Consider the following 115,343-nt stretch of genomic DNA (forward strand, 5'->3'; position numbering starts at 1 on the left):
GGATTATAATAGGCTTATTTTTTTAGGAGGTTCAAAGAGGTAAAGGGACATAGGTTCAGAGGGAAAGTAGATTTGAATAAGTCGTAGCTGTGATTTAATTCGATAAAATAACATTTTTAGTTTCAATAAAAAATTCTAAAATAGAATTCTGTGTTTAAATTTTGGTGTAAAATTACACCAATTTAAAATTATTGTAATGACACGACAAAGTATATCATTAACTGCTCCAAATGAAGAGTGGTTAAAAAATCAGGTTAAAGCAGAAGAATTTAGTAGTAAAAGTGAAGCGATTAATTATTTGATTAAACAAGCTCGTACACAAGATGAATACTATGATTTTGTGAGGGCTAAAATAGATAAGGGAGAAAAAAGCGGTTTTGCAAAGAAGCAAACTAGAGCAGAAATGTTAGCGGAATTCAAAAAAGGTATGCCTGATGTATAGCTATTAGTTAAGTAGCGAAGCCAAAGAAGATTTAAGGAGAATTTATTATTATGGAGTGGGCAGATTTGGCGTAAATCAAGCAGATAACTCTTTTAATATGTTCTACGATTGTTTTGATAGAATAGAAGAAAATCCTTTTTTATTTCCGTCAGCAGATCACATTAAGAAAGGATATCGTTATTGTGTTTGTGGAGTTGATACTATTTACTATCAAGTCACTAAAGATAAACGAATAGAGATTATTACCATTATTGGGAGACAAGATTTTAATAGCAATTCTTTGACTTAAACTATTCAAATCTGAAATAATAAAACAGGATATTATATTCTAAAATTTATATGCTGATTTTAATGATCCAAATTCCTTAAAAAGAAACTTTGCGATTCTGCGACTTTGCGCGAAAACATTAAGCATAAAAAAACTATAATTTTAGTTGTCGTACCAAATCAGAAACCCTATCAATTGTAAGTAAAATTTCTTCTTCAGTTGTAAATTTCCCTAAACTAAAACGAATCGAACTCAAGGCATTTTCATCAGATAAACCCAAAGCTTTTAATACGTGCGAAGGTTCAGATGTAACAGCAGAACATGACGAACCATTAGAAACCGAAATATGTTGCAAAGCCAGAATCAGATTTTCCGAATTTACTCCGGGAAAGCAAATATTCGACGTATTGTATAGGCGATTTTCTATGCTTCCATTTACAAATGATCCTTCAATTTCTAATAAAGATTTTTCAAGACGATCTCTAAGTATTTTTATTCTTTTGTGATCTTTTTCCATTTCAGCTTTGGCAATTTCACAAGCCTTTCCCAGTCCAATAATTGCGGGAACATTTAGCGTTCCGCTGCGTAATTTTCGTTGTTGCCCTCCGCCATGTAGTTGAGGTGCTAATTTTATTTTCGCTTTCGCGGAAAGATATAGAGCGCCTATACCTTTAGGGCCGTAAAATTTATGTGCCGAAAGAGCCAGAAGATCAATCCCCAGCTTTTCTACGTCAACAGCTATTTTCCCGATAGCCTGAGTAGCATCACAAATAAAATAAGCATTTTTAGCTTGAACTATTTCTGATATTGCATCAATATCTTGAATCACCCCAATTTCGTTATTCACCATCATTACAATAACCATTAAAGTCTGATCCGTAATAGATTCATTTAGAAGATCAATATCCAAAATACCTTCAGAATCGACAAGTAAGTAAGTAACTTCAAAACCGATACTTTCCATATACTGGCAGGTATCGAGAACCGCTCTATGTTCTGTACGAACAGTTACGATATGTTTTTTGCTTTGATTAACAAGCCCTTTTACAGCCAGATTTATTGATTCGGTTGCGCCAGAAGTAAAAATAATTTCCTCCGGAGTTGCTCCAATCAGGTCGGCAGTTTGCCATGCAGCATTTTCGACAGCTTCATTGATGGTTAGTCCTGCCAAATGACTGCTGCTAGCATTGGCATAAGAATCAGTAAAATAAGGAAGCATAGCTTTAAGCACACGCTCATCAAGTGGAGTAGTAGCGTTATTATCGAGGTAAATATTGAGCTGTTGGGACATTTTTTAATTCTTAACAAAGTAAAAATACAACTTAGTAATTTAATCTGATTTTTTAATGATTCTAAATTGTGTTTAAAACAGTGTTTATCTGAATTTTGTAATTTTTTATCACATAGGATTCTTAAATTTGTTAGGAGTAACATTAGATTTTACTAATTTCAAAAACAGTATGCATGGCTGCCAAAAGAACAATTAAAAACAAAGCGGTAGAAGAAGAATCTGGTTCTTCGAGACGTGATTTTATAAAAAAATCCGGTTTATTTACTGCGCTTGCTTTGACTCCGCCTTCATTGGTGATGGCTTCTGATAATAAATGGGATGAAAAAATTGCAGAATATTTAGAGACCGTTCCCTTATCGCTTGAAGTAAATGGCGTAAAACACAATCTAAATATAGAGCCCAGAACCACGCTGCTGGATTTATTAAGAGAACAATTGTTGCTCACCGGAACTAAAAAAGGCTGCGATCACGGACAATGCGGTGCTTGTACTGTTCATGTTAATGGCACCAGAATACTTTCTTGCTTATCCTTGGCATCCATGCAGCAAAATGCTCAGATAACTACTATCGAAGGACTTTCAAAAGGAAAAAAACTACATCCCATGCAGGAAGCTTTCATTAAAAATGATGGTTTTCAATGTGGCTATTGTACGCCCGGACAAATTATGTCAGGTATTGCCTGTATCAAAGAAGGTCACGCCAACAGCAGAGACGAAATTAGAGAATATATGAGCGGTAATATCTGCAGATGTGGGGCTTATCATAATATCGTCGATGCCATTACAGAAGTTAAGGAAGGAGGGATGCCATTATGAAAAACTTTCAGATCATAAGAACACTATCATCAAAATCTGCAGTAACTACAATTGCTAAAGAAAGTTCAGCCATGTTTATTGCCGGCGGAACCAATCTTGTCGATTTGATGAAAAAGAATGTTGTCGCTCCGGATAAACTTATTGATATTAGTGGACTCGATTTAAAGCAAATAGAATTCCTGACAGGAAAAGTTTCAATAGGTGCTTTAACTAAAAATAGTCAGGTTGCCGAAGATAAAGTAATTCAGGAAAAATATCCTCTATTGGCATTAGCACTTGCTGCTGGTGCATCCCAGCAAATTAGACATATGGCGAGTGTAGGTGGAAATATGTTACAACGTACACGTTGTTCGTATTTTTATAATACTGATATGCCCTGCAATAAACGCAATCCTAAAAGTGGGTGTGGAGCTATTGGCGGATCAAATAGAATGCATGCTATTTTTGGCGCTTCAGACAGTTGCATCGCGGTACATCCAAGTGATATGTGTGTAGCACTTGCTGCTTTAGATGCTACCGTTTTTGTTGAAGGCCCAAAAGGTAAAAGAGAAATTAAATTTACCGATTTTCATAGACTTCCAGGTAACATGCCCGAAAAAGACAATACACTTGAAAATAAAGAAATCATTACTTCAGTTGAAATTCCAAATAATAATTTTTCAAAGCACAGTCATTATCTAAAAGTGCGCGACAGAACCAGTTATGCCTTTGCATTAATATCTGTAGCAGTTGGTTTGGATATTCAAAATAATACAATTAAAGATGCAAGGCTTGCAATGGGAGGCGTGGCGCATAAACCATGGCGACTTACAGAAGCAGAAGAATTTTTGAAAGGAAAAACAGTTTCTGAAACTACATTCAGACAAGCAGCTGATTTAGCCATGCATGGCGCAAGAAGTTACGGTGATAATGATTTTAAATTAACACTGGGGCCAAATGCCATTACAGAAGCATTAACGATAGCAGCATCTAAATAATTTGAATTATGAGTAAGACAAGTAATATAAATAGAGTTGACGGATTTGCTAAAGTAACAGGTTCAGCAACGTATTCGGCCGAATATAAAACGCCGGGTGTTGCCTATGCATGTCTGGTAGGAAGTACGATTGCGAAAGGAAGAATTAAAAGCATTGATACCAAAAAAGCCGAATGGGCGCCGGGAGTTTTAGCGGTTATCACACATCTTAATGTAGATAAACCAGCCGGATATCAAAAAGCAAAAGACAAACACAATTTTGGACAACCACTTCAGGTTTTCAAAGATGATACTATACTTTATTATGATCAGCCCATTGCGCTTGTAATAGCAGATACTTTCGAGCGTATGCAATATGCAGCGAGTCTTATTAAAGCCCAATATTTAAAAGAAGATCATTCAACAGATCTTAATAAAGCCAAGGATAAAGAAAAGAAAAAAGAGGGAGATAAAGGAAATGATTATCACCGTGGCGTTGAGGATGGATATAAAAATGCAGAAGTAATTCTGGAAGAAGAATATACCATACCAACCGAGGTTCATAATCCAATGGAACTGGCTAATATTATTGCCAAATGGGACGGAAATAAACCCACACTTTACACTAAAAGCCAGGGGGTAGAAGGAACCCGCAAAAGTGTTGGCGAAGTATTCGGGATTCCTGCCGCAGATGTTGCAGTAAATTCAGAATATTTAGGAGGCGCTTTCGGGATGGGATTACATACGTGGCCTTATGAAATTGCAGCTCTTATTGGTGCTAAAAAATTAAATCGTGCGGTAAAATTAGTTCTGCACAGAGAACAAATGTTTACCAATGTTGGCTTTAGACCTTATACTATTCAAAAAATGGGGCTTGGTGCAACCAAAGAAGGCAAACTAACCGGATTAACACATGAAGCTGTGGCAATGACTTCGAGTTATGAGGATTTTATGGAAGGTACGGTAAACATGTCCCGATTTATTTATGATTGTGCCAATGTTTCGACACGTTACAGAATTGTTCCTTTAGATACTTGTACACCAATCTGGATGCGTGGCCCGGGAGAAGCAACAGGTTCTTTTGCATTAGAAAGCGCGATGGACGAATTGGCTCATAAACTAAATATGGATCCAATTGAATTTCGTAAACTAAATTATGCAGAGAAAGATCTGGAACAAAACAAACCCTGGAGCAGCAAATACCTTTTAGAATGTTACGAGGGCGGAATGGAACGCATTGGCTGGAAGAACCGTAAAAACAAACCCGGATCTGTTCGTGAAGGCGAGTGGCTTGTAGGTTACGGAATGGGAACCGGAACTTTTGGCTGCTATAGAAGTCCTACTTCTGTAAAAGCAAAATTTTTAACCAATGGTACTTTAGTTTTGCAATGCAGCGTAAACGATATGGGGCCAGGAACAGCAACCATGATGACGGCAATTGGCGCCGATGTAACCGGAGTTTCGACTGAAAATATTATCATCGAAATGGGAAAAAGCGGTCTTGCAAAAGGACCAACCCAAGGAGGTTCGGCAACTACATCTTCTGTAGGATCAGCCGTAAACGATTCTTGCCAGTTGTTAGTAAAAAAAGCTATTGAACTGGCGAGTAAAACAGATGTATTAAAAAATATACCAATTGCTGATTTGGCTTTTATAAATGGTTCAGTAACCTCAAAAAAAGACAGTTTGAAAAGTATTTCTTTAGTTGAAGTATTAAATGCTAATAAATTAGAAGAGCTAGCGATAGAAAATCAATCTAAAGCTACAGAAGAGGCAAAAAAATATTCGATTTATTCTTTCTCAGTACACTTTGTAAAAGTATTGATTAATCCAAATCTTGGAAAAATCAGATTGGCACATGTGGTTTCCTGTGCAGATATCGGAACCGTAATCAACCAAAAAACTTCTGCAGGACAAATGTTCGGTGGAGCAGTTGGAGGAATCGGAATGGGATTGATGGAATCTCTTGAAATTGATCACAGATTTGGGCGTCCAATCAATAATAATTTTGCCGATTATCATGTTCCCGTGAATGCTGATATTGAAAAGCAAGAAGTATTCTTTGTCAATAAAAAAGATCCGATAAGTAACCCAATGGGAACAAAAGGACTCGGAGAAACCGCTCTAGTCGGAATGGCTCCGGCAATCGCCAATGCCGTTTTTAACGCAACCGGAAAACGGGTACGAGATTTGCCTATTACGCTGGATAAAATTATAGAAACCGTAAAGGTTTAAAAACAAAAAGGGAGACATTAATGTCTCCCTTTTTTATATCAAAAAACGATTAATTATTTAACCGTAATAGGCAATTCAACTGTTGTTTTATCCCATCCAATAACCAGGTTCGCTACAGCATCCTTGCTTGTAAAAGCAATTGATAAAGCTTCGATTACCTCAGATACCGGTTTTACAGGAACAGAAACTCTTACAACATCTTTGCTTTCGTCATAAGCATAACCTCCCCATAAATCAAGTTCTTTATTGATAATAATTGTCCATTTGTCTTTTTCAGGAATAGCGAAAAGGCTATAAGAACCAGCAGGAATTTTTTTACCACCAATTGTTACTGGTTTGTAAAATTTGATTTCTGTATTTTCATTAGCACCCACTCTCCAAACTTCACCAAACTTTACGATATCACCAAAAATTGTACGTCCTTTTACAGAAGGTCTTGCATAAATAACTTTTACAACAGGATTTGGATTATCTGTTTTTTTGAATTTAACTGCTTTGTTTGGGAAATAAGAAATATCAACCGGACTCGCATCAAGCGGAGCAAATTTTACTACATCTTGAGCTTGAACTGTAAAGGCAGCAAATAAAGTAACTGCCACTAAACTTAATTTTTTCATAGGATTACAATTTTTAGAATAACTACAAAGTAAGTTAATAATGAAGAAAAATCATATAATTACAGTTTGTTTTTTGTTAATGAATTGGTAACAGTTCTTAATTTCTATTATTCCTTTTTCTTTTTAGCATACCAATCCTGCATGATATAAAAAGCTTTCTTCTTTTCACCATCATTAGAGATTAAACCCTTACGGTTGTAACCGTCCTGTATTCCCGGAAGCAATCGTTTTGGCGATCTGAAATCAACCAGAATCCATGGACTTAAACCACTAAGATGAGGTATTTTCTCGATCATTTTCAAGTTCTGAATGTATAAGTATTCCTGATATTCCTCTGTCCAGCGTTCGTTCTTTTCTCCGTGAAAACCAGCTTTAGCATCACCACCAAATTCAGAAACAATTACAGGTTTGTTGTAAGGCGTGTCCCAAAATGTTTTTTCAGCATTTTCAAGATTACCGCCGTACCAGCCTAGATATTGGTTAAAAGCAATAATATCAAGCGATTTACCAATTTCATCGTCGATCATTCCAACACCTTTTACATTATGCGTTAACAAAGCAGCACTAATTAATCTTGTATTATCTAATGTTTTTGTGTGTGCTACTAAATCTTTAATAAAATTATTTCTCGCGTCAGAAACAGGCGTTTCATTAGCCATCGACCAGATAATAATACTAGCTCTGTTTTTATCCCTTGTAATCGCTGCTGTTAATTGATCTTGTGCATTTTGATATGTATTTTTATTGGTAAATTCAACCGTCCAGTAAACCGGAATCTCTTCCCAAACCATCAATCCCATTTTATCAGCCGTTCTCACCATGTTTTCGTTATGCGGATAATGTGCCAGACGAACATAATTACAACCCAATTCTTTTGCCCAGTTTAGCAAACGCAAAGCATCTTCTTCAGAATTGGCACGTCCGCCTTTTGCATTTTCCTCGTGAATCGAGATTCCGCGTAAAAAGATTTGTTTTCCGTTCAATAAAATTTTGTCACCCTGAGTTTCAATAGTTCTAAAACCAATATTATCTCTTAGTTTTTGTCCGTTAAAATCAATCGTTACATCATACAATTTTGGATTTTCAGGAGACCAATACGAGATCTTTTTAGCCGGAATTTCAAAATTTACAATTCCGTCAGCACCAACTTTTCCTTTATAATTAACCTTTAATTCAGGAATAGAAACCGTTACTTGATTTTGCGCCGGATTAAAATTATTGATTTTTACAAAACCAGAAATCAAAGCCGCATTTCCTTTTTTAAGCTGAATATTATAATCTTCAATAAACGATTCATTTTCTTCAATTAAAGTAACATCACGCGTGATTCCTCCATAATTCCACCAATCCGTATTAACAGTCGGAACATCTTCTTTATGGCGAGTATTATCCACTTTTACAACCAGATAATTACCTTTTGGTTTTACAATCGACGTTACTTCATAATTAAAAGGCGTAAAACCACCTTCATGAGTACCTAGTTTTTTTCCGTTCAAATAAACATCAGCCTTATAATTTATGGCTCCAAAATAAACAAAAAGACGTTTTTTATCCTTCAAATCATAATCAAAAGATTTTTTGAACCACACATTTCCTTCGTAATATTTAAGTTCCGGAACCTGCGAATTCCAATCTCCCGGAATAGTAATTTGTGCCGATTTATCAAAATCATATTCTACCAATTCCTGCTTGTTTGCAGCGTGATAATTATTGAAAAAAGCACCATTTGATGGTTTTGCCTGTTTGTCGTACTGATCAAGGTGAAAACTATAAAAACCTGTTTGATAAGGATCTATAATATAGTTCCAGACACCGTTTAGAGAAGTTGTATTTCGATTAGGAACATTTGAAATTAAATTTTGTGCCTGCCCGATAAAAGCAGTTGTTAATAGTAATAAGGTAATTAGTTTTTTCATTCTTGTTTTTATTTTATCATTTTATATTTTTAATAGCCCGTTATTTTTTTTCAGATACAGCAGTTAATTCCTGTATGCTTATATCTGAAAAGCGTATCGTTTCATCTTTCATATCATCAATATCCTTTAAACTGCGATAAATTCCCCATTTAGGTCTGATAAAAGAATTAGCAGCATAATTGGTTCCGTTTTTTGAAGTGTAAGCCATTCGAATCGTTTGAATATTAGGATTGCTGTAATCCATTAAAACAGTTCCGTCACTTACTTTTTTGATCGTTATGGCATAAGTTCCCTGCAAACCTATTTTTATGGTTTCTGTAGCCTCGACCCAGATTCCTTCAAACAAAGACATATCCGGGTTTTGGTATTTTGTCGTTCCGCTTGCAGCATCTTTTACATAAATAAGTTCTAATTTATTGACACCATTAGGCATTTTTCGTAAAGTCAAAGTAAATAACGGATTAGATTCATCGCCATTTACTGCTTTAATTTGGTGAATGTGCGTAAAGTTTTTAGTAGGTTTAAAACCAACAGGCACTTTAAAACGCCATTTGTATTGTACCGTTTCTCCCGTAGTTCCTTTTAAGTTATCAGGAGAAGCCTCAAATGTTTTTATTTCCACTCGTTGCCTGTCCGTTTTACCTTTAACAGGCTCATTATCCGGAGGCGTGTTGCTCACATGCAGATTAAATTCAAAAACGAATTTATTTAAATCTTTATCAAAAACTTCAGTAATATGACGCCCAAAGCTCGGATGAATTGCATCCGGAGCTTCAATCGCTCCGTTTGCCGTTCCGGGCGCCAATGCATTTGTAATTAATTCATAAGTTCCCATTCCGCCCGGACCATCAGCGTTTAAGGTTACTTGTGCATGGCCTGCAAAACTTGTCAATATTAAAGCGACTCCGTAAAAGTTTATATTTTTCATAATCTATAATCTTTGTTACTACTCATGTTTGTCATTTAGAGTGTTAATTATAAAACAGATTTTTTTCAGGAGCTGATCCCGCTATTCGTTTCAATCTTTTGTGCCTCCCGATAACTATCGGGACGGACACAAAAGGATTTCCACTTCTATCGGGGCTAGGAGAACCGTTTTCATAAGATGTTTCAGGTATAGTTTGTGATCCTGAGGAACGAAGGATCACACTAGAAACTCCGTTATCTAAATCGCCAATCTTTGTCGAGCTACGTGTGTGATCCTTCGTTCCTCAGGATGACAAGATTGTAAATAAGCTTTGCGTCTCTGTGTCTTTGCGCGATTAATTCCATTCAGCTAAAAACAAAAACCTTCGCGTTCCTTGCGTATCCCGATAGCTATCGGGACTGCGAACTTTGCGGTTAAGCAATTAAGCGGTTAAATCTAATTAACTAAAACCTTCAAATATTCCCCTTTAAAACTCTGATTCAAAGCCGTCATTTCTATCGGAGCGCCTGATCCGTCAGGAACAACTTCAATAGAAGCCTTTCCGTTTGCCATTTTTATCGATTCACTTCCTGTTGGAGTTCCTTGATTTTTCATGGTTTTTCCGCCTTTTAGACACTGAAAATAAACACTTTCTTCATAATCTAAACAACGCAAATTGTTATTATCAATTGCAATTGCAGTTACTAAATAATTCCCATTTTTTAATTTTTCCGATGACAATTGTAAAGAAGTTGCAGTATCATTTTTATTGAAACGATAGTTTACTTTTATCGTATCCGAAACTTTTTTTCCGTCTTTTGTTTCTCCAACAGCAATCAGAATATTTTCTCCTTTTTGGAAATTCACATCCCAAGTTAAGCCATTTGCAGGATAAAGCGAAAGGTTTCTTTGCTTTTGTCCTAACGATTTTCCCTGATGAAATAAAGTCACCTTTTCGCAATTGCTAAAAACGCTCAAAGTTCTCGGTGTATTTTCAGGACCCTGACGTTCCGTCCAGGTGTGCGATTCGATATATGTAAAGGGTTCATCGCTCCAGTAACTTTTAAAAACATAATACGCATCTTTTGGATTTCCGTTACGATCTACCAATCCTTTCTGATTCATGTACGGAATATCATCTTCCGGACGTAACGGCGTTGCAAAATCCTTAAATGCCCATTGAACATTACCCACGAACGTTGGATCATTCTCGGATATATGCAAATGCCAGTCAAATAAATCAACGATATAATTCTCACTCCAATCGCCAATTTGTGCAATATTCGCCACTTTGGTTTGTACAATAGCTTCTTCCCAACCTTCAGATTTTATAACATTTTCGCCTGTAATCGGGTTTTCGCTATGACGACCTACGTGGCTGTCTCCGCCATATTCAGCATGAATAAAATGTTTGTATTCTTTTTTATAAACGTCAATTGCTTTTTGGTAGTTTTTATAACTCCCGGAATACCATCCTGACCAGATAGAAGGGGAGAAGACATCTACAATTTGTGAACCTTCGTAATACTTTCTAATAGCCGTTTTTCGGGTTGGATCCATTTTATGGGCGATGTCGTTAAGTTCCGTCAGGAATACATTCGTTCTTTCGGTATTATCTCCGTCAGGGAAATCAGGAAGCCAATTCATTTCATTTCCAAGTGACCAAATAATGATACTTGGATGATTGTAATTCTGATTAATGATTTCTGCCAGCATATTTTTAGTATTCGTTTGCCAAAGTTCGCCGCCAATTCCGCCACGACACCAAGGCAATTCATCCCAAACCAATAAACCCAATTCATCACAAGCTTTATAAATTTCAGGATCTTGCGGATAATGTGCCAAACGAACAAAATTAGCGCCCATTTTTTTGATAGATTCCATATCAGCGCGATGTTGTTCGTTGCTCATTGCTGCGCCAACTCCGGCTTGTTCTTCATGACGATGTGTACCGCGAATCAATAATCGTTTTCCGTTAAGATAAAACGGACCGTGATCTTTAAATTCAAACCATCTAAAACCTACCTTCTCGTTTACGCTGTCTCTTACTTGATTTTTCTCAGATAAAAAAGCAGTTACTTTATATAAATTAGGTTTCTGAGTATCCCACAATTCAGGATTTTTCAGGTTTTCGAATGTAATTGTGGTCGTGTTATTAGAAACAGGAATCGTTTTGCTGGCAACTTTTTTTCCTTTCGGATTTTTAAGAACTACAGTCAACGATAAATCTTTGATATTATCCGAATTTACGGTCGTAGCTACAATATTTAAAGAAGCTTTTTTAGCCGAAACTTCAGGAGTTGTAATCTTTAAATTCCCGATATGGTTTTTGTATTTAGACAATAACCAGACATCGCGAGTTATTCCGCCGTAAATAAAGAAATCACTTTTTTGAGACGGAATAACTTCGATATCATAACTGTTATCAACGCGTACAAAAATATCGTTGTTTCCTTCTTTAATAAAATTCGTAATATCAATGGTAAAACCAATATATCCGCCAATATGTCCTCCGGCTTCTTTACCGTTTACATATACTTTTGTAGTTACATTCGATCCTTCAAAATACAAATAATAACGTTTGTTTGAGTCTATTTGCGAGATGTTTAGCTTTTTTTGATACCAGCTTGCATCGCGTCTGTAACCCGGATTAAGATCTGTTGCATCTTCGGCATTCCAGGTATGGGGTAAATTTAGTTTAGTCCAGTTTGTTGCTTTTTGTGCTTCGCTTAGACTTGGTGTATGATTTTCAAGATACTGCCAGTTTTCATTGATATTCATTTTTGTCTGAGCAAAACTGCTGCTCAGACAAATTTGAAAAAAAACAAAAAGTGCAAAAATAGAAAATGTATTATTTTGATAATTCTTCATGTGTGTATAGGTTCAGAGGTTCAGAGGGACAAAGGCCCAAAGATTTCAAGGTTCATAAGTTCAAAGGCAAAAAAACTTTGTTGCTTTGTTACTTTGTTACTTTGCCACTTTTCTTAAAAGAGCTTCCAGAAAATAATAGTCGGCATAGATTATAGGTTCGTCGATTTCGTCGTGTTTTGGCCAGTTTCCGGTACTGTGATCAAATATAAACGGGGCGTTTATTTTTGGATCTAAAATGTATTTATCCGAATGCAAACTCGCGATTATTTTTTCGGCGAAAGCCAAATAACTTTTATTTTTAGTATAATCGTAAAGCTCATATAAAGCAGAAGCCATAACGGTTGCAGCAGAAACATCACGCGCTGAATTTGGAATAGCAGGATCTCTAAAATCCCAATACGGAATCCCGTCTTCCGGCAGGTTTTTATCGTTCATAAAAAACTTTGCCGTTGCTTCGGCTTGTTTTAGGTAAGCAGGATCTTTGGTATAACGGTAGGACATCGTAAATCCGTAAACTGCCCAGCCTTGTCCGCGTGCCCAAACCGAATCATCATTATATCCCTGAAGCGTAGTTTTCTTTCTAACGGCTCCTGTTGCAGGATTATAATCAATAACATGGTAGCAGCTATTATCTTCTCTAAATTGATTTTTAAGCGTTGTATTGGCGTGTTGAATCGCGATATCCTGATACTTTTTATTACCGGATAGTTTTGTGGCTTCAAAAAGCAATTCGAGATTCATCATGTTATCGATGATTACAGGATAATCCCAAATTTCCTTATTAAAATCCCAAGAACGGATTGCGCCCACTTTTGCATCAAAACGAGTACATAAAGTTTCAGCTCCTTTAATGATGACGTCTTTGTATTCTTGTTTATTTGCTACTTTTAGAGCTTCGCCGTAACTGCAATATACTTTGAAACCAACATCATGAGAGTTTCTGTTTACGCTTTCTTTTTTGCTGAAAGGCGTCCATTTTTCAGCTTGTTTTTTATAAGCTTCATTTCCTGTCAGACGGTACAATTGCCAAAGATTTCCGGCAAAGAATCCGCTTGTCCAGTCTCTTGACGGAACTTTTTTAATTTCATTGGTTTTGATGTTCATACTTCTGGGCATCGACATAGAGTCAACCGGATAATCCAGTAACATTTTGTATCGGGTTTCCAGAAGGTTTTCTGCTGTCGCAGAGGTACTTTTTGTTGTAGAATTAATCCCGGATTTGCACGATTGTGCCAGCAGTGCAAACCCAAGGACTAAAGCAAAAAAACTAATTTTACTCATATTTATTATTGTTTATTTAATTAAAAATTGAGAATTAAAAATTAAAAATTGGCAGTTCTTTTTTCATAATAGATCTAAAATGGGCATTAAAAATTAAACAGATAGCCATTATCATAATTGCGATTAAGCAGATTTTTAATTTTTAATTCTCAATTTTTAATTTTTTCTAATGTTTTAGTAACCAGGATTATTCGGTTTTAAATTAGGATTGATGGCTAACTCAGTTCCTGGTAACGGAAATAAATAATCTTTTGCAGGATTAAAATTTGGATGTGGCTCAAAACCATTCGGACCAAAAACTTCAGGACCGTTTTTCAGTCTTTTGATATCGTACCATCTTATATATTCAAATGCGAGTTCTAATCTTCTTTCGTCGATAACCATTTTTCTGAAATCAGACTGAGATAATCCCGGTGTAACATTTGCAGGAAAAGAAACCAGTTTTCCGGCTTTGTTTCTGGCTCTGGCACGCACTCGGTTTACATAACCATCAGCTTCTGTAGTTCCCGGAGTAATTTCGTTTAATGCTTCGGCAGCTGTTAGCAAGACTTCGGCAAAACGCATCGTGATATAATTGTGTTGAGAAGTTCTTCCGTTGGCACCTGCTTTTCCCGGAAAACGGTAGTATTTTGCAATATGCGGACGTGGTGCTTTCTCATTATCACTCGAAGGAAAAATTTGTAATGCTCCGCCCGGACCGGTTTTCTTTCTGATAATAGTATCAAAACTTACTGATCTTCTGTAATCTCTTTTGTCCCAATCGTTAAAAACTTTTAAAGAAGGAACGGCAACAGAAAACCCTTGTCCGTAGCTGTAACTGTCATCTTTTAAAGATCCTGTAAAAAATGCAGTATAATCCTGACCGTAATTTCCTGAAACTAAATTATTAAAGTCGATGGTAAATAAAGGTTCTTTTAGAGCCGCTGCTTTTGTAGCATTAAATAAATCCTGAAAATCAGCATCTAAACCTAAACCAAATTTTGCTTCGTTTGTAATTACATATTTAGATTCGTCGTAAGCTTTTTGGTAATTACCTAAAGTTAGATAAACCGATGCCAGATATCCTGCAGCTGTACCTTTTCCGGGAACGGCTTTTACTTTTGGTTTGTCTTCCAGCCATTGTTTTGCAAATTCTAAATCGGCAATAATTTTTGGGTATATATCAGCTTCTTTGGTTCTGCTTAATTTATCAACCTGAGCCACTTCGTTTACAGGGAAATCGATATACGGAACATCGCCAAAAATACGTACCAAATGATAGTAAGCAAACGCTCTTGCAAAATAAGCCTGAGCAACAATAGCGTTTATTTTTGCAGGATCTCCCGGCGTTTTTTTAGCACCAGCTATCGCCTGATTTGCTGCGCCGATAATAATATACGATTGCGGCCAAAAGTTGGCTACAAGTGCGTTTGTATCGTTCATGTTCATGTCATTTACATCGATACGTGCCGCCTGAGTAGTTCTGTCGCCAATATCGGCCATATCATCGCGCAACATAAGCGCGATTGTAAATTCTCTTCCCCAGTAATTATTGTGAGCAATGTTAGCAAAAGCTCCGTTTACAGCAGCTTGCAAATCATCGGTATTATTAAAGAAGTTTTCAGGGCGAATAATTCCCACCGGATGTTCTTCCAGATCAGAACATCCAAAAGCGAATATTCCTAAGGCAAGAAAAGCTATATATTTTTTCATAATAATATTTTTTAGACTAAAATTTTAAATTGAAACCAAAAGTGAAAGTTCTTACGTTCGGGTAACTTCCGTAATCCAATCCTAAATTGGTATTACTTCTTGAGTTCGTATCATTTAAGTAATTTACCTCAGGGTCAGAACCCGGATAATTGGTAATTGTCCATAAGTTTTGTGCACTGATGTAGAAACGAACTTTGCTCAATCCCATTTTCGAAACTACTTTATCATCTAAACTGTATCCTATAGAAACGTTTTTTAGACGAATGTAACTTGCATCATAAACAAATCTTGAGGTAACTCTTTTCGTTCTTGCCGCATTTATAGGCACATTTGTATCAGTGTGAGTAGGTGTCCAGGCATCTAAAACTTCTGTAGTAGCATTGTTATTTCCTGAAGCCAGTTCCATCAAAGTATAATTTAAAATCTGATTGCCTTCTGAACCCTGAAAGAAGATGTTCACATCAAAGTTTTTATACGTGAAATCATTATTAAATCCGAAGATGAAATCAGGATTTGGGTTTCCGATGATGGTTTTATCATTAGAATCCAGTTTTCCGTCACCGTTTACATCTTTAAACTTTTCTCCTCCGGCAATAGTTTCAAAATTTCCGGGAAGAACTGCTTCTCCCTGCTGAATTACACCATCATAAACAAACCCAAAGAAAGAACCCACCGGTTGCCCAACTCTTAAAATCTGAGAATCTGTAGCAAGGAAATGTCCAGGCGTAGAGTTGATTAAAAGATCTTTGTTATCTGCCAGTTTCAGGATTTTATTTTTGTTTGAAGAAATATTAAAATTAGTTGACCATGTAAAATCAGCGCCAATAAAGTTTTTAGTATTAATACCCAATTCCCATCCTTTGTTTTCTAATTCTCCAACATTTTGAAGCTGAGTCGCGATTCCTGAAATTCCTGGTAACGGTCTGCTAAACAATAAATCTTTGGTAATTGTTTTATAATAATCGGCTGTAATGCTGATTCTGTTATCGAATAAACCTAAATCAATACCGTAATCTTGTTGGTATGACGTTTCCCATTTCAAGTTAGGATTGTTTATTGCCGTAAGCTGCACCGCATTTACAATTACATCACCACTTACATCATAGACTTCGGCAAATTTAGAAAGCGTAGAGTAGGCATCAATAGAAGGATTTCCGGTAGCACCATAACTCGCTCTCAATTTAAGATTAGAAACCGTTTTACTGTCTTTTAAGAAATTTTCTTTACCAATATTCCATCCAATTGCTCCAGAAGGAAAGGTTCCGTATTTGTAGTTTTCACTAAAGCTCGAAGAACCGTCACGACGTGCTGTAAACGTAAATAAATATTTATCGTCGTAATCAAAATTCAACCTTCCAAAAGCTGATATTAATTCGGTTTCAGACAAACTTGATTCCGGTTTTAAATACACTGTTCCCGCACCTAAATTATGATACGAATTGGTATTCGTTAAAAATCCTCTTGACGCAGCATACACACGTTCGTTTTTGTTTTTTTGATACGAATAACCTCCAAGAACCGTTAGAATTCCTTTGTCGATAATTTCACGTTTAAACGTTAGATAGTTCTCTGAAAGAATCGAAGAAAATCTTGTATTGGTTACAGACGCTTCTCCTTTGATATTTTTTCCTGCAATTAAAGTCGACGGAATGTATCTTCCGGTTTGAGAATTATTATCCGTTAAACCTAAAGTCGTTTTAAAGTTCAAATCTTTGGTAATTTGGTACGAAGCAAAAAAGTTACTTCTGTTTACCGTTGAAACCGTTTCTAAAACATTTTCCATTGCCGTTGCATACGGGTTATCGATATCGTCCCCAATTGGAGCCGTTGTGGTAAAACTTCCGTCAGCATTATAAATTCCTTTATCCGGCATAAATCGGTAAGCCGCTGCAATTACACCCGCTGCACCAGTTCCTCCGGCGCCAGTCTGGCTAATAATTCCTTCTTTGTTTTGCTTGCTTTGAAACACGTTCAAACCTACTTTAAACTTATCTGTTAAATCAGCTTCAAGATTACTTACAATCGTGTATTTATCAATACCTGAGTTTATTACAACTCCGTCCTGATTAAAGTAATTTCCTGAAACATAATATCTGATTTTATCAGAACCTCCTGAAAAAGACAATGAGGTATTCGAAATCATTCCCTGACGATAAATAACATCTTGCCAGTCTGTATTTGCTCCTCCGGGAGTATGCGTTGTAAAACTTTTTCTGTAGGCTACAAACTGATCTCCATCTAATAAATCTAATTTGTTGTTTACCGATTGTACCGATGTTGAATTACTGAATTCGATAACTGGTTTTCCCGGTTTACCTTTTTTAGTGGTAACCATAATAACCCCGTTTGAACCTCTTGATCCGTATATGGCTGTAGCCGAAGCATCTTTTAGAACCTCGACAGAGGCAATATCCTGAGGTGCCGGCATCGAAACTCCTGCAAAACCATCTACCACAATAAGAGCATCTCCACTTGCATTGATGGATGTTCCTCCACGAACCCTGATTTTTACCGGAGCACCTGGTTCACCACCATTATTAGATTGTACAGAAACCCCCGCTGCACGACCTTGCAAAGCTTGCTCAGCATTTAGAGTAGGGTATGCGGTAAGTTCTTTTGCCGTTACAGAAGAAACCGAACCGGTAATGTCGCTCTTTTTACGGGTTCCGTAACCTACAACAATTACTTCGTCAAGATTTTTGGTATCTGGTTTAAGACTGATATTAACAACAGTTTTGTTTCCTAAAGGAACTTCGACTGTTTGATATCCTACATAGTTAAAAACTAAAACAGCATTTTTCTCTGAAACTATAACACTATAATTCCCATCCATATCCGCAGATCCTCCCACAGAAGTACCCTTGATATAAACATTTGCACCAGGAAGCCCAAGTAAGTCTTCGCTGGAAGTCACTTTTCCGGTGACTTTTCTTTCCTGTGCATTTACAACAACATTTACCAGTAAAAAAGTTACCAGCAAACACCATTTAAGCGATTTGAAATTTTGGTTTGTGAACATTCATTTTGGTTTTTAAGTTAATGTTAGATAAAGTAAAAAATCAATAAACTCATTCCGATTATTATTATCACAAATAGAATTTGCAGTAACACGAAATTTGTTTTCTTGATTTTCATATCGCAAATGTAGATTTCGCAAACGATATAGAAATACAAAAAAGGGTATCTAAAAATACAGATACCCTTTTTTAAGTCTTAAAAACACTAGGATTTTACACTTCAACAGCAGATTTATAGAATTTATCTGAATATTGAGACGGCGTTTCTCCGTACTTTTTTTGAAAGCATTTACTAAAGTATTTCGGATTATTGAAACCTACTTTATAACTGATTTCTGAAACGTTTAATTTGTTTTGTTCTAATAATTGAGCGGCACGTTTTAACCTGATTTCATGAATGAATTCGTTTGGTGTAAAATTCGTCCAGGCTTTTATTTTTAAGAATAACATTGTACGGCTTACACCCAGTTCTGTACAGAAAAACGGAATATCGAATTGCTCGTTCGAAATGTTTTCTTCGACAATTTTAAAAGCTTTTTTCAATAGATCTTCATCTAAAGAAGAAACGGTTATTTCTGACGGAATAAAATTATCCTCGCTTGAGAATTTGTTTTTTAAACGTTCTGTCGAATTCAGTAAGTTTTTAACGCGAAGTTTAAATTCAATTAAATTGAATGGTTTACTAATATAATCATCCGCGCCACTTTCTAAACCTTCAAATTTATATACCAATGATGTTCTCGAGGTTAAAAGAATAACCGGAATATGACTGGTTTTTAGATTTTCTTTGATTTTAGAACAAAGTTCCGTTCCTACCATTTCAGGCATAATTACATCGCTTATAATTAAATTAGGAACGTGCTGAAGCGCTTTTTCAAAAGCAACTTTTCCGTTTTCGGCTTCAATAATATTATAATCTTCTTTGAGCAGATTTTTCATGAACGAACGTAAAACCTTGTGATCTTCGACAATCAGGATCGTTTGTTTTTCGTCGTTTACTACAAAATCATCAATATCTTCAGGTTCTGCTATTTCAGTTTTTTCTAATTGAGCCGCATATTGATCGATATCATCGCTGATTTTAAAATCGGTAATAATTTCATTGTCTAAAAGATGCGTTCTGCCTAGCGGAAGCGTTACTTTAAAAACCACACCCTGAGTTTCTTTATTCGTTACTTCAATATCTCCTTTGTGCAGTTTTACGATGTTTTTTACAATCGAAAGTCCAATTCCGGTTCCTTTATTATAATTTTTCTGAACGTTGTTGTGCATCGGAACTTCAAAAAATAAATCAAAAATTTTATCGATATGCTGTGGCGCAATTCCAACTCCGGAATCTTCTACAGCGATAAAAAGATTTTCATTATCGTGCGAAATTTTCAAATGAATAGTTCCGCCTTTTGGAGTATATCTAAAAGCATTCGAAATTAAATTATAAAAAACACGCTCGAGTTTATAACGATCAAAATAGACCAGAATTTCCTCTTCAGAGGATTCAAAAGTATACGTATAACCGCCATCTTTGGCATATTCGATAAAAGACAAAAAGATTTCTTTGGTGAACTTTACAATATTTCCTTCAGCAGATTCCAGCGTTACCTGATGATTTTCTAATTTTCTAAAATCCATCAGACGATTAATTAAACTCAAAAGATGATTGGCACTTCCTTCAATGACCAATAACTTTTTATACATTTCGTTGGTACCATTATAATTAGCCAGAATTTGCTGTAAAGGCCCTAATATAAGCGTTAACGGCGTTCTGAATTCGTGTGAGATATTGGTAAAGAAATCCAGTTTTGCAATATTGTTTTCTTCAATACGTTTGGTTTCCAGATACTCTAATTCCAGTTTTTGTTTCAGTCTGGCTTTCGATTTCATGATCCAGATTAAACCGTATAATCCCAAACCAATTATGATTCCGTACAATAAAAACGCCCAAATACTGCGCCACGGAGCAGGTTTTACAATCACCGTTAAGGTTGTGGGAACTTTGTTCCAAACGCCGTCATTATTGGCACCACGAACTTCAAAAGTATAAGTTCCCGGGTTCTGAATTGCAAACATAGCCTCCGTATTTTTGGTAAGCGTCCAGTTGTTTTCCAGTCCGGTTAAACGGTAGCTGTATTGATTTTTTTTGGATCTGATATAATTAGGAATCGCAAAATTAATCGAGAAATTAGCCTTGTCATAATCCAAAGTAATGGTTTTGGTATAACCAATACCTTTTTCTAAAATACCTAATGAATCATTTGGGTTTGTAGTTTCATTTTTGATTTTTAAATCAGTAATCAAAACCTGCGGAGCATCTTTATTGATGAAGATTTTTCTCGTATCAAAATAAGTTGCGCCAGAAGGGCTTCCAAAATAAAATCTATTAGCATCCAGTTTTAAAGCCGCATTATCATTAAATTCATTATTTACAATACCATCTTTTTGATCATAATTGATGGCTGTTTTTAGGATCGTATTGTATTTTATAATTCCCTGATTGGTACTAATCCATAAATTTTTATTATCATCTTCAAGAATGGAGTGGATGGCTGTAATAACCGTATTTCTAATTTTTAGGTTAATTCTGTTGAATTTCTTTCCGTCAAAATAATGCAATCCTTTTGCTTTTGTTCCTACCCAGATTTTATTTTGCGAGTCCTGAAATAAGGTCAAAATATCATCTCCGGATAAAGTAACATCATCATAAAAAAAGTGTTTAACAGCGTATTTATTCGATTGAAAATTTTGAAGACTAATAAGATTCAGTCCGCTTAGTGTTCCCACCCAAAGTCTTTTTTGTTTGTCGACTAAAACCGTTCGAACATAATTATTGCTCAGATAATTTGGTTTGGTATTTTCATTTCTAATAAATTGAAAAGCTTTAGAAACAGTATTATAACGAATTAATCCTTTGCTAAAAGTACCCATCCACAATACATCATTCCCTTCTGTTTTGATAGAATAAACCCCAACATCTTTTAACGAATCTTTTAATTGAGGAGAAATCCGATCGTTTTCAAAATTCTTAGTGAGTGTATTATAAGCCGAAATTCCTTTAGAAAAAGTTCCCATCCATAAAATATTGTTCTCTGCATACCACATCGATTTAATATCATTTATGGGCGTTTGTCCCGTTTTGTTGCTGATGTAACTCGTAGCTTCTGTATTTTTATTATAAACAGTAACACCGCCACCTTCTGTACCAAAATAAATATTCTGCTTTTTGTCGGTCACAATTGCACTCACGACATCATAACTCATCGGAATCTTTTTCGAATTCTGATCGTAATTGAAGAAATTCGCATTAGAAATATCCCACATATTTACGCCTTTGTAATAACAGCCCACCCAAACAGAACCTTTTTTGTCGACAAAAATCGATTTTACCTTTTCGATTCCGCTGCTATGAGAATTATTACTATTGTTATTATTTATCTTTTGAATACTCTTGTCTTCTCCTAAAACATAAATTCCGTCATAAGCACCAATCCAGATTGAGCCTTTACGATCAATAGCCAAAGCACGGATTTCATTGTTAATTTCCTTAGATTTTTCGTTAGGTAAAAACGAAACAAAGTTATTTTTTGATGGATCAAATTTTAAAAGCCCTTTGTTTTTTGTTCCAATCCAGATATTGTTAAAACGGTCTTCAACTACTGCTGATACATTGAGCAAATCAGTATTGTTTATCGGATAATTTTTAAAAGTAAATTTTCCGTTTTTTCTGCTCGTTAAGAGGCATAATCCTTTTGTTGTTCCAATCCAGATCTGACCTTTTTTGGTTTTTAAAATGCTAATAATATTATTACTAGGAAGCGTTGCATTGTCCTGAGAAGAGTGATAAGCAGAAGCAAACTGTTTTGTTTTTTTATTATAAACAGTTAAGCCTTTTGAAGTTCCAAACCACATTTCATCTCCAATTTGCCTGATGCACCAAATAGTATTACTATTTATAGTATGATTGATTTTATCATGCAAATATCGATTGAAAGTATTGGTAACCGGATCATAACAATTCAGTCCGTTATAAGTTCCAATCCATAATTTTCCGGACTCATCTTCTTCAATAGATAAAATGTCGTTACTGATAGAAGTTTTGTTGGTCACATCGTTTCTGTAAATAGTGAAACGGCTACCGTCGTATTTATTAAGTCCGTCGCGCGTACCAAACCACATTTGTCCAAATTTATCCTGATGTATGGCAATAACAGAGTTCTGCGAAAGTCCGTCAGTGGTTGAGATATTTTTAAGGCGGTATTTATTTTGGGAAAATATATTTCCTGAGATAAAAAGAATTGCAAGAAGAGCTATTTTATACTTCATGGCATTGAAATTTTAGTAAAGAATTCTGTTTTGCCACAGATTAAAATGATTAACTAAATAAGTTTAAAAAAATAGCCACGAATTCACGAATGATTGCGCATAATTAATTAAAAATAATTCGTGAATTCGTGGCGAAAAAATCTTTTTAATCCTTTTAATCTGTGGCAAAAAAACTATTTTAAGCGTTTTTGCAATTGATAATCATACAAGGAAGGAACTTTATCCATCGCTGTATTTAGAAACTCAATATAAGCGTCAGGTTCATATTTTACTTCGAATTTGGTGTTTCCATTCACACCAATAATTCTGGCAAAAGGCCCGTCTTTCATGCCGTATAATAAAACCGGTTTGTCATTTGGGTTTGAAACCAAAACATTCAGATTCCAAAACGTGCTGAAAGGTCCGTGAGAAGGTTTCCAGTAATCAGCGCCACCACCGCCAAATAACAGATAACTATTATTTTTATCAGCTGTAATATGTACCGTAATACGATCAAATAAGTTTTGATGATTTGCCCCTGAATGCTGATCTAAAAGAGCATCGGCAAAAATCTCACAATCCTGATACACGTTTTTAGTCGAAAAAGTATTGAAACTTAAAGGATGTACCGCCTTATTATAGATTTTTAGATTCTTAACTAATACATTATGTACACCGCCCAAAGTTACCGTATAATGCGACAAATGAGGGCCATCGGTTACAATATCCTGAACGGTAACATTTGAGATTTCTTCGCCTAAAATACCGCTATCGGCATTAGTGATTTTAATATCTTTTACCCAACTATTAAAAAGACGGGTTAGAAAAATTCCGTTATTTCCGGGTTCTATGTGGTGTGCCACTCTTGGAATATCAGGAAAAGTAAAACTTAAATGTTCAATTCCTACTTCGTCAAGATGTTTCCATTCTACCAATTGCGCCTGATAACTTGGTTTTATAGCAATCGTCAAAGGCGTTTTAATCGTAATTTTTGAACCTGAAATTTTAGTAATTTCAACTTGTTGTCGTACGATTGGAAGTTTAGGGAATTTCCAGTGATGAGAACCCGGCTTTACATTCGCACCTTTGTACAAATCTTTTATGATTTCGCCGTTTTCACCATCCTTATTAAACAATTGCAATTCGACGATATCGCCAACTTTCAATCCTTTAACTTCCGAAACTGAAATGGTATGTTCGCCCATATTTCCAGAACTCACTTTCGCTAACGGATTTGGCGTTGGCTCATATTTATCTAAATACGATTTTACACGTTCACCCGGAACTTGCGTCCAGATAAATCCGCCTGACCAGGCATATTGCGAGAAAGGCAAATCGACATTGTTTTCAGGTTCGCGCTGTCTTTTGTCCAATGTAGTCAGGTATTCACGAAGTTCAGCCAAAGACTCAGAATCTTTAAGATACATCATAGGTCTTGGGCAATAAATTTCGGTTCCGTTATCACCAGAACCCGAGCCTCGAAGTACAAAATTGCTTCTTTCGATATAGACAATTTCGCTCAGAATAATGCGTCCCGCAGGCAATTGCAAGATCACGTTGCCTTCGACTGCATTGGCAGCTTTTACGGCCTTTAGTAAAGCTTTCGAATCATCAAGACCATCATTTGCTTTTACACCATAATCAGTCGCATTGATGATTGTTCCCTGAACTTCCGGCAGTTTTTTCTCTCCAAAATGATAACCTGCATAACTAAAATCAGGCAGATAATTGGCTTTTGAATAACTTAGTATTTTAGGCGTTTGCTGCGCCATAACAATACTGCTGACAAAAACACTGCAGTAGATAAGGAGGGTTTGGGTATTCATGGTTGTGGTTATTTGGTTAGTTAGTTTTTTTGCCACGAAGGCTATCCTCATTTTTGTCCTCCTGACGAAGGAAGGATCACACACGTAACTCGACAAAGATTGGAGAATTACTATGCTGAATTTCTAGTGTGATCCTTCCTTCGTCAGGATGACAAGATTGCGTTTAAATCTTCACGCCTTAGCAACTCGCGGCACAAACTTTTTAAAGTGACTTCTTAATCCCCATTTCTAGGCCTCTCAATTCAGCCAGTCCTCTCAAACGCCCAATCGCAGAATATCCAGGATTGGTTTTTTTATTCAAATCGTCCAACATTTGGTGCCCGTGATCCGGACGCATTGGCAATTGACTGTTATTTCTTTTTTCGACTTCGATAATCGCTCTTACCACTTCGTACATGTCTACATCGCCCTCAAGATGATTCGCTTCATAAAAGCTTCCTTCGGCGTCTCTTTCCGTGCTTCTTAAGTGAATAAAATTCATCTTATCGCCGTGACGTCTCACCATTCCCGGTAAATCATTATCAGCTCTCACGCCGTACGAACCCGTACACATCGTAAACCCGTTCGATTTTGATTCGGCGCAAGCCATCAATTCAATCAAATCCTCCTCGGTACTCACCACTCGTGGTAATCCTAAAATCGGGTAGGGCGGATCGTCAGGATGAATCGCCATCAAAACACCTTTACTTTCGGCAACCGGAATAATTTCCTGTAAAAAGAAGAATAAATTTTTCTTCAAAGCCGCTCTGTCAATATGGTTATAACCGCTTAAAGTAATCAGGAAATCCTCTACAGAATACGCTTCTTCAGCACCCGGAAGTCCCGCCAGAATATTTTGCTGTAATTTTACTTTATCAGCATCTGTCATGGCCTCAAAATAGCTTTTTGCCTTCCCGATTTGTTCTGCCGAATATTCGTTTTCTGCTCCCGGTCTTTTCAAAATATACAATTCAAAAGCCGCAAAAGCATTAATATCAAAACGTAAAGCTTTCGATCCGTCGGCAGTTTCATAAGCCAGATCCGTTCTAGACCAATCTAAAACCGGCATGAAATTATAGCAAATACATTTGATCCCGCATAACGCCAGATTCCGAATGCTTTCCTTATAATTTTCAATGTATTGAAGATAATTTCCCGTTTGTTTTTTAATGTCTTCATGAACCGGAATACTCTCTACAACCGACCATGTCAATCCCGAAGCCCCTTTTTTAGGATCGCCGTTTTCATGCTCAATTTCAACCTTTCTTTTAATAATTTCTTCAATATCCCAAACTTGTCCATTCGGGATATGGTGTAATGCCGTTACAATTCCGGTAGCTCCGGTTTGTTTAATATCTTGCAGAGAAACGGGATCGTTTGGCCCGAACCATCTTAACGTTTGTTCCATTTTTGGTTTGTTTTTTTGCCTCGAAAGCCTTAAACTTTGAGGATATTATTTTTATAATTTTCAGGAGCTAATCCCGCTATCCGTTCCAATCTTTTGTGCCGAACCCCGGCACAAAAGGATTTCCACTTCTATCGGGGCTAGGACATTCGTAACTTTTTTTTTTTTTTCTTTTATTGTTCTGTCAATGAGGTTTTTAATTTTTCACAATCCCTTTGCGATCTCAAAGTAAAACGGTCTCAAAAAAATTGCGAACTTTGCGTAAAACCTTTGCGTTCTTTGCGGTAAAACTTCTTACAGTATAATTGGCATAAAAATTAAATACTTGTCGCAGCGAAACCTCCGTCTACTTTTAAGACCGTTCCCGTTACAAATTTTGACATGTCGCTGCACAAAAATAAAAGCGCACCATCAATATCTTCCGGAGTTCCAAATCTTCCCATTGGCGTATGTTCGATAATTTTTTCGCCTCGTGGAGTCAGTTTTCCTTCCGGAGTCAATAATAAAGCGCGGTTTTGTTCGCCAATAAAAAATCCCGGTGAAATTGCATTCACACGAATTCCTTCGCCATATTTTGAAGCCAGTTCAACCGACATCCATTGCGTGAAATTATCAATTGCCGCTTTTGAAGCCGAATACCCCACAACTCTCGTTAAAGGCCTTTGCGCCGATGCCGATGATATATTGATGATAATGCCTTGTTTTTGTTTCGCAAAAAGCTCCGAAAACACTTGCGATGGCAACATCGTACCAATAATATTAAGATCAACTACCTTTTGCAATTCGTCTACCTTCATATCAAAAATTGCCTGATCCGGGCTTATTGTGGCTCCGGGCATATTTCCGCCCGCAGCATTAATTAAAATATCAAGACGACCGTATTTTTCTACGATAATATCTCTCGTTTTCTCTAATTCTTCTTTGTTTAAAACATTGGCCTGAACCGCAAAAGCTTTTCCGCCATTGCTTTCTATTGCTTCTACCGTTTTATTGGCCTTTTCAATCGATTGAGAAACGATTCCCACGATAACACCTTGTTTAGCAAGAACATTTGCAAAGTTGCTTCCTAATACACCAGCGCCGCCAGTTATTAATGCAATTTTTCCTTTTAGGTTAAATATTGAATCCATTTTATGTTTTATAATTTGTTGTGTCTTTTTTTTGTCACTCCCGATAGCTATCGGGATAAAAGATTAACACAGATTATTTTAAAAAATCCTTTCTAATCTTTTAATCTGTGGCAAGAATAATTTATTGTTTTCTTATCGTATGAATGATTTCGAGTGCTTTTCTGGTTTCACTTTCGATTACCGGATAATCTTGTTCTTCCATACGCTTTTTACTGATGAGTTTACTTCCTAATCCAACCGCAGAAGCGCCGGCAGAAAACCAACTCTCAATACTGGCATGTGTAGTTTCGACTCCGCCCGTTGTCATGAAAACCAACGATGGAAAAACATCTTTTATGCTGCTTAAAAATTCTGTACCCAATATATTTCCCGGAAACAATTTCACGAGTTTTATTCCGGCATTTTCGGCTGCTATAATTTCTGTTGGCGTCATACAGCCCGGAGCATACAAAACTTCTTTTTCTTTTAAGAAATCGGCCACTTCAGGAACAAAACCCGGACTAATAAAAAAGTCTGCCTGAGCGTCGTTAAATGCTTTGGCGTGTTCCAGATTTTTAATCGTTCCAATACCCAATAACATTTCAGGTAATTCGGCATTTCGAACAGCCACCATTTTTTTAAAGTTCGATAACGCTTCAGGACCTCTGTTCGTATACTCAACCGCTCTGATTCCAGCCTTGTAAAGTGTTCTTAGAATCTCGATACTAATATTTTCGTCTGTGATAAAATACAGCGGAAGAATACCTTGTTCTGCAATAACATCAATTGTATTTTGAATTGTGCTCATCAGTTTTAAATTTAAACTCTAACTTTAATAACTATTTTTTTAAGCGTTCCTTCGCCAATCATCGCAGCGTGAACATCTGTAGGGAATAAAATCGCAAACTGTTTTTCCTGCAATTCAAAAAACATATCCGGTTGGTCGTGAAAAAAACGAACATCTCTTTCGTCGCTGTAATCCCCGTTTGGACTCACACATTTTTCTCTTGGTTTCCAGGCAAAAGTTTCCGGACCTTTTATCGAAATCTGAATATCGATGTTTTGATCGTGACATTCAAAACCTTTTATACTTTCTTCTTTTGTGGCACCTTCACCAACAATTACAATTACTTTTAGTCCTTCGGCAATTTCAAAAGCACCTTCTTCAAGCTGGCTGATATCGTTTTGATTTACATATTCAAAAGCTTCTTTAAATTTAGGATGAAGGCTGAAATATTTTGCAGCGTTTTGTAATGAATCTACAATCATTTTATTTGGTTTTTATGTTTTCTAATTTAATGTAAATAGGTGCGATTTAATATTTATGGTATAAAGTATTGATTTATATAAATTATGATATTGTACTGGTATATAGTCAGTAAACTTACATATGTCAGTATTTGATTTTATGTCAGTTCCTTTATTTTAAAATTGCCTTAAATCCTTTAAATTCTTAAATCGTTGTAAATAATTTGATTTAATATTATGTTTTTTCAAACACATGTGTATATTTGCGTGTACGCACACGGTTTTTTACAAATGTATATAAAAAGTTAAGTAAAACAACTTATATTTAATAAAAAAATAATAATTTCGAGTGATGTATAGCATCATTTAACTTAAAACTCATCAATATCATAACGATAAAAAAAATTGCAGAATTAGCCAACGTTTCCCCGGGAACTGTTGATAGAATTATCCATAATCGTGGGCAGGTTGCTCAGGAAAATGTCGATAAAGTAAATGCTATTATTGAACAATATGGCTACAAACGAAACATTCTGGCAAGTAATCTGGCGTTGAATAAAAAGTTTCATTTTGCAGTATTTTTACCTCAATATGAAAATCTCGAATACTGGAAAAGCCAAATTATCGGAATCGAAAAAGCAGCTATAGAGTTTAGTAAATTCGGAATTGTTTTGGATTATTTCTTTTATGATTTTAATGTAGTTTCGTTTAAAGAAGCTGTAAAAAAAGTCTTAGAATTTGATTGCGACGGACTATTGTTTGCGCCGATTTTTTATCAGGAATCCGTTCGATTTTTAGCAGAATATGAAAAGAAAGATATTCCGGTAGTCATGATTGATTCAAATATTTCTAATAATGATGAACATGCTTATGTTGGGCAAGATGCTTTTCAGAGTGGATATCTTGCCGGACGATTAATAAGTTTTGCCGTTAAGAACGAAAGACAAATCCTGATTTTTAAAATTACCAGAGAGATAGAAAGTACTTCAGTTTATTTGCAGCGCATCGATGGTTTTTATTCCTTCTTTAAAGATCATGAAGAACTAACTAACTTCAAATTTTCTGAAATCACGATTAAAGATTCCGGAATCGATCAACTAAACTTAGAAATGTTCGCCGGAATCAACAGCGTTTTTGTTCCCAATTCAAGAGCGTATATTGTCGCCCGTTTTTTGGAACAAAACAACATAAAAGGCGTAAGGATTATTGGTTACGATTTATTAAAAGAAAATATTGAATACTTAAACAAAGGCGTAATCGATTTTCTAATCAACCAAAGACCCGAAGAGCAGGGATATATGGGAATAAATCATTTGTATAAAAAATTAGTGTTGCAGGAAACGGTAGTCAACACACATTATATACCGTTGGAAATTATTTTAAAAGAGAATTATTTTCCGGCGAGGAAAGGGTAGAAGTTTGGCCCACTGGTTTGGCGGGTTTAAACTGGCTTTCACTGGTTTTTTATTATTCGCTATGTTGTCATCCTGATAAATTTTTCGCTAAAAACAAACCCGACAGGTTTTAAAACCTGTCGGGTTTATTCGTTTAGATTTGCACCTAATCTTGTCATCCTTGATGACAACATAGCGAATAATAAAAAATATAAAACCCGCGACAATCCGTTTAAACCTGTCAAATCCGTGGGCAAAAAAAACACTATTTCTTCACCTTCACCATCAAAGGATTATTAATCTTTTTAGCAAACGAACTCAAATACGTTTCCCATTGTTTTTGATTCTGAAACGGACTTCCTTTTTTCCATCCAAAACCAACATAATAAATGGCTTTATTGTTTTTTACTTCGATATTTCCGTAAAGATTGCTTAAGTCTTTATCTTCTGTAATATGATTGTCAAAGCTCGTTAAAGTATTTTTTGGAGCCACGATTCCGGTTCCAATTTCAGAATCGTCGATTGGTTCCCAATGGCTTAACCAGCCTTCTTTTATATTGGTTCCAATCGTTCCTTTTTTGTCATGAAGCGTTAATCCGGCCGCAATAGATTTTGTTCTGGTAATATTGATTTCAAAACGAGAAAGATAACTTCCGTAATCAAGACTTATCAATTTCGACTCTGTTATTTTGTTTCCTTTTGCATCCCAATCGGCGTAAGTTAGAATAAAACTTGTTCTGATAGGTCCGGTTGTAATGGTTTTCCAGGTAGTGAAATTCTTAGAAAAATAATATTTATCATCGACTTTCACGGCAATTCCGCCCACACCACGACTGTCTCCTACATGAAAATTATCCAAACCTTCGCCAGTATCTTTATGATACGTTCCCGTTCCGTTAGTGGCTTTTTCGTACCATTTATTGATAATCGGGTAATCGACTCTTTTTAGCCAGGCATCAATTCCGCTGGTTAAAGTTCCGCCAGCAATTTTATCTTCTACCATTTTTTGTGCTACAGGGCCGTAGGTTCTAAAAGCTACTTTGTTGTTTTCCCAGGCATAATCATCCGTACGTTCGGGAACAAATCTCGAATAGCAACTAATTGTTTTTGATGCAGTAGGATTTTCGGCAACCAAAACCTCAAAATCTTTAGATGAAGATGCATTTATTTTTGGCTGAAATAACAATACATCAACAGTTCCGTCGCCATCGTTGTCTACACCTTGGCTTTCTAAAAAAGTATTTGAGCCAACTTCTTTTACAGCATAATTTTCCAGTTTAACAGAAGTGGGTAATCCGAGAGATTTTTTAGTCAATTCGATCGTTTCAAATTCCCGATCTATAGGCAGAGAATTGCTTACAGTAATAATTTTGTTTTGAGAATGACCGGCAAAACTGCTAGCCAGAACCGCGAGAAATAAAAGAGGCTTTTTCAAAGTGGTTATTTTTTAATTTTTGTAAAGTGACATTTTTAAAGAATTATAAAATTACGAATAGATCATTGATTAAAAATACAGAATTGGGGTAAAAATGTACAGAACACGGTTTATGCGAATAATTTAGGAATTAATGTGATCTATTGGTTGGAGTTATTTTAAGCACATACTTTTTAACGAAAATAAAAACTATGTTTCTATGTGTTTAATAAAAAAAAAGCAAAGCAAAGTGACCGAATTAAAACACTATCTTTAACTATAAAATTCAAAATCCCTATGAAACAAAGCGCTGGCATATTACTCTATAAATTCGTCGATAAAACCATATTCTTTTTATTGGTTCATCCCGGTGGTCCATTCTGGAAGAATAAGGATTTAGAAAGCTGGTCGATTCCAAAAGGAGAATTTACAAGAGAAGAAGATCCGCTTGATGCTGCAAAACGCGAATTTGAGGAAGAAACAGGTTTTGAGGTAGAAGGTGATTTTATTGCATTAGAATCGGTAAAACTCAAATCCGGTAAAACTATTTTTGCTTGGGCTGTAGAATTTGATCTTGATGTTACGCTGGTAAAAAGTAACGATTTTGAAATGGAATGGCCTCCAAAATCCGGAAAACTACAATCCTTTCCTGAAGTTGATCGGGCAGAATGGTTTCAAACAGAACACGCTCTCAAAAAAATAAATCCTGCACAGGCTGATTTTATTGTTCAGATCATTTCAAAAATATCTTCTTCGCTCTAAAATTTACCTTGCTTTCGGGAATAATTTTGTAATTTACAATTTCGGTCAAGCCGAATAATTAAAAATGTAAATAAAGATTATGGAAGTTAAGTGTATTATTTTCGATTGTGATGGAGTTCTTGTAGATACTGAAAAAATTGGTAACGGAATCATGCTTGAAATGGCCGCTGAGTATGGTTTTAAAATGAAACTAGAAGAGGCGTATCGCGATTTTAACGGTCGTAAATTAAAAGAGTGTTTTCTGTATATCGAGAATGCTATAGGAAAAAAACTTCCCGATACTTTTGAAGCAGATTATCGCCAGAAAAGTTTTGAAGCTTTCAAAACACAAGTTAAGTCAATGGAAGGCGTTTTAGCTTTTATCGAAAGTTTAAAAATTCCTTATTGCGTGGCATCAAGTGGCCCTGTCGATAAAATTAGACTGAATCTTGAAGTGGCAGGTTTATTAGATAAATTCGAAAATAAAATATTCAGTTCCTACCAAATTAATAGCTGGAAACCAGATCCCGAAATTTTCCTGCACGCTGCAAAAGAAATGGGATTTGAAGTAAAAGATTGTATCGTAATCGAAGACAGTAAAGCCGGGGTAATTTCAGGTATAAAAGGCGGATTTAAAGTTTACGGTTTTGCCAATGGTTATAATAATGAAGATTTAGAGAAAGAAGGAGCGGAGCTTTTTTATTCTTATGAGGAACTAAGCAAGAAACTTCATCTCTGAGCTTAATACAGTAAGACTTCCTTAATAAGGAAGTCTTACTGTATTATGTAGTTTCTTAATAATTATATCGTACTGTAGAGAAAGGTTTACCATTTACAACATCTACCATTTTTGTTGTAGGATAACCTTTTGAGTTGTATTCGTATATATTATTTACTGTGCCTATAACGCCGTTTTTAGGAGTTGTAGTCGCTTTAATACTATTATTAACAGAAGGCATTAGATTTAATAATAAATTGTAACTTAATATATTTTTGAAATTATTATTTTTAGTATCGTATTCGTACGATGTTGTAATTTCTAATACATTATCTGAAAAATATTCCTCTTTAGAAATATTCCCATCTTTAAAATAAAATTTGCCTGAAACAGCATCTTTTTCCTGTTCAGCGCCATTTATAAAATTGACTTTATATACTTGATACGAAACAGTGCCGTCTTGATTATAAATATACTTTGTCAGGTTTTTATATTCAGGAATAGAAGAATTATAGCTAATATTTAAATAAGAATAAATCTTACCATTTACATATTTGTATTCCATGGCTGAAACAGGATTTCCGTTTGTATCTAAATTTGCAATCCTTGTAATTAGATTATCGCTATAAGTGTAAGTCGTTTTTTCTCCGTTTTGAAAAGTGATGCTTTTAATTTTGTTACCATCATAAGAGATTTTTTGAGCATTCGTTTTGCCATTATAATCAATTAGGATTTCTTTAACAAAAAGAGATTCTTCTGAATTTGATGATTGATTGTCATCGTTAGAACAAGAAGTAAACAATAGTAAAGTAGCACTCAGTAAACAAAGGATTTTTTTCATATCTGTTTTTTATGGAATGCAAATAAACAAATTTTAAGGTGATTATTTCAAAATCGTAAAGCACAAAATTATTGCTTTTTAGATTAAAAAGTTTGAATTTTCAGGTTTCAGATTTACGCCAGTAGAAAGCACATAAGCTTTGTTAAAGTTCTAAACTTTGACAAAGTTTTCGCATTTCTAAACACATCTAATTGTTACATTTTCTCATTATCTAATTCTTCATTTTTCCAATTACCACATTCTCTAATTTAAATGTAATTTGTTACATTAAAATAAAATTTTATATATTTGATTATAGAGATTCATTTTTTTTAGTGCTTTTAATTGTCAAATTATAATTTTAAAATCACTTCTTAAACCGTTTTTCTGCTCTTAAAAATGTCTTTTCCCAAAGGGGGATTTTTAAGATTGTAGTTCTTAAAAACTACGAACTAACCTACAGACAGAAACAAATGACAAAAATTACAATTAGAATTTTAGTTCTATCGATATCCCTTTTGTACCCAATTGTTAATGCCCAAATCAAGAAAATTGGAGTTCCTTTTATTACCAATTACAACCCTAAAACTTATAAAGCAGCATCTGAAAATTGGGATGTTCTGCAAGACTCTAAAGGCATGATGTTTTTTGCGAATCATTTTGGCATTATGCAATTTGATGGCGTGAGGTGGAATATTGTTACACAACCGGAAAACAAAAGCATGGTTCGTTCGCTGGCGATTGACAAGAACGATAAAATATATGTGGGTGCTCAGGGCGATTTTGGTTTTGCGGTTCAGTTACCAAATGGACAATATAAATACACTTCTCTGGTAAAATTAATTCCTGTTGCAGATAGAAATTTTGGTGATGTTTTACATACCGTTATTCGGAATGATGAAGTTGTTTTCCTATCGAATGAAGCAATTTTTATTTATAAGAATAATAAAATCAAGGTAGTACGATCGAAAGCTAATTTTGATGATTTTTTCGAAGTCAATAAAGAAATCTATGTTGCAGACAATGAGAGAGGATTATTAAAATTAGAGAATGATGTTTTAAAAGAAATCCCTAATAGCATTCAATTCGTTGGAATGAGGATCAGGAAAATCTTCGAAACTCCTGCAGGTTTAATAATTCTCACTCAAAAAAGCGGACTTTTTAGTTATAAAAACGGTCAGCTCAAACCTTATGTGACAAAAGTAGACGCTTTATTAAAACAAAGTCAGATTACGACAGGTATTGCACTTTCTGATGGATATTTCGGAATTGGGACACGTCAGGGCGGATTGATCGTGATTGATGGTGTTGGAAATTTAGTTCAGCATATCAATAAACAAATGGGATTGCAAAACGAATATGTTACCAATCTTAAATTGGATAATCAAGGTAATTTATGGGTAGCTTTAAAAAACGGAATCTCTATGATTCAGATTTCGTCGCCTTTATCGAAAATATTAGACGCATCAAATGCTGAAACCAAAATATATAGCAGTCAGATTTATCAAAATAAATTGTATATCGCAACAGATAATGGCGTTTTCTGGCTCGATTGGCAAGCTTACAAAAATGGTCAGCATGAAAATATTCACTTTCAGCACATCACCGGAATGTCTGAAAATGTCTGGAATCTGGGAATTTTTGGCAATTCACTTTTGGCTTTTGAAAAAAACGGAGTTTTCGAAATAAAAAATAATTCGGCTCAACTATTAGCCAAAACAGATGGCGCGTGGCAGGGAATTCTCGTTCCGAATCATCCCGATCTATTGCTTGTAGGCGGATATAATGGTTTGTATTTATTAAAGAAAATAAACAATTCGTGGGCGTATCAGCATAAAATAAAAGGATTTGAAGAGAGCAGCAGGGTAATGGAAACAGATAAGACAGGGAATATATGGATTGCACATGGTTACAAAGGAATCTTTAAAATTAAACTCAATACAACATTCGATGCGGTTGCAGATCTTCAGTTTTACAATCAAAAAAATGGTTTTCCGTCGAGTTTGTTTCTCAATACTTTCAAAGTAAATGATCAGATTCTTTTTGGTACCACAAAAGGCGTTTACAAACAAGATGCTCATTCGAAGAAAATGATTCCGGATAATATCTTTAAGAAATATCTGGGTTTAAATAGCCATATTCGTTTGCTTAAAGCAGATCATCAAAATGATATCTGGTACATTTCCGGAGAGAATACCGGAAAAATGACTCAGAAAACAAAAGGAACTTTTACGGTAGAAGAATTGCCTTTTAGAAAACTGAGGTATTTGTATATTCCGGGTTTCGAGAATATTCAAACAACTTTAGACGGAGATGTATTTTTTGGAACTCAAGAAGGATTAATTCATTATAATACAACCAAAAGCAAGAAATATCAATCGAAGTATAAGGCCGTTATCTCAGAGGTAAAATGTATTTTTCCTAAAGATAGTTTGTTGTTTTCGAGCAGATACGATGTGCTTCCCACGAAAACGGAATCAGCAAGCAATACATTTTCAGCGGTTTTGCCGTATTCTAATAACGCTTTGCATTTTTCGTTTGCGTCACTTTGCTACGATGAGGCCGATGCTACAAAATACGAATATTGGCTGGAAGGTTTTGAGCCCAAATGGTCTGAGTATACGCTTCAGACTGAAAAAGAATATACCAACTTACCCGAAAACGAATATATTTTTCACGTAAGGGCAAAAAATATTTATGATGTCGTTAGCGAAGAAGCGGTTTTTAAATTTGAAGTTTTACCGCCTTGGTACAGAACGACCTGGGCTTATATTTTGTATTTGGCATTGTTTGGTGTTTTGATTTATGCCATTATTAAATACCAAAAAAATCTTGCCGAACGCGATCGGGAACAATTGATATTGAATCAGGAAAAAGAATTGTTGCGCAATCGTGCCGAATTAAACGAACAAAAACTGGCTTTAGAACAAGAAAATATGGCGATTATGAAGGAAAATCTCGAAACAACGATTAACCTTAAAAATGCCAAAGTAGCTTCGAATACGGTGAACCTTATTCATTTAAACGAAATTTTACTTTCAATAAAAGAGCTCATTGGTCAGATTGATAAAAAGAATGATTTTGATACCAACTTTGGTTTACTCAAAAAAATTAACCGCATCATCGACCACGAATTACAAGCCGATCAACACTGGAACGAGTTCGAAGAGATTTTTAATCAGCTTCATGATAATTTCATGCAACGTCTTAAAAGCAGTTTCCCGGAACTCACTCCACGCGATATGCGATTGTGTGCTTATTTGCGAATGAATTTTAATACTAAAGAAATTGCACCACTTTTAGGGATTTCTGTAAGAGGAGTTGAAGATACGCGATACCGTATTCGTAAAAAAATGCAGCTTTCTTCGGAGGCAAATATTACGGAGTTTATTTTGAATTTTTAAGTTATTTTGAATTTTACTGCAGATTTTCTTCGCCTTCTCGCTATTGATAGGGTGGTAAATTGAGCAGATTTTTAAGGAGCTAATCCCGCACCCGAGCCTGAAAGAGCGAACTGGCGAAGCAATCCGTTTCAATCTTTTGTGCTGAACCCCAGCACAAAAGGATTTCCACTACTATCGGGGCTAGGACATTCGTTTTCATAAGAATATTTTGTACCTGACAGTATATAAAATAGCTCCAGAGGAGTGTAATATGTATAGATTATATATACGTTCCTCTGATTAAAGCTCCAGCGGAGCGATATATTAAAATCGATAAATATGTCATCCCGATAGGGCTATTTGAAACGTGAATATTTAAACTTCTATAAATATATCGTCCCGCTGGGACTTTTGTAACTCATTTTTTTATAATCAGTAAAGTCCTAGGTAGTTTTACGCTTTTTGAACGCTAATTATTACATTTTTTTACGAGTACCGTAGTCAAACCGTATTCAAAAATGTAAGGCTTGCCTGATTTATTTGTTAATATTGCCCTTGTATTATTAAAATAACAATCTATTTTTTACAAAGTAGGTGTTTATTGCGCTAATAATCTTTACTAACAAATAACCTAAAAACAAATGAAACAAAAAGACTCTTTTTTCGGCCGACCACCGAAAAGCAATTACAATGTATTAAAAAGGTGTATAATGCTATTCGTTCTGGCATTATCTCCACTCTTAAAAGTTCACTCACAATGCAACACTTTAATTTGGTCAGATGAGTTTAACGGTACAACCGTAGACGCGACCAAATGGCAAAGTATTTCCGGAAACGGTTGTCCGTCACTTTGTGGTTTCGGAAATGCCGAAGCGCAACGTTACGATCCCAATCAGGCAACAATTGTAAAAGAAGGAACGAACAGTTATTTGAATATTCAGGCAAAATACGAACCCAATGCAGCATTTCCTTCACAGCCGTATTCTTCTGCCAAACTTACTACAGAAGGTAAATATGCTTTAAAATACGGAAGAGTCGAAGCCCGTATGAAATTATCTAACGGAATGGGCGCGTGGCCTGCTTTCTGGATGTTGCCGGCAGGAACCTCAAACTGGCCTTTTACGGGCGAAATTGATATCATGGAAGCCAAACACAGAAACCCAAAATCTGTAGATGGTACGCTTCATTATGATGCGGGCGGTTATCATTATACGGGAAGAAGTTATAGTTCTCCAACTGATTTGTCTTCAGATTTTCACGTTTATGCGGTAGAATGGGGACCAAACATTATCAAATGGTTTATAGATGATACTTTATTTCATACTGCTACGCCCAATACAACTGTAAATGGCGGATGGCCTTTTAACGATCAACAGTTTTATATTATTTTAAATCTGGCCGTTGGTAGCGGCGGAACACCTTATACAAGTGTAAACGGGGCAGGTGTAGAACCAATTCCGGCTGACTTTCCGGCAAAACTTCAGGTAGATTACGTTCGCGTTTACAGCGGTAGTTTTACGTATGGCGTTTTGGGCGATGCAAAAGTGTATCATAACGAAACGGGTAAAACGTATTCGATCAATGCTATTCCGGGAGCGACTTATAACTGGACAGTTCCGGCAGGAGCATCTATTACTTCAGGACAAGGAACCAATACAATTACTGTAAATTGGGGAACTACAGGCGGAGACGTTTCTGTAGCGACTACAGTTTCAGGATGTGCGGGTAATACCTATAAACTGGCGGTAATTACCGAAGTGCCTTTACCGGTAGAAAGAATCTATGAAGATTTTCAATCGAATCGAAATGTTGTTTACGGACTTAAAACAGGAGTTTTGACAGAAGCTGTTGCAAATCCATCGGCGACAGGAATCAATACTTCGGCTTTGGTGGGGAAATATGTTCGTAACGCTTCTGAATTATACGATGTTTTAAATATCAAAAATGTAACAATCAGCAATGCGAACGATTATGTGTATGGCAGAAAAAAGCTTTCTTTTGATATTTATACTTCGGCGCCTGTTGGTACAAAAATTTCGATGCAACTCGAAAATAGTTTAGTCACCACAGCGACTAATTTTCCTTCAGGAAGACATAGTGGTTACAAAGCCACAACTACGGTTCAGAACAAATGGGAAACAATTGAATTTGAATTCGAAAAAGTAATCGATGCCAATACAAGCGCTTTATCGATCAATAATGTAGTATTCCTTTTTGAATCTAATTCGAATACGGGTACAACTTATTATTTTGATAATTTACTTACAAGAGCTGCGCCAGAAAAACCAATTATTGCTACAGATGTTCTTCAGAACTATGATGGTATCAATAAGATAATTAAAGGAACGACAACCGGAGTATATTCTGTTGTGGCAAATCCGGGAGCCAATGCGGTTAACTCGTCTGCGAATGTGGCGAAATATGTTCGAAATATTACAGAACAATATGATGTGCTTTTCTTTAATACTCAGGGCAATATTGAAGATGCAGGTTTATTAAAAAATCAGACCAATAAAATCATGATCGATGTTTATACGACGGCACCAATTGGTACGGTGGTAAGTCTGAATTTAGAGAATAGTGCAACGTCGCTTCCGGCCAATTTCCCAACAGGAAGAAACAGTAATTATGTAGCGATCACGACGAAACAGAATCAATGGGAAACGCTGACTTTTTATTACAATTCAAGTCCGGATCCGGGAACATCCAATCTGGCGGTAAACCAAATGGTGATATTGGCCAATTCAGGATCATTTACAAACGATACGTATTATTTTGATAATATCAGAATTGCTTCGACTAAACTGCCGGATACTTTCACGCCAGGAGTAGTTTACGAAGATTACCAAACGGTACATAATATCACGTTTAGAGATGCCATTGGAACCTATACGGCAAACACGCCAAATCCTAGTGCAAGCGGAATCAATACATCTACAAATGTTGGAAAATATGTGAGAAAAGCGACGGAGTTGTATGATAACTTTTCATTCAATACGACTTTGAATAATATTGGAGATTTTAAAGGCGGAACAAAGAAATTTGCTATGGATGTGTATACTTCTGCGCCAGTAGGATCTGTAATTTCGTGGCAGGCAGAAAGTAGTGCTTCTATTCCTTCAAATTATCCTGTAGGCAGACATAGTATTTATCAAGGTGTTGTAAAACAAACGAATACCTGGCATACTATTACTTTTACTTATGCGAGCGCTCCGGATGCATCTACATTAGATAGTGAGGTGAATCGTTTTGTGTTCTTGTTTGAACCGGGAACAAACTCAGGAAACACCTATTATTTTGATAATATCAGAGCGGTAAATTTAGTAGGCACAGAAAATCCTCCGGCAACTTTACCAGCGCCTTGGATTAGTTCAGATTTAGGAGCTGTAACTCCAGCGGGAGAAGCGACTCATGCCAGCGGAACTTTTACAATAAAAGGATCTGGAACTGATATTTGGGAATCAAGCGATCAATTTCAGTTTGTGAATCAATCAATTACTGGCGATGCTGAAATTATTGCCAAAGTAAATTCATTAACCAATACCAATACATATGCAAAAGCCGGAGTAATGTTCCGCGAAACGCTTACGCCAACTTCTAAACATGTTATGACTGATATTACTGCTGCTGCGGGAGTAGAATTTTTATCGAGAGATGCTGTTTCAGGAATTACAACGGCTCAGGTAGCTGCCGGAACGACTCCAAAATGGCTTCGTGTAACAAGAGCAGGAAATGTATTTACATCTTATACATCAGATAATGGTTCAACCTGGACACAATTGGGTACGCCAAAAACGATTGCTATGGCCAATACTATATATGTGGGAATGGCGGTAACTTCTCACGCAAACGGAACTTTGGCAACCGGAGTTTTCAGCGATGTTATTGTTCGCAATATTACGCCACCAACGAACAATGTCAATTTGGCTTTAGCCAAAACAACTTTAGCTTCTTCAGAAGAAAATGCCACTTATTCTTCGGTGAAAGCTACAGACGGAGACGCAGGAACAAGATGGGCGAGTAGTTTTGTCAATGCAAGCGAATGGATTTATGTTGATTTAGGAAGCAATTACAACATCAATCGTGTGGTTTTAAAATGGGAAGCCGCTTTTGCAACTCAATATAAAGTACAAATTTCGACTGATAATGTTTTCACAGAAAACGAAACGGTAAACACACAAACGGCAAGCGATGGCGGAACCGATGATTTGACTGTAAGCGGAACCGGAAGGTATATTAGAGTTTTATGTACGGCGAAAGCTTTGGCTCCATACGGTTATTCTTTATTCGAAATCGAAGCTTACGGATCTGCTTCTACAGCCAAAAAAGCTGCGGTTGCAACCGAAGAAGCTGATGCAACAGCGACTGCATTTGCGGTATATCCTAATCCGGTTAGCAGTTATGTTCAGTTGGCAATACCTGAAAAATTAGACAACAAAGTTGTAACGATTTATGATGACTCAGGAACATTGTTACTAGAGAAAAAACTAAATGCTGATGCAAAAGAAGATGTTATCGATGTAAGCAGACTTAGAAAAGGAATTTACATTCTGAACTTTAAATCAGATCAAAAAAGCTGGTCTAAAAAATTAATTAAGCAATAACTAAAATACAGTTGGGTGTAATGATCCTTAATAGTTACACCCAACTTCTTATACCTATGATTTTCTCATTCTTACTAATGAATTAAAAGCAAGTTTATTAACCCAAACAATTTTAAACAATGAGAAATTTTAGATTACAAAAAAACTTTTTTATGGCATTGCTGTTGGCTTTGCTAGGCAATTTTATGTATGGGCAGGGGCCTATACCGTTTACGATTAGTAATACCTCGACATTTAATGACAATGAATTGTACGTTGCCATTGTAGGTATAGATTACAATACAGGAAACCACGTTTGGGTAAATGCCAAAACGAGTCAGGTTTTGCCTATGAGTGCGTCTTATAATACGGTTACAGGACCTACAATTGGCGGGAATACCGGACCGGGACAAAATTCAAAATATGCCAATTGTTTTACCAAATTAAGCGAAATTCCAAACAAGACTTTTACGCTGCCTCAAATTGCGGGTTGCAGGGTTTTTATTGCGAAAGGACAACAATTGTATTTCTACTTTTTTGGTGCAAGTGGCGCTCCCTCAGGGTATACATCACCAAATCCGTTGAATGCTACAGACCCCAATCAGGGCATTTTATATGAAATTATCGAATTGACGAATAATCAATATGGTTTTTTTGGAAATCCTTCGAGAGTCGATTCGTATAAATACCCAATGGGATTAGAATTATTTGGTGCCAATGGATACCAGAAAAGAGTGGGTGAATTAAAAAAACACGCTGATATTGTGGCGGCTTTCAAAGCCAATGTTCCATCAGAGTTTCAGGGTTGTGTAAATGATGCAACGGGCGAAATTACTGCACCATCAAAAACTCCCGCTTTTGCAGACGGAACCGGAGGAACTTCTGTAGGCGCTCAGGCCAATTATCTAAAATCTTATATTGATGCCATTTGGAACAAATATAAAAATGAAGATTTAATATTTTACGCAGGCGATGCAGGTGTTTTTAAAGGAAGAGTAATAGGCGAACAACTTGAAGTTGTGGGGCAATCAGGAGGTTTTGTAGGTAGAACAGGAAGAGTTCAAAGCAGGCCTTCGACACAAGAAGCTCTTGAAGGAAAAGGAGTTCTGGACAGAAGATTGGTCGACGGAGATTTAGATCTTGTGGTTCAGGCGCAATTAACAGCTGCTATTAACCGTCATGTTGTAAATGTTACAACACCTAATCCGGGACAACAAAACTGGTACGATGCTTCGAAATTCTATCAGGTAAACCCAACGAATCATTACTCAAAATTCTGGCATTTACCGGGAATTAGTGTTGATAATCTGGCTTACGGATTTGCTTATGATGATGTGGCCGATCAGTCGCCATCACTTCATACTACACAACCTACTAAGGTAATTGCCACGTTTGGAGGATATGCAGGATCAACGCCATCGGTTCCGGCTACAACAGATGTAATTACGGTTTATAAAGATTGCAACTATACCGGATTTTCCGGCGGATTGACTATTGGAGATTATAATCTGGCGCGTTTGAATACTTTAGGAGTTTTAAACGATGATATTTCTTCTCTTAAAGTAGCTCAGGGTTTTCAGGCGATTTTATATCAGGATGATAATTTTACAGGAGCTTCAACCGTAATCAATTCTGATAATTCGTGTTTGAATACAACCTGGAATGATAAAGTCACTTCGATTAGAGTTCTGGCAAACGGAAACACAACTTTAGGCAATCAGACTTTTTATCTTCAAAACAGAAACAGTAATTTATACATGGATGTCTGGGGAGCAAGTTTGTCTAATGGTGCAGCGATAAATCAAGGCGCTTTAAACTCAGGAAACAACCAGAAATTTACCTTAACGCATTTGGGTGATGGTTTGTATAAAATCATAGCCAATCATAGCGGACAATCTCTGGATGTAAATAATTTTAATAAAGCCAATGGTGCACGCGTAGAGCAATATCCATACAATGCAACAACCAACCAGCAATTTGTATTGGTTTCGACAGGTGACGGATTTTATAAAATCGTAGCCAGACATAGCGGTAGAATTGTTGAAGTTGCAGGAGCAAGTACAGCGAGTGGTGCTGTGGCGCAACAATGGGACAACAACAATCAAACGTGCGGACAATGGAAATTGGTTCCGGCAACTACTTCTCAAACTTCTGTTTTAATTCAGGCCGAAGATTATTCTGCTATGAGCGGCATTCAGGTGGAAGCAACTACAGATACAGGCGGAGGTTCGAATGTAGGTTATACGGATACCGGAGATTGGTTGGCATACAATACCATTAATTTCCCTACTACAGGTTCGTATTTAATCGAATACAGAGTGGCGAGTGCTGTAGCCGGAGGTAAATTGTCATCGGATCTAAACGGAGGAACAATTGTTTTAGGCAGTGTGGATATCCCAAATACTGGAGGATGGCAAAACTGGCAAACGGTTTCTCAAACGGTAAACGTAAATGCAGGAACGTACAATTTTGGAATCTACATTCAGAATACCGGAATGAACATTAACTGGATAAAAATTACAAAAGTAGGAGCGGGTGCAACAGCTAAAACAGCTTCGGCTTCATTAGTTGAAGAAGATGTTGCTGCCGAGACTGTTTTAAACATATATCCAAGTCCGGTAGAAAACACACTTTACATTACAACAGATGTATCCGGAGGAAATGTGAGTATTGTAGATTCTCAAACGGGTACTGTATTTTCAGGACAAAAAGTAAATAATAACAGTTTAGATGTTTCGTATTTGAGACGAGGCATTTATTTGATAGTTTTTGAAAAAGACGGCATTAAAACGGTGAAACGTTTTATAAAAAAATAGTTTTAAAAGCAGATTGTAGATTTTAGATTGCAGGTTTTAGTAGTGACTTATCGTGACTTCTAAAATCGACTATTCGGAATTTGATTAATGCCATAATCATCAAAACCGAATTTTAATCTAAAATCTACATTCTAAAAATTAATTTTTTTTATTAACCTTTAAACAAAATCCTATGAAAAACAATTACAAAAAAATGCCACTAAAATGGATGCTCATTTTGGTACTGGGAATTTTTAATTTGTCAATGGCCCAGAAAAAAGTTATCGCTTATGTCCCAAACTGGGTAGACCTGAATGCATTTTCAAGTACAATTCAGTACAGTAAACTAACACACATTAACATCGCATTCGAAAATCCTGATGCCAACGGATATTTATCTTTTAATTCAGGTTCTAACGCCATTATCAATGCAGCACATGCTCAAAATGTAAAAGTTTTTGTTTCCCTTGGCGGAGGCTCGGTTTCTGAAGGAGGCGCTATTCGTGATAATTATTTCAATCTTATTACGAGTGGCAACAGAACGGCTTTTATTCAAAAAATTTATGACTATGTGGTCGCTCATAATTTTGATGGTGTCGATATGGATCTTGAAGGTCCGGCTATTAATAGCGACTACGGCGGATTTGTTATTGCACTTGCTGCTAAATTGCATGCAAATGGAAAACAAATTACAGCAGCACTTTCTGAAGGATATGGTGGTGCCAATGTGCCTTCGTCTACTTTTGCTGCTTTCGACTGGATCAATATTATGGCGTATGATGCAACAGGTCCCTGGCAACCGGGAAATCCCGGACAACATTCTCCGTACAGTATGGCAGTAAATCAGTTTAATTACTGGACCGGAAGAGGTTTACCGGCAAGCAAAGCTATTATTGGACTTCCGTTTTACGGATATGGTTTTGGGGCTAATGCCAACCAGGGAATTTCTTATGCTAATATCGTAGCGCAATATCCTGGAGCAGAAAATCAGGATCAGGTAGGGAACACGATTTATTACAACGGAATCCCAACGATCAAAGCAAAAACAACTTTCGCAATTCAAAATGCCGGAGGAGTTATGATTTGGGAGTTATCACAAGATGCTACAGGAGCTAAGTCTTTATTGACAGCCGTAAATCAGGTAATCACAGGAAGTCAGCCACCGACAGGCACGGGCACTTTAATTCAGGCCGAAAGTTATACTTCAATGAGCGGCGTTCAGACTGAACCTACTACGGATACTGGCGGAGGCTTAAATGTAGGTTATGCAGATACAGGTGACTGGATGGCATATTCTAATATCAATTTCCCAACTTCGGGTTCTTATGTAATCGAGTATCGTGTAGCAAGTGCTGTAAATGGTGCCAGAATATCTTCTGATTTAAATGCAGGAAGTATTCAGTTAGGCGCTGTAAATATTCCTAATACGGGAGGATGGCAAAATTGGCAAACGGTATCTCAAACCGTAAACGTAAATGCAGGAACGTACAACTTCGGAATTTATATTCAGAGTTCAGGCGTAAATATCAATTGGTTCCGTATCACAAAATCGGGTGCAGGTTTAGCGGCAAAAACAGCTTCTGCAACGGGTATCGAAAATTTGAGTATTTATCCAAATCCAAGCGAAGATTCAATTTCATTTACTACTGAAGTTTCCGGAGCAAAAGTTAGCATTATCAATTCTGAAGGCGGTGCAATTGTTTCAACACAAAAAGTAAACGATAACAGCATAGATGTGTCAGGTTTAAAATCTGGAATTTATTTTATTTCGGTAGAAAAAGACGGAATCAAAACGGTAAGACGTTTTATTAAAAAATAAATAGTTAGTTATATTTATTCTAAACCTTTGTCAAAGTTCAAAACTTTGACAAAGGTTTTACCCAATCAAAATCTGTCAGAAATGGCAGATTTTTTATTTAAGGGATAATTTTTTCCTGACGTAATTGATCAAATAGTGTAAAGAACATATCTTCGGTATCAATAAATTCATGAAAGCCAAAACGTCTGGCTTTACTTCCGTCTGCGAAGAAATCGTAATCCCATGAAAAAACAAAATCGCCAAATCCCCAGCTGGATAATTTTTCATAATTGTGTTTTTCTAAATTGTATTTTTTCTGAATATTTTCCCATAAACCTTTTTTATCAGCCATAATTGTTTGAAGTTGCATTTGAAGAGGGGGCGCAACAGGAATATTAAAATAAGCTGCAATTTTTGGCCATAGTTCCGTCCATCTAAATAAATCTCCGTTGGTAATATTAAAAGCCTGATTGGCACATTGCAAATTTGTAGCCGCCCAAACGGTAGCTTTGGCTAATAATCCGGCATCGGTCATTTCCATAAGTTTGTCATACGCTCCTGGTTTTCCGGGAAAACGAAGCGGAAGATTTAATTCTTTTGAAATTGAAGCATAAACCGCAATAACAAGTGCTAAATTCATTGGATTTTCCAGCGCTGTACCACCAACAACAGATGGACGTATAGCAGTCCAATTCCAGTTTTTTCCTTGTTGTTTTTTTTCTAAAAAATCTTGTTGGTCGATATTAAATTCAGGAGGCATATGACCGGCATCACTTTCTTTTGCAGGAGTTTTAAAAGGACCAAGATGCGCGCCATAAACTTTATAGCCCTGCATTAAGCTTATGTGTTGTAAATTCTTAGCTAATGGCTCAATTGTATTAACAACATTTTGAAGCATTGTCAGATTAGGTTCTACAAGTTCAGCCCATGAAGGACGATCTTGATAAGCCGCATAAAAAATATGAGTAATGTTATCCAGATGAGATAATTTCTTTTGAGAATCCTCAGCATCCAGTAAATCGACTGAAATATATTCAAGATTTGAAGCATTCTCACCACCTCTTCTTGAAAGACCAATAACAGACCAATTTCCTATAGATAAAAGATGATGGATAAGATTAGTTCCTATCACTCCATTTGCTCCAACTACAAGCGCAGTATTTTTATTCGTTGTCATTTTCTTTGTATTTAAAATTACATTACAAAGTTGTGACTGTTTGTACTCAATAAAAATGAAGTAGATTATGAAATAAGGTTGAAGTAGTTCAACTTTTCTTTTTTAATTTATTGTTTCTTATTTTCGAAAGAAATTCAGTACTCATGCCCAAATACGAAGCCAGAGCATATTGAGGCACGCGTTTTACAATCAAAGGAAAATTTTCTATAAAAGTATCGTAACGTTCTTCTGCGGTTGAGGTAAGATTCATAATAATTCTGCGCTGAAAAAATGCCGCAGTTCGCTCAGCCGTAATGCGAAAGAAAGTTTCGAATTTTGGATTAGCATTTTTTAGTTTCGTTTCCGTTTCGAAATCAATTTGCAAGAGAATAGCATCTTCTAATGCTACTACAAACATAGTCGCGGGTTGCTGATAAATATAACTATTGTAATCAGAAATCCACCAATCTTCAATCGCAAATGAAATTGTATGTTCTTGGCCCTGATCACTTACAACATAAGCTCTTAAAGCGCCTTCTACTACATAACTTCTATATTTAGCGACAAAATCTGGTTGAATAATAAATTGTCTTTTTTTTATTTTTGTAATTTTAAACTCAGAAAAAAACTGATGCATTTCTTCTTCAGAAAGTGATATTCGGTTTTGTATGTGGTTTATTAAAGACTGATATTCTTTCATTTTTGTGTTTGCGTTTATGATGACATTTTATATCGATTCCCATTTTCCGTTTTCTTTCGCAATGTCAATAAGTTGTTGGCCATGTTCTGTCATTAAACCCTGATCAATCATTCTTTGCGCACGATCGCGATTCGGCTGGCTCCATTTACTTTTCTTAGGATTTCTGGGCGTAAAGGTAAGATAGAAACTTTCGAAATCTCGTTTTTTGCACAAACTGTCAATCCATCCAAAACATAAAGCTTCCTCAGTTGCTTCGACCAGATTTACGCTTTCTGCTTTACTTTTTTTATGATATAAAATCAACCAAACCGATTTTTCTATCTGACTATTTTCCTGCAACCAATCACGCCATTCTTTTCTGGTTTTGGCATAAATGGCTTGTTTTCCATCTTTTGTTTCCATGATTAATCTGAATTGAAAGTTGATTATAAATTTAGTGATTTTTTTGAACCACAAAGAGTGCTAAGATTTTACGCCAAGTTCGCAAGGGTTTATTTTTAATCGCGCAAAGGCGCAGAGTCGCAAAGTTTTTATTTTTCTCTGCGCCTTTGCGCGCAATGGGAATCAGCTTCAGAAAAAACTTTGCGGACTTGGCGTAAAATCTTAGCGTGCTTTGCGGTTAAGTCAACTTAAAAAAAAAGCAGTAATAATTATCATTCCGTAACAGTATCATAAAGATATTTTAGCTTTTAATTCCTAAAATTGCAAATCGTTTTATAAAACCCCATATAAAAGCCCAACCTATGATCTTAAAATTTACTTCTATATATAAATATCCTTTAGTCGTTCTGTTTTTTATTTTAATTAATAGCACAATTTTCGCCCAAAAACAAAAGAATCTCGAAGGCGTTCAGGTTGCTTTTTTATCTGATGTTCATTTGCAGGATTTATTCGGAACATTTTCTGATAATGATTTTAAAGGTGTTTTGAATACGAAAACCGGAAAATATACGTTAATGAGAACAATGGCGTCTCAGTTGCATTCGACCCGAATTTTCAATGAAAACTATTTTGCTTTCATCGCGGCTTTAGAAGATATCGCAAAACGAAAGATAAAATACGTTGCACTTCCGGGAGATTACACAGATGACGGACAGCCAATTCACGTAAAAGGATTAGAAAAAATTTTAGATGAATACAGAAAAAAATACAATATCGAGTTTTTCATTACCACAGGAAATCACGATCCCGTTGGACCTTTTGCACAAGAATCAGGTAAAGAAGATTTTTTAGGAAAAGACGGTAAAAGTCAACCCATTTATAGCAAAGAAGGCCTGTATAAGCCAAACTTAACGATCGAACAGCCTGTTGTTATTACTGCCGATATTGCTAAAATGGGTTATTTAGGAATTACCGATGATCTAAAAAACTTTGGTTTTTACCCCAATAAAAAATACAAATTTTGGGCAACACCATTTTCTGCCTACACTTCTCAAAATTATAGTTTCGAAAAAGCATCAAAAGCGGCTTTATTATCAAACAGAGTTTATAATGTATCACCGGGATTTGAAGTTCCGGATGTGAGCTATGTCGTTGAACCTGTCGAAGGGCTTTGGTTAATGGCAATCGATGGTAATGTTTATATTCCGAAAAAGAATGACGGAGATCCTAAAGATCCTAAAAATTATTCAGAGGCAAGTACAGGTTATAATAATGTACTTTCGAACAAAAAACACCTGATAAAATGGGTTGAGGAAATTTCGGCGCAAGCCAAAAAACAAGGCAAAACATTGATCGCTTTTAGTCATTTCCCGATGATCGATTTTAATGATGACGCTTCCGCGGAAATAAAAGAATTATTAGGGCCGAATAAATGGCAATTGAACCGAGTTCCGGTTGAAGAAGTTGCGCAGGTTTTTGCTGATGCAGGACTGAAGATTCATTTTGGCGGACACATGCATATTAACGACACGGGAACGAGAACGACAGCAAAAGGCAATACTTTGGTGAATATTCAGACGCCATCTTTGGCAGCCTATATTCCGGCCTATAAATTATTAACGATCAAAAAAGACAATCTTGTCGATATCCAAACCATTACAATCGATGAGGTTCCACGCTACGACGAACTTTTTGATTTGTATAAAATGGAATATCAATTCCTTGAAAGTCAAAACACAAAAGACATTTGGAATATTGATATTTTAAAAACTAAAAACTATCATGATTTTACTGATTTCCATTTAAAGGAACTGGTTCGTTTGCGTTTTTTAAAAGACGATTGGCCGGAATCTTTCAAGAGTTTTATTCTGAATATTTCTGCACAAGATTTATTGGTTTTGGCCAATATTCAATCGGATAAGGATTTTGATGCCATTTTGAAAAACAAAGAAAATTTCAAAAAAGAGTGGACAGAAGCTGAAAGCAAAACAGACAAACTTTTGTCTCAAAACAATCTAAAAAGACAAGATTTCAATTGGACAGGTTATGATTTATTAGTCGATTTCTACCGTTTTAGAAGCGCCGATGAATTGGCTTTGGTTGATGTTGGAACCGCAAGGGCAAAACAATATAAAGTACTATCTCAATTGTTTTTTAAAAATCATAAAGAAGATGCACCAAAAGAAAAACCGTTGCAAAACCAAATGCGATTGTTTCTGATCATCTTTAATAAATTCATGCATGAAGTTCCTGCAGATCATTTTAGTGTTGATTTGAAGAGTGGAGAGATTAAAAGTTTGAATTGAGAAATGGCACGCGGATGATACGGATTCGCTATCGCGAAAACGCGGATTTTACGGATTTTTTTTGTTGAGGTGATTTTTACCGCAAAGAGCGCTAAGATTTTTACGCAAAGTTCGCAAAGCTTTTATTTAAGAATGCTTTGCTTTGAGGTCGCAAAGCTTGGTGATAAATAGCACGCGGATGACACGGATTCGCTTTCGCGAAAACGCTGATTGTTACGGATTTTTTTATTCTCATTTTATGTCATTGCGAGGAACGAAGCAACCACATTTACTAAATCAAGCTTTGCAGTTTGTTAGTGAGGTTGCTTCGTTCCTCGCAATGACTTTGTGTATAAAAATTCGTGACAATCCATTCAAATCTGTGTCATCCGCGTGCCATAAAAAAAGTTTCAAGTTTCACATAAAGCAAAACCTGAAACCTGAAACCTTAAATCTGAAAACTGAGACTGAGACTGAAAACTTACTCCCCTCCAGTAACAGGATTCAATCTCACATAACTACCATCATCATATTTTATCTGATAAGGAGAATCGAATAAAGTACTTGGTAAATAATAGTCGGTGGTGATGACTTGTGCGCCGGATTTTTTGGCAGCTTCAAAGTGTGAGTAATCATTTTTACGGGCTTCTTTAGTATCTGAATCGGCACGAGTACGAATTATATATCCTTTTTTAACCAAATCGGTAATTTTTGAATCTTCAGAATTGCCTATTAATAAAGTTGCAGCTTCTGGTTTTCCCGGATCTGCGCAAACGAAAGCTGCGCGACCTTTTAATGACGGATGATTTTGGGCGTATAAATCTCTTTTGGTTCCGTTATTATCTAAGATGAATAAAAATTTGCCTTTTGCTTTTTTCAACGTTGGCCAATTTTGGTGTAATACAGCTTCTTCGAGTGTTTTGTATTTTCCGCGAACCATATCGGGCGTGATCAATTTATTGCCCAGACCTTTGCGAAGCTCAGCATCTAAAGCGTCAAATAATTCAGGTGTAAATTTCTCTGCTTTGGTACCTAAGAAACTGTCGTCATCTTTAGGTTCCAGCGTAATAAAAACCGTAATGTGATTCGGGTTTGCATCAGACCATTTTTTTAATTCTGCAAGACAACTTTGAAGCGTGTAACAAGATGTTCTAAAATCAATATCGATCATATGAAAAACTTTAAAACCCGGTTTTTGCATTTCTCCATTAGGATCGTAAACCTGATCAGATTTTGCAAGATCCAATCCTTTTGGATGCGCATATTTTCCGCCTTTAGGATCAGCCTGAACATCGATTTCAAGATTTCGTAAACCTTTATTCAATTGATCGGTAATCGAAATATGTGTGTATTGTAAACCTTTTAGAGAGCGCGAAGTATCTTTTGCCTGAATAAAATTGTACAAATCCGGTTCGATATTCTGGCGATAACTGTTGTGTGATCCTATTACTTGTATTTGATTGATTTTTAGATTGTCGTTTTTGACCTGACTGTTGCAATGCAGCGAGCCGGCAATAAATAAGCTAAGCAGAATTTGTTTCATGATTTTTGAAAGTGTAATTTTTTATTAATACCGAGGACGCAGCACAAGAAAATTACCTTTTTAGAAAGTACTAATGTAGAAACGCGATTTGATTTTAATGTTATTTAAAAAAAAAGAAATCGCAATATGATTGTCAACATTGCCCGAAAATAGTAGTATTTCTACATCAAAATAATAGTTTATTTAATTTAAAGATAACGTTCAGGCAAAAAACTTTGGTATAACATTTTATTATTTTACATCACCAAACAGTCCCAAAATAAGTTATGAAAAACCCTGAAATATTCGAAAAAACGTATAATGATTACTGGAAAAAGCTCAATGCTTTTTCGTATACGATGACTCAGGATAAAGACTTGGCGCAGAACATTGTTCAGGAGGTTTTTATCGATTTATGGGAACGAAAAGATGATCTTACTATAAATGCCATCGAACCTTATTTGTTCAGGGCGGTAAAAAATCAGGTTTTCAAACATTATCAAAATAACAAGTTCGACAAGACGATTCTTGAAGATAAATTCGAAGATTATATTATAGACAATTTCAGTTCGATTGATCCCGAGTTAATGGACTTACTTCATTCCTTATTAGATAAACTTCCGGAGAAACGAAAAGAAGTTTTATTAATGTACAAATTTCAGGATATGTCAATCGATCAGATTGCCGAAGAACTTGGAATTTCAAAACAAACGGTAAAAAATCAAATTTCTTCAGCTTTAAAACAATTGCGCGAAGGCTTAAAAGACCTTGCCTGGCTAGCTCCAATTGTCTTTTTTAAACAAAATTTTTAAGATAACTTTCTGTTAATGGTTTCATAATATTTGACGATAGTACGATTTTGCAATTCTGGTACTTATTGATAATAACAAGTATTATGATAAAAAGAATCAAGCACAGTTTAGAATATCTTATAGATAAAAGTTCCCGACATAAAACTTCAAGGTCGGAAGAAGACTTGTTGCACAAATTTGCTTTTAGCGAATATCAAAAATCAAAATGGTACGAATCTTCTATGGGAAATCCTGATGAAGTTTCTAAAGATATTTACGACAGTATTCAACTTCGAATAGGAAAGAAGCAAAGCTTTAATCCTTATTTAAAATATATGGCAGCTGCCAGCATTCTTTTTCTAATTGGTTTAGGTTTTTTCTTTAAACCAGTTATGACAGCCGAAAAGCAATTATCATTTAAAACGTCAGATACCCCCAAATCTATCCAATTAAATGACGGCTCGAAAATTTATCTGGCAGCAAATTCATCATTTCAGTATCCTGAAAAATTTAAAGGAGACGAAAGAAAAGTTTCATTACTAAAAGGAAATGCATTTTTTGAAGTAGCCAAAGACAAAAAACATCCTTTTATTATTACTTCCGGCGAAATAAAAACCAGAGTAGTAGGAACTTCATTTCATATTCAAATGTCTAAATCAAAATGTGAAGTAATTGTTGTAACCGGAAAAGTAAATGTTACATCAAAAGGACATAGCGTTGATCTGATTCCGAATGAAGAAGCACTTTTTGAGTCGCAAAAACTAACAAAATTAGTAGCCGAGAAATCATTTTTGGTCAATTGGTACAATACCGATGTTACGCTCAATCAAACTACACTAAAACAGGTTATTACCATTTTACAATATAAATATGGAGTTTCATTTCAATATGATAATAAACTCGTATTGGCAACGCCGTTAACGGTGTTCATTAAGAAAGACGCAACATTAGAGAATGTTTTAGAACAAATAAATTATATCACAAACCTAAAATTTAAAGTTTATGGCGAAATAGTAAAAGTGGATTAAAAACAAAAAAAGCAGTTGCTGAGAACAACTGCCATTAATAATTAAGTATCGTAAAAAAACCAATAACTTAAATCATGTATTTTAAACCTTCTTATTTAAATCTAAAGAGTTTCATCTTTTTAGTACTAGCGTTACTGACCATCGAGAGTGGTTTTAGTAAAACTAATTCATTAAAAAAATCAAAAATAGAAAATAAAATAGAAAAAGCTACACTTGTTTCTATTTTTTCGAAATTAAGCCAGCAAACTGATTATAAATTCAGCTACGGACAAGCTGTAATTGCTGATAATGCGACATATACAGTAAAATTTACCGGAGAATCAGTAGCGGCAATTTTAAGTGATCTTTCTAAAAAAGCCAATTTCAATTATAACATTAATGGTAAACTGGTTTTAATTCAGAAAGCTGTTGCGCCAAAAGTTGCTCCTGTAAAAGCAGTAGACAAAATTAGAATTAAAGGAAAAATTGTTGACGAAAACAAACTGCCAATTCCTGGCGCAACCATAATCGAAACGGGGACTTCAAACTCTGTAGTTACGGATTTCGACGGAGTTTTTGAACTTACAGTAGGAGACGGAAAAACAATCGAAGTTTCGTATGTAGGGTATACAACAAAAACGTTGGCTGCACAGGCTGGTTTTATGACGATTCAGTTAGAGCCAAGTACTTCTGAGTTAAGTGAGGTTTTGGTAGTAGGTTACGGAAAACAAGCGAAGAAAGATGTTACCGGAGCGGTTACACAATTAGAAGCAGCTAATTTTAAGCAAGGTGTAAACGTTTCTGTAGACAATTTAATACAAGGAAAAGTTGCGGGTGTTCGTGTTGTTAGTACAAGCGGTGAGCCTGGAGCTGGTGTAAATGTTACGATTCGTGGAGTTGGATCTATCAGAAGCGGAAGTACACCTTTGTTTGTTGTTGATGGTATGCCATTGTCTAATGATGATATAAGCCCAACAGGAACGAATGTTGGTTTTGGATCTTCAACAGCAAAAAATCCATTAAACTTTTTGAATACAAGTGATATCGAATCGATTACGGTTCTTAAAGATGCATCTGCTGCGGCTATTTACGGAGCAAGAGGATCTAATGGAGTTGTTTTGGTTACCACTAAAAAAGGATCTAAAGGCGAAGGAACTTTAACTTATGATTCTTATATGGGAGTTTCTACTGTTGCACATAAATTAGATGTTTTAGATGCAGGCCAGTATAGAAGCGCTATAAAAGATAAAGCATTTGACCATGGTGGAAACACAGATTGGCAGGATGTAATTTTTAGATCTGCGATTACTACCAATAACGCTTTGTCTTTCTCTAAGCAAACAGATTCAGGAAATTATTATGCATCTGTTGCACAAATGGATCAGGAAGGAATTATTCATAACAGTAATTTCAAACGTCTTTCAGGTAGAATTAATGCTTCTGAATCATTTTTAGACAACAAACGTTTAAAATTAAAACTAAATCTTACTGCGAGCCAGACTACAGATGATGGTGTTCCTACAAGTGATGACGGTGGTTCTAACGGACAATTGATCGTACATACTTTAATGGCAAACCCAACAAGATCAGTTTTTGATGCTAACGGAAAGTACACCAACTTTAATATGAATGCGCACTATAACCCGGCTTATTTATTAAGTATTTATGAGGATCAAACGCGTACATTAAGAGTTTTAGGAAATTTAGAAACTTCTTTCAGAATTATCGACGGATTAGAATATAAACTGAATATTGGTGTTGATCGTTCTACATCAGAAAGAAATACTACAATTTATCCAAACCTTACCGATTTAAATCCAAAAGGTAAATATGTTCAGAACAATATCGATTCAAAAAACTCATTGGTTGAGCATTATCTAACTTATAGTAAGGCACTAGATAAACATAAATTTGAAGTTCTTGGAGGATTCTCTTACCAAAAATTTGAAAGATCAGGAACAAGTTTCAGTATTGACGGAATCTCAGCTCAAGGATCAGGTGTAAAACCATCTATTAATCCAGGTTTTGCAGGAACACAATCTGGTACAACAGGTTTTGCTCAGGAAAACGAATTGCAATCTTATTTTGGAAGAGTAAATTACGGTTTTGATAATAAATACTTACTGACAGCTTCTATGAGAGCTGATGGTTCTACACGTTTTGGAGATAATAACAAATACGGTTATTTCCCTTCATTTGCTTTAGGATGGAATATTTCTAATGAAAATTTCCTGAAAGATTCTAAAACAATCAACAACTTAAAGCTTAGAGCAAGTTGGGGACAAACAGGAAATCAGGAAGTTCCAAACAAACAAACTAAGGCAAGTTACTCTTTGGCTGGCCCTGACGGATATTATTTATATGATGATTTAAACCTTGTAAATGGTGTTTCTGTTTCCAGAACTGCAAATCCGGATTTAAAATGGGAAGTTGTTACGCAATATAATGTTGGTCTTGATTTTAATTTATGGAATGACAAGTTTTACGGAACTGTAGACTATTTTAATAAAACAACTACAGATGCTATTTTGTATATACCTTCAACTCCTTTGAGTCAGACAAAATTTATCTGGACAAATATTGACGGTAAAATTGTTAACAAGGGTATTGAGATTATGTTGGGTTCTAAAATCGTCGATACAAAAGATTTTACCTGGAATGTTGATGTAAACGGAGCAACATTAAATAACAAAATTGAAAACTTACCACTTTCAGAAATCTTAACAGGTGCTGTTTCTGGTCCTGGACAATCAGGTGTTAATGCTAATATTTACAAAAGCGGTTATGCGGCTGGTTCATTCTACTTGTTAGAGCATACTGGTTTTGATAAAAATGGAGCAAACATATTTAAAGACCAAAATGGAGACGGTAAAATTGATAACAGCGACAGAGTTATTATCGAAGGAGCTTTACCAACTTTTTATTACGGTTTCAACAGTGATATGAGATATAAAAACTTTAGTTTTTCATTCTCAATTATCGGACAAACAGGTGGTTACTTGTTGAATAATACAGGATTGAATGCTTTAAATATTAACAACTTAGCATCAGATCGTAACGTGGCAACAGGATATTATGAGTCAGGGGCAAACCCAACAAACTCACCAATTTTGTCTACGCTTTTCTTAGAAAAGTCTGATTTTATAAGATTAAATGCGGCACGTATAGGTTACAATTTTGATTTGAAAGGATTGAACTGGATTAATGGCTTAACACTGTATGTTACAGGAAATAACCTGATTACAATTACAAAATATACAGGATTTGATCCATTAGTAAATACTCCTAAAGCAACAGACGGTAACCAATCTATCGGAATTGATTACGCAGCTTACCCATCTTCGAGAACGTTCAGTTTCGGAGCAACTTTAAAATTATAAATTATGAAGACAAAGACATTTTTAAGCATAAAATTTTTAACATTATTCTCTTTTATTTTTCTTTTAAACAGCTGTACTGATCTGGATGAAGTTTTTTTAGATGAAATACCAGGAAATACAGTTTCAGATCCTGCAGGTTCACTTGCTGCCGCTTATGACAGACTGGGTGACGGAACTTTCGTTGATCACGGAGCCATTTTTGCCATGCAGGAATACACTACAGATGAAGCTATTTTACCAACTCGTGGAAGTGACTGGGGAGATGGCGGAAAATGGAGAGACATGCATGAATTTACCTGGAGCTCTACTAACTCAATCATTGTAGGTAACTGGGATTTATTAACAAATGGTATTACACGTTGTATAACAGCTATAGAATCGGCTGAAAAAAGTACAATTCCTGAAAAGAAATTATTTGCTGCAGAAGCAAAAGGACTTATGGCTTTTTACACGTATACTACTTTAGATTTATACGGACAAGCGCCATATAAAGATCCAATGGATCCAAAAGCGACTTTGCAAATTTTAAAAGCAGATACTCAAATCGATAAATTAATTACAGATGTTGAGGCTTTAATTCCTGATTTAGCTGATATTGGAACGCAAAGAACCTATCAGGGAAGATTTACTAAACAAGCTGCTTATGCTTTTTTAGCCAACATGTATTTAAATCGTGCTGTATTTAAAGATCGTTACAATGCGTCATCAAATTTCAATTTTAATGAACCGGCTGTAACAGGAAGCGCAGGAACAGATATGGATCGTGTTATTTATTACACTTCTTTATTAATCGATTCAGGAAGATTCAGTTTAGAAAGCGACTTTTTCAAAAACTTTGCAAGAGATAACAATAATGGTAAAGAGCTTATTTTCGCCATTTCTCAAAAGATAGATTACATCCGTAACGGTTCAAACAGTTTTGCTTATGTGTGTATGGAGCGTAACCAGAGAGCGTCTGCAGCAAACAGAGGAACAAATGCCGCTTGTATAACACCTGAATTCTATGCAAGCTGGGATGGTAATCATGACGATCCACGATTCGAACAACATTATCAATATGCTGATGGTACATGGTTCATGAACGATGGTACAGATGTAAGTGTTCCTGCAACTGACATTGTACCTAAAAGTAGCCCGGCTTTGCCTTGGTTCCATTTCAACAGAGGAATCCAGGCAGGACTTCAGTACGGCCCAATATTATTGCCTTCGGGATCTCTTGAAATGATAGGTAACCGTATCAAAGTTTCTCCGTTATTTATGGAAAAAAGTACAGGAACAAGAATGAATTTTACTCCGTCATTAACCTTTGCTGACCCTACAAAATCTGTTTTTGCACAAAACGAAATCAATCAGGGAGCTCGTGTTTTCAAATACGAATTTGACCCGGAAGGAGGAAACGGTAACAGTAATGTCGATATTCCATTATTCCGTTTAGGAGGAATTTATGCCATGAGAGCCGAAGCTTATTTCAGAAAAGGAAGCACAGGTTTAGCCATGATCGATCTTAATAAACTGCGTACAAGCAGAAAAAGAGAATCATTATTTGGTAATGCCCCAGGAAAAGCGCTTACCTCTTTAGATTCAGAACAATTGTACAAAGAATTAGGTTTCGAGTTGTACTGGGAACTACAAAGAAGACCACAAAGTATCCGTTTTGGAAAATTCGATTTACCAGGAATTGCAAAAGCCGCTTCTCAACCCTTCAGAAGAGCATTTCCAATTCCGCAAACCGTTATTGACCAAAAGGTATTCAAACAAAATCAAGGTTATAATTAAGTTTTTGTGTTAGTTTATTTTTTTTACAAACAGCCTGTTTCGAAAGAGACAGGCTTTTGTCGTTTTAATAATCAAGTGATAAATAAAACCTAAGAATCTTAGCATCTTAGCACCTTAGCGCCTCAGTAACTTAGAACCTTAATAATAGGGGCATGCCACCATCCCGTCAAGAGGGCAAAAATACTGTGCGCGTATACGCCCTCTTGTCGGGATGCTGTCGGGCTTTCACTGCTACTTCGGTAGCTTAGCTCTATCCCTCATGCGCGCGTAGTTTTCAAAAGAAGTTTTTTTTTAGCTAGTTTGTTATATCGACCGAAGGGAGGGATCACATACGAAACTCCGCAAACAATGTCGCCAATCTTTGTCGAGTTAAGAGTGTGATCCTTCGTTCCTCAGGATGATAAGATTAAGGGTAACTATGATGAGTAAAATAAAAAATCCGCGAATATCCGCGTTTTCGCGAAGCGAATCTGTGCCATCCGCGTACTAAAGTTAGACGCACTGCTGTGCGTCTCTACGAAAAATCGTTGTCGATTCATCGTATAGATAATACACACATGCTAAATCGTAGAGACGCACAGCAGTGCGTCTCCACGCCCAATTGGCAAATAAGATTGTCACGCCCAATAAAAAACCTTTGCCCCTCTGAACCTCTGCACCTTTGCCCCTTAAAAAAAAACGTAGTTATAATATAATAATCCATTGAGATCTTATAAAATAAGAGATTCATTTTTTGAGTAAATTTGATACTGGTTTTCAGTACTTTGAAAAACTTATGAAATAAAAAATACCACACCATTAATTCAAAAAACAGCACAAAATGATACATCAAATCGATACAACAGACAATATTGTAGCTTTTAGAGCTTTGGCCGAAGTAACAAAAGACGATTTTCTAACCGCAGTTATTCCCGCTGTAGAACATTTAGTAAAGCAACTAAACGAAATTAATTTTCTATTGGTTTTAGATACCGACATTCAGAATTTTACCGCCGGAGCCTGGCTTCAGGATGCTTTAATGGGATTAAAACATTTGGGAAAATGGAATAGGGCGGCAATTGTAACAGATTCTGACGAAATAATTTCTTTCACCAACGGATTTAGTTATGTCGTTCCGGGAGAATTTAAAGGATTTAGAAAATTAGATTTTAATAAAGCTTTAAATTGGGTCGAAGGAAATATTGACATTAAATAATAGTGCTACATCTTACGCCAATAAAAAAGCCCATAAAATAATTTATGGGCTTTTTTATTGGCTTTAAAAATAGCCAGGAATTCAAAAAATCTATCTAGCTGATGATGAAGCATAATCCTCTGAATTCGTGGCTAACTTATATTTCTTTATTTGTTTTCTGTTTGAATTTTAATCTAGTAATTGTTTTCGATACCACTACTATCATTGATTTCTCTTTTTGCTTTAGTTGTTTTTGCAATCTGCTTATAACATGCTGAAGTTAATAATGGTATTGCAAGACTACCTACTACTGCACCAGCTGTATTTTGACCTGCTTTTTTTAAAACAGCACCAACCAAAAGTGAACCTATTCCCGCACAAACTAACTGTTTTACAGAAAGATTTGGTATTTTATTCCCTGTTGTATCAGGAGTGATTCCGTGCAATAATGGGTCTATGAAATTTAAATTTTCCATGATTTGTTTAATTTATTTAGTTATACTTATTATCAAGATAGTTTTTCACCATCGGTTTCATTCTCAATTTTTTCTATTTCGACTTTTTCTTTTTTAATAGCCTGTCTTAGCAAAGCAAAAAGACTCATATAGACATTAGCCATAAAAACAAGCGAAAATCCTGCCAAAATATAGCCGCGCCAATCATTTAGCAAAAGTTTATAATTACACAGGATTAAAAATGCAATTGTGACATAATGGCTAAAACAATATTCGCACGTAAAGAGATAAAAAGCCTTTCTTGACAAAATAGTCTTATCGTTTTTAGAGTGTTTTACACACCATTCACGAGGTTCCTTAAATATTTCTTCATGCGTCACGGTCCAACTGATACAGGCTATCGGGATAGCCAGAACAAATAACCAGACAATTTGAATTGTTATCTCCATCATACAAATTCATTTCTTAAATCGATTTTAATTTGTTTAAAACCAATAATTTAAAATTACATCTATTTGTATTTAGAAAGATTACATAGTTTTAATTTTTTCTTATAAAATTTTACATCCAATTTCAGACTTCAATTTACAAAAAATAACCGTTAAGTTTTAAGTCCTTAACGGTTATCTATTGATAATATTTCATAATTTCTAGAAATTGTCTGGGTTCGTACTCGGAAAAGGATCATGAGACACCTCGTCTAAATCTTCCTTGATATCTCTTAAATTTTCGTCATCTTCTGAGTCATCATCGTCCAGATCACCATCTTTTTCTAAGGTATTATCCAGATCTTCCGGATCTTCATCATTTGTTATCTGTTCTTCGTCATTCGTAATAGGTTCTTCGCCAGGATTATTTTCGTTGCGGTTATAATCGTTTGTCTGATGATTAACGTCATCGATAAATTCTTCCTGAACGGGATATTTTTCATCCTGATAAGCATTTTCTTTATCAATAAGAGTATCCAGATCCTGATTAAAATTACGATTTTCGTGATCGTAATTTTGATTGTTTCGATTTTCCATAGTGACTATATTTTAGTAGTAATTATTTTTTTGTTGTCGAAGGTTTCTTCGTGTCTTTTTCGGTTGGTTTCGATTCTCTTTTTGGAGAAGTTTCTTTTTTATCTATTTTTTTGTCTGTGGATTTTGCGCCTGAAGTCGAAGCGCTGCCATCTTTTTGATTTGTAGTTTTCATGATAGTTTTTTTTAGTTTGTTATACTACAAATCTAGCCCTGAATACCTTGTTAATTCTTACAGAAAACTCACTTCTGCTTCTATAATTAACAGCACTATATAATGTAAGTTTTATTTTTAATTCTATAACTTTTAAAGGTACATATAAATTATATCTTTTTGAAATAAAATTTATTTTTTAAGTCTGATAATCAAATGTTTAAATGATGTAATGTTTAGGTGTAATCCTGTAAGAAGTTGGTTTTATTGTAACCTACATTTGTGAGGTTTGTTACAGTTTATACTTTTCGATAACTACTTTAATGACTCTCATTAAATGAAAAGGAAAACTGTTTTTTTAAACTATTTTAAAAATCCTAAACAACTATCAAAAAAATGAAAAATTCAAAGAAACCAAGTCAGGATCATGCTGATGAAAAACAGAGAGATTTAGAAGTAAACAAATCAAATGCTGAGAATCAATTTTTGACCACTAATCAGGGTGTGAAAATTAACGACAACAACAATTCACTAAAAGCAGGCGAAAGAGGCCCGTCTTTACTGGAAGATTTTATCCTTAGGGAAAAAATTACCCACTTTGACCACGAACGTATTCCGGAAAGAATTGTACACGCAAGAGGTTCAGCCGCTCATGGCTATTTTGAATTATACAATTCGATGGAAAAGTATACCAAAGCAGGTTTTCTAAACGATAAGAGTATTAAAACTCCGGTATTTGTACGTTTTTCGACTGTTGCAGGTTCAAGAGGTTCTACAGATTTAGCACGCGACGTACGCGGATTTTCGGTTAAATTTTACACACAAGAAGGAAATTATGATTTGGTAGGAAACAATATGCCTGTATTTTTTATTCAGGACGCCATGAAATTTCCTGATTTAATACACGCTGTAAAACCGGAACCACATCACGAAATGCCTCAGGCAGCTTCTGCGCACGATACTTTTTGGGATTTCATTTCCCTAATGCCAGAATCGATGCACATGATTATGTGGGTTATGAGCGATAGAGCAATCCCGAGAAGTTTACGAATGATGGAAGGTTTTGGAGTTCACACCTTTAGATTCATCAACAAAAACAATGAATCTCATTTTGTAAAATTTCATTGGAAACCTAAATTAGGAACTCATGCTGTAGCCTGGGATGAAGCTCAAAAAATATCAGGTAAAAATTCTGATTTTCACAGACAGGATTTATGGGAAGCCATCGAAGGCGGAAATTTTCCTGAATGGGAATTAGGCGTACAAGTTATCGCTGAAGCCGATGAACATAAATTTGAATTTGACCTTTTAGATCCAACCAAATTAATTCCGGAAGAACTGGTTCCGGTACAAATTATTGGTAAAATGGTACTGAATAAAAATCCGGATAACTTTTTTGCAGAAACAGAACAAGTTGCTTTTCATCCGGGACATGTAGTTCCGGGAATCGATTTTTCGAATGATCCTTTATTGCAAGGACGTTTATTTTCTTATACAGATACTCAATTATCAAGATTAGGAAGTCCTAATTTTCATGAAATTCCAATTAACCGTACTGTTGCGCCAATGCACAACAATCAGCGTGACGGACATATGCGTCAGGAAATTCCAACAGGTCGTGTAAGTTATCATCCGAATTCATTAGGCGGAGGTTGTCCGTTTCAGGCCAAAATAGACGAAGGTGGTTTTAGCAGTTTTAATGAACGAATCGATGCGCAAAAAGTACGTGAAAGAAGCGAAAGTTTCTCGGATCATTTTAGTCAGGCAAAACTGTTCTTTAATAGTCAGACACCAATAGAACAAAATCATATTGGCGATGCATTATCTTTTGAACTTGGAAAAGTAGAAACCAAAGCAATCAGAGAACGTATGTTGGGATTACTTTCCCAAATTGATAAAAACCTGGCAGCAAAGGTGGGTAAAGCATTAGGAATGAATGTACCCGCTACACCAGAAAAACCAATGAATCACGGAGTAGGAGCGGACGATAACGGGAAACAAGAACCTAAAGAAGTGAAGCAATCGGTTAAGAATTCAGATGCGTTGAGTATGCTGAAAAACCCAACGATATCAAATACTATTGCGACCAGACAAGTTGCTTTTTTATGCGCAGAAGGTGTAAATGCCGAATCGATAAAAACAATGAAACTGGCGCTGAAAGATGCCGGAGCAAAAGCTGTAATTATCGCACCACATTTAGGAACAATCGTGTCTGAGGAAGGTCTTGAAATTCCGGTAGATCAAAGTTATCTTATCGCGGCTTCGGTATTGTTTGATGCTGTGTTTATTCCGGCAGGAAAAGGAATTTTGGCACTTAAAAACAAGAAGGAAGTGGGTGAATTTATAAAAGATGCGTACCATCATTGTAAGTTTATTGCTGCCGAAGGTCAGGGCGTTCAGGTTCTTCCTTTAAAAGACGATATGCACAAAGATGCGGGAATTTTAACCAGCGAGAAAATAGGAGATAAAGCTTTGGCTACTTCTTTTATAAAAGCAATGGGAAGACACCGTTTCTGGGAAAGAGAAGAATTATTAAAAAAAGAATAAGGTTTTAATGAGTAATACTTTAATGGAATGTAATTTCTAATAAGCAGGAAATGAAAAAGTTTTTCTACCATAACAGTTTGTCAATTGTGTTTCTGTTGCTTTTTATCGGAGCTTTTACAGGCCAGATATTTTTTGGTATAGAAGAATACAACAAGGAGCTTATAGAAAACGGTGGTCATGCCGTTACGATGAGTAATTATCTGACCACCGGACATTTCATAGAAGCTACTTTTGAAAACTGGGAAAGTGAGTTTTTGCAAATGGGGTTATTAGTTTGGCTGACGATTTTTCTAAAACAAAAAGGATCCTCAGAATCTAAAGGTTTTGATGGTGATGAAAAAGTCGATCGTGAGCCTTCGGCAAATCGAAAAGGCGCGCCATGGCCCGTTAAAAAAGGAGGTGTTTGGCTTTGGCTGTATCAAAACTCCTTGACGATTAGTTTGTTTTTGTTATTCTTTGCTTCTTTAATACTTCACTTTTACGGAAGTTTAAAGGACGAAAATGAAACGAATATTTTAAAAGGAAATCCACCACTTTCTTTAATGGATTATTTAGGAGATTCCCGTTTTTGGTTTGAATCTTTTCAGAATTGGCAAAGTGAATTTCTATCGGTATTTGCCATTATTGTGTTGTCTATTTTTTTACGTCAAAAAGGATCTTCGCAATCTAAACCCGTCGATGCATCTCATAGCGAGACAGGAGATTAAAATTAGTTAATAAATTAATGTATACAATAATATGGCTTCGGATAAAGTAATTGCATGTTGCCAGGCTTTAATAAAAAAGAATTGGACAATTAGTTTTGTAGAAAGTGCTTCGGCAGGAAAATTAAGTTATGAATTTTCTACCGTAATCAATTCGGGACAAATCCTGATAGGAGGAATGGTTTGTTATCATACTTCGATGAAAGAAGATTTGCTTTTAATTCCGCAGGGAACGATTCAAAAACATACTGCAGAATCTGCGATGGTGACGAAACTTATGGCGCAAAATTTTCATCGTTATGTATTGTCTGATATTTGTGTTGCGCTGACCGGACTAACTACGCCGGGAGGAAGCGAAACATCACGAAAACCAGTTGGGACTATTTTTGTTCATATCATTTTTCCACACAAAGAGATCGCGAGCCGCTTTACCTTTGGCGGAAACCCAAAAGATATTGTAGATCAGGCAATTGATGCAGTTGCTGAATTAATTCTGGAAGAAGTTCAAATTTAAGACTTAACAACTTTTTATCGTTATACATTCAAATAAAGAAAGTTTTAAATGGAACTCTAAAATTTTAACTAATAAAAAGGCTACTTTTGTTATAATGTCATAAATTGTATTTTTTACACATTTAAGATTATTGGTTACAATATTGTTCCAAAAAACTAATTTTTATTTACCCTTTTACAATGACTAAAAATTTGGATTCCTCTATAACTGTTGATTTTTTAGATAAACTAAAAGATCAAACTGCATCAGCTCACAAAAAGTTAGAAAGCCTTCCGGTTTCAGCCTCGATACTTTCTCCAAACATGAAAATAAGTGACTATTGCCACTATTTATCTTTAATGTACGACGTGCATAAAAGTACTCAGGAAATTGTTTTTCCGTTACTTAAAAATCATATTTCTGATCTTGAAGAAAGAGCCAAAACAACATTAATTACTGATGATCTTTCTTTTTTGAATAGCACAGAAAATGATAGTATTCCTGTTTTTAAAAATCAGGATATAAGTGTGCCGTTTGCATTGGGAATACTTTATGTTGTAGAAGGTTCTACGCTTGGCGGAAGATTTATTTTAAAAAATATTGAGACAATTCCGGGATTAGATCAGCAAAAAGGAGTTTCGTATTTTACCGGATATGGTAATAAAACAGGAAGTTATTGGAAAACTTTTTTGAATGAACTTACGACTTATGAGACCGAAAACGAATGTGGAGATGAGATCATAGAAGGTGCAGTCTATGCTTTTGACTGTATTTATAATCATTTTTTGACAAATAGAAAATAATGAAAATCAGGGACATTGTTAATCGCGATATAGTAACACTAACAAATTGCGAGCATGAACCCATTCATATTCCGGGAAGCATTCAGCCTCATGGTTTTTTGCTGGGAATTAATCTGGATTGGAAAATTGAATTTTGTACCGCAAATATTGATACATTTCTTGATCTGGTTTGTAATGATATATTAGGTCGTAAATTCAGTGAAATTTTTGGAGCTCCGGCGCAAAAAGAGTTGTATGATTATGTACACAATCAAAAAGAACAATCTGTTTTTCCACTTGAATTACAATTAAAAGGAATTTCATTTCAAATTGCAATACATAAATCAGGATCTGTTTATGTACTCGAAGCTGAGCCACAATTGCAAGGCAGGGAGCAAATGGCTGATCTTTATGCACAAACGATTCAGTTTGTGTCGAATATGAATAATACCCGGTCGCTAAAGGAGTTGTGCGCGCTTGTTGCAGAAGGAACGCGTGAAATAACGGGTTATGATCGTGTGATGATTTATCGTTTTGATGAAAATTATAATGGTGAAGTTTTTGCCGAAAGCTGCAGGGAGGATTTAGAACCATTTCTGGGGCTTCATTATCCGCATACAGATATTCCGGTTCAGGCAAGAGAACTGTACATGAAAAATCTTTTGCGACTTATTGTTGATATTGGTTATGAGCCGGTTCCTATTTTTACAATAGACGATCAGGAAAATAAAAATCTGGATCTGAGTCTTTCAACACTTAGAAGTACATCGCCCATTCATGTTGAATATCTTAAAAACATGGGAGTTGGCGCGACATTAACTATTTCGCTTATTCACCACGACAGATTATGGGGACTTATTGCCTGTCATCATTATTCGCCTAAAAATATTTCACCGGAAATTCGATTGGCAGCCAAACTTCAGGGACAGTTTATTACCTCTCAGATCGATTTACGACAATCAGATGATGAGTATGAAATTGCACGAAAAACCACTGTTGCACTTGAGCGTTTGACGGCTTTGAACCTTCCGTTGGAACAACATTCTTTTGAAATTATTTGTGCCAATCCTGAATTATTAAAACTCTGTAATGCTACGGGAGTTTCGATTTGTATTGGAGAAAAAACATATAAAAACGGAATCACTCCACCTGATGAGGACATCAATAAGATTATTTCGAGCATTAATGTAAGTGAGTACGGAAAAACATTCAGTACCAATAAACTAAATAATCACGTGCCTGATTTAGTGAGTTATGAGCATGTTTCGGGCATTATTTATTTCTCCTTAGGAAATGGCAACAATATCATTTGGTACAGACCAGAAACAGTTGGCGTTATTAATTGGGCGGGAGATCCTGAAAAAGCCATAATTATTGACAGTAATGGACTGCATCCAAGAAATTCATTTAATTTATGGAAACAAATTATAAAACATCAAAGTGAGGTTTGGCTACAGCCGGAACTAAATGCGGCGTTAAGTTATGCGCATTTCCTGCACAATCAGATTATATTACTGATGTTGAGCGATGAGGAAGAAAAATACCGAAATTTAAGTGATGTGTTAAGGGAAACCAATCTGGAACTTGAAAACATCAATTGGATTAGTACGCATGATTTGCAGGAGCCCTTGCGAAAGATTCAGCTTATAGCGTCGAAAGTATTATCAGATACATCAGAAACGCCTTCGATAGCGGTTTTAGATTCGTTACAGCGAATTACAAAATCGGCAAACAGAATGCAAAATTTGTTAATTGACATTCTTAAATATACCCGAATAAAAAATACAAAGGAATCCTTTCAGAAAGTCAGCCTTAATTATATTATGGAGGAAACATTGCAGGATATGAAAGAGATAATTCTGGAAAATAAAGCAATTGTTGAGTGCGAAAATCTTCCTGAAATTCATGCTGTTCCGTTTTTGATGAAGCAGCTGTTTTCTAATATCATGCAAAATTCATTAAAATACGCATCGATAAACCGACTTCCTGTAATTAAAGTAACAGCTTCGCAAGAACCTGAAATAAACGAATATTCGAATAAAGTGTATTGTCATTGGGTAACTTTTACTGACAACGGAATTGGTTTTGAACAGCAATACGCCGAATCGATTTTTAAAATATTTACCAGATTACACACGCTCGAAAAATACGATGGCTCTGGAGTTGGTCTGGCATTATGCAAAAAAATTATGCAAACCTGCAACGGAAATATCCGTGCAGTTGGTAAACTGAATGAAGGAACAGAAATCACGATTTATTTTCCGTGCGATCCTGATGATTCGCTTATTGCGAAGTGATTTATTGAGAGAAATGCAAAAGTTTTAAGTGATATAAAAAGTCGTAAAGAGGAGTTTCTTTACGACTTTTTGTTTTTGTTTATTTCCTGCTATAAAGCGAACCGTTTTTGATCGATTTTTTATTTAATTCTCCTTTTTCGAATAATGTTTCTAATATCAAAGAAGCTTCAGAATACGATATATCTAAAATTACGGCATATTCTTTTGGAGCAAGAGTTGGATAAACTTCAAAAAGAGATAAAGCATTCTCAGCTATAAATTGCTTCTTTTTGGCGTCAGGATATAAAGCTAGCAAAGCATTTTCGTAAGAAGCATAAGGTTTAGAACCATAAACGGTTAACTGATTGTTATCTCCATCAGCAAAAAACAAAGTTGGAAAACCACGTACGCCAAGTTTTTTCGCATAATTTAAATCTTCCTGAAAAAGGATTTTTGCTTTACCATCATAATCCGTTTTAAATGTTTGGATGTCAAGACCTGCAAGTTGCGCGGCTTTGGCAATATTTTCCCATTTTGCAATGTTCTTTTTGTCGAGATATAAATGTTCACGAAGAATTCTCATAAATTTTACTGCTTTTTCTTTACTCTGAATTTGTGCCGCTTTCATGGCAATACAGGAGGGATAAGAAGAATCAAGCGGATCCTCAATCCATACATTTCCGTCTATAGGCATTTCGTAATGTAAGCTGGCTTCGTCCCAATGATGCGCTACATCCGAAGGTTTGCTTATTCCGCCACTATTGTACGACCAATCGGGCAGAAGGCCGCCCATTCGATAATCGATCTCAATATAATCGCCGTATTCGAGTTTTAGTTTTCTCAGTTGAGGCTCAATTCCCCAGCATGAAGAGCAAATAGGATCTGTATAATACACTATTTTTACAGGTTTATTTTCTGTGGCAATAGAAGCATTTTCAGTCGGTTTTTCATTAATCGGCATTTCGCATGTTCCGGTTTTGGGATCGCACAATAACGGATTTGTTTTGTTTTCGTTCATATTTGAGCTTATTTGCGATTGACAGCCAAAACTGTAAATCATCATTAATAGTAGCGACAGTCTTTTCATAAATAACTGTTTTAAATGTACGCTTCGGTTTTTAATTTTTATAATTTTACTGCAAAGTTCGATCATCTTTAATCATAAGTCAATTAGTCTAAAAAATATGACTACAGAAAATAAATCCGAAAAAGAAAATGAATGTCCTGCAGAAGGACTTCTGAAATTGCTGTCCGGCAAATGGAAACCGCAGATTTTTTTGCTGGCCGTTCAGGGACCTTTACGTTTCAACGGACTTTTAAGAGACATTAAAGGTGCTAATAAACAATCTATCGCCGTGGCACTTCGCGAACTCGAAGATTTTGGTATTTTAGATAAAAATGTCATCAAACTGAAACCGCTTCATATCGAATATAATTTATCTGAAAAAGGAAAATTCCTGATTCCGGTTTTTAAACAGTTGGAGTTTTTTTGTGAGGGGTAAAATAATTTATTTCAGTAATTTTCAATATCTATTAAAAGCACATTATTAAACAATAAAGAGTATGAAAAAACTATTTCTAATTTTGCTGTTATTAATACAAATCCCAACTGTTTTTGGGCAGAATCAAAGTGAAGATCCTACATCAAAAAAAATTATCGGAACCTGGTTTATGGATAAAAACCGAAACACAAGATGGGTATTTAGTCAGGACGGAAAAGTGTACAATTATGACAAGGATACTTTTAAAGTCATGTATCGATATACCATTTCGAATAGCTGTCAAAATAATTCAAGTGATAACGTTGAATTTATAACTTTAATGGACAAAGACGGAAATGAATATTGCTTTAGGATAAATGCAATAAACGAGAATAAAAATGGTGTTTTATCCCTTACTAAAATGGATAATATGGAATTGCTTGTTTTTGTGAACAACACAAATGTAATAGTTAGATAATCTTTAAAAATAATAATAATGCCAATTTATAAATTTGATGAAGTATTAAATGATTTAATGGATTATTTTATTTTAGGTGATCCCCATTATTTATTGCAATATAAAAAGCAGCACAATTTACCTGATGATTTGCTTACGGAATTTACGACCGAAGAAACTGGTGACAGGGCGGTAGAGCAAGGAGTAATAGTGCCAATGATTGGAATTGAAAATCATCCGTATACGATTTATTTCAATCTGTCAGAAAATGTTTCTGAGCTAATGAAACCAGAAAATCTACTTCAGCATAAGCGTGACGGATATTGCTTAAAAGTAAACAATGGCAGGATTTATCTTTATACGATTCCTTATTTAAGAGATTTTACCGAAGCTAAAGTTGAGGCTTTGAAAAAATTCAAGCAAGCTACAATTGAATTATCAAACGGATGGTATACGGTTACTGTTTTAGCAGGATTAACCAATCAGGTGACCGAAATTGAAACAGCTACAGGTGAAATTGAAAAGATTGAAAGTATGGAACCTACTTTTGAGTTTATATTGAAACCTTCTGCAGAAAAGCCTGAGTATACTGCTGATTTTAATTATCAGTTTAGAGTAGACGCAGAATAAGAATTTTATATCCTGACTTCTTCATTTCAAATTTATTAGCTATTAAACTTTTATTAACAAAAAGTAAAAGGTCATTAATTTATATTTGTAAGGCAAATTTAATTTTAAGCCCGTACGAGTATGAAAATCCCTGCTTTTAAATTTTTTATTTTGGTTTTATTCGCTTTTTCTTTGAGCGGTTACAGTCAAAATGTAAAGTTGTTGAATATCGATCAGTTGAACGAAAGAATTAAAAACGGAAAAGACAGTACGTATGTGGTGAACTTTTGGGCAACCTGGTGCGCACCTTGCATTAAAGAATTACCTCATTTTGAAAAACTGAACGCCGAATATAAATCCGAAAAACTGGCGGTGTTATTAGTAAGTGTTGATTTTAAATCAAAACTAAAATCAGCAGTAATTCCGTTTGTGAAAAGAAAAAACATGAAAAGCGAAGTGTTTTTACTGAATGAAAGCAGCCCACAGGAATATATTGACCGAATCGACAAAAGCTGGTCTGGCAGTATTCCGGCAACACTTTTTATTAAAGGAGATAAAAAAACATTTATCGAATCTGAATTTACCTATGAACAATTATTAACTGAATATAAAAAACTATAAATTATGCAAAAGTTCATTACTACATTCACAGTACTAGTATTTAGTATTTTATTTGCCCAGGCGCAAACGGCAACGCTTAAAGCAGGCGCAACGGCACCTGATTTTAAATTAAAAAATGTTGATGGCAAAGAGGTTTCTTTTGCGAGTTATCCAAAAGCAAAAGGTTTTATTGTGGTTTTTACATGCAATACTTGTCCGTATGCAGTGGCTTACGAAAAAAGAATAATTGAGTTGGATAAAAAATTCAAACCACAAGGATATCCTGTAATTGCGATAAACCCAAATGATCCGGAAGCTTCTAAAGCTGATGCTTATGATAAAATGCAACAGTTGGCTAAAGACAAAAAATATCCTTTTCCGTACTTATTCGATCAGGGACAAGTTGTTACAGATCAATACGGGGCAAAACATACGCCACACCTTTTTATCGTTTCTAAAACAACAAAAGGAAATATCGTAGAATATGTAGGAGCAATCGATAATGATCCGGAAGGAAATAAAACAGAAAAAATAAAATATGCCGAAGATGTAATTGCATCGTTGAAAAGCAATCAAAAACCTGCTATAACTGAAACTAAAGAAATTGGTTGTACAGTAAAAAGAAAAGCTAAAGCTTAATTTTAAAATAGTATAAAGCATAAAAAACGCCTCAGATATTGAGGCGTTTTTTTTATTCTGTAGTTTTTCGTGTGTTTTGTCATTTCGAAGAATGAGAAATCACACACGGAATTCCGTAAAGAGGATCGCCAATCTTTGTCGAGCTACTTATAGAGTTCCCTCGTTCCTCGGGATGACAAACTGGACGAAAACATTCTTATGAAAATGATTGCCCTAGCCCCGATAGCAGTGGAAATCCTTTTGTGGCGTTGTTCGCCACAAAAGATTGAAGCGAATAGCGGGATTAGCTCCTGAAAAATATTTTTATCATATAAATTGAAATAATAAGATTGCAATTCTGTTTTACAAACTTTTTAGTTTTTTCATGAAGATAGGAAACACTTCATTCAATTCTTCGAAAAGTGGATTTTTACGATTTTTTAGTTTTACTTCACTAAAGAGTTTCAGTCCAAGTGCAAATTGTGTGGCTTCGTTAGGATCTTCAAAAATATTTTTGTCTTTTATTTTTTCAATAATATTAAATATTTCGTCGTGATTGTCGAATTGTATTCCGAGTTCTTTGGCGGGTTCAGTATCGCCGTTTGCATACTCTTTTAGGCTTAAAGTCAGGTAGTATTTGTTTGATCTTTTTTGCATGGTATCTTATATTATAATTATTTCAACCATTTTTCTACAATGGTTTTAAACGTTTCTTTATACTGTTCGCCAACAGTTATTTCGGTTTTATTAATGAATATCGAATTTTTACTAATGGCATTTATCTTTTCTAATGAAACGATAAAAGAACGATTGATTCGCATAAACTTAGATGTTGGCAATTTTTCTTCTAATGCTTTAAGAGAGATTAAAGACATTACTGATTTCTGAGCATCTTCAAGATGAACTTTTACATAATCTTTTAAACTTTCGATGTATAAAATGTCTTTTAATGAAATTCTAACCCATTGATATTCTACTTTCAGGAAAATAAATTCATCATCAGCTGTCACAGAATGGTATTGATTGGATGCTTCTTCTGATAGTTGTAAGACCTTGTTCGCAGCTCTTAAAAACTCTTCATAACTAAAAGGTTTTAAAAGATAATCTACAGCATTAACCCTGTAACCCTCGATAGCATAATGATTATAAGCGGTTGTAAAAACAATTTTAGGCAATGGTCCCGGTTGTTCCTGCAAAAGTCTGGCCAGCTCCATACCCGTTAAATTAGGCATATTGATATCCAGAAAAACAATATCAGGTTGTTGTTCGCGTATCAAACTCATTGCTTCAACCGCATTATCACAGCTGCAGGTTAATTCTAAAAAAGGAGTTTGTTCTATAAAGGTTTCCACAAGTCTTAATGCCAGTGGTTCATCATCTACTGCTATACATTTTAATACCATCATTGCTCTAAAGTTATTTGCAGGTTTACTTTGTATTTACCGTTTTGATCAACACCACATGTCATAATATGATTGTTAGGATAAATTAAGTGTAGTCTGCGTTTTGTATTCGTTAATCCAATCCCGCCATGATCTGTTGTTGATGTTTTTTCGAAGAAAGTATTCTCAACTTCAAATTCAAGATTGTTTTCTTTTTGTCTTAGTTTAATATGTATTTCGCTTTTATCTGTGGCATGTACGCCGTGTTTAAAAGCATTTTCTACTAAAGGTAATAACAACATAGGAACAATTGGATAATCGTGTATTTTTTCCGGAATATCGGTTGTTATGGTTAGCTTACTATTGGCACGAAGTTTCATTAAAGCTATAAAATCTCTCATGAAGTCAGCTTCTTTTAATAAAGTAGTTCTTTCGCCCTCAGTACTATAAAGTAAATATCGCATCATACGGCTTAGGGTATGAAGTGCGCCACGAGAATCTTCGATATTGGTATAAGTTAGCGAATAAATGCTGTTAAGGGAATTAAAGAAAAAATGCGGATTAATTTGCGCTTTTAGCATCGCCAGTTCGGCCATTGTTTTATCCTGCTCCAGTTTTTGTTTGTGTTGTGCGGCTTTTTGCCAATGATGCAACATCGCCCAACTGGTGCTAATTCCTAAAACCAATAGTGTTATTGTAAAAACATAATTATCAAAATAGTCGTTACGGTATTTTTTAAAACCTAAAATGGCCGCCAGTTTATTGTGCAAATCTGTATTGTAATTATAAACATAAGCGATAAGCTGCATGGCAAAAATGATAAAAAGAGCCCATAATAAAAAAGGACTTATTTTATCTCTGATAATGGTTCTTGGTACAATGATTTGGGCATTAGAATAAAAAATAACAATCATAAAAAATAATACCACAGATTGCCACAACCAGAAAATGGAAGGCAGAACAATATTCCAGGTTAAGGGTATATAAAACAAGAGCGTAAACCCTAGTAATAACCAAGCTAGAATGTGTAATCCGGTGAATATGTATGGTTTAAAAAAATTTGGTGACATTATAAATAGTGATTTTATGACAATATTACATTATATTTATAAAAGATTTAATACCAATCGTCCAAAATAGAATCAGAACCCGTAAAAACCATTTTAGAGCCGACGAGTCTCTTTGAAAGGGTTTATTTATGGCATATTAGCTTCTATCGGTTCTTATCTGATATCTATCGATTGTGTGTAGGTCTTCGTCTATTGTAAGATTTTTGCACGTAATATTTTAGTTCTTTTGTTTCGATATAAATTGATAATTACACATTTTTCACAATGAATAAGCAATCCTTTTTAAGCATTCTCGCAACAGCTGTTATTATCGCATCGTGTGGTAATAAAAATGATAAATCGGCTCAGGCCGGAGGTGCACCTCAAGTCAAAGAGTATAAAACGCTGGTCTTAGAGACAAAATCAGCTACATTAAATACAGACTTTCCTGCCAGTATTCAGGGACAGCAAAATATAGAAATCCGACCGAGAGTTGAGGGCTATATTGATAAGATTTATGTGGATGAAGGTGCTGTTGTTAAAGCAGGACAACCTTTATTTAAAATTAATGCACCTGAATATGAGCAACAAGTTCGTACAGCAGCAGCAAGCATAAAAAGTGCTCAGGCAGATGTAAGTTCAGCAAAACTGGCTGTAAACAAAGTAAAACCACTTGTAGAAAAAGGAATTATTAGTAAATATGACCTTGAATCGGCTCAATATACATATGAGTCTGCTGTAGCATCATTAGCGCAGGCAAATGCTGCTTTAGTAAATGCCAAAACCAATTTGGGATACACTACAGTAACAAGTCCGGTAAATGGAGTGGTTGGTTCTATTCCGTTTCGTTTAGGAAGTTTGGTAAGTTCTAACACGACCGAACCTCTTACAACTGTTTCTAGCATAGGTAACGTTTTTGCTTATTTTGCAATGAACGAAAAAGCCTTGCTTAATTTTACTAAAAGTGCTTCTGGAGCTTCATTAGCAGAAAAAATCAAACAATTGCCGGCAGTTTCATTGATACTTTCAGATGGTTCAATTTATGAAGAAAAAGGACGTATTGAAACGGTAAACGGATTAATCAACACAGAAACCGGATCGGTAAATATCAGAGCTCGTTTCCCTAATCCAAAAGGAATCATCAGAAGCGGAAGCAGCACAACGGTAAGAATCCCGAATGAAGTTAAAGATGTGATTTTAATTCCTCAGAGCGCTACATTCGAACTTCAGGATAAAATATTTGCTGTAACAGTAGGTAAAGATGGAAAAACTAAAAATGTTGCCATCACTAAACTTGAAACTCCGGCTGGAAACTATTATGTAGTAACAGAAGGCTTAAAAGCAGGAGATCAAATTGTATTAGAAGGAGTGGCTTCGTTGAAAGACGGAAGCGAAATTAAAGCTCATAATGAAAGTGCAGAAACAGTATATGCCGACTTAAAATAAGAAAAAATGTTTAAAATATTCATACAAAGACCTGTACTTTCGACAGTAATATCTGTTATTATTGTCATCTTAGGTATTTTAGGCCTCGTTGAGCTGCCTATTTCTCAATATCCTGATATTGCGCCGCCAACAGTAAACGTTTCGGCAAGTTATACCGGTGCGAATGCTGATGTGGTTTTAAAAAGTATCGTAATTCCGCTTGAAGAGCAAATTAATGGTGTAGAAAACATGACATACATGACTTCTACAGCAACCAATGATGGTAATGCATCGATAAAAATCTTCTTTAAAGTAGGAACAAATCCTGATTTAGCAGCGGTAAACGTTCAGAACAGGGTTTCGAGAGCTACCAGTTTATTACCTGTAGAGGTAACTCAGGCTGGGGTAACAGTAACAAAGAGTCAGAGTAGTAACTTATTGATTTTCTCTTTGTACAGTGATGGAAATGCTTATAGTCAGACTTTCCTTCAAAATTATGCTAAAATCAACCTTGTTCCTCAAATTCAGCGTGTAGTTGGGGTAGGAGATGTAACTGTTTTTGGTGCCAATGATTACTCGATGAGAATTTGGCTGAGACCGGATATCATGCAACAATACAAACTGATTCCGAGTGATATTTCGGCTGCTTTGGCAGAACAAAATATCGAAGCTGCACCAGGTAAATTTGGTGAAAACGGAAATCAGGCTTTTCAATATGTAATTAAATACAAAGGGCGTTTAACAAGCGCTCAGGAATTTGGTGATATCGTAATTAAATCTGTTGGAAACGGACAAATGTTACGCTTAAAAGATGTTGCCAAAGTAGAGTTAGGATCATTAAGTTATGCTTCTACAACCAAAACAAATGGTATTGAGTCGACAGCTATGGCAATTAGCCAGACGCCGGGATCTAATGCCCGTGATGTAATTATCAATTCGAAAAAGCTGATTGAAGAAGCGGCAAAGACTTTTCCAAAAGGAGTAAAATATACCATTCTTGTTGATGTCAATGAAAATTTGGATGCTTCTATCGAAAAAGTAATTCATACTTTAATAGAAGCTTTTATATTGGTTTTTATCGTAGTATTTATTTTCCTTCAGGATTTTAGATCTACTTTAATTCCGGCTATTGCAGTTCCGGTAGCGATTGTAGGAACGTTTTTCTTCCTGAATTTATTTGGGTTTACGATTAACTTATTAACGCTTTTTGCAATGGTCTTGGCCATTGGTATTGTGGTCGATGATGCCATTGTCGTCGTCGAGGCCGTGCATGCCAAACTTGATCATGGTTATAAATCGTCTAAAAAAGCGACGATTGATGCCATGGATGAAATTTCAGGAGCGATTATTTCGATTACTCTTGTTATGGCGGCTGTATTTATTCCGGTTACATTTATTACAGGATCAACTGGGGTTTTCTACAAGCAATTTGGTATTACATTAGCCGTTGCAATTATCCTTTCGGCAATTAATGCCTTGACTTTAAGTCCTGCATTGTGTGCACTGCTTTTAAAACCACATGCTGACGATCATAAACATAAAACGTATTTACAAAGATTTTACACGGCGTTTAACGTTGCGTTTGATAATGTAACAGGAAAGTACAAAAGATCAGTTCAGTTTCTTTCTGTAAAAAAATGGATTGTATTAGCATCGATTGTGATTGCAGGAGCAGCGTTATTTTATATGATGAAAACTACTCCTTCAGCTTTCGTTCCTTCGGAAGATCAGGGTACTGTTTTCGCCAACATTAGTTTACCGCCATCAGCTTCTATGGAGCGTTCTGATGTAATTGCCAAAAAAGTAGATAGTATTGCCAGAACGATTCCGGGTGTTAAAAACACATTACGTATCGTTGGTCAGAACTTTACTGCCGGAGCAGGTAGTGCGTACAGTATGGTTATTGTAAAGCTTGAGACATGGGAAAAACGTGATTTAAGTGTAAATGATGTAATTGGTCAGCTTTTTGCAAAAACAAGCGGCATTCGTGAAGCAAATATCTTCTTTATATCTCCGCCAACGATACAAGGTTTTGGACAAAGTGGTGGATTCGAATTCCAATTGCAGGATAAAGGAGGGCATACAACAGCAGAATTCTTTAAAGTAAATAATGACTTTTTAGCCAAATTATCGCAGCGTCCTGAAATACAATATGCAACAACTCCTTTTAATCCTGGGTTCCCTCAATATATGATGGATGTAAATCTGGCAAAAGCGAAAGATGCAGGTGTTTCTATCAATACGATTTTGTCAACAATGCAAGGTTATTATGGAGGATTATACGCTTCGAATTTCAATAAATTCGGTAAACAATACCGTGTTATGATTCAGGCTTCTCCGGAATTTCGTACCAATACAGAAGGATTAAATAAAATCTTTGTTAGAAACAGTTCAGGAACAATGGCACCAATTACAGAGTTTGTAAAGATGACCAGAGTTTTCGGGCCGGAATCGATTTCAAGATTTAACCTTTTCTCTTCTATTGCGATTACGGGAGCCCCAAATCCTGGATTTAGTTCAGGAGATGCGATTAAAGCTATTCAGGAAGTTGCAGCGCAGGAATTGCCGGCAGGTTACGGATACGAATTCTCAGGATTAACACGTGAGGAGTTGGCATCAGGTAGTGAAACGATTTTCATCTTTATATTATGTTTGGTATTCGTTTATTTCTTATTAAGTGCACAATATGAAAGTTATATATTGCCGTTTGCGGTATTATTATCAATTCCGTTTGGATTGGCAGGAGCTTATTTGTTCTCGATTATTTTCAAATTAAACAGTAACATTTACCTGCAAATTTCCTTAATCATGTTGATTGGATTACTAGCCAAGAATGGTATTTTGATTGTAGAATTTGCCTTAGACAGAAGGCGTAAAGGAATGCCAATTGTACAAGCTGCAATTGACGGAGCCGTAGCGCGTTTAAGACCAATTTTAATGACCTCTTTTGCCTTTATCTTAGGACTTGTTCCTTTAATGTTTGCTTCAGGAGCAGGAGCTGTAGGAAACAAGTCGATTGGTACAGGAGCAGTAGGAGGAATGTTAATTGGTACCATTTTAGGAGTATTTGTTATTCCGGTATTGTTTATTATTTTCCAGACATTACAGGAAAAAGTGAGTGGCCCGGCAAAAGATGGTTACGATGATGAAGATGATGACGAAGAGGTACAACAAATCGAAGCTCATAAAGAGTAATAATTTTAATTAAGAAAAAATGACTCATAGTTCAAATAAATATATTCTTATGGTAGTTGCAGTCACTCTTTTTAGTGCCTGCGTTACCAAAAAATACGAACGTCCCAAAACATTATCGACAGATAATTTATACAGAGATCAGACTTCTACTGATTCGACTACGATCGCTAATATGCCTTGGCAAACTGTTTTTAAAGATCAAAAACTAAATGCTTTAATTCAAAAAGGATTAGACCAGAATCTGAACTTAAAAAATGCGATTGAAAACATCGTTCAGTCACGTGCCACTTTACGTCAGACTAAATTAGGATATTATCCAACTTTAGATTTTGATGCTAATGCAACGCGTAATAAGCAGTCTAAGGCGGCATTGAATTTTCCTCCGGGAATTAACATCAATACGTTAACGACAACTTATAAAATGGGTTTTAGTACGTCTTGGGAAGCTGATATCTGGGGAAAACTAAGCAGTTCTAAAAGAGCAGCTTTAGCAACTTACCTTTCTACAGATGCCGCAAAACAAGCAGTGCAAACACAATTGATTTCTGATATTGCTAATAATTATTTCTTATTGCTGGCTTATGATAAGCAATTAGAAATTACAAAAGCGACCTTAGAAAGCCGTATCAAAAACGTAGAAGTAATAAAAGCGTTAAAAGAAGGAGCAATTGTTACGGGTGCATCTGTTGTGCAAAGTGAAGCCAATCAACATGCAGCCGAAGTTTTGATTCCGGATTTAAAAAGAAGCATTCGTGAGACTGAAAATGCACTTAATATTTTATTAGGACAAGCGTCAGGACCAATCGAAAGAGGTGTTTTAGGTGATCAGGTAATTCCTGAAAAAATTGCCATTGGTTTACCGGCTCAGTTGCTAGAAAATCGCCCTGATGTTCGTCAGGCTGAATTTAATTTCAGAACTGCTTTTGAGACTACGAATTTAGCAAGAACTTATTTTTATCCAAGTTTAACGCTTACAGCAAGTGGAGGTTTGTCTACATTACAATTGAAGAATTTCTTTGATCAGTCTATCTTTTATTCTATAATTGGAGGATTAACTCAGCCAATTTTCAATCAGGGACTTAACAGAGAAAGATTAACAAATGCACAATCAAGACAAGTTCAGGCTTTTAATACTTTCCAGCAAAGTCTTTTGGTAGCAGGTCAGGAAGTTTCGAACGCTCTTTATGCTTATGAAATGGCTGTAGCCAAAGAAGATTCAAGAGAAAAACAAATTGAAGCATTAGAGAAAGCGGTTGATTTTACACAACAACTTTTAGAATATAGTTCTGCCACTAATTATACAGATGTATTAACCTCAGAACAAAACCTTTTAGCAGCTCAACTGAGTGGTGTAAACGACAATTTACAGAAATTACAAGCTGTAGTTGACTTATACCGTGCTTTAGGCGGCGGATGGAAATAGATTTATCCAATAAATCATTTTTGCGATGATCGCCACAAATTAAAAACATGACTAAATGAAAAACGTCTCAAAATTTTGAGGCGTTTTTTTTGTTCCATCACTTTTGTCGGTTGTGAGGTACTATTCGTCGATTGGTTTGGTGTTTTTGTATACTGGAGAGGGTAAAAGCAAATAAATGGCACTACTTTAGCTTAGTATTAAATACATTAATACTAAATACCACGAAAATGAAAAAAATAGTAATTGCACTAATGCTCCTGATGAGTGTTTTTGCCCACGCCCAAGTTTCGGTCAATGTAAATATTGGTACACCTCCAAGTTGGGGTCCGCAAGGTTATGACGATAGTAGATATTACTATTTACCGGATATCGATACCTATTATGATGTTACCCAAAAACAGTTTATTTATGACAATAACGGAAGATGGGTAAGACAAAGCAGATTGCCTTCAAGCTACAGACAATACGATCTTTACGGAGGATATAAAGTAGTTTTAAATGATTACAGAGGAGATGCTCCTTATACGTATCATAAAAAACACAGAGCAGAATATCCAAAAGGATATCACGGAAAACCTCAGAAAAACAGAGGCAATAAACCGGATAAGGCTTACAAACAAAATAACAAGTACAAAGAAAAAAACGGAAATTCCGGAAACGATCACCCAGGTAAATCTAAAGGAAATTCAAAAGGTAAGGATCACGGACATGATAATCACCACTAAATAAACATGAATAAATAGAAAACGCCTCAGTAATTGAGGCGTTTTTTTTATGCTAAAAATTAAACCAGCGACTTCAAAATATCTAAAAATACCTTTACCGCTTTTTTTTCATACACTTCTTTTAGTGAAATAATCATAGCCGTTCGTGTCATGTTTTTTCCTTCTATCGGGATGCACGAAATTCCTTTTTCGTTTTTAATAGTGGTTTGGGTTAGAATTGTGTACCAATTGCCGCTTTTTACCAGTTCTAAAAGTGTGGGAATATCATTGATTTCGATAGCAACTTTTGGATGCAGATTATTTTTATGAAACGCTTCGCTAATGAATAAAGTCGTACTATATCCTTTTGCAGGAAGAGCAAGAGGCAGTTTGCTAATTTCTTTTAAGGATATCGATTTTTTGTTTTTTAAATTAGATTCCGTTGCAGTAACCAGTGTCATGGGCGAAGTAAAAAGAATCTGATATTTAAAATGATTTTCGGTAATGATTTCTTCGAAAGTAAGAATGACATCCAATTCAAAATGATTGAGTTTTTCGATCAGTTCTTTAGAAGTTCCAAAAACAATTTCAAATTCGATTTCAGGATACTGATCCGCGAATTCAATCACCGTTTGGGTTAAAATATCGCGTAAAGCATAAGTAACGCCAATGGCAATTTTTCCTGTATTAATATTGTTTAAGTCTTTTAATAATTGAAAACCTTCATTGGCTTTGCTAATACTTTGCAAGGCAAAACCAGAGAATAATTCTCCTGCTTCGGTTAAAGTAATTCTCTTGCCAATTCGATTAAATAACGGAATTTGCAATTCATCCTCAAGCTGTTTAATTTGTTGCGATAAAGTACTCTGGCTAATGTTTAACGCATTTGCAGCTTCTGTAAAGTTGAGTAATTCTTTTGCTTTAAGAAAATATCGTAGTTGTCTGAGTTCCATTTTTTAAATCGGTTTTATCGATTGATGACATCGAAAAATAAGGTTTTACAAATATAGAAATTCTTTAGACCTTTGTAGAAAATAATGAAAGAGTAAAATGAAAATAATACCATTGCAGGAGGGAAATTATGTCGTAAACAGTGAGAAAGAATTTAAACTTATAAGCGAATTCCCTTTAGATTCAGGCCTTAAAATGGCAATTCAGCCTTTTTTGGTGATTACTCAAAATGATTATATTTTAATTGATCTGGGTTTAGGATTTCATAAAAACGGAAAGCCTCTTATTCATCATTTACTTGAAACGCATAATATTGCACCGGAACAAATTACAAAAGTCCTGATTTCGCATTTTCATAAAGATCATATCGAAGGAATTGGTTATTTTGAAGGCGATACTTTTATTCAAAATTTTCCAGATGCGACGCTTTATATGCAAAAAAGAGAACTCGATTTTGCTTTGGCACAACAACATCCGTCTTATGATTTGAAGATATTAAATCAGATAAAAACATTTTCTAACGTTAAGATGTTGGAATACGATAAAGGGAAAATAACGAACGAGATTTTCTATAAAGTTCTGCCGGACATTCACCATTTCATCAGGTTTTTTGGATCAAGGAAAATAATGAAATTACTTTTTACGGAGCAGATGATTTGCCACAAGAAATCTATCTAAAAATGCATGTTGCCTACAAAACAGATTTTGACGGAAAACGCGCCATGGAATCACGCAAAAAATGGGAGCAGGAAGCAAAAGAAGGACATTGGAAAGTGCTTTTGTACCATGATATGAAGAAGCCTGTTTTGGAGTTTTAGAATTTTAGAACAAAGAACAAAGAACAAAGAACAAAGAACAAAGAACAAAGAACAAAGAATATAGATTTTGGAATAAATAGGACTGAGGATGAAAGATATTACACTTATGCCGGCTTTAATTATTTACGGATCTTTGGCTCCGGGTGAATCGAATCATTCGGTTATGGATCCTGTAAAAGGAGAGTGGCGAAAAGCAATTATAAAGGGAAAATTAGAAGAAGGAGGCTGGGGAACTTCTTTGGGTTATAATGGTTTTATTGCTGTGAATGAAGAAGAAGCTCAAAACATAAAGGCTTATGTCTTATTTTCTGAAGATTTGTCGTTGCATTGGGATTATTTGGATGAATTTGAAGGCGATGGTTATACCCGAATTCAAACCCAATATGAACTCGAAAACGGTCAAACCGGAATTGGGTTTATTTATGCTTTAAATCAAAATTTATAAAAAAATAATCCCTCAGGAATCAATTTAATTCTGAGGGATTTTTATATTAGTTTTTATTTTAATCAAGTTTAAGGTCGTAACGTTCATGCTGAAATGTTTTTCCCCATTGGTGTAATTCTACGGATTCTTTGAGTTTAAATCCGGCCATTTTGTACATTTCAAGCGCTTTATTTTGCGTACTTGTAGTGAGCAGAAAAATGTTTTTATAATTTCTTTCGCTACAGAAATTTAATGCATCGTTTAGGAGCTTGTTACCAATTCCTAATCCTCTAAAAGCAGGATCTAATAAAAACCATCTTAATTGCGCTTCATTTTTAGGCTGATGCTGAATAGCAATACAGCCTACAATTTTGTTATTATATTCAGCGATCCAGATACGATCATTTTCAGGAGAATAATGTTCTAAAAAGTCATAAAATGTTTTGATAACATACTTTTCAAAGTCTTTAGAAAAATCAGATTCATTGGCATATATATGTCCGTGTAAATAAATTATATACCCTATATCTCCTGAATTTAACTCATTTCTATAGGTAATATCATCTGCCGTTAATTGATTTTCGGTCAAAAGCTGTTTTACGGTTTGCATTGAATTGGTGAGAAGGTTTTTTTCAGAAAAATTCATTTGATCTGTTTTCTGTTTTATTTTTTCATCAACCTTAATCGTTAAAGATTTCAATAATTCATGTGCTGATGCTGTAAGCATAATATTAGAAGCACGTTTATCTTCAGTAGATGCAACTTTTACGATTAAGTTTTCCTTTAAAAAACGTTTTAATATTCGGCTTAAATAACCTTTATCAAGATTTAAAATTTCAGTGATTTTTTGTGCAGTAATTGTTTTACTTTGATCGATTTCATAAAGTATTCGTACTTCGGTTAAGGAATAATCACTTTCAAGATATCGCTGGTTTAAAATGTCTATATGAGAAGCATAAAAACGATTAAAACTTCTGATTTTTAATATTATATCATCCATTATTAAAAAGAATAGTTGTTTGATGCAAATATAAAAAAATTAGTTGCTTTTGTCAACTAATTAAAATGTTTTTCTTTTCAGGTAAATTAAAATGCTCTTCCATAGCCATAAAAAAAGGGTTGAATCAGCTATTTTGATTCAACCCTTTTATATGAATATATTTACTTTAGAACTTTACAGCACCTTTAGGAACCGTTTCTCCCACAGTTGTTTTATTGGTAAGATTAAAATTAGCCGATGAAACAAATTCTATATTCTGACTGTTTTCTCCGTTAACCGTAATTGCTTTTGGAGAGGTAGAATTGAATTCGACATTTTTAAGAGACATGTTTTTAGTATTATAAATTTCAAATACAGTAGTTTCTTCGATGTCTAATTTTGCATTGCTTATTTTGATTCCGTTGGCATCAATAATAGAAAATCCCTTTTTGGCATTTCCTGTCAAGTTAGAAATTTCTATGTTTTCAAGATTCATTTCAGGCAAACCTTGCAGGAATACGGCTTGTTGAGCGCCTTTTATCGTTACATTTTTTATCGAAATGTTTTTAAATTGTGGCGTTTCTTCATTTACCGGCATTGCTTTAGAGCTTAATGTATTGCCGCCTTCAGCCAAAGTTTCTTCGATCGATTTTCCTCCATAATACAAATTAAATGAGATAGCCTGCGATGGAATATCTGTCATATAGATATCCGAAATGAAAATGTTTTCTACTACACCGCCACGTCCGCGGTTACTTTTAAAACGTAATCCAACATCAGTTCCCATAAAAGTACAATTCGATACGTGCATGTTTTTTACACCGCTAGACATTTCACTACCAACCGTTACACCTCCGTGTCCGTGATATACGATATTGTTTTTTATGATAATGTTTTCGCAAGGAACACCACGATCACGACCGTCTTTGTCTTTTCCTGATTTAATACAAATAGCATCATCACCAACATCAAAACTGGAATTTTCGATAATCACATTTTTGCAGGATTCAACATCAAGACCGTCTCCGTTTTGAGAATACCAAGGATTACGAACCGTTACATTACGCACAATTAAATCTTCGACCATCAAAGGGTGAATGTTCCAGGCTGGTGAATTTTGAAATACAGGACCATCAAACAATACTCTTTTACTATTTTGAATGCTTACCATTACAGGACGTAAAAAATCATGAATGGTTTCAAATTCTTCTTTGGTTTTTAAATCCAGACGTACGTTTTGATCTGCGCCTTTAGAAGCGTTCATAAAAGTTTCTGACGGATACCAACTGGTTTTGTCTTTGTTTAAAACACCGCCGGAAGCGATGACTTTTTTCCATTGACTATCAGTCAGTTTACTCTTTTTAACTTGTCGCCAAACTTCTCCGGAACCGTCCCAAACGCCATTACCGGTAAAAGCAATATTTTCGAGATTTTTACCATAAATAGGAGAGATGCATCTCCAGGTATTCAAACCTTCAAAACTGGTTTCTATAATAGGATACAAACTTTTATCTGGCGAAAAAATAATTAATGCGCCTGTTTCTGCATGAAGTTCAAGATTACTTTTTAAAAGAATTGGACCTGTAAGCCAGATTCCGGGCGGAATAATAACTTTTCCTCCGCCTTTTTTCGATACCGCATTTATAGCATCGGCGAAAGCCTTTGTATTTAAAACATAACCACCATTTACAGCACCAAAGTCTTTAAGGTTTACGCTGTTTTTAGGAATTACCGGTTCTTTGACTTTAGCCATTTTAAATTCAATATTCTTATAAGTATCATAAGATTTTGAATTTTGGGCAATACTGTTTTGCGCACAACTTGTTATTACAATTGCCAGAGCAATACGTAAAAAGTGAATTGGGTTAGTTTTCATTCTTATTGAATTATGGTTAAAAATTGCATTCTAAATAAAAAGACTTTATTGCTAAATGTATTTATTGATCTGTGTTTTTTTGATGATTCAGAAAAAAACGCGTTCGATCGATAAATATATGTAAATGTAATCGATTACACAAATCTATTAAAAATTATTTAAAAAAGGGAATAAAGTTCATCGTTGCCACAAAATAAAACACATTAGTGAATAAAGCCTGTTTCATCAGTTTATTTTAACAGAATCAGGAAAGTACGGGATAGATTTTAAATTTGAGGTAAAGAGGGAAATTTCGGCGAAAGCCATATAAAAATATTTCACGCAGATTTAATAAGGATTTAGGCTGATAATGAAGATTGATTTAAAAAAAGAATCTAAAAAGGAATCTGCAAAATCTGCGTGAAACTTTTTTTAAACCTGCATAATTTCATCCTGATTACGTTTGCAGTTTGTAGTAAAATAAACCTATATTAGCGTAAATAAACACCATTTATACGCCTGAATATTTAATCACAAATAGAAAATAATCAAATGATTTGTACCATTTACTCGCACCAATCTGGTTTTGATGCTATTAAAGAAATAATTATTTCTAATTTTCCGGAGGGAAACATTGTAATCAGTAAAGAAGAGGAATCTGACATCATCGACTTAGAAATTAAAGACGGAATTTCTAATTCTACACAAAAAATAAAAATATTATATCGCGAAAGAGCCGAGCCATCTTACCAAATTCCTGAAATTAATGATTCTGCGCTAACGGCGAATTTAAAAGGACTTTATGGTTTTGTATATTCATTGCCAACGGTAAATGAAAAAGTAAAAAATCTATTTCTTCAAAAAATTCAAACCTTAAATTCTGAGTTTACGATTATTCAGGAAGAAGGAGAAATAGCCGATTTAAAAACTATAATAGCGAATATTGCGAACGAACTTGACGCTGTTTTATTTGTTCAGCCTGATGTTGTTATTAGTAAATCGAGCGGGCAACATTTTCTGGATAAAAACCTGGATTTGATTATTGATACCGAAGGAAATTGCGAAATCGACGAATTAGATGTTAGGATCAATTCGGTTTATTTTGATGCAGACCAAAACGAATTATCAGAAGATCAGCAACTAAGAAAGGAAAAGAACGAAAAAATCCTGGAAGAGAATGCGATCAAAATCAACCGAAATTTGCCTTGCATAGAATCTGAAGAAGAAACTACTTTAAGAACGCCAAAGGAAATTGCGCAAAGAGTGAGTGCTTTGGCGGTGGTAAATTTAGTGGCGTTTAATAGTATTTCTACGGAAGAAGCTACCGAATATTTGCAAAACTACAATCTTTGGGATTTTACTACAGAAAATGAAAAGGAATTTCTGGTGAATCCGACTGATGATAAAAAGGCAAACGAAAGTTGGAAATGCGAAGGAATCTGGGTTTTAATGTGGGCGCTGAATAAAATTGAAACACTTGATTTTCCGGATGAATTTTGTGATCTCGAAAACATAGATCCTGATAATTATCCCGTAGGTCAGGATAAAGATCCTAATATTTTTATCGATTCGATAGTTTCGATACGATCTAAAAGCGAGATTTTGGATGCGAACGATTTGTATTACCGATTCAACTGGGCTTGTGTCGACGAAAGAATTAACGGCAGGGAAATTGAAGGCATTAATCCCGGGATTGTTTACGAAAGACAATATGCCTTAAACTGGCTAATTAATTACATGGATCAGGATTGGGATTCTGTTTCTTGCGATACTTAATAAAAGCAAAAAACCTTCTTAATTATAAGAAGGTTTTTTTATGGATAATAAGATTTTTTTTCAGGAGCTAATCCCGCTATCCGTTCCAATCTTTTGTGTCCGCCGCGGCGGACACAAAAGGATTTCCACTTCTATCGGGGCTAGGGCATTCATTTTCATAACAACATTTTCGTTTAGTTTGTCATCCCGAGGAACGAAAGATCACACTATCCCGAAGTTTCGGGACGCACAGAATGTCGTTAATCTTTGTCGATTTCCGAGTGTGATCTCTCCTTTGTCGATATGACAAGATTACGGATTCTGATTGCAAATGGTGAATTAGTCGGCTATGTGAAAGCAAATATTTGTTTATTTTAATCTTAATCTTAATCTTAATCTTAATCTTAATTTAAGTGATATAAATCTATGTTTCTATGTGTTTAAAATTTCTCGCAGATTTGCAGATTTTTACTTTTAATCTTTTTAATCTTTTAATCTGTGGCAAAAATTTAAGCCTAAATCTTATTCAGTTTTACATATCTAATATATCCTTTACCTTCCGTTTTTTGCGTAATGGCCTCAGTTGTAAGGAGAATTTCGACATCATTAACATGATATTTTTGATCTTCTACGGCGGTTTCAAAACGTAATTTATAGCCTTTGTCTATTTTAGCATTTTCGATATCGAATATAGTAACGCTGCGGTCTCCACCAGTTACAGATGCTCCGGTTTTGGCGCTCACGGCCGGTTTTTTAGAATAAAATTTATACCATTCTTTTAGGCTGTTGTACCATTGTTTGTCATCGCCCATAACGTATAATGTTTTTTCGTATTCGCCTTTTGCATTAACCAGCGAAACAACTACATAAGCGCCTTCGCCCATATAATTTGACATTTGTAAGAGACATTTGTACTTAGCACTTTGTGCGGATGCCTGTAAGGAAACAAGGCATAGAATCGCTGCCAGAAGGCTTATTTTTGATAGTGATTTCATTTGTAAATTGTTTATTTTAAAAAGTCAACCGAGATGTTTTTCTTCTTTAAAAGTTCATTTTCTTTGGCAAGATCATAAGCCGTTTCATCAAATTCTGTTTTGATGTCTTTATTGGCTCCAATCGATAATAAGTATTTTAAAATAACATCATCTTTTGCAATCATGGCCGCTTTGTGTAAAACCGTTATTCCTTCGTTGTTTTTGGCATTCACATCAATATTAAGATAAGCCAGTTTTTTTAGCAAAGTGATATCATTTTTTAGAATAGCCGAATGATAAATAGTATTACCGTCTTTTTGTTTAGCGGTAAAATCGACTCCTTTACTTTTTAGTAAAGTTATTTTATCTCCAAAATCATCTTTTTGAGCCGCACCGCCTGGCATTCCTGCTCTTGGAGCGCGATATGATTCTACAACATAATAGGCTAAATTATTGCCTTCGATGTCTTTAATTGTACTGTGGGCGCCATTGTTTAAAAGAAAAGCAACTACATCAGCAGAACTGTTTTTTACAGCCTGAGTAAGTGCCGATTCTCCTTTGGCATTTACAGCATTAATGTTTTTAAATTTTGGCAATAAAGTTTGAAGCAATTCAATATCTTTTCCTCCCGATGCAATTATAAAAGCAGTATTTCCTTCGTTGTCGGCTTTGTTTACATCGACACCTTTATTAATAAAATAGGTAACGATTTGAGATTGTTTGTCTTTTCCTGCCAATAAATGAAGCACCGTTTGACCATTTGCGGTCTGCACAGTTGGTTTTATTTTAAGTTCATCTACCAGATATTGGTATACTTCGATTCCGTTTGCACTACGACGATTACCTTGCGCTGCCATTATAAGGGCATTGTCAGTATATTTTACACCTTTCTTTAAAAGTGTTTTTAATAAGGCAATATTCCCAGTTCTTGCGGTATAATTAAAAGAGGTATTACCATTATTGTCTGTATCTTTTAGAGAAAGGCCTTTTGTAATAAAGTAATCTGTAAGTACAAAATCTTTGTCATTTGCTATGGTAAGCAATAATAAGTTGGCACCATCTCTATACTTTTTTTTAGGATCGATACCAGCTTTAAAAAAAGCTTCGTATAAAGCTACATTGGCTTGTCCGCCGCCAGTTGCAAAAACAAGTGGAGTAGTGGCGTGGCTGTCTTCAAGGTTAATATCTGAACCTTTTTCAATAAGATAATTTACCAGTTCGTTATTTCCTTTCATGGCCGCCCAATGCAGGTAAATACGTCCATCGTGAGTAGGTTTTTTTACTCCGTTGCCAGGTTGTTCTATTAAAAATTTTACAATTTCAAAAGAAGCGCCGTTATTAATCGCCATAACAACGGGATCAAATGCCATTGGATTCAATTGCGACGGATTATTTCCTTTTTCAATTTCGGCTTTTACAGCAGTGATGTCAGGAGATGCTTTCCAGAAGTTTTGGTCCAGAAGGATATTTTTTTGCGCATTAATAGATAGCGAAGCCAACATTAATGCTGTAAAGATTAATTTTTTCATGATTTGAAGGATAAAAAAGTTAGGTGTTTTTTAAACAAACATTCCGCTACATAAAAAATGAAGCGGAATGTTCTAATTAAAAAAAAAACTCAAGTAATAGCATTTTTGACAATTGGTATCCCTGCTATTGTTTATTTTTAGAATACACCAATGTAATGGTTTCCAGCTTTGTTTACCAATTTAGCTCCTTTTGTTACAGTGCCTGTTACAGCATCAATTACATAAATGTTTCCGTCTTTACCCACTGGTGTAACCGCTATGTATAAATCATTTCCGTCTACTACAAAACCTTGGTACTGACCAAAATCTAAATCAGTATCGTAAGCAATTCCTTCTACTTTTTTAGCTGTTTTTGCGTTAAGGTCGATTCTTGCTACAAATCCTTGATTGTTAGCAGCATCGTGTGTGTAAACTGCATAAGCAATTCCGTTTCCAACATATCTCCATGCATCAATATATGATCCTTTTATTCCAAGTGCCGTATCTAAACTAAACACATAAGAGTTGTCGTATTCGTTGCTTTGGTTGATTTTTAAGATATAAGAACCATTTTTGGTATCTCTTTGAGTTGCCTGGTAAATGTTTCCGTCATTAGCCACAAAACTATTAAAACTACGGTATCCGCTTGTATCCCCAAAACCTACTGTAGAAGTAATAATTTTCGGATTTGTTAATGATGGATAATCCACTATAAGAGATTTAGAACCTAAACGCTCAAATGTAGCTTCATTTTCTGCCGTAAGAGGATTGGTTTTACGCATCCATGTTCCGATAATTAATTTGTCTCCCGCTTTGTTTAAAGTTGGTGCATCTAAACGGAAAATGTGGTGTCCTTTTGCTTCTTCTTCAGGAGTTAACGGAATTTCGTATTGTTTTGCAGCAGAAATTAAGATTTTTTGTAAATCTAAACTTAATACTGTTGCAGAACCTCTCGTATGTTTGTATGTTTTATCTGGATTAGTTACAATTACAGGTGCCGTAACGTTTACCGCTACACCCGTTTTATCTCCGTCAAAAAGTTTAGTCCATCTTGGTGAAGTTCCTGCATATTGCGAGATGTTTACTGTAGATCCTGATTGTGTAAAGTTATTACCACCATTTACTTTATAAGTCATGAACTCACCACCGTTTGCACCAGTATAAGTAATATTAAAAAGAGTGCTTCCGTCTACAGAGGATTGCAAACGAGCTGTTCTTGTCGATTGTACAGGCGTTCCGTTATCGTAAACGTTAATAGAAATGTTTGGGTTTTTTGCATCTTCTTTACTAACAGAAAAAACTTTAGTACCACCATTTCCGTCTCCGGGAGCAGTTTGCATTAAGGCTCCTGCCACTGTTATCCAACGGCTTTGAGTTTCAGGCAGAGTAGGTGTTATTGGGTCTTCGTTATCATTACTGCTACAGCTTGTCGTTAAGGCAAATGTGGTAAAAACCAAACCAAAGGCCATTAATTTAAATGTACTTTTTTTCATATTCATGGATTTAAAAAAATTAATTATATAGATTAAAATTTATTCAGGATGTAATTGAATTTCAGGTAAAATGCTACTCCCGGCTTTTGAACTCCAAAATTGTCGTAAACCTGTTCGTTGGTGATGTTTTTCGCATCAAAACTCACAATGTATTTTTTGTTTGGGAAAGTATAACTCAAACCTAAATCGTGCGGAAACTGAGACGGTACTTTATCGATTTGAGTTCCTTGCCATGTGGTAAAAAATTCACCTACATAAGTACAGTTGTAATACAAATTCAACTCAGAGTTAGACTGCAAAACATTTTTAAAATTGTATTGCGCATTTCCGTTAATGATAAAATAAGGCTCATTAGGATATTGTTTGTTGTAATTATCCAGTATTTTCCCGTTTTTATCGTACTTATCTTTAAAGAGCGAATTGAACTTAGACATATTCATTCCTATAAATAATCTTTTGTTGTGCGAATATTCGAATGAAGCCTCGTAACCAATAGATTGTGCTGTTCCTAAGTTTACCGAAGGTGTAGTTTGTAAAGCCTCATTAAGACGATTACTAAATTCACGAACAATTTTTCCTTTAGAATTTCTCCAGAATCCGGATCCTCCAAAACTAAATTTATGCTGATTGATAAGGTAAGGTCCAAATCGTAGACCTACATTCAGGTTATCGCTTTCTTCTGGTTTTAATGCACTATTGCTGGTTTGATTTTCACCTGGATTACCAAAAATTTCATTTTCAGACGGAAGTCTTATCGCTTTTTCTGCAGATAAAGTGAAGATCAATTGTGGTGAGATCAGGTAAGATCCTGCAAAACCATAACCGTAAAAAGTAGTATTGTTGCTCTCTAATTTTTCAGCTATTGTAGACTGTCCTCCTGTAGTAGTGATGACTGGGGTTCTTTGTTCTGTTTTTTGGTTATAGCGTTTACCAAATAAATTGGTTCTCAAACGTGAATCAAATGCCTGAAGTTCATACGCAAGTGACAAAACACTTTTTTGAAGATCGCGCTTTTGCTGAAAATTTCTTTCCAGTTCAGATTTCATTTCATCGTGATCATCCCTGTCAAAGGAATAAAGCATACTGCTAAATACAAATTTGTGATTATCATTTAAGGTATAATTCAATCCGCCTCGCGTACTGAATATTTTGTTATTGATGTGCAAAATTGTAGCCGGACCTTGTTGTGCTCCGGTTGGCGATAAAAAATGCTGACCATCAATACCAATTGCTTTTTCGTTAAACCAATTGTAATTCCATTTTACCGTATCGTTTAAAACTTCTGCTCTTTGGCTAAAAACAGAATTTACTGTGAATTCAAGACCTTTTACAATAAAATCTTTTTTAGCATAATTGATACTTATTACCTGTGCATCGGCTTCAGTAAATCGGCCTTTGTAGGGTTTTGACATTGCTTGTCCGTGTTGAATTTCGTTATAATCGTCTGAGGCATTAAATCCAATTAAGAAAGTATCAGCCCATTTAACATTTGTAAAACCAGCTTCAACGCGAGCTCCTAGAGAACGATAAGCATCATTAAAGCGCTTGGCCTTAATTTGAGTTTTAACTCCGTTTGGCGCAATGTTATAGGCAAATTTTCCCCAAATTTCATAATCGTTATCAGAGTAATTATAGAACCCAGAACCTTTTAAGGTAAAACCTGATTTATCGCGATACGTGGTATTAAAGTTAGATTGAATGGTATTAAACGAACCGTAAGATATCGAAGCATTAAGAGAGTTTTTAGCTCCCTTTTTTAAAATTACATTAATTGCTCCTCCTAAAGCATCATCTGCCAGGTGCGCCGGAGTTACTCCTTTGTACACTTCAATTCGTTCGATTAATGCGGGCGGAATACTATTTAAGTTGAATGATGAACCGTAAGTCGAAATAGGGATTCCGTCTATAAATATTCGAATGGCATTGCCCGACATTCCGTTAAGATTATAATTAATGCTTGATCCTAAACCTCCGTTTTGTCTTATGCGAACTCCAGCCGATTGTCCTAAAAGATCGTTAGTCTGAATATTTCTTTTGGCTGCTTCCTGAGTTTCGATCACGTTTACAGAAAACCCTTTTTGCATTATTTCTTTCTTTACCGTAGTTTTCTGAATGACTACTTCTTTCAAAGCTTTGGGATCATGTTTTTCTAAAGAAATAGTAATTTGATGAGAAGGCTGGTGCAAATGGATACTAACTGTTTTTGTTTTGGCTTCCGGCGAAGAAATTTCCAAAGTGTAATGTCCGTATGGCAATTTTTTGATTTCAAAATGGCCGTTAGTATCAGCCATAGCATAGTTTTGTGTGCCTAAAACCAATACCGAAGCACCTAATGTTGGCTCATTATGAGAAAAGATAACTTTTCCTGTAATATTCCCGTTTTGTGACCAAACTGAAAAATGAACGAATATTAAAACAACTGCTAAAAATCTCATAATTTGTTTACTTACCAATACGAGCGCAAACTTAATTTATTGTTTATATTTAATCTAAATAAACGAATTAGAAGATTATTAGAATTACATTAGAATTTCTAATGTTGGGATTTTATGGCACGCGGATGACACGGATTCGTTATCGAAAGCGCGGATTGGCACGGATTTTTATCCGCAATCTTATCCTGACGGAGGAAGGATCACACGCGGGATTCTATAAAGATTGGAACGGATAGCGGGATTAGCTCCTGAAAAAAAAGATTTACTATTTTTTAGTGCTAATCCGATTCTGAAATTTACAGATTGTTTAGGATGGAGATTTGAAGTTTTAAGGTTTATAACTTCGCCTTAAATTTTTTGATTTTGAAGTTCTTCGACTTCACTAATTTTCCATTATCAGTAATCATCACGCAACTGTAATCGGGGTATTTTTTAAGTAAAAGCAAACCTTCTTTTTGTCCTAGAACCATTAAAGAAGTGCTTAATCCGTTGGCGGTTTCGGCGTTTGGACCAAAAACAGAAACGCTGCATAATCCGGTTGCGGGATAACCGGTTGCGGGATTTATAATGTGTGAGTAGCGTTTTCCGTCAAAAACAACGAACTTTTCATAACTTCCTGAGGTGGTTACCGCGCCATTGTTTAAAGGAACTACGGCAAACAGCGTGTCGGGATGAAAAGGGTTTGTCATACCAATATTCCAGTCTTTTCCGTTGGGTTGTCTTCCCCAGGCGGTCATATCTCCGGATCCGTTTACGATTCCGGCTTTAATGCCTTTTGCGAGCATTATATTGCGGCATTTATCTGTGGCATATCCTTCTCCCAGAGCTCCGAAACCAATTTTCATTCCTTTTAGTTTTAAAAAGATAGTCGATTGAACCGAGTCTAAAACGATGTTTTTATACCCCACTTTTTCGACTGATTTTTTTATGGCTTCCGCCGAAGGCATTTCGGTCATCGATCCGTCAAATTTCCAGATTCTGTCCATTGCGGCAAAACTCACATCAAAACCGCCTTTTGTTGCTTCAGAAAATTGTATGGCTCTTTGGGTAAGTTCAAAAACTTCTCGATCGACTTTTATAGGTTTAATTCCTGCATTCTGATTGACCTGAGAAACCTGCGAATCAGGTTTCCAGTCAGAGATTAGATTTTCGATTCGGGTAATTTCTGCAATAACTTCATCGATATTTTGCTCTGCCGAAAGGGAATCTTTGGCAACAATTGTAATATCAAAACGTCCTCCCATAAGCAAAGTTGTTCGTTTACGTAAAACTTGTGCATTAACAGATAAACCGTAAAGTATTACAGCGAAAAACAGGAGTTTATATAGGATTGATTTGTGCATGAAAATCATTTTAATTATTCGTTTTATTAAGATTCGAAAAATGTACCTAAGGGTACATTTTACCTAATAACAATCCGTCAGCAATTGACCATTTTCTTTAAAATCTGCAATGCTTTTTATTCTTCTTTCAATACATAATTTGTCCAGAATAGCTTCGACATCTTTTTGCATGGCAAGAGATCCGCAAATCATAATGACACCGCCTTGTTGCAGCAAATCTATAAAAAAATCAGCATCGCGTTTGATGAGATCCATGACATAAAAATGTTCTGCTTCGCGGGATAATGCCAAATGAAAACTTTGAAGTTTTTGTTTTTGGATCATTTCTGCCGTAAATTTTTTATAGCCTGAAACCGTTTCAGTTTCCATTCTAAAACCGGCATAAAGATGCGTTTCTGTTTTCGTTTTATTTTGCTCGATCATTCCAAGGAAAGGCGCTATACCGGTTCCGTTAGAAATGAAGGCTACTTTAGACACTTTTTTAGGGAAATGAAAGGCTTTATTATTGATGATGCTTGCCTTGATGGTATTTCCCGGAACGAGATTGTTTAGAAACTCAGAACCCAATCCGTGCGGATGTAGTTTTACAACCAATTGCACGTTGCCGGAATGATTCCCGATAGAGTAGAGGCGTTCTCTGGTATCGTTTGCGGGATAAATAGCCAGTAAATCGCCCGAACTAAATTTGGCTCTTACATTGGCTCTTAAAGTCAATATAAAAGTTTGTTCGTGTTCAGAAACCAATGTTTTATCCAACACCATTAATTTTTGCAAACCTTTAGGAACATGATTGTATAATGATGGCGTTGTCGATAACGGAATTTCCGTTTTGGCACTCCATAATTTTATCCATTCTACAAATTCTGTTGCCGATTTATCGTTTACGGTTTGTACGTCGAGCAAACGTTCTGCCCAGGTTTGGGGTGCTAATTGTCGGTCAATTTCAAAAGCAAATTCGCAGAAATCAGGATAAGCTTTTGAACCAAAACCTACTACTGAATAATTGATTTTTTGCTGTTGCGGATATTTCTTTAAAAGCGATACAAACTTGCCTCCATTAGAAGGCGCATCTCCTAAACCGTGCGTAGAGGAGAAAAGAATAATATGTTCTGCTTTTGGGAAAACGGTATAACTGTTCAATTCAGCAATAAAAGCTTTTTCGCCATGACCAATTAATTGTTTTAAAATCGCATTGGCAAAACGCAATGAACTTCCGTTTTCAGAACCAACTAATAAGATAAATTTGCTTTCGTTGGCTTTAAATTTATTTTTTATTCGGCTTGACCTCCTTTTTAGTGTAATGGCAAAACCGGAGTAAATGAAAAACAGAATATTTATACTTGCAAGAGCCAATATAAAAGCCCAGATTCCGTTGGTTTTTCCGGTATGCAAATTAAGACTTAAATTAGATAACTGAACGTTCATTGGCGAACGTTTTTCGGTTACAACGGCGCCTGTAACCTGATTCACTTCGATTTCGCGATCGTTGAGCTGAATGATATAATATTCTTCAGGATCATCTGTAAAAGGAAATTCAATTTTCTTAACATCAGACAAATGTGTGGTCGCAAATAACGAAGTCTTGTTTTCTTTTGAAGGTTTTACAATCTCCGTTTTTTCTTTTTGCTTATTCTTTTTTCCCATGAAAAAATTAAATCTTTCCAGAGATAAATACGTTCCCGTAAGCGCAATAATCAAAATAGGAATAAGGGCAATTCTACCTAAAACAACGTGATAATATTGGGCAAAATATTCTTTGACTACTTTCGAGAAAAAATTACGAATGCCTCTTTGTCTGTTTAAAACAAGGGCAAAACCAGAAATGGCAATGAGTAATAACAGAAACGAAATAACACCCACAAAAAAACGTCCGGTTTCATGAAGAAACAACGAACGATGCAAGCCGGTAACCCACTGAATAAATTCACTTTTCTTTATCGGAGTTCCTAATTGTTTCCCCGTTTTAGGATTTATGTATGCATTAATGTTGTTACCATCGTCATCAATTGCCTGAAGCGTTACAAATTGATTGTGATCTACACTTAACTCCGTAATTTCGGCATATTGTTTTTTTAAAATCGGTAAAGTTTCTCCCAGCGTTATTGTATCGAAATTTTCTATTTTATACGGAAGTGTTTTTTCCTGCATCGCATCTACTGCCAGAATAATTCCTGTAGTCGAAGCTAAAATTAAAAATAAAGAAGAGAACAAAGCCAAAGCTAAATGTGCGTAACGCCAAAAAGAAAGAGTCATTGAGTGTAATCTATTGAAATGTAATTGCTATTTTTTTTGCCAAAAATAAAATGAATAAAATAATTTTTTTCAGGAGCTAATCCCGCTATCCGTTTCAATCTTTTGTGCCGAACACCGGCACAAAAGGATTTCCACTGCTATCGGGGCTAGGCCAATCATTGTGGTTACCGTACTTTGACAAAAGTTTTCTTAGAACTATTAGAACTAAAAGTATTAAATCTTGTTTAACCTCACGTATCTAATATAACCTTTTCCTTCTGTTTTATCGGCTAAACCTTCTGTGGTAAGCGGAATTTCAACATCATTTACATGGTATTTTTGATCCTCGACAGCCGATTCAAATCGTAGTTTATATCCTTTATTAATTTTCGAATCATCGATTTCTATTGTCGTAATGCTGCGATCTCCACCGGTAACCGAAGCTCCGGTTTTAGCACTGATATCAGCAGGTTTTGCTGTTTGAAACTTATTCCATTCTTTCAGCGATTTGTACCATTTTTTATCATCGCCCATTACATAAAGTGTTTTCTCGTAATCACCATTAGCATTAATAAGCGAAACTACGATATAAGCACCTTCTCCCATATAATTGGCCATTTGAAGCATGCATTTGTATTTGCTAGCCTGAGCATTTGCCTGAAAAGAGATTAAACATATTAATGCGCTTGTAAGAGCTATTTTAAGTATTGATTTCATTCTTATTTTAGATTTTAGACTTTAGATTAAATTGGAATTTAAAAATATTGGAATTTAAAAAGTTTTATTTTAAAAATTCTACAGAAACATTATTCTTCGTTAGTGACTCGTTTTCTTTTGCCAAAGCATAAGCACTTTCGTCGAATTCTGTAGTGATGTCTTTTTTAGCTCCAACAGAAATAAAGTATTTTAAGATCGTATCATCTTTGGCTACCATTGCAGCTTTGTGCAGCGCGGTCATTCCGTCTTTATTTTTAGCATTAACATCAATGTTTAATGCAGCCAGTTTTTTTAGTAATCCCAGGTCGTTTTTAGCGGCAGCAAAGTGGTACAAAGTGCTTCCGTCTTTTTGGGCAGCAGCAAGGTTTAAACCTTTTTCTTGTAATAATTTTACTTTAGCATCAAAAGGATCGTTTGCATTTGCGTCACGACCTGCAGGACGATACGCTTGTACTAGATAAACGCCTAAATTGTTTCCGTCTTTGTCTTTTACATTAACATCTGCACCTTTGTTTAAAAGCAACGCAACAGCTTCAGGAGTTCCTGAACGTACAGCCATTGTTAAAGCTGATTCTCCTTTTAGATTCTGAAGGTTGATGTTTTTAGCTTTTGGTAATAATAATTCTAAAACACCATTTTCTCTTGCTCCTGCAGCAATCATAAACGAAGTATTACCATCGTTATTTACTTTGTTTGCATCAACTCCTTTAGCCAGAAAATAATTGATAATATCAGTTTGATTTGGTTTTGAAGCCAAAAGATGCAGCACATTATTGCCTGATTTATTTACAAAAACAGGTTTAATTTTCACCTCTTCAACAAAATATTTGTAAGTTTCAAGAGGAGTAGTTTCTCTACGCGTTCCTTGTGTCGCGATCAAAAGTGCGTTGTCAGTATGTTTAACGCCTTTTTCTTTTAATTTTTTCAAAAGAGTAACATTTCCGGTTCTGGCAGCATAATCAAAAGCAGTGTTTCCGTTAGCATCAACATCTTTTAGAGACAATCCTTTTGTGATCAGATAGTCAGAAAACGTTAAGTCTTTATCAAACGGAATAGCTAAAAGTAATAGGTTAGCGCCATCAGAATATTTTTTCTTAGGATCTATTCCTGCTTTAAAAAAAGCCTCAGAAACACCTTTATTAAGCAATCCGTTACCAGCAGCAAAAGCAAGTGGAGTAGTGCCGTGGCTGTCTTCAAAATTAACATCAGAACCTTTAGCGATAAGATATTCTACCAATTCAGTATTTCCTCTGTAAGCGGCCCAGTGCAAATAAATACGATTGTCGTGAGTAGATTTATTTAGCGGATTTCCGGGTTGATCCAAAAGGAATTTGATACTTGCTAAAGGAGCATCATTGTTAATCGCCATTACCACAACATCAAAAGCATTTGCATTGGCTTCAGCCGGATTATTTCCTTTTGCAATTTCTGCTTTAACGGCAGTTACATCTGGAGCATTTTTCCAAAAAGACTGTTCTAATAAAATGTTTTTTTGTTGAGCACTAACAAATAAAGTAGCGATTAATGTAAAAGAGATAAAAATATTCTTTTTCATATTGAGGTATTTATTGTTTTGAAATATTGTTTAAGGTTGTTATCGATTTTCTAAAAATTCAATTATAATAGAGAATCTATTTAGAATAATTAAAAATAACGCAAATGTAAAAATTAAAATTAGTAAACCAATTTTATTTAGGGCAGAAACACCAATTTTAATCATTTATTAAGGTTTTAAGAATGATTTGTTTTATTTTAATAATGCTGCTATTAGTTGAGTTGGAAATTATTTAATTAAAGCAAAAAAAGTAATATATGAGATGATACTTTTGTTTACGGTGATGGAAATCTTACGTTAACAGAAAGATCTTTAACTAACTGCAGACAAAAAAATAAAATTTGTTTTTGATAAAGGAGTAAATTTTAGTATGCCGGAATACAACATGAATATATCAATGATGTACCATACCAATGAATTTAGTTACAGTTCTTTTGGAATTACATTAGATAAACTCGGCATCTTTTTATCCTATTTCTAGTTTTATTGGCAATACAGTCACTTATGCAAATGATGGATTTGAATTGGGATTACGCTATAAATTTTTAGAATAGAATACTATTATTTACTAATCTTTTCAATAATCTTTTCGCGATGACTTAATCCCCAATTGACCAAAGTTTCGGTTACCGGAAGTACTGATTTTCCATATTCCGTAATGGCATACACTACCGTTACTGGTTTAGTTTGTTGCTCTGTTCTCGAAACCAGAAGATTAATTTCTAATTCCTTTAATTCTTTACTCAGCATCTTGGCCGAAATACCATCGATCTCGCGTTGCATTTTCTTAAAATTAATTACCTGATGCGTTCTGTTAGTCAGAAAACGCAAAATCATTAGTTTCCATTTTCCTCCTAAAACATCTAGACTATCACGCATGGCCATAAGTTCTTCTGAACAATTGGCTTCACGAATCGTACCATTATCATTAATTTTTGCCATAGTAGTTTCTGTTTGGTAACCGGTTACCTCGGGTTAACCCGTAGCAAAAATAAAGTATTTACACTGTACATTCGTAGGATAAAAGAAGAAAAATGAAAGCAATCGTTTTACATCAAAATGGAGAATTTTATCTTGAAGAAGTAAATACGCCACAACCAAAAGACCATGACGTTCAGGTAAAAATTGCCGCAGCAGGATTTAACCCAATCGATTATCAAATGACCGAAAATGCTATGGAGCGCAAATTATTACATTCGCCCATCTTAGGTCGGGAATTTTCAGGTGTTGTTTCGGCAGTTGGAGAAAAGGTAACCGATTTTAAAATTGGAGATGCTGTTTTTTGTGGTTCCGGAAGCATGGGATCAAATGGTACTTATGCTGAATATATTTGCGTTCCCGCAGCAATTGTAATGCATTTGCCCAAAAATATTTTGCCTGAAGAAGGCGCCGGAATACCTTCGGTAGGATTAACAGCTTTGCAGGCCATTAATAGAATGAAAGCTAATCGATCAGATTCTATTTTTATCACCGGAGCTGCTGGCGGAGTAGGGAATATGCTTCTTAAATTATTGATCGAAAAAGAAAATCACAATTGTATTGTTACAGCAGGAAACGAAAGTAGTATCGCATCATTAGTAGATCTTGGCGTGAAGCCAAATCAAATTATTAATTATAAAAATGATAAGGTTTACGAAACTGCTTTAGCATTAAATAATAAGACACATTTTGATTTTGCAGTCGATTTGGTAGGAAATGAAATTGCCGTTACAGCAGCAAAACTCCTAAAGACAAATGGAACTTATGTAGATGTTACCAATTTTTCGACTTCAGATTCGCGTGAAATTCTTTTTAGCAAAGGAGTAGCGATTCTCAATATTTCAAATTATGCATTTGGGTTAGAAAAACAATACGATTATTATAAAAACGGATTAACCGAATTGTCTCAATTATTACAAGAAAAATCAATTACACCACCAACAATTGAAATAATTGGAGGCATGGAAGTTGAAACAGTTTTAAAAGCACATCAAATACTTCGGGATAACAAAACAAACGGAAAGAAATTAATTATGCAAATAAATAAACTATGAAAACAATTCCGAGAAGGATCGTTACAGGAATACGTAACGGAAAATCAATAATCGAAAAAGATGCAATTATATCGAATGTTTCAGAACATTTTCCGGGTTTGATTATATCTGATATTTGGTCGACAGATTCGATGCCTGTAAAATTAGAAGAAGAAAAAATAATCGAAAACATCGCTTTCCCGCATACACCCAAAAACGGAAGTTATTTTCGATACGTTCAGATTCCCCCTGATAAAGATTTAGGAATTATCGCAGAACAAGGTCAGTCTCATCCGTTAATGCATCAAACCGATACGCTGGATTATATCGTAATTCTTTCCGGAGAAATTTACCTTATTGTAGATGAAGACCAAACCCTATTGCAAGCCGGTGATATTGTAGTACAAAGAGGCACCAATCACGCCTGGAGTAATCGATCTGACGCGCCTTGTATTCAGTTGGCGATATTATTAGATGCCTCGAAATAAAATCCTTGGAAACTTATGACATGCGGATAGCACAGATTCGCTTTGCGAAAAAATATCGTTAATCTTTGTAGAATTCCGCGTGTGATCCTTCGTTCAGGACGACAAGATAGTGTTTACCGTGCGAGAAAAATAAAATTCAGCGAATATCCGTGTTTTCGCGAAGCGAATCTGTGCTATCCGCGTGCCATAAAACCGAATAATTCTTATGAGACCGGTTGCCCTAGTTCTGATGGGAGCGGCATTCTTTTTGTTTTTTCTTTAAAAACAAAAAGATACAGCGGACAGCAGAAATCAGATCGTAATTTTAAAACAAAACCTACTACATCGATAGGATAAAAAAAGTTTGTAATTTTGTATTGAAATTCAAATTATCTCTTTAAATTTGCCGCAGCAATGAAAAACAATAACCAGAATACCAATTATTATAGCTGCAACATGTGTTGCGCGACTATGCGATGGTATGAACTGGCTTATATATAAAAATAAAATTATTTATTTCTGAAGCCTTTCATAATTTATTGAAAGGCTTTTTGATTTTAAATTTTAGAATTTCAGATGCGTTAAGTATTTATGTCTGTGGATGTAGCAGATTTAATTTGAATAAAGAAAATGATTGAATTAAAAAATGTCACCAAGAATTTTCATCAGAAAAACCGAATCGTTTCGGCTTTGTCAGATGTTTCGCTTAAAGTTCCACCAGGGAAAATCTTTGGTGTAATTGGAACTTCGGGAGCTGGAAAAAGTACTTTGATTCGTTGCGTGAACTTGCTGGAAAGACCAACTTCGGGAGAAATTATTGTAGACGGGAAATCGTTAATGCAATTATCGAATGCGCAATTGGCGATCGAGAGAAGACAAATTGGAATGATTTTTCAGCATTTTAACTTGCTTTCGTCACGTACGGTTTTCGAAAATGTAGCTTTTCCGTTAGAATTGGCTGATGTTTCAAAAGGGGATATTAAAACTCGTGTTTTTGAATTGTTGCAGTTAGTAGGTTTGGCCGAAAAAGCAAATGATTATCCTGCAAGCCTTTCGGGAGGTCAAAAACAAAGGGTTGCCATTGCGAGAACATTGGCCAATAACCCAAAAGTATTGTTGTGCGATGAGGCGACAAGTGCGCTTGATCCTGCAACGACAAGATCTATTTTGAATTTACTGAAGGATATTAATCGTCGTTTAAATATTACGGTCCTGCTGATTACGCACCAAATGGAAGTTGTAAAATCGATTTGCGATGAAGTTGCCGTAATTAGCCATGGAAAGTTGATAGAGCAGGGAAGTGTAGGAGAAATTTTTGCCGATCCAAAACACGAATTAACTAAAGAATTTATTGCTTCGTCGTTGCATCTTGATATTCCGCGAGTATATCATGAACGTTTGCAAAAACAGGATGGCGAAGGTTTGAGTCCGTTGTTGAGATTAGAAATGACTGGTAAATCGGTAAACGAACCTGTTATTTCAGAAGTTTCGAGATTGTTTGATACTAATTTTAAAATTGTTAGTGCGCAAATGGATCAGGCTGGTGATGTAAATTTTGGTGTAATGCTGATCGAATTGTCAGGAAAGCGCGAGAACTACGAAGCTGCAATTGAATATTTTATTTCTAAACATATAAAAACAGAAATCATAGGTTATGTCTGATTCTACTATTACCTTATTATTAAACGGTACCTGGGAAACCATCGTGATGACATTTGTGTCGGGCTTTTTTGGTTTTGTGTTAGGACTTCCAACCGGTATTTTGCTCTTCCTTACGAGAAAAAATCAAATTTTGGAGCAACCCGTTTTAAATAGAACGTTATCGGTTTTGGTGAATATTTTTCGTTCAATTCCGTTTATTATATTAATTGTATGGATGATTCCGTTTACAAAAACACTGGTCGGAACTTCTATTGGTGTAAGTGCGGCTTTAGTTCCGTTAAGTATTGGCGCAGCACCATTTATTGCCCGATTGGTAGAGAATAGCCTTTTAGGTTTGCCTTCAGGATTAATCGAAGCGGCAAGAGCTTTGGGAGCGACACCTTTGCAAATTGTATATAAAGTATTGCTTCCGGAAGCATTACCTTCTTTAATAAATGCGACATCGATCACTTTAATCACACTTGTAGGATATTCTGCAATGGGTGGAGCAGTTGGAGCCGGAGGTTTAGGACAAGTGGGGTATCAGTACGGATATATTGGATACGATGCCGTAATCATGAATTCGGTTCTGATATTATTGGTGCTTTTGGTATTCGTGATTCAGTTTGCGGGTGACTTTTTATCCAAACGATTTGATCATAGATAAATTCAATTAAAAATTAAGAATTAAAAATTAAAAAATACAATAATGAATACGAAACTAAATTTTTTGAAAATAGTTGGAATCGCTGTCTTGACACTTTCATTAGTGAATTGTGGCAAAGCTAAAAATAATGATCCGCACCACATAAAAGTAGGTGTTGCAACAGGACCGGAATATAAAGTAGCTGAAGCAGCTAAAAAAGTAGCAAAAGAAAAATACGGACTTGAAGTAGAGTTAATTTCTTTTAACGATTACGTGATTCCTAACGAAGCTTTGAGTTTGGGAGATATTGATGCAAATGCTTTTCAGCACAAACCATATCTTGACGAGCAATCAAAACAACGCGGATATAAATTGGCTATTATTGGTAAAACATTTATTTATCCAATTGCAGGATATTCTAAAAAAATAAAAAGCCTTGCAGATCTTAAGGATGAAAGCACAATTGTTATTCCAAATGACCCAACGAACGGTGGACGTTCGTTATTGCTTTTAGAGAAAAACGGTTTGCTAAAATTGAAAGAAGGAGTTGGTTTATTGCCTAAAGTAACAGATATTGTAAGTAATCCTAAAAAGCTTAAAATATTAGAATTAGAAGCGCCTCAATTACCAAGAGTTCTTGAAGATGCAAATGTAACGATTGCCATTATCAACAATACTTTTGCTTCTCAGGCAGGATTAGTTCCGTCTCGCGATGCTTTGTTTGTTGAGGACAAAGATTCTCCTTATGTAAACTTGGTAGTAAGTCGTGAAGACAATAAAAACGAAGAAAAAGTAAAACAGTTTTTACAGGCTTTTCAATCTCCGGAAGTTGAAGCAGCAGCTCTTAAAGAATTTAAAGGCGGAGCTGTAAAAGGCTGGTAATACTCATTATTATAAAAAGCAAAAAAGCGCTGAATCAATACATTCAGCGCTTTTTTTATATAATAATCTGAATGTTTATCAGGCCGATTTTGAATTGATATGTTCAAAAAGAAGATCAAATTTTGATCCCAGTTTTTTCTTAAGTCTTTGTTTTGATTTTTTAACGGCATCGGGGGTAATACCTAGTAATTCGGCAATTTCGTTATTATTGAAATTTAGTTTCTGTAACAATAAAATTCTTTTATTAGAATCTGTAATCTCAGGAAAATCATTTTGCAATAATTGGTGAAATTCAGGGTGTTCTTTTTGAAATTCTCTCTTAAAGATGTTCCAGTTATTCTCTGTCATTAAATGAGATTCAAGCAAAGTGCTCAGTTTTTTATTTTCTTTTTCGAGATAGTGAGATGATGATTGTTTAATTTGGCCGATCTCGCTTTTTAATTTTTTGATCTGGATATTCTTATCTTTTAAATAATCGATTTGGGCATTTAAATTTTCATTTGCTTCGGTTAGTTTATGTTCCGTTTTTATTTTTTCTAATTCTAATAAAGTAACTTTTTGATTGTATTGTAATTGCCTGTTTTTTAATTGTTTTTTGAAATTTAAAAATATAAATACAGCCAATATAAAAGCCATAATAATCACGACTGCATAAATGTTTTTCATTGCAGATTCATGCTTGACCTCATCTGCTGTTCTGTTTATATTTTGTTGGAATTTTGTTTTCTGAATGACCCAGTTTGCATTACTTATAGCGATATCACCATCTTTGTTTTTTAGAGAATCTTCTAAAACAATCATTCTTCTTCTGAGCGCTAACTCATTGTCTGTTTTATTTTGTTGTTTTAAAATATCTAATTTAAGTTTGATGATCTGCAATTCTGATTTTTTGAAATAGGATTTCGAATCGGCAATTTCTTTAGCTTTGTATAGTATTTCTTCTGCCTGATTAAGATTACTGTTTTTTATGTACAATTCGGCCAAAAGAATAGAGGCATACATTGTATTCTGGTTACTTTGTTCCTGTTCTGAAATTTTGATATCTTCTTTCAATAAAGAAATCGCTGTCTGCAAATCGCCTCGCTTTTGTTTCACAAGCGCCAGATTACCTAAAGCTTTAGCATATCGCACTTGATCCTTAATTTGCTTTGCTAGAACAGCCGTTTTATTAAAATAAGATTCGGCTGCCTTGTCATTTCCCATACGAAAATAGTTCATACCAATATTATCCATTAGCGAAGCAAATTCGGCAGTTTTTTGGGGAGTATATTTTGTGGCAAGATTTAAGTAATACAATGACTCAGGATAATCTTCAAGAGTTTGCAGCATCCAGCCAATTTTTTTGAAAGTTTCTCCCGGAAGAATAATTTCATCGACAGGCAATTTTTTTATTTGATCAATTACTTGCAACAACCTTGGCGTCATGCTTATATAATCCCTGTAAAGGTAGAGATAGCTGATATAGTTAAGTTGAGTCCAGATTTGAAGAGACACATCCTTTTGTACTGCAGCACTTTTTATAGAATTTAAATAATAAAAATTACTTTTTGAATTGGTGGTCTTATAAAAATCACTGTATCCGTTAGCAAGCAAACCTTCGTACAAAGATTTATATTCTTTTGATTTGCTTAAAGGGTCAAGATATTTTTTTAATGAAATGGTATCAGTATCAAAAGACTTTATTTGAACCAAAAGTGCCTCGATGTTGTCGATTTTACTTGGTTGGGACGGAATCTGTAATGGAACGTTTTGGGACTTTACTTGTACAATAAAAAGTAATAAAAGGAAACAATATGATTTTTTAAAAAGCATTACGTTTTTATCAGTGGTTATCAAATTTGGTGCGTAAAAATAGTAAAAAAAATCTATTAGTTTTTACAACGTAATTTGTAAAGTGTTGGTTTTAATGGTTTTTTGAATAAAAATGTCCCTTATTTGTCCCCCTTTGATGCTGTTGAAAGTATAATGTGTGAATTACATTTGTCAACAACCCCATAAGTATTTATTGTGCGCTTCATTTGTAAATGAATATACCTTCTGATTTATACTTTAATACGGCCACTATTAATTTCTGATTCAATACATGAAAAAAAAACTACTTTTCTTCTTAATCCATTATATTTTTTTAATTGGTGTTCCCACAAAAATATTAGCAAATGGTGATGGTGATTTAAATTCATCTTATTCAAAAACGAAAATAGGTCTCAACTATGTATCGTCCACAAGAGTAACAAAGCAAAGAGGAGTTGATTCTTATGGAACTCCTATCCCAACATTTAGAATTACAGGTATTCCTGTGGGGGCAATTATTGAGGATGCTTTTCTATATATGGCAGGTTCAACCATAAGTAGTTTATCTTTTTTTAATTTATCTATTAATAATCCGTCAAATATAGTCGAATCATATGCAGCCTCTCTTATAGGAACAACACCAGATGCTTGCTGGGGTTATAATAATACTAAATCATTTAGAGCAAATATTAAGACGATCATTACAGGAAATGGCGACTATGTTGTTTCTGGGATACCTACAGCAGCCACTTTAAACGATGATATGAATGGTGCTACTATTATTGTGATATATTCTGATCCATCTGCAAATTTTACAGGATCTATCGAAATTAAAGACGGATCTGTAGTATTATTATCTAATAATAGTAATAGGACTATTGGTTTTAATAAGCCTAATTATTTGATCACACCAATTTTATCAAGAGGTTTCGGTATTGTGTCAGACGTACAATATATTGGTAGCCAATATAAATTTCCTGATAATGTATTTGTGAGTGCAACTCTACCTTACTATTTTAATTTTTATGAAGCAAATCTTAATGTAACGCCTGCTACATTAGATTATAATCATCAATTTTTTACTCAAACGGATTGTGTGCAATGGGTAACAGCAGGACAATATTATCAAGTAAATAATATTGAATTAAGTAATAAATCTATTCCTGAAAATAAACCCGGAGGAACTACCGTTGGGAATTTATTTTCATTTTTTGACGGAAATACGTCTTACAGTTATTCTTTGGTAAGTGGTGATGGAGATGATGATAATAGTTATTTTACAATTTCTGGTAATACTCTGCAAAGCGCTACATGTTTTGATTTTGAAATAAGATCCACTTATTCTATTCGTGTAAGATCCGTTTCTTCAAGCGGAGTAGTTAGTAATGAAATTTTTATAATAACAGCTACTGATGAAACTGAAATTCCGGTTACAGCAAAGGCCAAGAATATAACGTTACAACTTGATACTTTTGGTAAAGCAATAATTCAGCCAAGTGATATTGACAATGGTTCTACTGGTAATTGTGGTTTTGATCTTTCGATCGATAAAAATACTTTCGATTGTACAAACATAGGTGCTAATATTGTTAGTCTGACCATTACTGATACTAACGGAGGGAGCAATACCACTACCTCAATAGTTACAATCGAAGACAAAGTAAAACCAACAGTTATAACACATAATATTACTGTTCAGCTTGACGCTTTAGGAAAAGTAACTATAAACGAATCTCAAATCAATAATGGCTCGTCTGATAATTGTGCCATTGACAAAATAACGTTAGACAAAACAGATTATGATTGTTCGAATGTTGGAGCGAATACGGTAACACTTACGGTTTTAGATGTCAACGGAAATTCAGATTCAAAAACTGCAATAGTTACAATTGAAGATCAAATAAAACCAAAGGTTATAACACAGAATATTACCGTACAGCTTGACGCTTTAGGAAAAGCAACTATTACCGAATCTCAAATCGATAATGGTTCAACAGATAATTGTGCTATTGACAAAATAACTTTAGACAAAACAGATTTTGATTGTACCAATGTTGGAGCTAATAGAGTAACACTTACAGTTTTGGATGTTAATGGAAATTCAGATTCCAAAACAGCAATAGTTACCGTAGAAGACAAAGTAAAACCAACGGTTGTAATACAGAATATTACCGTTCAACTTGACGTTTTAGGAAAAGCAGCTATAACTCCGACACAAATTGATAATGGTTCAACTGACAATTGTGCTATCGACAAAATAACTTTAGACAAAACAAATTTTGATTGTACCAATGTTGGGGCCAATACAGTAACGCTAACCGTTTTAGATGTTAATGGAAATTCAGATTCAAAGACAGCAACAGTTACTATTGAAGATAAAGTAAAACCAACAGTTATAACACAGAATATTACTGTTCAGCTTGACGCTTTAGGAAAAGTAACTATAAACGAATCTCAAATCAATAATGGCTCGTCTGATAATTGTGTTATTGACAAATTAACGTTAGATAAAACAGATTTTGATTGTTCGAATGTTGGAGCCAATACAGTAACGCTTACAGTTTTGGATGTCAACGGAAATTCAGATTCAAAAACTGCAATAGTTACAATTGAAGATCAAATAAAACCAAAGGTTATAACACAGAATATTACCGTACAGCTTGACGCTTTAGGAAAAGCAACTATTACCGAATCTCAAATCGATAATGGCTCAACCGATAATTGTGCCATTGACAAAATCACTTTAGACAAAACAAATTTTGATTGTACCAATGTTGGAGCCAATATAGTAATGCTTACAGTTTTGGATGTCAACGGAAATTCAGATTCAAAGACAGCAATAGTTACAGTTGAAGATAAAGTAAAACCAATAGTGGTTACGCAGAACATTACTGTACAATTAGATGCTTTAGGAAAAGCAACGATAACCGCGGAAGAAATCAATAATGGTTCATCGGATAATTGTGGTATTGCTACAATAACTTTAGACAAAATTGATTTTAATTGTACCAATGTCGGAGCAAACACAGTAACGCTTACCTCTACAGATGTCAACGGAAATTCAGATTCAAAGACAGCAACAGTTACTATTGAAGATAAAGTAAAGCCAACAGTTGAGACACAGAATATAATTGTTCAACTTGACGCATTCGGAAAAGCAACTATAACAGAATCTCAAATCGATAATGGTTCAACCGATAATTGTGCTATTGACAAATTAACGTTAGATAAAACAGATTTTGATTGTTCGAATGTTGGAGCCAATACAGTAACGCTTACGGTTTTGGATATCAACGGAAATTCAGATTCAAAAACAGCTATAGTTACTATTGAAGATAAAGTAAAACCAACGGTTGTAACACAGAATATTACAGTTCAACTTGACGCATTAGGAAAAGCAATTATAACAGAATCTCAAATCGATAATGGTTCAACTGATAATTGTGCCATGGACAAAATCACTTTAGACAAAACAGATTTTGATTGTTCAAATATTGGAATAAATACAGTAACACTAACCGTTTTGGATGTTAATGGAAATTCAGATTCAAAGACAGCAACAGTTACTATTGAAGATCAAGTAAAGCCAACGGTTGTAACACAGGATATAACTGTGCAATTGGACGCATCAGGAAAAGCTATTATAACTCCGACACAAATCGATAATGGTTCAAGCGATAATTGCTTGATTGATAAAATCACTTTAGACAAAACAGATTTTAATTGTTCGAATGTTGGAGCCAATACAGTAACGCTAACCGTTTTAGATGTCAACGGAAATTCAGCTTCAAAAACAGCAATAGTTACAATTGAAGATCAGGTAAAACCAATAGTAATAATACAGAATATTGCCGTTCAGCTTGATGCTTTAGGAAAAGCAACTATAACTGAATCTCAAATCGATAATGGTTCAACTGATAACTGTGGAATCGATACGATGACTTTAGACAAGATGACATTCGATTGTTCGAATATTGGAGATAATAATGTAGCACTTAACCTAACCGATAAAAGTGGAAATTCAGCGTCCGGAATTGCTGTAGTTACTGTTAAAGATTTGATCCCCCCAACTGTTATCTCCCAAAATATAACAGTTCAACTCGATGCAATAGGAAATGCGGTAATAGTTCCGGCGCTGATAAATAATGGTTCAACAGATAACTGTGCTATTGCTACTATGAGTTTAGACAAAACCAATTTTGATTGTTCGAATATGGGAGACAATATCGTTACGCTTACTGTTACAGATGTAAACGGAAATTCAGCTTCAAAAATAGCAACGGTAAAAATCGAAGACAAATTGAAACCGATCGTTATCACTCAGAATATAACCATTGAATTAGATGCTTCAGGAAACGCTGTCATAACAGCTGCAGAGATTGACAATGGTTCAACCGACAATTGCGCAATAGATAAAATAGAAATTAATAAAACATCTTTTACTTGTTCGAATATTGGTGCTAATAACGTGATACTTACGGTGACGGACGTTAACGGAAATTCAGCCTCAAAAAATGCGACCGTTACTGTTCAGGATAAAATAAGTCCGATAGTTATAACTCAAAATATTACTGTTCAGCTTAATCTTTCAGGAGATTCAGTAATAACCGAGGCTCAAATAGACAATGGCTCTACAGATAATTGTACCATAGATAAAATGACTTTAGACAAAACTACTTTTAACTGCAGTAATCTTGGAGACAATATTGTAACACTCACTGTAAGAGATAAAAGTGGAAATTTAGCTTCTGCAACTGCAATAGTAACTGTTCTTCCTCTTTCGCTCCCAACATTTTCGAATTTAACACAAGAGTTTTGTGCTATCGAAAATCCTGTTATATCGAGTATAGCGGTAAACAGTGCCTATTTAAAATGGTTTAAAGACGCTTCATCTTCTCAGACATTATCTTCTAATACAGCTTTAACCAGCGGAATCTACTATGCTGCTAATTACAACGGAAGTTGTTATAGCGATCGCGTTGCCGTGACCATTATTGTCAATGATGCTTTGGCACCAACAGGAAATGCGATACAATTTATGTGTAAAGAAAAAGAAGCAACCGTGACCGATCTTATCACAAACGAAGAAGAAGTTTTATGGTATGAAACCCCCACAGGAGGTTTTGCATTAGGATCTACAACAGTTTTGGAGGACAATCATAAGTATTACGCATCTTATACAGGAGCAGAATGCGAAAGTTCTAAAAGATTTGAAGTAGAAGTTGTTTTTCGCTATTGCGATGTTAAAGTATACAACGGAATCTCAGCAAATGGCGACGGGAAAAATGATTATTTTGAGATAGAAGGAGCGACAACTTTCCCGGAAAATAGACTCGAAATTTTTGATAGTTGGGGAAGTTTAGTCTTTGAAACGGCCAATTACGGAAACGGAGAAAATTTATTTAGAGGCGTTGCAAACAAAGGTTTAGGCAGCGGAAAAGGTTTGCTTCCTTTTGGAACCTATTATTATGTTTTTAGTTTCACGAATCATGATAATAAAAGGGTTACAAAAACAGGCTTTTTACACCTAAATCCTTAATCTAAAAACCAAATATTTCAAATGAGATTCAATATTATAGCAACTCTGCTCTTTACATTTACTTTGTTTTCTGCAAAAGCGCAGCAAGATGCTCAATTTTCAGATTACAAACTCAATATGTCGAGTTTTAATCCCGCTTTTGCAGGTTTTTTTGACGGAAGCGTGCTACTAATTCACCGCACACAATTTGCCGGTTTTGATGGCGCTCCAGAAACGCAAAATCTTAATATTAACATCCCCATAGATCTTAATATGGGAGCCGGATTTAATGTTACGAATCAAAAGCTGGGAGTAACACAGAATATCGTTATTACAGGAGATTACTCGTATACCATTTATACAGACGAATTAAATATGTTGAGTTTTGGACTTAAAGCCGGTTTGAGTATTCTTGACATCGATTATAGCCGCCTTGACCTTAATAATGCTGATGATTTAAGTTTTCAGAATAACATCGAAAATCAGGTAACTCCAAGAGTAGGAGTAGGGCTTTTATTTAATACTCCCAATTGGTTTATTGGTTTATCTACACCTAATTTTATTAAGGAAAGTTATAACCCAACTATCAAGACCTCGACAATTACAACTATGCCTCAAATTTATTTTACAACAGGCTATCAGACTCGTATAAATGATGATTTGTTATTTAAACCTTCGATATTGGCAAAAGCAGTCGAAAATGCGCCATTAGCAATAGATTTTGCCCTTAATTTTGAATTTAGGGAAAAGTTTAGGTTTGGAGCTTCGTACCGATGGAACTCAGCGATCACTGGAATGATGGGAATTAATCTCCTGCAAGATTTTCAGGCGGGTTATGCGTACGATTATAATATAAACGGATTAGGAAAATATGCGCCATCATCGCACCAGTTTTACATTAAATACATTTTTAAACAATCTAAAAATATTCGCAGGGAATGTAGCTGCAGTTTTACAGATCCAACCAATAATCTTGGGTTTTAATACAAGCAAAAAAGCGCTGAATCATTACATTCAGCGCTTTTTTTATATAATAATCGAATTAGTAAAAAACAATTTAATCTTCTGCAGAAGCTTTTCTCTTTCCTTCAATATTCGGAAGGAAGCTTGTTAAAACACCTATTAAAGGTAAAAAAGCACAAACCTTAAAAACATATTCAATACTAGTAGAGTCTGCTAATTTTCCTAAAATTGCAGAACCTAATCCGCCCATACCAAAAGCCAATCCAAAGAAAAGACCAGCAATTAAACCTACTTTACCGGGAACTAATTCTGTGGCATAAACCAAAATTGCCGAGAAAGCTGAAGATATAATTAAACCAATAATTACAGATAAAATTCCGGTCCAGAAAAGAGAAGCGTACGGCAATAATAATGTAAAAGGAGCAACTCCAAGAATAGAAATCCATATGATATACTTTCGACCAAAACGATCACCTAAAGCTCCACCAAACAATGTTCCTGCAGCTACAGCACCAAGAAATGCAAAAAGGTAAATTTGAGATTCCTGTACAGAAACGTGAAATTTATCGATAAGATAAAAAGTATAATAACTTGTCATACTGGCCATGTAGAAGTATTTAGAAAAAATCAATACTAATAAAATACCCAACGAGAAAATTACTTTTTGTTTTGAAAGCGAATGGTGTTTTTCTTCTGCCCCAAGAGATTTATTTTTTGCTTTAAGATTCAAATGTTCCTGATACCATTTTGCAACTCCCGAAAGAATAAGAATCCCAACAGCCGCCGCAAGACAAAACCAGATAATATTAAACTGTCCGTAAGGAACGACAATAATAGCCGCAAGCAAAGGCCCAATGGCGCTTCCTGCGTTTCCTCCTAATTGAAAAATAGATTGCGCCAAACCTCTTTTTCCGCCAGAAGCCATGTGAGCAACCCTCGAAGCTTCAGGATGAAATATCGAAGAACCAACACCGATTAAACTAACAGCAAGTAAAATATTTACAAAGCTTGAAGCTACCG

General features: G+C 35.2%; 85 protein-coding genes and 1 pseudogene (2 of these 86 cut by a window edge). 44 read left to right on the forward strand and 42 right to left on the reverse strand.

Annotated elements, in window-relative coordinates; all coding sequences use genetic code 11:
• The 3 genes and pseudogenes from FLACOL7796_RS07005 to FLACOL7796_RS07015 all read left to right on the forward strand — a co-directional run.
• Window positions 1–43, forward strand: the end of a protein-coding gene (locus tag FLACOL7796_RS07005; protein ID WP_173970098.1) for a nucleotidyltransferase family protein. Its footprint begins 566 nt before the window's first position; 43 of the gene's 609 nt are visible here — the last part of the coding sequence; its start codon lies off the left edge, out of view; the stop codon is at window positions 41–43.
• Between the two features lie 153 nt (window positions 44–196).
• Window positions 197–442: a ribbon-helix-helix domain-containing protein gene (locus FLACOL7796_RS07010; protein ID WP_173970099.1), complete on the forward strand. Its 246-nt coding sequence runs from the start codon at window positions 197–199 to the stop codon at window positions 440–442.
• Between the two features lie 22 nt (window positions 443–464).
• A pseudogene (locus tag FLACOL7796_RS07015) lies at window positions 465–731 on the forward strand (type II toxin-antitoxin system RelE/ParE family toxin); the annotation flags it as partial.
• Between the two features lie 133 nt (window positions 732–864).
• Here FLACOL7796_RS07015 and FLACOL7796_RS07020 read toward each other — a convergent pair.
• On the reverse strand, window positions 865–2,001 hold the full coding sequence (locus FLACOL7796_RS07020) for a cysteine desulfurase family protein (RefSeq protein ID WP_173970100.1): 1,137 nt from the start codon (window positions 1,999–2,001) through the stop codon (window positions 865–867).
• Between the two features lie 173 nt (window positions 2,002–2,174).
• Here FLACOL7796_RS07020 and FLACOL7796_RS07025 point away from each other — a divergent pair, with 173 nt between their 5' ends.
• From FLACOL7796_RS07025 to FLACOL7796_RS07035, 3 genes are read left to right on the forward strand one after another with little or no spacing between them, the layout of a single operon-like run.
• Window positions 2,175–2,816, forward strand: coding sequence for a (2Fe-2S)-binding protein (locus FLACOL7796_RS07025; RefSeq protein WP_173970101.1), 642 nt, complete (start codon window positions 2,175–2,177; stop codon window positions 2,814–2,816).
• A complete protein-coding gene (locus FLACOL7796_RS07030; RefSeq protein WP_173970102.1) occupies window positions 2,813–3,793 on the forward strand; it encodes an FAD binding domain-containing protein in 981 nt (326 codons plus the stop codon). Before FLACOL7796_RS07025 ends, FLACOL7796_RS07030 begins: the two co-directional genes overlap by 4 nt.
• An 8-nt stretch (window positions 3,794–3,801) precedes the next feature.
• A complete protein-coding gene (locus tag FLACOL7796_RS07035) occupies window positions 3,802–6,006 on the forward strand; it encodes a xanthine dehydrogenase family protein molybdopterin-binding subunit (RefSeq protein WP_173970103.1) in 2,205 nt (734 codons plus the stop codon).
• A gap of 53 nt (window positions 6,007–6,059) precedes the next feature.
• Here the strand turns inward: FLACOL7796_RS07035 and FLACOL7796_RS07040 are convergent, their stop codons facing one another.
• From FLACOL7796_RS07040 to FLACOL7796_RS07100, 13 genes are all read right to left on the reverse strand, one after another.
• Complete coding sequence (locus FLACOL7796_RS07040; protein WP_173970104.1) at window positions 6,060–6,623, reverse strand: DUF2911 domain-containing protein; 564 nt, start codon at window positions 6,621–6,623, stop codon at window positions 6,060–6,062.
• A gap of 107 nt (window positions 6,624–6,730) precedes the next feature.
• Window positions 6,731–8,539: a glycoside hydrolase family 2 protein gene (locus FLACOL7796_RS07045; RefSeq protein WP_173970105.1), complete on the reverse strand. Its 1,809-nt coding sequence runs from the start codon at window positions 8,537–8,539 to the stop codon at window positions 6,731–6,733.
• A 40-nt stretch (window positions 8,540–8,579) separates the two neighbouring features.
• Entirely contained in the window at window positions 8,580–9,467 is an 888-nt protein-coding gene (locus tag FLACOL7796_RS07050; protein WP_173970106.1) for a hypothetical protein, read from the reverse strand.
• 435 nt (window positions 9,468–9,902) lie between these two features.
• Complete coding sequence (locus FLACOL7796_RS07055; RefSeq protein ID WP_173970107.1) at window positions 9,903–12,317, reverse strand: glycoside hydrolase family 2 protein; 2,415 nt, start codon at window positions 12,315–12,317, stop codon at window positions 9,903–9,905.
• A gap of 96 nt (window positions 12,318–12,413) precedes the next feature.
• The gene (locus FLACOL7796_RS07060) at window positions 12,414–13,598 is read right to left on the reverse strand and encodes a glycoside hydrolase family 88 protein (protein WP_173970108.1); all 1,185 of its coding nucleotides are present in this window, start codon (window positions 13,596–13,598) and stop codon (window positions 12,414–12,416) included.
• Between the two features lie 174 nt (window positions 13,599–13,772).
• The gene (locus FLACOL7796_RS07065) at window positions 13,773–15,290 is read right to left on the reverse strand and encodes a RagB/SusD family nutrient uptake outer membrane protein (RefSeq protein WP_173970109.1); all 1,518 of its coding nucleotides are present in this window, start codon (window positions 15,288–15,290) and stop codon (window positions 13,773–13,775) included.
• A 16-nt stretch (window positions 15,291–15,306) separates the two neighbouring features.
• Window positions 15,307–18,309 carry a SusC/RagA family TonB-linked outer membrane protein gene (locus FLACOL7796_RS07070; RefSeq protein ID WP_173970110.1) on the reverse strand — a complete coding sequence of 1,001 codons (3,003 nt, stop codon included), beginning with the start codon at window positions 18,307–18,309 and terminating at the stop codon, window positions 15,307–15,309.
• Between the two features lie 211 nt (window positions 18,310–18,520).
• Window positions 18,521–22,624 carry a two-component regulator propeller domain-containing protein gene (locus tag FLACOL7796_RS07075; RefSeq protein WP_173970111.1) on the reverse strand — a complete coding sequence of 1,368 codons (4,104 nt, stop codon included), beginning with the start codon at window positions 22,622–22,624 and terminating at the stop codon, window positions 18,521–18,523.
• Window positions 22,625–22,797: 173 nt separating this feature from the next.
• Window positions 22,798–24,429 (reverse strand): hypothetical protein, encoded by a 1,632-nt coding sequence (locus FLACOL7796_RS07080; RefSeq protein ID WP_173970112.1) that lies wholly within the window; start codon window positions 24,427–24,429, stop codon window positions 22,798–22,800.
• Between the two features lie 202 nt (window positions 24,430–24,631).
• Window positions 24,632–25,816 (reverse strand): mannonate dehydratase, encoded by a 1,185-nt coding sequence (uxuA, locus tag FLACOL7796_RS07085; protein WP_173970113.1) that lies wholly within the window; start codon window positions 25,814–25,816, stop codon window positions 24,632–24,634.
• Window positions 25,817–26,130: 314 nt separating this feature from the next.
• Window positions 26,131–26,943, reverse strand: a complete 813-nt coding sequence (locus FLACOL7796_RS07090) for an SDR family oxidoreductase (protein ID WP_173970114.1) — start codon at window positions 26,941–26,943, stop codon at window positions 26,131–26,133.
• Window positions 26,944–27,064: 121 nt separating this feature from the next.
• Window positions 27,065–27,730, reverse strand: coding sequence for a bifunctional 4-hydroxy-2-oxoglutarate aldolase/2-dehydro-3-deoxy-phosphogluconate aldolase (locus FLACOL7796_RS07095; protein ID WP_173970115.1), 666 nt, complete (start codon window positions 27,728–27,730; stop codon window positions 27,065–27,067).
• An 11-nt stretch (window positions 27,731–27,741) separates the two neighbouring features.
• Window positions 27,742–28,191: a YhcH/YjgK/YiaL family protein gene (locus tag FLACOL7796_RS07100; protein WP_173970116.1), complete on the reverse strand. Its 450-nt coding sequence runs from the start codon at window positions 28,189–28,191 to the stop codon at window positions 27,742–27,744.
• Between the two features lie 383 nt (window positions 28,192–28,574).
• Here FLACOL7796_RS07100 and FLACOL7796_RS07105 point away from each other — a divergent pair, with 383 nt between their 5' ends.
• The gene (locus FLACOL7796_RS07105) at window positions 28,575–29,585 is read left to right on the forward strand and encodes a LacI family DNA-binding transcriptional regulator (protein ID WP_173970181.1); all 1,011 of its coding nucleotides are present in this window, start codon (window positions 28,575–28,577) and stop codon (window positions 29,583–29,585) included.
• A gap of 244 nt (window positions 29,586–29,829) precedes the next feature.
• On the opposite strand, the gene FLACOL7796_RS07110 is transcribed toward FLACOL7796_RS07105, so the two are convergent.
• The gene (locus FLACOL7796_RS07110) at window positions 29,830–30,999 is read right to left on the reverse strand and encodes a DUF4861 family protein (RefSeq protein WP_173970117.1); all 1,170 of its coding nucleotides are present in this window, start codon (window positions 30,997–30,999) and stop codon (window positions 29,830–29,832) included.
• A gap of 276 nt (window positions 31,000–31,275) precedes the next feature.
• On the opposite strand from FLACOL7796_RS07110, the gene FLACOL7796_RS07115 reads away from it, so the two are divergent.
• Entirely contained in the window at window positions 31,276–31,740 is a 465-nt protein-coding gene (locus FLACOL7796_RS07115) for an NUDIX domain-containing protein (protein ID WP_173970118.1), read from the forward strand.
• A gap of 79 nt (window positions 31,741–31,819) precedes the next feature.
• Window positions 31,820–32,458 carry an HAD family hydrolase gene (locus FLACOL7796_RS07120; RefSeq protein WP_173970119.1) on the forward strand — a complete coding sequence of 213 codons (639 nt, stop codon included), beginning with the start codon at window positions 31,820–31,822 and terminating at the stop codon, window positions 32,456–32,458.
• Window positions 32,459–32,513: 55 nt separating this feature from the next.
• On the opposite strand, the gene FLACOL7796_RS07125 is transcribed toward FLACOL7796_RS07120, so the two are convergent.
• Window positions 32,514–33,278, reverse strand: coding sequence for a hypothetical protein (locus FLACOL7796_RS07125; RefSeq protein WP_173970120.1), 765 nt, complete (start codon window positions 33,276–33,278; stop codon window positions 32,514–32,516).
• A gap of 452 nt (window positions 33,279–33,730) precedes the next feature.
• Between FLACOL7796_RS07125 and FLACOL7796_RS07130 the strand changes: the two genes are divergently transcribed.
• From FLACOL7796_RS07130 to FLACOL7796_RS07145, 4 genes are all read left to right on the forward strand, one after another.
• Entirely contained in the window at window positions 33,731–36,661 is a 2,931-nt protein-coding gene (locus FLACOL7796_RS07130; protein WP_173970121.1) for a triple tyrosine motif-containing protein, read from the forward strand.
• A 689-nt stretch (window positions 36,662–37,350) separates the two neighbouring features.
• Window positions 37,351–41,244, forward strand: a complete 3,894-nt coding sequence (locus FLACOL7796_RS07135) for a family 16 glycosylhydrolase (protein ID WP_232067312.1) — start codon at window positions 37,351–37,353, stop codon at window positions 41,242–41,244.
• Between the two features lie 119 nt (window positions 41,245–41,363).
• Window positions 41,364–44,039, forward strand: a complete 2,676-nt coding sequence (locus FLACOL7796_RS07140; RefSeq protein ID WP_173970123.1) for a beta-1,3-glucanase family protein — start codon at window positions 41,364–41,366, stop codon at window positions 44,037–44,039.
• Window positions 44,040–44,211: 172 nt separating this feature from the next.
• Complete coding sequence (locus FLACOL7796_RS07145; RefSeq protein WP_173970124.1) at window positions 44,212–45,837, forward strand: glycosyl hydrolase family 18 protein; 1,626 nt, start codon at window positions 44,212–44,214, stop codon at window positions 45,835–45,837.
• A gap of 97 nt (window positions 45,838–45,934) precedes the next feature.
• On the opposite strand, the gene FLACOL7796_RS07150 is transcribed toward FLACOL7796_RS07145, so the two are convergent.
• From FLACOL7796_RS07150 to FLACOL7796_RS07160, 3 genes are all read right to left on the reverse strand, one after another.
• The gene (locus FLACOL7796_RS07150; protein ID WP_173970125.1) at window positions 45,935–46,993 is read right to left on the reverse strand and encodes an SDR family oxidoreductase; all 1,059 of its coding nucleotides are present in this window, start codon (window positions 46,991–46,993) and stop codon (window positions 45,935–45,937) included.
• Between the two features lie 88 nt (window positions 46,994–47,081).
• A complete protein-coding gene (locus FLACOL7796_RS07155; RefSeq protein ID WP_173970126.1) occupies window positions 47,082–47,672 on the reverse strand; it encodes a Crp/Fnr family transcriptional regulator in 591 nt (196 codons plus the stop codon).
• A gap of 27 nt (window positions 47,673–47,699) precedes the next feature.
• Window positions 47,700–48,074: a YdeI/OmpD-associated family protein gene (locus FLACOL7796_RS07160; protein WP_173970127.1), complete on the reverse strand. Its 375-nt coding sequence runs from the start codon at window positions 48,072–48,074 to the stop codon at window positions 47,700–47,702.
• A 341-nt stretch (window positions 48,075–48,415) separates the two neighbouring features.
• On the opposite strand from FLACOL7796_RS07160, the gene FLACOL7796_RS07165 reads away from it, so the two are divergent.
• Window positions 48,416–50,359, forward strand: a complete 1,944-nt coding sequence (locus FLACOL7796_RS07165) for a metallophosphoesterase family protein (protein ID WP_173970128.1) — start codon at window positions 48,416–48,418, stop codon at window positions 50,357–50,359.
• Between the two features lie 460 nt (window positions 50,360–50,819).
• Here FLACOL7796_RS07165 and FLACOL7796_RS07170 read toward each other — a convergent pair whose 3' ends face one another.
• On the reverse strand, window positions 50,820–51,881 hold the full coding sequence (locus FLACOL7796_RS07170) for a phosphatidylinositol-specific phospholipase C1-like protein (RefSeq protein WP_173970129.1): 1,062 nt from the start codon (window positions 51,879–51,881) through the stop codon (window positions 50,820–50,822).
• Between the two features lie 266 nt (window positions 51,882–52,147).
• Between FLACOL7796_RS07170 and FLACOL7796_RS07175 the strand changes: the two genes are divergently transcribed.
• The 5 genes from FLACOL7796_RS07175 (at window position 52,148) to FLACOL7796_RS07195 (ending at window position 60,009) form a co-directional block, all read left to right on the forward strand.
• Window positions 52,148–52,672 (forward strand): RNA polymerase sigma-70 factor, encoded by a 525-nt coding sequence (locus tag FLACOL7796_RS07175; RefSeq protein WP_173970130.1) that lies wholly within the window; start codon window positions 52,148–52,150, stop codon window positions 52,670–52,672.
• A gap of 83 nt (window positions 52,673–52,755) precedes the next feature.
• Window positions 52,756–53,679: a FecR family protein gene (locus FLACOL7796_RS07180; RefSeq protein WP_173970131.1), complete on the forward strand. Its 924-nt coding sequence runs from the start codon at window positions 52,756–52,758 to the stop codon at window positions 53,677–53,679.
• A gap of 74 nt (window positions 53,680–53,753) precedes the next feature.
• Entirely contained in the window at window positions 53,754–57,038 is a 3,285-nt protein-coding gene (locus FLACOL7796_RS07185; RefSeq protein ID WP_173970132.1) for a SusC/RagA family TonB-linked outer membrane protein, read from the forward strand.
• Window positions 57,039–57,041: 3 nt separating this feature from the next.
• Complete coding sequence (locus tag FLACOL7796_RS07190; RefSeq protein ID WP_173970133.1) at window positions 57,042–58,814, forward strand: RagB/SusD family nutrient uptake outer membrane protein; 1,773 nt, start codon at window positions 57,042–57,044, stop codon at window positions 58,812–58,814.
• 820 nt (window positions 58,815–59,634) lie between these two features.
• Window positions 59,635–60,009 carry a SpoIIAA family protein gene (locus FLACOL7796_RS07195; protein WP_173970134.1) on the forward strand — a complete coding sequence of 125 codons (375 nt, stop codon included), beginning with the start codon at window positions 59,635–59,637 and terminating at the stop codon, window positions 60,007–60,009.
• A gap of 173 nt (window positions 60,010–60,182) precedes the next feature.
• On the opposite strand, the gene FLACOL7796_RS07200 is transcribed toward FLACOL7796_RS07195, so the two are convergent.
• From FLACOL7796_RS07200 to FLACOL7796_RS07215, 4 genes are all read right to left on the reverse strand, one after another.
• Complete coding sequence (locus tag FLACOL7796_RS07200) at window positions 60,183–60,464, reverse strand: PrgI family protein (RefSeq protein ID WP_173970135.1); 282 nt, start codon at window positions 60,462–60,464, stop codon at window positions 60,183–60,185.
• 32 nt (window positions 60,465–60,496) lie between these two features.
• Window positions 60,497–60,895 (reverse strand): hypothetical protein, encoded by a 399-nt coding sequence (locus FLACOL7796_RS07205; RefSeq protein ID WP_232067313.1) that lies wholly within the window; start codon window positions 60,893–60,895, stop codon window positions 60,497–60,499.
• 198 nt (window positions 60,896–61,093) lie between these two features.
• Window positions 61,094–61,468 (reverse strand): hypothetical protein, encoded by a 375-nt coding sequence (locus tag FLACOL7796_RS07210; RefSeq protein ID WP_173970136.1) that lies wholly within the window; start codon window positions 61,466–61,468, stop codon window positions 61,094–61,096.
• A gap of 22 nt (window positions 61,469–61,490) precedes the next feature.
• On the reverse strand, window positions 61,491–61,640 hold the full coding sequence (locus tag FLACOL7796_RS07215) for a hypothetical protein (RefSeq protein ID WP_173970137.1): 150 nt from the start codon (window positions 61,638–61,640) through the stop codon (window positions 61,491–61,493).
• A 375-nt stretch (window positions 61,641–62,015) separates the two neighbouring features.
• Here FLACOL7796_RS07215 and FLACOL7796_RS07220 point away from each other — a divergent pair, with 375 nt between their 5' ends.
• From FLACOL7796_RS07220 to FLACOL7796_RS07240, 5 genes are all read left to right on the forward strand, one after another.
• Window positions 62,016–64,166, forward strand: coding sequence for a catalase (locus FLACOL7796_RS07220; RefSeq protein WP_173970138.1), 2,151 nt, complete (start codon window positions 62,016–62,018; stop codon window positions 64,164–64,166).
• Window positions 64,167–64,216: 50 nt separating this feature from the next.
• On the forward strand, window positions 64,217–64,873 hold the full coding sequence (locus FLACOL7796_RS07225; protein ID WP_173970139.1) for a DUF6766 family protein: 657 nt from the start codon (window positions 64,217–64,219) through the stop codon (window positions 64,871–64,873).
• 31 nt (window positions 64,874–64,904) lie between these two features.
• Window positions 64,905–65,384, forward strand: a complete 480-nt coding sequence (locus FLACOL7796_RS07230; protein ID WP_173970140.1) for a CinA family protein — start codon at window positions 64,905–64,907, stop codon at window positions 65,382–65,384.
• Between the two features lie 179 nt (window positions 65,385–65,563).
• A complete protein-coding gene (locus FLACOL7796_RS07235) occupies window positions 65,564–66,166 on the forward strand; it encodes a biliverdin-producing heme oxygenase (protein WP_173970141.1) in 603 nt (200 codons plus the stop codon).
• Window positions 66,166–68,442, forward strand: coding sequence for an ATP-binding protein (locus FLACOL7796_RS07240; protein WP_173970142.1), 2,277 nt, complete (start codon window positions 66,166–66,168; stop codon window positions 68,440–68,442). The genes FLACOL7796_RS07235 and FLACOL7796_RS07240 overlap by 1 nt, the downstream gene beginning before the upstream one ends.
• 79 nt (window positions 68,443–68,521) lie before the next feature.
• Here FLACOL7796_RS07240 and FLACOL7796_RS07245 read toward each other — a convergent pair whose 3' ends face one another.
• Window positions 68,522–69,439 (reverse strand): DsbA family protein, encoded by a 918-nt coding sequence (locus FLACOL7796_RS07245; protein WP_173970183.1) that lies wholly within the window; start codon window positions 69,437–69,439, stop codon window positions 68,522–68,524.
• 166 nt (window positions 69,440–69,605) lie between these two features.
• On the opposite strand from FLACOL7796_RS07245, the gene FLACOL7796_RS07250 reads away from it, so the two are divergent.
• The 5 genes from FLACOL7796_RS07250 (at window position 69,606) to FLACOL7796_RS07270 (ending at window position 72,207) form a co-directional block, all read left to right on the forward strand.
• A complete protein-coding gene (locus FLACOL7796_RS07250) occupies window positions 69,606–69,923 on the forward strand; it encodes a winged helix-turn-helix transcriptional regulator (protein WP_173970143.1) in 318 nt (105 codons plus the stop codon).
• A gap of 61 nt (window positions 69,924–69,984) precedes the next feature.
• On the forward strand, window positions 69,985–70,380 hold the full coding sequence (locus tag FLACOL7796_RS07255; RefSeq protein WP_173970144.1) for a hypothetical protein: 396 nt from the start codon (window positions 69,985–69,987) through the stop codon (window positions 70,378–70,380).
• 18 nt (window positions 70,381–70,398) lie between these two features.
• Window positions 70,399–70,989, forward strand: coding sequence for a hypothetical protein (locus FLACOL7796_RS07260; RefSeq protein WP_173970145.1), 591 nt, complete (start codon window positions 70,399–70,401; stop codon window positions 70,987–70,989).
• 120 nt (window positions 70,990–71,109) lie between these two features.
• On the forward strand, window positions 71,110–71,589 hold the full coding sequence (locus FLACOL7796_RS07265; protein ID WP_173970146.1) for a TlpA family protein disulfide reductase: 480 nt from the start codon (window positions 71,110–71,112) through the stop codon (window positions 71,587–71,589).
• 3 nt (window positions 71,590–71,592) lie between these two features.
• The gene (locus FLACOL7796_RS07270) at window positions 71,593–72,207 is read left to right on the forward strand and encodes a thioredoxin family protein (protein WP_173970147.1); all 615 of its coding nucleotides are present in this window, start codon (window positions 71,593–71,595) and stop codon (window positions 72,205–72,207) included.
• Window positions 72,208–72,549: 342 nt separating this feature from the next.
• Here the strand turns inward: FLACOL7796_RS07270 and FLACOL7796_RS07275 are convergent, their stop codons facing one another.
• The 3 genes from FLACOL7796_RS07275 to FLACOL7796_RS07285 are packed head-to-tail and all read right to left on the reverse strand — an operon-like array spanning window position 72,550 to window position 74,638.
• Entirely contained in the window at window positions 72,550–72,843 is a 294-nt protein-coding gene (locus FLACOL7796_RS07275) for a DUF3861 domain-containing protein (protein WP_173970148.1), read from the reverse strand.
• A gap of 17 nt (window positions 72,844–72,860) precedes the next feature.
• Window positions 72,861–73,592 carry a LytR/AlgR family response regulator transcription factor gene (locus tag FLACOL7796_RS07280; RefSeq protein WP_173970149.1) on the reverse strand — a complete coding sequence of 244 codons (732 nt, stop codon included), beginning with the start codon at window positions 73,590–73,592 and terminating at the stop codon, window positions 72,861–72,863.
• Window positions 73,589–74,638: a sensor histidine kinase gene (locus tag FLACOL7796_RS07285; RefSeq protein WP_173970150.1), complete on the reverse strand. Its 1,050-nt coding sequence runs from the start codon at window positions 74,636–74,638 to the stop codon at window positions 73,589–73,591. The genes FLACOL7796_RS07280 and FLACOL7796_RS07285 overlap by 4 nt, the downstream gene beginning before the upstream one ends.
• A gap of 264 nt (window positions 74,639–74,902) precedes the next feature.
• Here FLACOL7796_RS07285 and FLACOL7796_RS07290 point away from each other — a divergent pair, with 264 nt between their 5' ends.
• The 4 genes from FLACOL7796_RS07290 (at window position 74,903) to FLACOL7796_RS07305 (ending at window position 81,385) form a co-directional block, all read left to right on the forward strand.
• Window positions 74,903–76,063 carry an efflux RND transporter periplasmic adaptor subunit gene (locus FLACOL7796_RS07290; RefSeq protein WP_173970151.1) on the forward strand — a complete coding sequence of 387 codons (1,161 nt, stop codon included), beginning with the start codon at window positions 74,903–74,905 and terminating at the stop codon, window positions 76,061–76,063.
• A gap of 6 nt (window positions 76,064–76,069) precedes the next feature.
• Complete coding sequence (locus FLACOL7796_RS07295; protein WP_173970152.1) at window positions 76,070–79,237, forward strand: efflux RND transporter permease subunit; 3,168 nt, start codon at window positions 76,070–76,072, stop codon at window positions 79,235–79,237.
• 19 nt (window positions 79,238–79,256) lie between these two features.
• Window positions 79,257–80,660, forward strand: a complete 1,404-nt coding sequence (locus tag FLACOL7796_RS07300; protein ID WP_173970153.1) for an efflux transporter outer membrane subunit — start codon at window positions 79,257–79,259, stop codon at window positions 80,658–80,660.
• A 227-nt stretch (window positions 80,661–80,887) separates the two neighbouring features.
• Window positions 80,888–81,385 (forward strand): hypothetical protein, encoded by a 498-nt coding sequence (locus FLACOL7796_RS07305; RefSeq protein ID WP_173970154.1) that lies wholly within the window; start codon window positions 80,888–80,890, stop codon window positions 81,383–81,385.
• A 59-nt stretch (window positions 81,386–81,444) separates the two neighbouring features.
• On the opposite strand, the gene FLACOL7796_RS07310 is transcribed toward FLACOL7796_RS07305, so the two are convergent.
• The gene (locus tag FLACOL7796_RS07310; RefSeq protein ID WP_173970155.1) at window positions 81,445–82,317 is read right to left on the reverse strand and encodes a LysR family transcriptional regulator; all 873 of its coding nucleotides are present in this window, start codon (window positions 82,315–82,317) and stop codon (window positions 81,445–81,447) included.
• Window positions 82,318–82,414: 97 nt separating this feature from the next.
• On the opposite strand from FLACOL7796_RS07310, the gene FLACOL7796_RS07315 reads away from it, so the two are divergent.
• The 3 genes from FLACOL7796_RS07315 (at window position 82,415) to FLACOL7796_RS07320 (ending at window position 83,578) form a co-directional block, all read left to right on the forward strand.
• Window positions 82,415–82,993: an MBL fold metallo-hydrolase gene (locus tag FLACOL7796_RS07315; RefSeq protein WP_232067314.1), complete on the forward strand. Its 579-nt coding sequence runs from the start codon at window positions 82,415–82,417 to the stop codon at window positions 82,991–82,993.
• Between the two features lie 2 nt (window positions 82,994–82,995).
• Complete coding sequence (locus tag FLACOL7796_RS24645; RefSeq protein ID WP_232067315.1) at window positions 82,996–83,133, forward strand: hypothetical protein; 138 nt, start codon at window positions 82,996–82,998, stop codon at window positions 83,131–83,133.
• Window positions 83,134–83,221: 88 nt separating this feature from the next.
• A complete protein-coding gene (locus FLACOL7796_RS07320; protein ID WP_173970156.1) occupies window positions 83,222–83,578 on the forward strand; it encodes a gamma-glutamylcyclotransferase family protein in 357 nt (118 codons plus the stop codon).
• Between the two features lie 58 nt (window positions 83,579–83,636).
• Here FLACOL7796_RS07320 and FLACOL7796_RS07325 read toward each other — a convergent pair whose 3' ends face one another.
• Complete coding sequence (locus FLACOL7796_RS07325; protein WP_173970157.1) at window positions 83,637–84,557, reverse strand: bifunctional helix-turn-helix transcriptional regulator/GNAT family N-acetyltransferase; 921 nt, start codon at window positions 84,555–84,557, stop codon at window positions 83,637–83,639.
• 166 nt (window positions 84,558–84,723) lie between these two features.
• Window positions 84,724–86,412, reverse strand: a complete 1,689-nt coding sequence (locus FLACOL7796_RS07330; protein ID WP_173970158.1) for a glycoside hydrolase family 28 protein — start codon at window positions 86,410–86,412, stop codon at window positions 84,724–84,726.
• A gap of 531 nt (window positions 86,413–86,943) precedes the next feature.
• On the opposite strand from FLACOL7796_RS07330, the gene FLACOL7796_RS07335 reads away from it, so the two are divergent.
• On the forward strand, window positions 86,944–88,167 hold the full coding sequence (locus FLACOL7796_RS07335) for a DUF4272 domain-containing protein (protein WP_173970159.1): 1,224 nt from the start codon (window positions 86,944–86,946) through the stop codon (window positions 88,165–88,167).
• Window positions 88,168–88,661: 494 nt separating this feature from the next.
• On the opposite strand, the gene FLACOL7796_RS07340 is transcribed toward FLACOL7796_RS07335, so the two are convergent.
• The 9 genes from FLACOL7796_RS07340 to FLACOL7796_RS07380 form a co-directional block, all read right to left on the reverse strand.
• Complete coding sequence (locus FLACOL7796_RS07340) at window positions 88,662–89,141, reverse strand: DUF2271 domain-containing protein (RefSeq protein WP_173970160.1); 480 nt, start codon at window positions 89,139–89,141, stop codon at window positions 88,662–88,664.
• A gap of 11 nt (window positions 89,142–89,152) precedes the next feature.
• The gene (locus FLACOL7796_RS07345) at window positions 89,153–90,649 is read right to left on the reverse strand and encodes an ankyrin repeat domain-containing protein (RefSeq protein WP_173970161.1); all 1,497 of its coding nucleotides are present in this window, start codon (window positions 90,647–90,649) and stop codon (window positions 89,153–89,155) included.
• Between the two features lie 137 nt (window positions 90,650–90,786).
• The gene (locus FLACOL7796_RS07350; protein WP_173970162.1) at window positions 90,787–92,121 is read right to left on the reverse strand and encodes a hypothetical protein; all 1,335 of its coding nucleotides are present in this window, start codon (window positions 92,119–92,121) and stop codon (window positions 90,787–90,789) included.
• Between the two features lie 32 nt (window positions 92,122–92,153).
• Window positions 92,154–94,556, reverse strand: a complete 2,403-nt coding sequence (locus FLACOL7796_RS07355) for a TonB-dependent receptor (protein WP_173970163.1) — start codon at window positions 94,554–94,556, stop codon at window positions 92,154–92,156.
• Window positions 94,557–94,891: 335 nt separating this feature from the next.
• The gene (locus FLACOL7796_RS07360) at window positions 94,892–95,899 is read right to left on the reverse strand and encodes an FAD:protein FMN transferase (protein WP_173970164.1); all 1,008 of its coding nucleotides are present in this window, start codon (window positions 95,897–95,899) and stop codon (window positions 94,892–94,894) included.
• Window positions 95,900–95,962: 63 nt separating this feature from the next.
• Window positions 95,963–98,152 carry a PepSY domain-containing protein gene (locus tag FLACOL7796_RS07365; protein WP_173970165.1) on the reverse strand — a complete coding sequence of 730 codons (2,190 nt, stop codon included), beginning with the start codon at window positions 98,150–98,152 and terminating at the stop codon, window positions 95,963–95,965.
• A gap of 213 nt (window positions 98,153–98,365) precedes the next feature.
• Window positions 98,366–98,848 carry a DUF2271 domain-containing protein gene (locus FLACOL7796_RS07370; protein ID WP_173970166.1) on the reverse strand — a complete coding sequence of 161 codons (483 nt, stop codon included), beginning with the start codon at window positions 98,846–98,848 and terminating at the stop codon, window positions 98,366–98,368.
• 64 nt (window positions 98,849–98,912) lie between these two features.
• Window positions 98,913–100,403 (reverse strand): ankyrin repeat domain-containing protein, encoded by a 1,491-nt coding sequence (locus tag FLACOL7796_RS07375; RefSeq protein ID WP_173970167.1) that lies wholly within the window; start codon window positions 100,401–100,403, stop codon window positions 98,913–98,915.
• Between the two features lie 561 nt (window positions 100,404–100,964).
• A complete protein-coding gene (locus FLACOL7796_RS07380) occupies window positions 100,965–101,345 on the reverse strand; it encodes a winged helix-turn-helix transcriptional regulator (protein ID WP_173970168.1) in 381 nt (126 codons plus the stop codon).
• Between the two features lie 92 nt (window positions 101,346–101,437).
• Between FLACOL7796_RS07380 and FLACOL7796_RS07385 the strand changes: the two genes are divergently transcribed.
• The 5 genes from FLACOL7796_RS07385 (at window position 101,438) to metQ (ending at window position 106,051) form a co-directional block, all read left to right on the forward strand.
• Window positions 101,438–102,436 carry a quinone oxidoreductase family protein gene (locus tag FLACOL7796_RS07385; RefSeq protein ID WP_173970169.1) on the forward strand — a complete coding sequence of 333 codons (999 nt, stop codon included), beginning with the start codon at window positions 101,438–101,440 and terminating at the stop codon, window positions 102,434–102,436.
• Window positions 102,433–102,903, forward strand: coding sequence for a cupin domain-containing protein (locus FLACOL7796_RS07390; RefSeq protein ID WP_173970170.1), 471 nt, complete (start codon window positions 102,433–102,435; stop codon window positions 102,901–102,903). Before FLACOL7796_RS07385 ends, FLACOL7796_RS07390 begins: the two co-directional genes overlap by 4 nt.
• Window positions 102,904–103,512: 609 nt before the next feature.
• The gene (gene metN, locus FLACOL7796_RS07395) at window positions 103,513–104,544 is read left to right on the forward strand and encodes a methionine ABC transporter ATP-binding protein MetN (protein ID WP_173970171.1); all 1,032 of its coding nucleotides are present in this window, start codon (window positions 103,513–103,515) and stop codon (window positions 104,542–104,544) included.
• Window positions 104,537–105,190: a methionine ABC transporter permease MetI gene (gene metI, locus FLACOL7796_RS07400; protein ID WP_173970172.1), complete on the forward strand. Its 654-nt coding sequence runs from the start codon at window positions 104,537–104,539 to the stop codon at window positions 105,188–105,190. Before metN ends, metI begins: the two co-directional genes overlap by 8 nt.
• A 42-nt stretch (window positions 105,191–105,232) precedes the next feature.
• Window positions 105,233–106,051, forward strand: a complete 819-nt coding sequence (metQ, locus tag FLACOL7796_RS07405) for a methionine ABC transporter substrate-binding lipoprotein MetQ (RefSeq protein ID WP_173970173.1) — start codon at window positions 105,233–105,235, stop codon at window positions 106,049–106,051.
• A 78-nt stretch (window positions 106,052–106,129) separates the two neighbouring features.
• Here the strand turns inward: metQ and FLACOL7796_RS07410 are convergent, their stop codons facing one another.
• A complete protein-coding gene (locus tag FLACOL7796_RS07410) occupies window positions 106,130–107,863 on the reverse strand; it encodes a tetratricopeptide repeat protein (protein WP_173970174.1) in 1,734 nt (577 codons plus the stop codon).
• Between the two features lie 271 nt (window positions 107,864–108,134).
• Here FLACOL7796_RS07410 and FLACOL7796_RS07415 point away from each other — a divergent pair, with 271 nt between their 5' ends.
• On the forward strand, window positions 108,135–113,381 hold the full coding sequence (locus tag FLACOL7796_RS07415; protein WP_173970175.1) for a T9SS type B sorting domain-containing protein: 5,247 nt from the start codon (window positions 108,135–108,137) through the stop codon (window positions 113,379–113,381).
• A 21-nt stretch (window positions 113,382–113,402) separates the two neighbouring features.
• Window positions 113,403–114,344 (forward strand): PorP/SprF family type IX secretion system membrane protein, encoded by a 942-nt coding sequence (locus FLACOL7796_RS07420; RefSeq protein ID WP_173970176.1) that lies wholly within the window; start codon window positions 113,403–113,405, stop codon window positions 114,342–114,344.
• Between the two features lie 73 nt (window positions 114,345–114,417).
• On the opposite strand, the gene FLACOL7796_RS07425 is transcribed toward FLACOL7796_RS07420, so the two are convergent.
• Window positions 114,418–115,343, reverse strand: the 3' portion of a protein-coding gene (locus FLACOL7796_RS07425) for an MFS transporter (protein WP_173970177.1). 304 nt of this gene lie beyond the right edge of the window; 926 of the gene's 1,230 nt are visible here — the last part of the coding sequence; the start codon falls outside the window, past its right edge — the gene reads right to left on this strand; the stop codon is at window positions 114,418–114,420.

This window comes from Flavobacterium bizetiae, assembly GCF_902804475.1.
Taxonomy (GTDB): domain Bacteria; phylum Bacteroidota; class Bacteroidia; order Flavobacteriales; family Flavobacteriaceae; genus Flavobacterium; species Flavobacterium bizetiae.

Excerpts from the sequence above, each read along its gene's own strand:
- FLACOL7796_RS07010 (WP_173970099.1), top strand. The coding sequence starts at position 197 with ATGACACGACAAAGTATATCATTAACTGCTCCAAATGAAGAGTGGTTA.
- FLACOL7796_RS07020 (WP_173970100.1), bottom strand. The coding sequence starts at position 2,001 with ATGTCCCAACAGCTCAATATTTACCTCGATAATAACGCTACTACTCCA.
- FLACOL7796_RS07025 (WP_173970101.1), top strand. The coding sequence starts at position 2,175 with ATGGCTGCCAAAAGAACAATTAAAAACAAAGCGGTAGAAGAAGAATCT.
- FLACOL7796_RS07030 (WP_173970102.1), top strand. The coding sequence starts at position 2,813 with ATGAAAAACTTTCAGATCATAAGAACACTATCATCAAAATCTGCAGTA.
- FLACOL7796_RS07035 (WP_173970103.1), top strand. The coding sequence starts at position 3,802 with ATGAGTAAGACAAGTAATATAAATAGAGTTGACGGATTTGCTAAAGTA.
- FLACOL7796_RS07040 (WP_173970104.1), bottom strand. The coding sequence starts at position 6,623 with ATGAAAAAATTAAGTTTAGTGGCAGTTACTTTATTTGCTGCCTTTACA.
- FLACOL7796_RS07045 (WP_173970105.1), bottom strand. The coding sequence starts at position 8,539 with ATGAAAAAACTAATTACCTTATTACTATTAACAACTGCTTTTATCGGG.
- FLACOL7796_RS07050 (WP_173970106.1), bottom strand. The coding sequence starts at position 9,467 with ATGAAAAATATAAACTTTTACGGAGTCGCTTTAATATTGACAAGTTTT.
- FLACOL7796_RS07055 (WP_173970107.1), bottom strand. The coding sequence starts at position 12,317 with ATGAAGAATTATCAAAATAATACATTTTCTATTTTTGCACTTTTTGTT.
- FLACOL7796_RS07060 (WP_173970108.1), bottom strand. The coding sequence starts at position 13,598 with ATGAGTAAAATTAGTTTTTTTGCTTTAGTCCTTGGGTTTGCACTGCTG.
- FLACOL7796_RS07065 (WP_173970109.1), bottom strand. The coding sequence starts at position 15,290 with ATGAAAAAATATATAGCTTTTCTTGCCTTAGGAATATTCGCTTTTGGA.
- FLACOL7796_RS07070 (WP_173970110.1), bottom strand. The coding sequence starts at position 18,309 with ATGTTCACAAACCAAAATTTCAAATCGCTTAAATGGTGTTTGCTGGTA.
- FLACOL7796_RS07075 (WP_173970111.1), bottom strand. The coding sequence starts at position 22,624 with ATGAAGTATAAAATAGCTCTTCTTGCAATTCTTTTTATCTCAGGAAAT.
- FLACOL7796_RS07080 (WP_173970112.1), bottom strand. The coding sequence starts at position 24,429 with ATGAATACCCAAACCCTCCTTATCTACTGCAGTGTTTTTGTCAGCAGT.
- uxuA (WP_173970113.1), bottom strand. The coding sequence starts at position 25,816 with ATGGAACAAACGTTAAGATGGTTCGGGCCAAACGATCCCGTTTCTCTG.
- FLACOL7796_RS07090 (WP_173970114.1), bottom strand. The coding sequence starts at position 26,943 with ATGGATTCAATATTTAACCTAAAAGGAAAAATTGCATTAATAACTGGC.
- FLACOL7796_RS07095 (WP_173970115.1), bottom strand. The coding sequence starts at position 27,730 with ATGAGCACAATTCAAAATACAATTGATGTTATTGCAGAACAAGGTATT.
- FLACOL7796_RS07100 (WP_173970116.1), bottom strand. The coding sequence starts at position 28,191 with ATGATTGTAGATTCATTACAAAACGCTGCAAAATATTTCAGCCTTCAT.
- FLACOL7796_RS07115 (WP_173970118.1), top strand. The coding sequence starts at position 31,276 with ATGAAACAAAGCGCTGGCATATTACTCTATAAATTCGTCGATAAAACC.
- FLACOL7796_RS07120 (WP_173970119.1), top strand. The coding sequence starts at position 31,820 with ATGGAAGTTAAGTGTATTATTTTCGATTGTGATGGAGTTCTTGTAGAT.
- FLACOL7796_RS07125 (WP_173970120.1), bottom strand. The coding sequence starts at position 33,278 with ATGAAAAAAATCCTTTGTTTACTGAGTGCTACTTTACTATTGTTTACT.
- FLACOL7796_RS07130 (WP_173970121.1), top strand. The coding sequence starts at position 33,731 with ATGACAAAAATTACAATTAGAATTTTAGTTCTATCGATATCCCTTTTG.
- FLACOL7796_RS07135 (WP_232067312.1), top strand. The coding sequence starts at position 37,351 with ATGCTATTCGTTCTGGCATTATCTCCACTCTTAAAAGTTCACTCACAA.
- FLACOL7796_RS07140 (WP_173970123.1), top strand. The coding sequence starts at position 41,364 with ATGAGAAATTTTAGATTACAAAAAAACTTTTTTATGGCATTGCTGTTG.
- FLACOL7796_RS07145 (WP_173970124.1), top strand. The coding sequence starts at position 44,212 with ATGAAAAACAATTACAAAAAAATGCCACTAAAATGGATGCTCATTTTG.
- FLACOL7796_RS07150 (WP_173970125.1), bottom strand. The coding sequence starts at position 46,993 with ATGACAACGAATAAAAATACTGCGCTTGTAGTTGGAGCAAATGGAGTG.
- FLACOL7796_RS07155 (WP_173970126.1), bottom strand. The coding sequence starts at position 47,672 with ATGAAAGAATATCAGTCTTTAATAAACCACATACAAAACCGAATATCA.
- FLACOL7796_RS07160 (WP_173970127.1), bottom strand. The coding sequence starts at position 48,074 with ATGGAAACAAAAGATGGAAAACAAGCCATTTATGCCAAAACCAGAAAA.
- FLACOL7796_RS07165 (WP_173970128.1), top strand. The coding sequence starts at position 48,416 with ATGATCTTAAAATTTACTTCTATATATAAATATCCTTTAGTCGTTCTG.
- FLACOL7796_RS07170 (WP_173970129.1), bottom strand. The coding sequence starts at position 51,881 with ATGAAACAAATTCTGCTTAGCTTATTTATTGCCGGCTCGCTGCATTGC.
- FLACOL7796_RS07175 (WP_173970130.1), top strand. The coding sequence starts at position 52,148 with ATGAAAAACCCTGAAATATTCGAAAAAACGTATAATGATTACTGGAAA.
- FLACOL7796_RS07180 (WP_173970131.1), top strand. The coding sequence starts at position 52,756 with ATGATAAAAAGAATCAAGCACAGTTTAGAATATCTTATAGATAAAAGT.
- FLACOL7796_RS07185 (WP_173970132.1), top strand. The coding sequence starts at position 53,754 with ATGTATTTTAAACCTTCTTATTTAAATCTAAAGAGTTTCATCTTTTTA.
- FLACOL7796_RS07190 (WP_173970133.1), top strand. The coding sequence starts at position 57,042 with ATGAAGACAAAGACATTTTTAAGCATAAAATTTTTAACATTATTCTCT.
- FLACOL7796_RS07195 (WP_173970134.1), top strand. The coding sequence starts at position 59,635 with ATGATACATCAAATCGATACAACAGACAATATTGTAGCTTTTAGAGCT.
- FLACOL7796_RS07200 (WP_173970135.1), bottom strand. The coding sequence starts at position 60,464 with ATGGAAAATTTAAATTTCATAGACCCATTATTGCACGGAATCACTCCT.
- FLACOL7796_RS07205 (WP_232067313.1), bottom strand. The coding sequence starts at position 60,895 with ATGATGGAGATAACAATTCAAATTGTCTGGTTATTTGTTCTGGCTATC.
- FLACOL7796_RS07210 (WP_173970136.1), bottom strand. The coding sequence starts at position 61,468 with ATGGAAAATCGAAACAATCAAAATTACGATCACGAAAATCGTAATTTT.
- FLACOL7796_RS07215 (WP_173970137.1), bottom strand. The coding sequence starts at position 61,640 with ATGAAAACTACAAATCAAAAAGATGGCAGCGCTTCGACTTCAGGCGCA.
- FLACOL7796_RS07220 (WP_173970138.1), top strand. The coding sequence starts at position 62,016 with ATGAAAAATTCAAAGAAACCAAGTCAGGATCATGCTGATGAAAAACAG.
- FLACOL7796_RS07225 (WP_173970139.1), top strand. The coding sequence starts at position 64,217 with ATGAAAAAGTTTTTCTACCATAACAGTTTGTCAATTGTGTTTCTGTTG.
- FLACOL7796_RS07230 (WP_173970140.1), top strand. The coding sequence starts at position 64,905 with ATGGCTTCGGATAAAGTAATTGCATGTTGCCAGGCTTTAATAAAAAAG.
- FLACOL7796_RS07235 (WP_173970141.1), top strand. The coding sequence starts at position 65,564 with ATGACTAAAAATTTGGATTCCTCTATAACTGTTGATTTTTTAGATAAA.
- FLACOL7796_RS07240 (WP_173970142.1), top strand. The coding sequence starts at position 66,166 with ATGAAAATCAGGGACATTGTTAATCGCGATATAGTAACACTAACAAAT.
- FLACOL7796_RS07245 (WP_173970183.1), bottom strand. The coding sequence starts at position 69,439 with ATGAACGAAAACAAAACAAATCCGTTATTGTGCGATCCCAAAACCGGA.
- FLACOL7796_RS07250 (WP_173970143.1), top strand. The coding sequence starts at position 69,606 with ATGACTACAGAAAATAAATCCGAAAAAGAAAATGAATGTCCTGCAGAA.
- FLACOL7796_RS07255 (WP_173970144.1), top strand. The coding sequence starts at position 69,985 with ATGAAAAAACTATTTCTAATTTTGCTGTTATTAATACAAATCCCAACT.
- FLACOL7796_RS07260 (WP_173970145.1), top strand. The coding sequence starts at position 70,399 with ATGCCAATTTATAAATTTGATGAAGTATTAAATGATTTAATGGATTAT.
- FLACOL7796_RS07265 (WP_173970146.1), top strand. The coding sequence starts at position 71,110 with ATGAAAATCCCTGCTTTTAAATTTTTTATTTTGGTTTTATTCGCTTTT.
- FLACOL7796_RS07270 (WP_173970147.1), top strand. The coding sequence starts at position 71,593 with ATGCAAAAGTTCATTACTACATTCACAGTACTAGTATTTAGTATTTTA.
- FLACOL7796_RS07275 (WP_173970148.1), bottom strand. The coding sequence starts at position 72,843 with ATGCAAAAAAGATCAAACAAATACTACCTGACTTTAAGCCTAAAAGAG.
- FLACOL7796_RS07280 (WP_173970149.1), bottom strand. The coding sequence starts at position 73,592 with ATGATGGTATTAAAATGTATAGCAGTAGATGATGAACCACTGGCATTA.
- FLACOL7796_RS07285 (WP_173970150.1), bottom strand. The coding sequence starts at position 74,638 with ATGTCACCAAATTTTTTTAAACCATACATATTCACCGGATTACACATT.
- FLACOL7796_RS07290 (WP_173970151.1), top strand. The coding sequence starts at position 74,903 with ATGAATAAGCAATCCTTTTTAAGCATTCTCGCAACAGCTGTTATTATC.
- FLACOL7796_RS07295 (WP_173970152.1), top strand. The coding sequence starts at position 76,070 with ATGTTTAAAATATTCATACAAAGACCTGTACTTTCGACAGTAATATCT.
- FLACOL7796_RS07300 (WP_173970153.1), top strand. The coding sequence starts at position 79,257 with ATGACTCATAGTTCAAATAAATATATTCTTATGGTAGTTGCAGTCACT.
- FLACOL7796_RS07305 (WP_173970154.1), top strand. The coding sequence starts at position 80,888 with ATGAAAAAAATAGTAATTGCACTAATGCTCCTGATGAGTGTTTTTGCC.
- FLACOL7796_RS07310 (WP_173970155.1), bottom strand. The coding sequence starts at position 82,317 with ATGGAACTCAGACAACTACGATATTTTCTTAAAGCAAAAGAATTACTC.
- FLACOL7796_RS07315 (WP_232067314.1), top strand. The coding sequence starts at position 82,415 with ATGAAAATAATACCATTGCAGGAGGGAAATTATGTCGTAAACAGTGAG.
- FLACOL7796_RS24645 (WP_232067315.1), top strand. The coding sequence starts at position 82,996 with ATGCATGTTGCCTACAAAACAGATTTTGACGGAAAACGCGCCATGGAA.
- FLACOL7796_RS07320 (WP_173970156.1), top strand. The coding sequence starts at position 83,222 with ATGAAAGATATTACACTTATGCCGGCTTTAATTATTTACGGATCTTTG.
- FLACOL7796_RS07325 (WP_173970157.1), bottom strand. The coding sequence starts at position 84,557 with ATGGATGATATAATATTAAAAATCAGAAGTTTTAATCGTTTTTATGCT.
- FLACOL7796_RS07330 (WP_173970158.1), bottom strand. The coding sequence starts at position 86,412 with ATGAAAACTAACCCAATTCACTTTTTACGTATTGCTCTGGCAATTGTA.
- FLACOL7796_RS07335 (WP_173970159.1), top strand. The coding sequence starts at position 86,944 with ATGATTTGTACCATTTACTCGCACCAATCTGGTTTTGATGCTATTAAA.
- FLACOL7796_RS07340 (WP_173970160.1), bottom strand. The coding sequence starts at position 89,141 with ATGAAATCACTATCAAAAATAAGCCTTCTGGCAGCGATTCTATGCCTT.
- FLACOL7796_RS07345 (WP_173970161.1), bottom strand. The coding sequence starts at position 90,649 with ATGAAAAAATTAATCTTTACAGCATTAATGTTGGCTTCGCTATCTATT.
- FLACOL7796_RS07350 (WP_173970162.1), bottom strand. The coding sequence starts at position 92,121 with ATGAAAAAAAGTACATTTAAATTAATGGCCTTTGGTTTGGTTTTTACC.
- FLACOL7796_RS07355 (WP_173970163.1), bottom strand. The coding sequence starts at position 94,556 with ATGAGATTTTTAGCAGTTGTTTTAATATTCGTTCATTTTTCAGTTTGG.
- FLACOL7796_RS07360 (WP_173970164.1), bottom strand. The coding sequence starts at position 95,899 with ATGCACAAATCAATCCTATATAAACTCCTGTTTTTCGCTGTAATACTT.
- FLACOL7796_RS07365 (WP_173970165.1), bottom strand. The coding sequence starts at position 98,152 with ATGACTCTTTCTTTTTGGCGTTACGCACATTTAGCTTTGGCTTTGTTC.
- FLACOL7796_RS07370 (WP_173970166.1), bottom strand. The coding sequence starts at position 98,848 with ATGAAATCAATACTTAAAATAGCTCTTACAAGCGCATTAATATGTTTA.
- FLACOL7796_RS07375 (WP_173970167.1), bottom strand. The coding sequence starts at position 100,403 with ATGAAAAAGAATATTTTTATCTCTTTTACATTAATCGCTACTTTATTT.
- FLACOL7796_RS07380 (WP_173970168.1), bottom strand. The coding sequence starts at position 101,345 with ATGGCAAAAATTAATGATAATGGTACGATTCGTGAAGCCAATTGTTCA.
- FLACOL7796_RS07385 (WP_173970169.1), top strand. The coding sequence starts at position 101,438 with ATGAAAGCAATCGTTTTACATCAAAATGGAGAATTTTATCTTGAAGAA.
- FLACOL7796_RS07390 (WP_173970170.1), top strand. The coding sequence starts at position 102,433 with ATGAAAACAATTCCGAGAAGGATCGTTACAGGAATACGTAACGGAAAA.
- metN (WP_173970171.1), top strand. The coding sequence starts at position 103,513 with ATGATTGAATTAAAAAATGTCACCAAGAATTTTCATCAGAAAAACCGA.
- metI (WP_173970172.1), top strand. The coding sequence starts at position 104,537 with ATGTCTGATTCTACTATTACCTTATTATTAAACGGTACCTGGGAAACC.
- metQ (WP_173970173.1), top strand. The coding sequence starts at position 105,233 with ATGAATACGAAACTAAATTTTTTGAAAATAGTTGGAATCGCTGTCTTG.
- FLACOL7796_RS07410 (WP_173970174.1), bottom strand. The coding sequence starts at position 107,863 with ATGCTTTTTAAAAAATCATATTGTTTCCTTTTATTACTTTTTATTGTA.
- FLACOL7796_RS07415 (WP_173970175.1), top strand. The coding sequence starts at position 108,135 with ATGAAAAAAAAACTACTTTTCTTCTTAATCCATTATATTTTTTTAATT.
- FLACOL7796_RS07420 (WP_173970176.1), top strand. The coding sequence starts at position 113,403 with ATGAGATTCAATATTATAGCAACTCTGCTCTTTACATTTACTTTGTTT.